101 protein-coding genes, 1 tRNA gene and 4 pseudogenes (1 of these 106 cut by a window edge) are annotated in these 113,789 nt (G+C 63.2%); 46 read left to right on the top strand and 60 right to left on the bottom strand.

Translation table 11 applies throughout. The features are described 5' to 3' along the window. Positions 1-486 carry the 5' portion of a patatin-like phospholipase family protein gene (locus V1283_RS40185; RefSeq protein ID WP_334392096.1) on the bottom strand. It extends 387 nt beyond the left edge of the window, so only the first 486 of its 873 coding nucleotides appear in the window; its start codon is at positions 484-486; its stop codon lies off the left edge, out of view. A gap of 256 nt (positions 487-742) precedes the next feature. Then, positions 743-1,516 (bottom strand): ferredoxin--NADP reductase, encoded by a 774-nt coding sequence (locus tag V1283_RS40180; protein WP_334392095.1) that lies wholly within the window; start codon positions 1,514-1,516, stop codon positions 743-745. Positions 1,517-1,805: 289 nt separating this feature from the next. Between V1283_RS40180 and V1283_RS40175 the strand changes: the two genes are divergently transcribed. Both V1283_RS40175 and V1283_RS40170 read left to right on the top strand, forming a co-directional pair. Next, positions 1,806-2,804: a hypothetical protein gene (locus V1283_RS40175; RefSeq protein WP_334392094.1), complete on the top strand. Its 999-nt coding sequence runs from the start codon at positions 1,806-1,808 to the stop codon at positions 2,802-2,804. Then, positions 2,804-4,120 carry a bifunctional folylpolyglutamate synthase/dihydrofolate synthase gene (locus tag V1283_RS40170; RefSeq protein WP_334392093.1) on the top strand — a complete coding sequence of 439 codons (1,317 nt, stop codon included), beginning with the start codon at positions 2,804-2,806 and terminating at the stop codon, positions 4,118-4,120. The genes V1283_RS40175 and V1283_RS40170 overlap by 1 nt, the downstream gene beginning before the upstream one ends. A 44-nt stretch (positions 4,121-4,164) precedes the next feature. Here the strand turns inward: V1283_RS40170 and V1283_RS40165 are convergent, their stop codons facing one another. Together V1283_RS40165 and V1283_RS40160 are read right to left on the bottom strand one after the other, a co-directional pair. Beyond that, a complete protein-coding gene (locus V1283_RS40165; RefSeq protein ID WP_334390939.1) occupies positions 4,165-5,319 on the bottom strand; it encodes an IS4 family transposase in 1,155 nt (384 codons plus the stop codon). 497 nt (positions 5,320-5,816) lie between these two features. Further along, entirely contained in the window at positions 5,817-6,104 is a 288-nt protein-coding gene (locus V1283_RS40160) for a hypothetical protein (RefSeq protein WP_334392092.1), read from the bottom strand. Between the two features lie 582 nt (positions 6,105-6,686). On the opposite strand from V1283_RS40160, the gene V1283_RS40155 reads away from it, so the two are divergent. The 3 genes from V1283_RS40155 (at position 6,687) to V1283_RS40145 (ending at position 7,818) form a co-directional block, all read left to right on the top strand. After that, positions 6,687-6,875, top strand: a complete 189-nt coding sequence (locus V1283_RS40155) for a hypothetical protein (protein ID WP_334392091.1) — start codon at positions 6,687-6,689, stop codon at positions 6,873-6,875. Further along, a complete protein-coding gene (locus tag V1283_RS40150) occupies positions 6,862-7,143 on the top strand; it encodes a hypothetical protein (RefSeq protein WP_334392090.1) in 282 nt (93 codons plus the stop codon). Before V1283_RS40155 ends, V1283_RS40150 begins: the two co-directional genes overlap by 14 nt. A gap of 93 nt (positions 7,144-7,236) precedes the next feature. Next, positions 7,237-7,818, top strand: a complete 582-nt coding sequence (locus V1283_RS40145) for a glutamate ligase domain-containing protein (protein ID WP_334392089.1) — start codon at positions 7,237-7,239, stop codon at positions 7,816-7,818. Here the strand turns inward: V1283_RS40145 and V1283_RS40140 are convergent, their stop codons facing one another. Together V1283_RS40140 and V1283_RS40135 are read right to left on the bottom strand one after the other, a co-directional pair. After that, a complete protein-coding gene (locus V1283_RS40140; protein WP_334392088.1) occupies positions 7,819-8,742 on the bottom strand; it encodes an amino acid ABC transporter substrate-binding protein in 924 nt (307 codons plus the stop codon). A gap of 12 nt (positions 8,743-8,754) precedes the next feature. Then, positions 8,755-10,044, bottom strand: coding sequence for a dicarboxylate/amino acid:cation symporter (locus V1283_RS40135; RefSeq protein ID WP_334392087.1), 1,290 nt, complete (start codon positions 10,042-10,044; stop codon positions 8,755-8,757). Positions 10,045-10,258: 214 nt separating this feature from the next. Here V1283_RS40135 and V1283_RS40130 point away from each other — a divergent pair, with 214 nt between their 5' ends. Continuing rightward, the gene (locus V1283_RS40130) at positions 10,259-11,260 is read left to right on the top strand and encodes an NADP-dependent oxidoreductase (protein WP_334392086.1); all 1,002 of its coding nucleotides are present in this window, start codon (positions 10,259-10,261) and stop codon (positions 11,258-11,260) included. 134 nt (positions 11,261-11,394) lie between these two features. Here the strand turns inward: V1283_RS40130 and V1283_RS40125 are convergent, their stop codons facing one another. The 3 genes from V1283_RS40125 to V1283_RS40115 all read right to left on the bottom strand — a co-directional run bounded on the left by V1283_RS40125 (position 11,395) and on the right by V1283_RS40115 (position 17,057). Continuing rightward, entirely contained in the window at positions 11,395-12,513 is a 1,119-nt protein-coding gene (locus V1283_RS40125; protein WP_334392085.1) for an amidohydrolase family protein, read from the bottom strand. A gap of 263 nt (positions 12,514-12,776) precedes the next feature. Continuing rightward, positions 12,777-15,941 (bottom strand): efflux RND transporter permease subunit, encoded by a 3,165-nt coding sequence (locus V1283_RS40120; protein WP_334392084.1) that lies wholly within the window; start codon positions 15,939-15,941, stop codon positions 12,777-12,779. A 9-nt stretch (positions 15,942-15,950) separates the two neighbouring features. Continuing rightward, the gene (locus V1283_RS40115; RefSeq protein ID WP_334392083.1) at positions 15,951-17,057 is read right to left on the bottom strand and encodes an efflux RND transporter periplasmic adaptor subunit; all 1,107 of its coding nucleotides are present in this window, start codon (positions 17,055-17,057) and stop codon (positions 15,951-15,953) included. A gap of 294 nt (positions 17,058-17,351) precedes the next feature. Here V1283_RS40115 and V1283_RS40110 point away from each other — a divergent pair, with 294 nt between their 5' ends. Then, positions 17,352-18,140, top strand: coding sequence for a cysteine rich repeat-containing protein (locus V1283_RS40110; protein ID WP_334392082.1), 789 nt, complete (start codon positions 17,352-17,354; stop codon positions 18,138-18,140). A 44-nt stretch (positions 18,141-18,184) separates the two neighbouring features. Here the strand turns inward: V1283_RS40110 and V1283_RS40105 are convergent, their stop codons facing one another. Continuing rightward, entirely contained in the window at positions 18,185-18,541 is a 357-nt protein-coding gene (locus V1283_RS40105) for a hypothetical protein (protein WP_334392081.1), read from the bottom strand. A gap of 130 nt (positions 18,542-18,671) precedes the next feature. Here V1283_RS40105 and V1283_RS40100 point away from each other — a divergent pair, with 130 nt between their 5' ends. The 5 genes from V1283_RS40100 to V1283_RS40080 all read left to right on the top strand — a co-directional run bounded on the left by V1283_RS40100 (position 18,672) and on the right by V1283_RS40080 (position 23,607). Beyond that, positions 18,672-18,896 (top strand): hypothetical protein, encoded by a 225-nt coding sequence (locus V1283_RS40100; RefSeq protein WP_334392080.1) that lies wholly within the window; start codon positions 18,672-18,674, stop codon positions 18,894-18,896. A gap of 146 nt (positions 18,897-19,042) precedes the next feature. Next, positions 19,043-19,252 (top strand): hypothetical protein, encoded by a 210-nt coding sequence (locus V1283_RS40095; protein ID WP_334392079.1) that lies wholly within the window; start codon positions 19,043-19,045, stop codon positions 19,250-19,252. A 174-nt stretch (positions 19,253-19,426) separates the two neighbouring features. After that, on the top strand, positions 19,427-20,746 hold the full coding sequence (locus V1283_RS40090) for a TAXI family TRAP transporter solute-binding subunit (RefSeq protein ID WP_334392078.1): 1,320 nt from the start codon (positions 19,427-19,429) through the stop codon (positions 20,744-20,746). Positions 20,747-20,857: 111 nt separating this feature from the next. Then, positions 20,858-21,997 (top strand): FAD-dependent monooxygenase, encoded by a 1,140-nt coding sequence (locus V1283_RS40085; RefSeq protein ID WP_334392077.1) that lies wholly within the window; start codon positions 20,858-20,860, stop codon positions 21,995-21,997. After that, positions 21,994-23,607 carry a benzoate-CoA ligase family protein gene (locus V1283_RS40080; protein WP_334392075.1) on the top strand — a complete coding sequence of 538 codons (1,614 nt, stop codon included), beginning with the start codon at positions 21,994-21,996 and terminating at the stop codon, positions 23,605-23,607. The genes V1283_RS40085 and V1283_RS40080 overlap by 4 nt, the downstream gene beginning before the upstream one ends. 158 nt (positions 23,608-23,765) lie before the next feature. On the opposite strand, the gene V1283_RS40075 is transcribed toward V1283_RS40080, so the two are convergent. Genes V1283_RS40075 through maiA form a run of 3 tightly spaced genes read right to left on the bottom strand, consistent with a single transcriptional unit; the run spans position 23,766 to position 26,078 of the window. Beyond that, complete coding sequence (locus V1283_RS40075; RefSeq protein WP_334392074.1) at positions 23,766-24,947, bottom strand: 3-hydroxybenzoate 6-monooxygenase; 1,182 nt, start codon at positions 24,945-24,947, stop codon at positions 23,766-23,768. Beyond that, positions 24,947-25,456: a MarR family winged helix-turn-helix transcriptional regulator gene (locus tag V1283_RS40070; protein WP_334392073.1), complete on the bottom strand. Its 510-nt coding sequence runs from the start codon at positions 25,454-25,456 to the stop codon at positions 24,947-24,949. Before V1283_RS40070 ends, V1283_RS40075 begins: the two co-directional genes overlap by 1 nt. After that, positions 25,446-26,078: a maleylacetoacetate isomerase gene (maiA, locus tag V1283_RS40065; protein ID WP_334392072.1), complete on the bottom strand. Its 633-nt coding sequence runs from the start codon at positions 26,076-26,078 to the stop codon at positions 25,446-25,448. Before maiA ends, V1283_RS40070 begins: the two co-directional genes overlap by 11 nt. A 127-nt stretch (positions 26,079-26,205) precedes the next feature. On the opposite strand from maiA, the gene gtdA reads away from it, so the two are divergent. Further along, positions 26,206-27,246: a gentisate 1,2-dioxygenase gene (gtdA, locus tag V1283_RS40060; protein ID WP_334392071.1), complete on the top strand. Its 1,041-nt coding sequence runs from the start codon at positions 26,206-26,208 to the stop codon at positions 27,244-27,246. Positions 27,247-27,493: 247 nt separating this feature from the next. Here the strand turns inward: gtdA and V1283_RS40055 are convergent, their stop codons facing one another. From V1283_RS40055 to V1283_RS40040, 4 genes are all read right to left on the bottom strand, one after another. Then, positions 27,494-28,312, bottom strand: a complete 819-nt coding sequence (locus V1283_RS40055; protein WP_334393343.1) for an ABC transporter permease — start codon at positions 28,310-28,312, stop codon at positions 27,494-27,496. Further along, complete coding sequence (locus V1283_RS40050; RefSeq protein WP_334392070.1) at positions 28,305-29,078, bottom strand: ABC transporter ATP-binding protein; 774 nt, start codon at positions 29,076-29,078, stop codon at positions 28,305-28,307. Before V1283_RS40050 ends, V1283_RS40055 begins: the two co-directional genes overlap by 8 nt. Before the next feature lie 136 nt (positions 29,079-29,214). Then, positions 29,215-30,219: an ABC transporter substrate-binding protein gene (locus tag V1283_RS40045; RefSeq protein ID WP_334392069.1), complete on the bottom strand. Its 1,005-nt coding sequence runs from the start codon at positions 30,217-30,219 to the stop codon at positions 29,215-29,217. A gap of 21 nt (positions 30,220-30,240) precedes the next feature. After that, the gene (locus V1283_RS40040; RefSeq protein WP_334392068.1) at positions 30,241-31,605 is read right to left on the bottom strand and encodes an FAD-dependent oxidoreductase; all 1,365 of its coding nucleotides are present in this window, start codon (positions 31,603-31,605) and stop codon (positions 30,241-30,243) included. 111 nt (positions 31,606-31,716) lie between these two features. Between V1283_RS40040 and V1283_RS40035 the strand changes: the two genes are divergently transcribed. After that, complete coding sequence (locus V1283_RS40035) at positions 31,717-32,601, top strand: LysR family transcriptional regulator (RefSeq protein ID WP_334392067.1); 885 nt, start codon at positions 31,717-31,719, stop codon at positions 32,599-32,601. Positions 32,602-32,614: 13 nt separating this feature from the next. Here V1283_RS40035 and V1283_RS40030 read toward each other — a convergent pair whose 3' ends face one another. The 3 genes from V1283_RS40030 to V1283_RS40020 form a co-directional block, all read right to left on the bottom strand. Continuing rightward, on the bottom strand, positions 32,615-33,421 hold the full coding sequence (locus V1283_RS40030) for an aspartate dehydrogenase (RefSeq protein ID WP_334392066.1): 807 nt from the start codon (positions 33,419-33,421) through the stop codon (positions 32,615-32,617). Further along, complete coding sequence (locus V1283_RS40025) at positions 33,422-34,219, bottom strand: enoyl-CoA hydratase-related protein (protein ID WP_334392065.1); 798 nt, start codon at positions 34,217-34,219, stop codon at positions 33,422-33,424. 76 nt (positions 34,220-34,295) lie between these two features. After that, positions 34,296-35,687, bottom strand: coding sequence for a Spy/CpxP family protein refolding chaperone (locus V1283_RS40020; protein WP_334392064.1), 1,392 nt, complete (start codon positions 35,685-35,687; stop codon positions 34,296-34,298). A gap of 204 nt (positions 35,688-35,891) precedes the next feature. Here V1283_RS40020 and V1283_RS40015 point away from each other — a divergent pair, with 204 nt between their 5' ends. Then, on the top strand, positions 35,892-36,866 hold the full coding sequence (locus tag V1283_RS40015) for a ketopantoate reductase family protein (RefSeq protein ID WP_334392063.1): 975 nt from the start codon (positions 35,892-35,894) through the stop codon (positions 36,864-36,866). Positions 36,867-36,888: 22 nt separating this feature from the next. On the opposite strand, the gene bioB is transcribed toward V1283_RS40015, so the two are convergent. Further along, entirely contained in the window at positions 36,889-37,869 is a 981-nt protein-coding gene (gene bioB, locus V1283_RS40010) for a biotin synthase BioB (RefSeq protein WP_334392062.1), read from the bottom strand. Between the two features lie 183 nt (positions 37,870-38,052). Here bioB and V1283_RS40005 point away from each other — a divergent pair, with 183 nt between their 5' ends. Beyond that, entirely contained in the window at positions 38,053-38,835 is a 783-nt protein-coding gene (locus V1283_RS40005; RefSeq protein ID WP_334392061.1) for an SDR family oxidoreductase, read from the top strand. A gap of 98 nt (positions 38,836-38,933) precedes the next feature. Here V1283_RS40005 and V1283_RS40000 read toward each other — a convergent pair whose 3' ends face one another. Further along, positions 38,934-39,674 carry an aspartate/glutamate racemase family protein gene (locus V1283_RS40000; RefSeq protein WP_334392060.1) on the bottom strand — a complete coding sequence of 247 codons (741 nt, stop codon included), beginning with the start codon at positions 39,672-39,674 and terminating at the stop codon, positions 38,934-38,936. Between the two features lie 171 nt (positions 39,675-39,845). Next, complete coding sequence (locus tag V1283_RS39995) at positions 39,846-40,529, bottom strand: alpha/beta hydrolase family protein (RefSeq protein ID WP_334392059.1); 684 nt, start codon at positions 40,527-40,529, stop codon at positions 39,846-39,848. Positions 40,530-40,768: 239 nt separating this feature from the next. On the opposite strand from V1283_RS39995, the gene V1283_RS39990 reads away from it, so the two are divergent. Continuing rightward, complete coding sequence (locus V1283_RS39990; protein WP_334392058.1) at positions 40,769-42,613, top strand: di-heme-cytochrome C peroxidase; 1,845 nt, start codon at positions 40,769-40,771, stop codon at positions 42,611-42,613. A gap of 116 nt (positions 42,614-42,729) precedes the next feature. On the opposite strand, the gene V1283_RS39985 is transcribed toward V1283_RS39990, so the two are convergent. The 3 genes and pseudogenes from V1283_RS39985 to V1283_RS39975 form a co-directional block, all read right to left on the bottom strand. Next, positions 42,730-42,972: a hypothetical protein gene (locus V1283_RS39985; RefSeq protein WP_334392057.1), complete on the bottom strand. Its 243-nt coding sequence runs from the start codon at positions 42,970-42,972 to the stop codon at positions 42,730-42,732. Positions 42,973-43,215: 243 nt separating this feature from the next. After that, a pseudogene (locus V1283_RS39980) lies at positions 43,216-43,497 on the bottom strand (PepSY domain-containing protein); the annotation flags it as partial. Beyond that, a pseudogene (locus V1283_RS39975) lies at positions 43,479-44,667 on the bottom strand (TonB-dependent siderophore receptor); the annotation flags it as partial. The pseudogenes V1283_RS39980 and V1283_RS39975, both read right to left, overlap by 19 nt. Before the next feature lie 438 nt (positions 44,668-45,105). Here V1283_RS39975 and V1283_RS39970 point away from each other — a divergent pair. Then, complete coding sequence (locus V1283_RS39970) at positions 45,106-46,068, top strand: alpha/beta hydrolase (protein ID WP_334392056.1); 963 nt, start codon at positions 45,106-45,108, stop codon at positions 46,066-46,068. A gap of 21 nt (positions 46,069-46,089) precedes the next feature. Here the strand turns inward: V1283_RS39970 and V1283_RS39965 are convergent, their stop codons facing one another. Beyond that, positions 46,090-47,094, bottom strand: coding sequence for an alpha/beta fold hydrolase (locus V1283_RS39965; RefSeq protein WP_334392055.1), 1,005 nt, complete (start codon positions 47,092-47,094; stop codon positions 46,090-46,092). A gap of 126 nt (positions 47,095-47,220) precedes the next feature. Next, positions 47,221-48,156, bottom strand: a complete 936-nt coding sequence (locus tag V1283_RS39960; RefSeq protein WP_334392054.1) for an NmrA family NAD(P)-binding protein — start codon at positions 48,154-48,156, stop codon at positions 47,221-47,223. Between the two features lie 102 nt (positions 48,157-48,258). Between V1283_RS39960 and V1283_RS39955 the strand changes: the two genes are divergently transcribed. Further along, positions 48,259-48,894, top strand: a complete 636-nt coding sequence (locus V1283_RS39955; RefSeq protein ID WP_334392053.1) for a TetR/AcrR family transcriptional regulator — start codon at positions 48,259-48,261, stop codon at positions 48,892-48,894. Positions 48,895-48,929: 35 nt separating this feature from the next. On the opposite strand, the gene V1283_RS39950 is transcribed toward V1283_RS39955, so the two are convergent. The 4 genes from V1283_RS39950 to V1283_RS39935 all read right to left on the bottom strand — a co-directional run bounded on the left by V1283_RS39950 (position 48,930) and on the right by V1283_RS39935 (position 51,319). After that, positions 48,930-49,006, bottom strand: a tRNA-Arg gene (locus V1283_RS39950). 146 nt (positions 49,007-49,152) lie between these two features. Next, positions 49,153-50,112: a Bug family tripartite tricarboxylate transporter substrate binding protein gene (locus V1283_RS39945; RefSeq protein ID WP_334392052.1), complete on the bottom strand. Its 960-nt coding sequence runs from the start codon at positions 50,110-50,112 to the stop codon at positions 49,153-49,155. Positions 50,113-50,268: 156 nt separating this feature from the next. Continuing rightward, on the bottom strand, positions 50,269-50,634 hold the full coding sequence (locus V1283_RS39940; RefSeq protein WP_334392051.1) for a dimethylsulfonioproprionate lyase family protein: 366 nt from the start codon (positions 50,632-50,634) through the stop codon (positions 50,269-50,271). A 46-nt stretch (positions 50,635-50,680) separates the two neighbouring features. Beyond that, positions 50,681-51,319 carry an RraA family protein gene (locus V1283_RS39935; RefSeq protein ID WP_334393342.1) on the bottom strand — a complete coding sequence of 213 codons (639 nt, stop codon included), beginning with the start codon at positions 51,317-51,319 and terminating at the stop codon, positions 50,681-50,683. A 234-nt stretch (positions 51,320-51,553) separates the two neighbouring features. On the opposite strand from V1283_RS39935, the gene V1283_RS39930 reads away from it, so the two are divergent. Next, the gene (locus tag V1283_RS39930; RefSeq protein WP_334392050.1) at positions 51,554-52,510 is read left to right on the top strand and encodes a helix-turn-helix domain-containing protein; all 957 of its coding nucleotides are present in this window, start codon (positions 51,554-51,556) and stop codon (positions 52,508-52,510) included. A 264-nt stretch (positions 52,511-52,774) separates the two neighbouring features. Continuing rightward, positions 52,775-53,401, top strand: a complete 627-nt coding sequence (locus V1283_RS39925) for a hypothetical protein (protein ID WP_334392049.1) — start codon at positions 52,775-52,777, stop codon at positions 53,399-53,401. A gap of 30 nt (positions 53,402-53,431) precedes the next feature. On the opposite strand, the gene V1283_RS39920 is transcribed toward V1283_RS39925, so the two are convergent. Together V1283_RS39920 and V1283_RS39915 are read right to left on the bottom strand one after the other, a co-directional pair. Next, a complete protein-coding gene (locus V1283_RS39920) occupies positions 53,432-53,641 on the bottom strand; it encodes a hypothetical protein (RefSeq protein WP_334392048.1) in 210 nt (69 codons plus the stop codon). 73 nt (positions 53,642-53,714) lie between these two features. Further along, entirely contained in the window at positions 53,715-54,722 is a 1,008-nt protein-coding gene (locus tag V1283_RS39915; RefSeq protein ID WP_334392047.1) for a 2-dehydropantoate 2-reductase, read from the bottom strand. 139 nt (positions 54,723-54,861) lie between these two features. Here V1283_RS39915 and V1283_RS39910 point away from each other — a divergent pair, with 139 nt between their 5' ends. The 3 genes from V1283_RS39910 to V1283_RS39900 all read left to right on the top strand — a co-directional run bounded on the left by V1283_RS39910 (position 54,862) and on the right by V1283_RS39900 (position 57,049). Then, entirely contained in the window at positions 54,862-55,443 is a 582-nt protein-coding gene (locus tag V1283_RS39910; protein ID WP_334392046.1) for a YidB family protein, read from the top strand. Positions 55,444-55,508: 65 nt separating this feature from the next. Next, the gene (locus tag V1283_RS39905) at positions 55,509-55,787 is read left to right on the top strand and encodes a GlsB/YeaQ/YmgE family stress response membrane protein (protein ID WP_334392045.1); all 279 of its coding nucleotides are present in this window, start codon (positions 55,509-55,511) and stop codon (positions 55,785-55,787) included. A 98-nt stretch (positions 55,788-55,885) separates the two neighbouring features. Continuing rightward, positions 55,886-57,049, top strand: a complete 1,164-nt coding sequence (locus tag V1283_RS39900) for an IS110 family transposase (protein ID WP_334385105.1) — start codon at positions 55,886-55,888, stop codon at positions 57,047-57,049. A 462-nt stretch (positions 57,050-57,511) separates the two neighbouring features. Here V1283_RS39900 and V1283_RS39895 read toward each other — a convergent pair whose 3' ends face one another. Beyond that, positions 57,512-58,294 carry an SDR family NAD(P)-dependent oxidoreductase gene (locus V1283_RS39895; RefSeq protein WP_334392044.1) on the bottom strand — a complete coding sequence of 261 codons (783 nt, stop codon included), beginning with the start codon at positions 58,292-58,294 and terminating at the stop codon, positions 57,512-57,514. Positions 58,295-58,578: 284 nt separating this feature from the next. Between V1283_RS39895 and V1283_RS39890 the strand changes: the two genes are divergently transcribed. The 3 genes from V1283_RS39890 to V1283_RS39880 are packed head-to-tail and all read left to right on the top strand — an operon-like array spanning position 58,579 to position 61,662. Beyond that, positions 58,579-59,646, top strand: a complete 1,068-nt coding sequence (locus V1283_RS39890) for an acyl-CoA dehydrogenase family protein (protein ID WP_334392043.1) — start codon at positions 58,579-58,581, stop codon at positions 59,644-59,646. Positions 59,647-59,683: 37 nt separating this feature from the next. Beyond that, entirely contained in the window at positions 59,684-60,844 is a 1,161-nt protein-coding gene (locus tag V1283_RS39885) for an acyl-CoA dehydrogenase family protein (protein ID WP_334392042.1), read from the top strand. Positions 60,845-60,861: 17 nt separating this feature from the next. Continuing rightward, the gene (locus V1283_RS39880; protein WP_334392041.1) at positions 60,862-61,662 is read left to right on the top strand and encodes an enoyl-CoA hydratase/isomerase family protein; all 801 of its coding nucleotides are present in this window, start codon (positions 60,862-60,864) and stop codon (positions 61,660-61,662) included. A 155-nt stretch (positions 61,663-61,817) separates the two neighbouring features. Here the strand turns inward: V1283_RS39880 and V1283_RS39875 are convergent, their stop codons facing one another. The 5 genes and pseudogenes from V1283_RS39875 to V1283_RS39855 all read right to left on the bottom strand — a co-directional run bounded on the left by V1283_RS39875 (position 61,818) and on the right by V1283_RS39855 (position 69,067). After that, entirely contained in the window at positions 61,818-62,573 is a 756-nt protein-coding gene (locus V1283_RS39875; RefSeq protein ID WP_334393341.1) for a hypothetical protein, read from the bottom strand. Between the two features lie 20 nt (positions 62,574-62,593). After that, positions 62,594-63,389, bottom strand: a pseudogene (locus V1283_RS39870) (enoyl-CoA hydratase). 125 nt (positions 63,390-63,514) lie between these two features. Beyond that, on the bottom strand, positions 63,515-64,720 hold the full coding sequence (locus V1283_RS39865) for an ABC transporter substrate-binding protein (RefSeq protein WP_334392040.1): 1,206 nt from the start codon (positions 64,718-64,720) through the stop codon (positions 63,515-63,517). 185 nt (positions 64,721-64,905) lie between these two features. Continuing rightward, entirely contained in the window at positions 64,906-68,295 is a 3,390-nt protein-coding gene (locus tag V1283_RS39860) for an adenylate/guanylate cyclase domain-containing protein (protein ID WP_334392039.1), read from the bottom strand. 343 nt (positions 68,296-68,638) lie between these two features. Next, positions 68,639-69,067, bottom strand: a complete 429-nt coding sequence (locus tag V1283_RS39855) for a VOC family protein (protein ID WP_334392038.1) — start codon at positions 69,065-69,067, stop codon at positions 68,639-68,641. Between the two features lie 128 nt (positions 69,068-69,195). Between V1283_RS39855 and V1283_RS39850 the strand changes: the two genes are divergently transcribed. Then, positions 69,196-69,924 carry a thermonuclease family protein gene (locus tag V1283_RS39850; RefSeq protein ID WP_334393340.1) on the top strand — a complete coding sequence of 243 codons (729 nt, stop codon included), beginning with the start codon at positions 69,196-69,198 and terminating at the stop codon, positions 69,922-69,924. Between the two features lie 99 nt (positions 69,925-70,023). Continuing rightward, a complete protein-coding gene (locus V1283_RS39845) occupies positions 70,024-71,511 on the top strand; it encodes a M48 family metalloprotease (RefSeq protein ID WP_442895916.1) in 1,488 nt (495 codons plus the stop codon). Between the two features lie 172 nt (positions 71,512-71,683). Here V1283_RS39845 and V1283_RS39840 read toward each other — a convergent pair whose 3' ends face one another. The 7 genes from V1283_RS39840 to V1283_RS39810 form a co-directional block, all read right to left on the bottom strand. Next, entirely contained in the window at positions 71,684-72,046 is a 363-nt protein-coding gene (locus tag V1283_RS39840; RefSeq protein WP_334392036.1) for a hypothetical protein, read from the bottom strand. Positions 72,047-72,253: 207 nt separating this feature from the next. Then, complete coding sequence (locus V1283_RS39835) at positions 72,254-72,628, bottom strand: hypothetical protein (RefSeq protein ID WP_334392035.1); 375 nt, start codon at positions 72,626-72,628, stop codon at positions 72,254-72,256. A 960-nt stretch (positions 72,629-73,588) separates the two neighbouring features. After that, positions 73,589-74,398 (bottom strand): CarD family transcriptional regulator, encoded by an 810-nt coding sequence (locus tag V1283_RS39830; protein WP_334392034.1) that lies wholly within the window; start codon positions 74,396-74,398, stop codon positions 73,589-73,591. A 425-nt stretch (positions 74,399-74,823) separates the two neighbouring features. Then, positions 74,824-75,162, bottom strand: a complete 339-nt coding sequence (gene fdxA, locus V1283_RS39825; protein ID WP_334392033.1) for a ferredoxin FdxA — start codon at positions 75,160-75,162, stop codon at positions 74,824-74,826. Positions 75,163-75,297: 135 nt separating this feature from the next. Further along, positions 75,298-75,567: an RNA-binding S4 domain-containing protein gene (locus tag V1283_RS39820; protein WP_334392032.1), complete on the bottom strand. Its 270-nt coding sequence runs from the start codon at positions 75,565-75,567 to the stop codon at positions 75,298-75,300. Between the two features lie 74 nt (positions 75,568-75,641). After that, on the bottom strand, positions 75,642-79,130 hold the full coding sequence (locus V1283_RS39815; RefSeq protein ID WP_334392031.1) for a helicase-related protein: 3,489 nt from the start codon (positions 79,128-79,130) through the stop codon (positions 75,642-75,644). Between the two features lie 531 nt (positions 79,131-79,661). Beyond that, a complete protein-coding gene (locus V1283_RS39810; protein WP_334392030.1) occupies positions 79,662-80,495 on the bottom strand; it encodes a DUF3108 domain-containing protein in 834 nt (277 codons plus the stop codon). Between the two features lie 477 nt (positions 80,496-80,972). Here V1283_RS39810 and rpmB point away from each other — a divergent pair, with 477 nt between their 5' ends. The 4 genes and pseudogenes from rpmB to V1283_RS44855 form a co-directional block, all read left to right on the top strand. Beyond that, entirely contained in the window at positions 80,973-81,281 is a 309-nt protein-coding gene (gene rpmB / locus V1283_RS39805; RefSeq protein WP_334392029.1) for a 50S ribosomal protein L28, read from the top strand. Positions 81,282-81,478: 197 nt separating this feature from the next. Then, positions 81,479-82,462 carry an AAA family ATPase gene (locus tag V1283_RS39800; RefSeq protein ID WP_334392028.1) on the top strand — a complete coding sequence of 328 codons (984 nt, stop codon included), beginning with the start codon at positions 81,479-81,481 and terminating at the stop codon, positions 82,460-82,462. Positions 82,463-82,480: 18 nt separating this feature from the next. Next, complete coding sequence (locus V1283_RS39795; protein ID WP_334392027.1) at positions 82,481-84,940, top strand: S8 family peptidase; 2,460 nt, start codon at positions 82,481-82,483, stop codon at positions 84,938-84,940. 101 nt (positions 84,941-85,041) lie between these two features. Further along, positions 85,042-85,161, top strand: a pseudogene (locus tag V1283_RS44855) (phospholipase effector Tle1 domain-containing protein); the annotation flags it as partial. A 67-nt stretch (positions 85,162-85,228) separates the two neighbouring features. Here the strand turns inward: V1283_RS44855 and V1283_RS39785 are convergent. Then, positions 85,229-85,621 carry a hypothetical protein gene (locus V1283_RS39785; protein WP_334392024.1) on the bottom strand — a complete coding sequence of 131 codons (393 nt, stop codon included), beginning with the start codon at positions 85,619-85,621 and terminating at the stop codon, positions 85,229-85,231. A gap of 504 nt (positions 85,622-86,125) precedes the next feature. Between V1283_RS39785 and V1283_RS39780 the strand changes: the two genes are divergently transcribed. Then, a complete protein-coding gene (locus V1283_RS39780; protein ID WP_334392023.1) occupies positions 86,126-87,412 on the top strand; it encodes a DUF2235 domain-containing protein in 1,287 nt (428 codons plus the stop codon). 1,322 nt (positions 87,413-88,734) lie between these two features. Continuing rightward, a complete protein-coding gene (locus tag V1283_RS39775) occupies positions 88,735-89,859 on the top strand; it encodes a DUF2336 domain-containing protein (RefSeq protein WP_334392022.1) in 1,125 nt (374 codons plus the stop codon). 112 nt (positions 89,860-89,971) lie between these two features. Here V1283_RS39775 and V1283_RS39770 read toward each other — a convergent pair whose 3' ends face one another. The 7 genes from V1283_RS39770 to cobS form a co-directional block, all read right to left on the bottom strand. Then, on the bottom strand, positions 89,972-91,072 hold the full coding sequence (locus V1283_RS39770) for an LLM class flavin-dependent oxidoreductase (protein ID WP_334392021.1): 1,101 nt from the start codon (positions 91,070-91,072) through the stop codon (positions 89,972-89,974). A 159-nt stretch (positions 91,073-91,231) separates the two neighbouring features. Beyond that, the gene (locus V1283_RS39765) at positions 91,232-92,344 is read right to left on the bottom strand and encodes an NADH:flavin oxidoreductase/NADH oxidase (RefSeq protein ID WP_334392020.1); all 1,113 of its coding nucleotides are present in this window, start codon (positions 92,342-92,344) and stop codon (positions 91,232-91,234) included. 105 nt (positions 92,345-92,449) lie between these two features. Then, positions 92,450-93,412 (bottom strand): Bug family tripartite tricarboxylate transporter substrate binding protein, encoded by a 963-nt coding sequence (locus tag V1283_RS39760; RefSeq protein ID WP_334392019.1) that lies wholly within the window; start codon positions 93,410-93,412, stop codon positions 92,450-92,452. Positions 93,413-93,469: 57 nt separating this feature from the next. Continuing rightward, the gene (locus V1283_RS39755) at positions 93,470-94,483 is read right to left on the bottom strand and encodes an esterase-like activity of phytase family protein (protein ID WP_442895817.1); all 1,014 of its coding nucleotides are present in this window, start codon (positions 94,481-94,483) and stop codon (positions 93,470-93,472) included. A 61-nt stretch (positions 94,484-94,544) separates the two neighbouring features. Beyond that, complete coding sequence (gene cobT / locus V1283_RS39750) at positions 94,545-96,446, bottom strand: cobaltochelatase subunit CobT (protein ID WP_334392017.1); 1,902 nt, start codon at positions 96,444-96,446, stop codon at positions 94,545-94,547. Continuing rightward, positions 96,443-96,853, bottom strand: a complete 411-nt coding sequence (locus tag V1283_RS39745; protein ID WP_334392016.1) for a GNAT family N-acetyltransferase — start codon at positions 96,851-96,853, stop codon at positions 96,443-96,445. Before V1283_RS39745 ends, cobT begins: the two co-directional genes overlap by 4 nt. A gap of 3 nt (positions 96,854-96,856) precedes the next feature. Next, positions 96,857-97,855: a cobaltochelatase subunit CobS gene (cobS, locus tag V1283_RS39740; protein ID WP_334392015.1), complete on the bottom strand. Its 999-nt coding sequence runs from the start codon at positions 97,853-97,855 to the stop codon at positions 96,857-96,859. Between the two features lie 305 nt (positions 97,856-98,160). Here cobS and V1283_RS39735 point away from each other — a divergent pair, with 305 nt between their 5' ends. Further along, complete coding sequence (locus tag V1283_RS39735; protein ID WP_334392014.1) at positions 98,161-98,844, top strand: DedA family protein; 684 nt, start codon at positions 98,161-98,163, stop codon at positions 98,842-98,844. Here V1283_RS39735 and V1283_RS39730 read toward each other — a convergent pair. Continuing rightward, positions 98,802-100,019 (bottom strand): citrate synthase family protein, encoded by a 1,218-nt coding sequence (locus V1283_RS39730; protein ID WP_334392013.1) that lies wholly within the window; start codon positions 100,017-100,019, stop codon positions 98,802-98,804. The genes V1283_RS39735 and V1283_RS39730 overlap by 43 nt on opposite strands. 74 nt (positions 100,020-100,093) lie before the next feature. Here V1283_RS39730 and V1283_RS39725 point away from each other — a divergent pair, with 74 nt between their 5' ends. After that, positions 100,094-101,185 (top strand): citrate synthase/methylcitrate synthase, encoded by a 1,092-nt coding sequence (locus tag V1283_RS39725; RefSeq protein ID WP_334392012.1) that lies wholly within the window; start codon positions 100,094-100,096, stop codon positions 101,183-101,185. A 190-nt stretch (positions 101,186-101,375) separates the two neighbouring features. Here the strand turns inward: V1283_RS39725 and V1283_RS39720 are convergent, their stop codons facing one another. Continuing rightward, complete coding sequence (locus V1283_RS39720) at positions 101,376-102,023, bottom strand: J domain-containing protein (protein ID WP_108512466.1); 648 nt, start codon at positions 102,021-102,023, stop codon at positions 101,376-101,378. A 109-nt stretch (positions 102,024-102,132) separates the two neighbouring features. On the opposite strand from V1283_RS39720, the gene V1283_RS39715 reads away from it, so the two are divergent. The 3 genes from V1283_RS39715 to V1283_RS39705 all read left to right on the top strand — a co-directional run bounded on the left by V1283_RS39715 (position 102,133) and on the right by V1283_RS39705 (position 104,527). Next, on the top strand, positions 102,133-102,411 hold the full coding sequence (locus tag V1283_RS39715) for a BolA family protein (RefSeq protein WP_334392011.1): 279 nt from the start codon (positions 102,133-102,135) through the stop codon (positions 102,409-102,411). A 153-nt stretch (positions 102,412-102,564) separates the two neighbouring features. Then, positions 102,565-103,008 carry a hypothetical protein gene (locus V1283_RS39710; RefSeq protein WP_334392010.1) on the top strand — a complete coding sequence of 148 codons (444 nt, stop codon included), beginning with the start codon at positions 102,565-102,567 and terminating at the stop codon, positions 103,006-103,008. A 187-nt stretch (positions 103,009-103,195) separates the two neighbouring features. Continuing rightward, positions 103,196-104,527 carry an IS1182 family transposase gene (locus V1283_RS39705; protein ID WP_334392009.1) on the top strand — a complete coding sequence of 444 codons (1,332 nt, stop codon included), beginning with the start codon at positions 103,196-103,198 and terminating at the stop codon, positions 104,525-104,527. A gap of 152 nt (positions 104,528-104,679) precedes the next feature. Here V1283_RS39705 and V1283_RS39700 read toward each other — a convergent pair whose 3' ends face one another. The 3 genes from V1283_RS39700 to V1283_RS39690 all read right to left on the bottom strand — a co-directional run bounded on the left by V1283_RS39700 (position 104,680) and on the right by V1283_RS39690 (position 107,871). Beyond that, positions 104,680-106,032 (bottom strand): hemolysin family protein, encoded by a 1,353-nt coding sequence (locus V1283_RS39700; protein WP_334392008.1) that lies wholly within the window; start codon positions 106,030-106,032, stop codon positions 104,680-104,682. A 67-nt stretch (positions 106,033-106,099) separates the two neighbouring features. Then, positions 106,100-107,242 carry a 3-dehydroquinate synthase gene (aroB, locus tag V1283_RS39695; protein WP_334392007.1) on the bottom strand — a complete coding sequence of 381 codons (1,143 nt, stop codon included), beginning with the start codon at positions 107,240-107,242 and terminating at the stop codon, positions 106,100-106,102. Continuing rightward, positions 107,239-107,871, bottom strand: a complete 633-nt coding sequence (locus V1283_RS39690; protein WP_334392006.1) for a shikimate kinase — start codon at positions 107,869-107,871, stop codon at positions 107,239-107,241. Before V1283_RS39690 ends, aroB begins: the two co-directional genes overlap by 4 nt. Before the next feature lie 143 nt (positions 107,872-108,014). Between V1283_RS39690 and V1283_RS39685 the strand changes: the two genes are divergently transcribed. From V1283_RS39685 to V1283_RS39660, 6 genes are all read left to right on the top strand, one after another. Continuing rightward, complete coding sequence (locus V1283_RS39685; RefSeq protein WP_334392005.1) at positions 108,015-108,161, top strand: histidine kinase; 147 nt, start codon at positions 108,015-108,017, stop codon at positions 108,159-108,161. 70 nt (positions 108,162-108,231) lie between these two features. Then, positions 108,232-109,197, top strand: a complete 966-nt coding sequence (xerD, locus tag V1283_RS39680; protein WP_334392004.1) for a site-specific tyrosine recombinase XerD — start codon at positions 108,232-108,234, stop codon at positions 109,195-109,197. Positions 109,198-109,330: 133 nt separating this feature from the next. Next, positions 109,331-109,939 (top strand): PadR family transcriptional regulator, encoded by a 609-nt coding sequence (locus V1283_RS39675; protein WP_334392003.1) that lies wholly within the window; start codon positions 109,331-109,333, stop codon positions 109,937-109,939. Between the two features lies 1 nt (position 109,940). Continuing rightward, positions 109,941-110,705 (top strand): siderophore-interacting protein, encoded by a 765-nt coding sequence (locus V1283_RS39670; protein WP_334392002.1) that lies wholly within the window; start codon positions 109,941-109,943, stop codon positions 110,703-110,705. Between the two features lie 248 nt (positions 110,706-110,953). After that, positions 110,954-111,916, top strand: coding sequence for an acetyl-CoA carboxylase carboxyltransferase subunit alpha (locus V1283_RS39665; RefSeq protein ID WP_334392001.1), 963 nt, complete (start codon positions 110,954-110,956; stop codon positions 111,914-111,916). A 264-nt stretch (positions 111,917-112,180) separates the two neighbouring features. Then, a complete protein-coding gene (locus V1283_RS39660; RefSeq protein ID WP_334392000.1) occupies positions 112,181-113,647 on the top strand; it encodes a L,D-transpeptidase family protein in 1,467 nt (488 codons plus the stop codon). Positions 113,648-113,789 lie beyond the last annotated feature (142 nt).

Raw genomic sequence — 113,789 nt, 5'->3', positions numbered from 1 at the left:
ACGGATCGGCGAAAACGCGCCCGGGATCGCGGTGGACGCAACGACCGCCTCCGCCGTGGAGCCTTCCGACAACACCACGCTGTCGCCGGAGACGATGTCGGTGGTGACGATATGCACCGGCAGCTTCGCCTCCTCCAGATTGCGATAGGGGATGTGATCCTCGATCAGCTTGCGGATGCCGTCATGGGGGATCAGGAAATCGCGGCGCCACAGAAAACTCAGCACGGTCCGCCAGCTCATCGGAAAGACGTCTTGCCGCTGCAGTCCGCGCCAGACAGCAGCGAGCCGCTGCACGCCATCGAGCGTGGGATCGCCGGCATAGAACGCGCCGTTCAGGGCGCCAACGCTGCAGCCGACCACCATGTCCGCGGCGACGCCGTGGGCGGCGAGCGAATGCAGCATGCCTACCTGAATGGCCCCAAAACTGCCGCCGCCCGCAAACACAAAGGCGGTCTTTGCCGGACCGATCTCGTCGCGTACCGACACGCACACACTCCCTTATCGCCCGCCTCGGCAACAGGCCGCGCGACGTGTGGGCGGGTTATAACAGTGAGGGAACGGGGTGGGCTACTGGGACTGCGAACGACCATCTATCGACCCGTCGTCCCTGCGAACGCAGGGACCCATAACCACCGATCTCCGTTGTTGCGCAGGGGGTAGCTCCAACCTGCCCAAAACATCTGCCTGTGGCCATGGGTCCCGGCTCAAGGCCGGGACGACAAAGGATAAAGCTGCGATCGCCTCAGCGCTCCACGAACGCCTTTTCGATCACGAAATGGCCGGGCGTGTTGTGGCTGCCTTCGAGGAAGCCGCCGGACTCGAACATCTGCTTCAACTCATCCAGCATGCCCGGGCTGCCGCACATCATGATGCGGTCGGTCTCGATATTGAGCGGCGCCTGGTGAATGTCGTTGAACAACTGCTCGGACGAGATCAGGTCGGTGATCCGGCCGCGGTTGCGGAACGGCTCGCGGGTCACCGTCGGGTAATACAAAAGCTTCTCGGACAGCAGTGGTCCGAACAGGTCGTCCTCGCGCAGCTTGGCAACGAGTTCCTCGCCATAGGCAAGTTCGGAAACCTGACGGCAGCCGTGAACGAGCACGATGCTCTCGAACCGTTCATAGACGTCGGGGTCCTTGATCAGGCTGGCGAACGGCGCCAAACCCGTGCCGGTCGACAGCAGCAGCAGACGCTTGCCCGGAATCAAATTGTCGGTGATCAGCGTGCCGGTCGCCTTGCGGCCGACTAGGATCTCGTCGCCCTCGCGGATCTTCTGCAGCTTCGAGGTCAGCGGCCCGTCCGCAACCTTGATGGAGAAAAACTCGAGTTCTTCCTCGTGATTGGCGCTCGCCATGCTGTAGGCACGCAGCAGCGGCCGGCCCTCGACCTCGAGGCCGATCATCGCAAACTGCCCGTTCTGGAAGCGGAAACCGGAATCCCGCGTGGCCCGGAAGCTGAAAAGCGTATCGGTCCAGTGGCGAACAGAAAGAACCTTCTCTCTATAGAATGCGCTCATGGGTTTTCGTTTTTCCTGACGTCTCGATGTAGAACGTTTCGGTTTTCGGGCCTAGAAGTGCCAAAAATCAGCAAAATCACCGGCGATTTCGCGCTTCATTTGCGCACGGCACACACATAGTCAATATGACCTGCAGCACAATTGAGAACTCGGAATGGCTGTCGGTCTAATTTGCAAAAAGGTTCGATCGGCTTCGTTAACGCTTTATCGCGCAATTAACTTGCTGAATTCGGCATCGATCTGGCAATAAATGACCACGCCGAATTAAGAACGTTTCAAAAGAGATCGCATGCGAAGCCTGGGTGAGTTTCGAAAGGGAAAACCGGGCTTTTATCCGGACCAATCGGTCTATGCGGAATTTGCCTGCGCCGAATTCGGACTGGAATTTCGCGACCTCGACGGCGGGTCGGGACTGCTGTTCAGCGTCGCCTCGCGCGACAGGCTGCTGCATTTCGGCGCCGGCCGATGCTCCTGGTATCCGCAGAACAGCGCCACCGCTTCGACGCTGGCGTCCGACAAGCACTTTGCCAGCAGGATTCTGCGAGAAGCCGGCGTGCCGGCGCTCGGCGGCGAATACTTCTTCCTGCACGACCGCCACCGCGCGCATCGTCCGGCGGGACATGAGCGCGGCGACGCGATTTCCTGTTTCAAGACATTGGGCGGAGCAGCCTTCGTCAAACCGCTCACGGGGTCGCGCGGCGACTTCGCGCAAGCCGTTCACGGCGAAGCCGCGCTGGTTCGGTATTTCGATGACGTCGTAAAGTATTATGACGCCATCCTGATCCAGCCGATCGTCGAAGGGACAGAGTATCGCGTTTTCCTGCTCGACGATGACGTGCTCTATAGCGCACGAAAATATCGGCCGTCCGTCGCAGGCGATGGCGTGCACACTGTCCGCGAACTGCTCGCCGCCCATAACGACACCTTGCGCGCCCGCGGCCTGTCCCCTGCTTCGCTGCCGAACAATGATCCATCGCTCGATGCCGTCCCGGCAAAGGGCGAACGCCGCGAAATTCCCGGACGGATGAATCTGAGCGCGGGAGGCACGATGGTGCTGGCGGAAGCACCGTCGGAAGAAGCCATCGCGCTGGCGCGGCGGGCCGCCCGTGCAACCGGACTTCGCGTCGCAGCCATCGACATGTTCGTCGATATCGGCGGCAAGCCGGACACCGTCGAGATCATCGAGGTCAACTCCAACCCGTCGATCCGGCTGCTGGAGGATTCCAGTCGCGGCGATCTCATTCTGAAGATCTGGCATCACACCTTCTCCGCGATGGGAATGCTGTGATGTTCGACCTGCCGAAATACGGCGATGGGATCTGCCTCGCGCGCATGGCCGGATTGCTCGAAGCACTCGGAATCGACCGCGCGCGGCTGCAGCGCATCTCGGTGGTGGTGACCGGCTCGAACGGCAAGGGCAGCACGGCGGCGATGTGCGCCGGTATCGGCCGGGCCTATGGCCTGCGCACCGGCCTGTTCACGTCGCCGCATCTCCTGCGTTTCAACGAACGGATTCAGCTCGATGGCGTCGAGATCGACGACGACGCGCTCGCTCGCCTGAAACGGCGGGTCGAAGCCGCCATCGCCACCGTATCGAACAGCATGGGCGAGCAGTTCGGCGCGTTCGAAGCGCTGTTCGCGCTCGCCTGCCTGCACTTCCAGGAGAGCGGCTGCGACTTCGCGGTGTTCGAGGCCGGCATCGGCGGACGCTACGATCCGGTCCGCCTCGTCGGCGCGCACGAGACTTGCGTCACGTCGGTCGATTACGAGCATGTCGAACTGCTCGGCAATTCGCTTGAACTGATCGTATCGGACAAGAGCGACGCCTGCGCCGCCGGCGGCACGATCGTCTATGGCGAAAACTGCCGGGACCTGCGGCCGCATCTCGCCGAGTATAATCGCGGGCGCGGCTGCACGCCGCTGTTCATCCGCGATGATATCCGTATCGATAACGGAGTGACGGCGGCGTCAGGCCAGCATTTCGATTTCCAGTTCGGATACCACGATTTTCGCTGCCTCGAAGTGAACCTGCCCGGCGCGTTCCAGTTCAACAACGCGGCCATCGCCGCCACGCTCTTTCTATTGTGGCTGCAACGCGAGCGGTCGCGCAAGGCTCCCGACCGGATCGAAGCCGCTGTCCGGGCGGGTCTGCGCGACACGCGATGGCCCGGCCGGCTCGAAGTCATCAAGCAGGACCCGCTTACCGTGATTGATGTCGGCCACACTCCGGACAGCATCCGTCAATCGCTCGCAAGCCTCACGGCGCTTCATGGCGCCGATGATTGGATCCTCGTCACCGGCGCATCGCGCGACAAGAAGGCGGAAGAAATCATCGGCGCGCTGGCGCCGTCGTTCGATACGATCATCTGCACGGCGGCACATCACAAAGGAGCGGACGCGCAACGCATCGCCGCCGCAGCCGCGCGCGCCAACCCCAAGGCGGTTATTCGTCCCGCCGCGGCGATCGAGGATGCGGTGCGGCTCTCGCAGGAATTGGCCAAGGCCGAGCGGCGAAGAATTTACGTGGCCGGCGGCCTGTTCCTGGCTATTGAGTATGCGACGATCGCGAAAGGCGGCAGCGCGGAAGATTTGAAATTCTTCTGATCATTCCTCCGTCATGCCCGGGGTTGTCCCACGGCTGTTCCGGTTCATGGGAAGTATAGTCCGAGTTTCAGCTGATTTGAGTTTATCGGGATTGGCTGCAGGGGTTCGAGCAAACCGTTGATCGGGCGTCTGTGCATGAGATTGGCGCGGACGAGCCGGGCAAATTCGAGGGGGCTGTGTACCGTTTTTTGAGCGAGCTGCGCCATGCGCAAGATGAGAAAGGCGATCAGGGCGATGGCGATCTGAATGCGGACTGCATTCTCGGAGATCCCAATGAAGTGCCTGATTCGAAGCGTCTGCTTGACCCAGCGGAAGAACAATTCGATCTGCCAGCGCTGTTTATAAAGGTCTGCGATTTCTTCTGCCCGTGCGTCGAGATCATTGGTCACGATGCGCAACAGCTTTCCGGTGTCGATGATTACGGTGATCTCCCTGACCGGAACTTGCAGTGGATTCTTGCGGCTGTTGGCGAGCCGGGCCGGCAGATGACCGATGCGGTCGTTCACAATATTGCCGTTCTTGGGCGTGCGGTTCTCCTTTATCACGCTGAACGGAGTATTCTTCTTCAGCCGTGTCACGAAGCGGCAGCCGACCTCATCAAGCCCCGCCCACCAGCTATAATCGTAATAACCGAGGTCGTAGACGTAGGTTGCGCCCGGCTCGATCGGCATAGCTTTGGCGGCTGTGATGTCATTGACGTTGGCCGGCGTCACCGCAAAGTAAACCGGCCGGTCCGCATTAGGATCGTAGACGATATGCGCCTTGGCCCCGAACACATCGGCCGAAAATGTCGCCCAGTCCTCGCTCAGACTGGAGAGCCGAACACTGGTGGAATCAATGAGCCGGACCGCGTCTGCCGTGGCCCGCCGCAGCCCGCGATGCGCTTGCGGCAGCATCTGCGCGAACAACTCGCTGAACACTTGCCAAGCACGCTTCGAATTGGCATCCGACATCGTCGAACGCTTCACCGGCGCCGCCCCGACGTGATAAAGTCGCGTCTCGTGGCTCGCCATCCCGGTCACGACCTCCCGCAGGCTGGTCGAGCCGCTGAATTGCCCGTACAGCAGAGCTATGAACTGACGCTTCGTCGTCAACTTGCGCACCAACTGATCGGCTCCGTACTTCTCCACGATATGTTCGAACTTAGACCAAGGAACGTGCTTCGTTAGACTGTGAAATACGCTATTCTGATGCCGCATGGCGCGGACCTCCTTCGGTGTCTCGAACGTGTGCGAAGCGCTCAAAACACAGAAGAATCCACGTCATGCACCCTGTCCATAAAAATCGAACCGGACACCCGTGGGCTTGTCCCGGCCATGACAGCATCATATTCCTTGGAGGCTGCTAGTTAGGGTTTATCTCGTTCCCTAATATGATCTGCATCTGGCGCAAATAATATGCCCGCCTGCCTTGCCTGCGGTCACTTGGGCTCCTCCCACTACACGGACGCGCAGCGGGAAGAAAAGAGAAAATGCAGCGTTCGCCACAACAAGCGGCGGTGCATGTGCTCTGGCTACATTCGCAAACGGACGAGCAGCCTCCAGTCAACCAATTAATCGGACGCCTCCGCAAAAGGACATGCCGACGGCCGGAAACGGAGCTCGCTCCCCTCGCTCAATGCGCCCGCCTCACGAACACCAGCGTCGATATTGGAACGGCAGAGTCGTCGAATATGCCGCCGGCGTCACGTGAGCCGCTAATATCCTTCGTCTGGTAGTGCGGGCAGGGTCAGGATGTGGCGCTTCATTTCGCTGATCTGGTACTGCATGTCCATGAACTGCTGAAATTGCGAGTATAGCGCCTCCTTGCCGGAGCTGACCTGTGGTGCTGCTACCGGCGCGGTGCGAAACCAATTGAGCATCGCTGACCATTCGATGCTGTTCAGCCAATGGAAGAAACCCGCATTCGAGAGAGCATCTATCAGGTGTCCGAGACCATGGCAGAAGATGCCGAGCGCGACCAAGAACGGGATGATTAGGGGCATCGCGTGATCCCTCTTCAGTGATTCTAGGACGCACGAAGGGTACCCGATGCGCGGGTGATTCGTTCTGTGAATACCGGGGATTGCGTATTGGGGTTGGCTGTCCGAGGGAATCGGCCTATATTCCGGTCGCGTGCCTAGCGCTGCAGAGCCCATTGCAGCGAGGGTACGAAGACCACTACGGGTGCAGCTACGCCCGATGAACTAACAAGCTGCCGGGATGCCCCCGGTTCATGATCTTCCTGGTGCTCGCACGATGGCACCACGTGCAGTAGGGCCTCGGCTGCACAAGGGATGATCCCAACGTAATTGCCATGCTTTTGCGTGGCACGTAGGGACGTTCCTTATGAAGACCATCGGCTGGGCAGCAATCGTTTACTCCGTACATGACGCCTACACATTCGGCGCACTCGTCCTGCTGATCACGGGCGAGATCGCCGTGTCGTACGTCTCACACCGCCGGACATCACCCCGGCGCCGTTTACTTTCGTGAATTTATTGAGCGCGCGTTTACCCGAATTTTAACTATGTGAGCCTATGCTGATCATGCCGTAATCGATTTCTCCAGCAGTTTCAGAGGCATCCATGAGCGAATCAAACCGAAATGTCCAAAAATTTGACGTACAAACTTTGGACATCGTGAAAGGAGCACTGGCGAAAGGCCTGCACCGCCTAGTCGTGCGCACTCGCAAAGTCCGGATGAATTGGTGGACCGGCAACGTCGCCGCCGAGGAAACCGTCACCACGGTGGAGCCGACCGATGCTCGGCACTGATCTCCCGGCGTGGCGCAAGCGCCAGGGCTTCACGCAAGAGACGCTGATGATCGCGCTCGGTGTGAAATCCCGCCAGACCATCATCACTTGGGAGAAATCGACCGAGGAGTTGTCGAAGATGGTGCAACTCGCACTCCTCGCGATCGAGCACATCCCCGAGGCGCGGTTCTCTTACGGGCAGCGATTTGAAGACGCTCAGGCCGTCCGAAAATTCGTCTGGGCGGAGCGGGAGTATCCGGGCAAGGCTAATTCATCGCCTGCTGAATGAAGATGGCGTACTTGTTAGTGTCCGCACCGAGCCGGCGTATCAGGCCAGCATTTCGATTTCCAGTTCGGATACCACGATTTTCGCTGCCTCGAAGTGAACCTGCCCGGCGCGTTCCAGTTCAACAACGCGGCCATCGCCGCCACGCTCTTTCTATTGTGGCTGCAACGCGAGCGGTCGCGCAAGGCTCCCGACCGGATCGAAGCCGCTGTCCGGGCGGGTCTGCGCGACACGCGATGGCCCGGCCGGCTCGAAGTCATCAAGCAGGACCCGCTTACCGTGATTGATGTCGGCCACACTCCCGACAGCATCCGTCAATCGCTCGCAAGCCTCACGGCGATCCACGGCGCAGATGATTGGATCCTCGTCACCAGCGCCTCGCGCGACAAGAAGGCGGAAGAAATCATCGGCGCGCTGGCGCCGTCGTTCGATACGATCATCTGCACGGCGGCACATCACAAGGGAGCGGACGCGCAACGCATCGCCGCCGCAGCCGCGCGCGCCAACCCCGCCGCAAGCCTCCATGTCGCCGCCTCGATCGAGGAGGCGGTGCGCTTGGCCACGAAACTGGCCGCCGCGCATTCGCGAAGAATTTATGTCGCCGGCGGCCTGTTCCTGGCGATCGAATACGCAACGGCCACCCGCGGCGGCCGCCCGCAAGACCTGCATTTCTTCTGACTAGTTGCTTCCGTGCTTGTCGTCGAGCACCTTAAAGGCTTCCTCGAGTTGCGGCGAGATCGCGACGCCGAGCTTCTCGCCGGTCGGCAGCCGCGCGACGAACCACTTGTTGTAGAGCGGGATCAGGTCACGGCCCGAACCGAGCTTCTGGAAGGTGCGCTCGACCACGTCCTTCATCTGCGGCTCGCCCTTGCGGTACATGATGCCGTAGGGATCGTAGGACAGATATTCCCCGGTGACCTTGAATTTGTCCTGGGTCTTGTGCCGCGCGATCAGGCCGTAGAGCAGGATGTCGTCGGTCGCGAACGCGTCGGCCTTGCCGTCCGCCAGCATCTGATAGGATTGCTCATGGTCGGGCGATGTCACGATGTTCAGGCCGAGCGAGAATTTCTTGTCGATCGTGTGCATCGCCTGCTCGTTGGTGGTGCCTTTCGTCACCACCACGGTCTTGCCTTTCAGGTCCGTGGGCGCCGAGATGGTGGACGCCTTTGGCACCATCAACTTGGTGCCGGCCACGAACATTAAAGGCGAAAACGCCACCAGCTTGGCGCGTTCGGCATTCGCCGTGGTCGACCCGCATTCGAGGTCGATCTTGTTCTCGGTCACCGCCGGAATGCGGTCGTCCGAGGTCACCTTGACGTACTCGACCTTGAGGTTGGCGTCGTCGACCTCGACGCCGATCTCCTCGACGATCGCCTCGCAGAGTTCGAGGCTGTAGCCGATCGGCCGGTTGGAGTGGTCCAGGAACGAGAACGGCGGCGAGCTCTCGCGATAGCCGAGACGCACGACATGCGTCCGCTTGATGTTGGCGAGCGTGGGGCTCAGCCCTTCGCTCGCGGTCTGCGCCGACGCCGGGATCGCCAGCAGACATGCCGCCAGCAACATTACGCCAACCTCAGTCAGCCTCCTTGGGGACCGATGCATGCGGCTCTCCCCTCAATGCGCCGGCGCGACGGCGCCCGGAACGGCATCGGTGGGAACCACGTCATCCGGTCCGAGCTCATGCTCGGGCTTCAGCTCGCCCTCCCATTTCGCCACCACGGCGGTCGCCAGCGAATTGCCGATCACGTTGGTGGCGCTGCGCCCCATATCAAGGAACGTGTCTATACCCATGATCATCAGCAGGCCGGCTTCGGGAATGCCGAACTGGCTGAGCGTCGAGGCGATTACCACCAGGGACGCCCGCGGCACGCCGGCAACGCCCTTCGAGGTGATCATCAGCGTCGCCAGCATCGCCAGCTGCGTGCCGAGCGACATGTCGATATGGTAGGTCTGCGCGATGAAGATGCTCGCAAAGGTGCAATACATCATCGTGCCGTCGAGATTGAACGAGTAACCGAGCGGCAGCACGAAGGCCGAAATCCGCGACGAGGCGCCGAAGCGGTTGAGGCCCTCCAGCGTCTTCGGATAGGCCGCCTCCGACGACGCCGTCGAGAACGCGATCATCAGCGGTTCGCGGATCAATCGCAGCAAATGGCTGTATCGCGGACCGATCACGATGAAGCCGACCACGACCAGGATGCCCCACAGGATCATCAGCGACAGGTAGAAGCCGCCCATGAACACGATCAGTTTCCACAGCACGCCGAGACCGTTCTTCGACACGGTCGCCATGATCGCCGCCCACACCGCGATCGGCGCGAACAGCATCACATAGCCGGTCACCTTCAGCATGATATGAGCGAGATCGTCGATCAGCGACATGATCGGCTTGGCGCGCTCAGGCATCGCGCCGAGTGCCACCGCGAAGAACACGGCGAATACCACGATCTGCAGGATTTCGTTCTGCGCCATCGCATCCGCGATCGAGGTCGGGATCAGATGCGTCAGGAACTTCTCGATCGAGAACGCCGAGACCGGCAGGCCGGTCGATTGCGCCTTGTCGGGCAGCGTGCCGGGGAAGTTGGCGCCGGGCTGCAGCAGATTGACCATGACGAGGCCGAGCAGCAGCGAGACAAAGGAAGCGCTGACGAACCAGCCCATCGTCTTGGCGAACACGCGGCCGAGCTTCGAGCCCGAGCCCATATGGGCGATGCCGCCGACGAGCGTGGCGAACACCAAAGGCGCGATGATCATCTTGATCAGGCGCAGGAACAGCATGGCGATCAGGTTTACGTCGGCCGCGATTTCCACCCGGCTGTCGGGCATATAATTGAAGACAATAGTCCCCATCACGATGCCAAGCGCCATCGCGATCAGAATGTATTGCGTAAACCTGCTGGACATTTCTCGCACCCCCGTATTTCCGGCAACGACAAGTTTGGCAGATTTGAATGGGGACGCAACAAGCTTGCGGCATTTTGCACGCTTGCCAGAATGTTCCCGTTGTGGAAAGCGCGCGCGGCGATTAGCGTCCCCGCAGCGCACAATCTGTGCAGTTGATCGCTTCAAGCGCAGCCAACTGCATCAAGAACAATCACGGCCCAAGGGGAGACACGCCATGAACGACACCGTCAATCGCCAGATCCTGCTTGTGGAAAAGCCGAGCGGCAAACTCGGACCCGAGCACTTCAAGCTGACCAAGGGCACGGTGCCCGAGCCGAAGGACGGCGAGGTGCTGCTGCGGACGCGCTATATCTCGCTCGATGCCGCCAACCGGGCGTGGATGCACGGCGCTACCTACCGCGCCGCCGTCGAGGCCAACACCGTGATGGCCGGCGGCAGCATCGCTGAAGTCGTGTCGTCCAAGGCGCCGGGATTTGCGCCGGGCGATATCGCGTTCGGCGACACCGGCTGGCAGGATTATGCTGCGGTGCCAGCCAAGCATCTCACGAAGATGCCGCGGATGGAACCGATGACGCATCTGCTCAGCGTCTACGGCATCGCCGGCCTCACCGCCTATTTCGGTCTCCTGCATGTCGGCAAGCCCAGGGAAGGCGAGACCGTGGTGGTCTCGGCTGCTGCCGGCTCGGTCGGGTCGATCGTCGGGCAGATCGCGAAGATCAAGGGCTGCAACGTCATCGGCATCGCCGGCGGCAAGGACAAATGCCAGTGGCTGACGTCCGAACTCGGCTTCGACGCCGCGGTCGATTACAAGGACGGCGCCACCTTCAAGGCGCTGCGCGCGGCCGCCCCCAAGGGCATCGACGTCTATTTCGACAATGTCGGCGGCGACATCCTTGAAGCGTGCCTTTCGCTGATGAACAATCGCGGCCGCATCGCCTGCTGCGGCGCGATCTCGCAATACGACGGCGTGCCGTCGGCCCATGGCCCCCGCGGCGTACCCGGCCTGATCGTGGTGAAACGCCTCATCATGCAGGGCTTCATCGTGATGGACTATATGAATGAGAGCGCCGCCGCGCTGGCCGACCTGCAGTCCTGGGTCGCCTCGGGGAAATTGAAGGTGCAGGAGGACGTGATCGACGGGATCGAGAACACGCCGAAAGCCCTGATCGGCCTGCTCGCCGGCGAGAACCGCGGCAAGCGGATGGTGAGGGTGTGAGTTTTCCTCGTTCTCTTCCCGCTCCGAGGGGCAGGCCTTCAGTCGAGGTCGCTATCGAGGAACCGGCGCCAGCGACGACTTGCAGCTTCGCCGCTGGCGCTTTGGTCATTCCTTCCCCTTCCGGGAAGGAAGGATCATTGCTTCATCGTGCCTGTCCCGATCGTCTGGGCCTTCAGATCGAACAGTCTTTCCGCGGTGCGGCCGAGGATGTCTGCCTTTTCGTCGTCGCTCAGCGACGCCGACTCGAAAATATGGTCCACCGGCGCGAGCTGCCACGGATAGGGATAGTCGCTGCCCAGCACGATCTGGCTGGCGCCGACCTGGGCCACCAGATGACGGATCGCTTCCGGTGAGAAAATCAGGGAATCGAAATAAATCTGCTTGAGGTACTCGGTCGGCTTTTTCTTGAGCTGCACTGCCGGATTGCAGCCTTTGGGACCAACCAGGCAGGCATGGTCCGAACGATCGGCGTAGGAGGGCAGGAAGCCGCCGCCATGGGCCGCGATCACTTTCAGCCCGGGAAAGCGATCGAAGGTACCCTCGAAGATCAGATGAGAGAGCGCGATCGTCGTTGCCAACGGATTGCCTATTGTGTTGCCAAGCCAGCCGTCGCCGGAGAGTCGCTTGTTGAGTTCGGGTATGCCCTGCGGGTGAATGAACAGGGGCACGCCGAGTTCTTCCGCCTTAGCCCATACCGGATGGAATTTCGGATCGGAGAATTCGACGCCGTTGACGGAATCACCGATCGCGGCTCCCTTCAAACCCTGCTTCCTCACCGCGATGTCGAGTTCCTGCACCGCAAGATCGGGCGCCTGCAACGTCAGCGAAGCGAAACCGGCAAACCGGTCTGGCTTTGAGGCACAGAGCTCAGCCAGCTTTTCGTTCTGTATCTTCACTATCTGGCCGGCCAGGTCGCGCTCGCGGTCGTACCAGAACGGATTGATCGACAGCACCTCCATGTCGACGGCCTGCGCATCCATGGCGGCAAGCCGCTTGTCAATTTCGATGAAAGCCTCTTCGGCGCCGTTGACCGGTGGAAGCTGGACGGAGGCCGCTTGGGGACCGAGCAACGCGCCGGCTTCACGGAAGTGGCAGTGGGCGTGCACGTCGATCGTTCTGACCCGTTGTCCGCCAACCCTGACCGGCAGGGTCTGGCGGGCCTGCACGCTGCGTAGCAGACCGTAGCTACAGAAGACGACGCCGCCCGCGACAGCAGCGCCACCGGTCTTCAGAAAATTACGGCGGGTGGTCATGAAATTTCCTCCACTTTTTTCTCGTTTGTTTTTTCATTCTTCAAACAGCAGCCGGTGGACGGGCCGCGGTTTGGAACCAGACGCAGAAGTTGCAGCCTATACTGGTCCGTGCAGCCTGTCAGGATCTTATCTGTGAGACCGGTTTTGCATTGGGGTCCCGGGTCACGTCAGGCGACCTCAAATTGCAGAGGGACGCTGATCGATGGGCTGGAGAACACGCCGGCTCGCGCTTCGATTGGCCCGGACGGCGGACAAATCGTTGCCTAGTGCGCTGCGGGCGCCTGCGGCGCCGCCTGCCCCGCCTTCTTCACCTTGCGCTCCTTGAGCCAGTTCTCGAACCGCTGGATCACGACAAAGAACGTCGGCACAAACAGCACGGCCAGGCAGGTGGAGGCCAGCATGCCGGAGAATGCCGTGATGCCGATCGATTTCCGCGCATTGGCGCCGGCGCCGGTCGCGAGCACCAGCGGGAGCATGCCGAAGATGAAAGCAAACGACGTCATCAGGATCGGCCGGAACCGGGCTCGCGCCGCCTCGACGGCGGATTCCAGCAACGGCTTGCGATCGCGCACGTGCAGCTCCAGCGCCACCTCGACGATCAGGATGGCGTTCTTGGCCGACAGCGCGATCAACAGGATGATGCCGATCTGGGTATAGAGGTTGTTGTCGATCCGCAACCCAGTCAGCACGATCATCGGGCCGAGCAAGGACAGCGGCACCGCGAGAATCACCGATATCGGCGCGTACCAGCTTTCATATTGTCCGGCCAGCACGAGGTAGACCAGCAGCAGGGCCAGGCCGAACGCCCAGTAGATCTGGCCGCCGACGACCTTCTCCTGGTACGACATCGCGGTCCACTCGAAGCCCGTGCCGGGCGGCAGGGTTTTGGCGGCAATCTGCTCCATCAGATTCATCGACTGACCCGAGCTGTAACCCGTCGCCGGCAGGCCGATGATGGTTGAGGAAGGATAGAGATTGTACAGGCTGATCAGCGACGGGCCGACCGAGGGCGTGATCGTCGCCACCGTGCCGAGCGGAATCATGTCGCCATTGCTGTTGCGCACCATCATGTTTTGCATGTCGCGCGGCGTCAGGCGGAATTGCGCATCTGCCTGCGCATAGACCTGGAAGGTACGGCCGAACTTGTTGAACTGGTTGACGAAGGTCGAACCCATGTAGGACGACAGCGTCGAGAAGATCTGGTCGGTCGTGACATGCAGGGTCTGGGTCTTGATCCGGTCCACCTCGATGTCGAACTGCGGCACCGTCGCGCGGAACGGCGAACTCACCCGCTGCAGCGCGCTCTGTGTCGACGCATTGGCGACGACCGCGCCGGTGATCGCCTGCAACTTACTGAAATCGGAATTGCCGTCGCGGAGCTGGACCTGCATCGCAAAGCCGGCGGCATTGCCGATGCCCTGGATCGGCGGCGGCGGCACCACCAGGATCCGCGCCTCCTCGATGACGGATAGTTTTTCGTTCAATCCGACGAACAGCGAGCGCAGGTCCTCGCCCGGTCCCCGCGCACTCCACTCCTTCAGGATCAGATAGGCCACGCCGGCATTGGCGAGGCTCGAGGAATTGTCGAGCGCGGAAATGCCGGCAATGGTGATCACCTGATCGACGCCTGCCGTCTTGCTGGTGATCTCACTGACCCGGGTGAGCACATGCTGGGTCCGATCCAGCGCGGCGCCATCGGGCAATTGCACCGCCACCAGCAGATAGCCCTGGTCCTCGATCGGAATGAAGCCGGTCGGCACCCGCGACAGCCCATAACCGCTGATCGCGATCAGGATCAGCGCTGCGATCACCGACACATTGCTGTGCGCGACCAGCCGGCCGATCAGCCGGCTGTAGGCCGCCTCGACGCGGTTATAGACCGCATTGAAGCCGCGGTAGAAGAAGTTGCGCTGTTCCGGGGGCGCGGGCCGGCGCAGCCACAGCGCACACTGCGTCGGCTTCAGCGTCGCCGCATTGATGGCGCTGAGCAGCGCGGTCGCGGCAATCACCAGCGCGAATTGCGCGTACATCCGCCCGGTCAACCCCGGCAGGAAGGCCGAAGGCAAAAACACCGAGATCAACACCAGCGTGATGCCGATGATCGGCGCGAATAGCGCGTCCATCGCGCTGATCGCCGCGTCATGGCCGGACATGCCCTTCTCGATATTGTGGGCCGCGCCCTCGACCACGACGATGGCGTCGTCGACCACGATGCCGATCGCCAGCACGATCGCAAACAGCGTCGAGATATTGACGGTGAAGCCAAGCGCTGCCATGGCCGCGAAAGCGCCGATGATGGTCACCGGCACGGTCGTCGCCGGCACCAGCATTGCGCGCCAGTCCTGCAGGAAGATCAGGATCACGACCAGCACGAGAAGGCCCGCCTCGATCAAGGTCTTGTAGACCTCGTTGATCGACTCCGAGACGAACTTGGTGGTGTCGAACGGCGCGTCGTAAACCACATCCTGCGGAAACGCCTTCGCCAGCACCTCCATCTTCTTCTTGACGGCCTGCTCGACCTCGAGCGCATTGGCGCCGGGCGACTGGAACACGCCGATGCCGGTGGCCGGCTTGTTGTTGAGCGAAAAGATCTGGCTGTAGGTCTGGGCGCCGAGTTCGACCCAGCCGACGTCGTGCACACGCGTGACGTCACCGCTGGTGCCGGTCTTGACGATCACGTTTTCGAACTCGCTGGTGTCGTCGAGCCGTCCGCTGACATTCAGGGTATATTGAAACGCCTGTCCTGCAGGAGCCGGCGGCGCGCCGACCTGGCCCGCGGTGACCTGCTGGCTCTGTTGCTGGATCGCCGAAATAACGTCTTGCGGCATCAGGTTGCGCGCATACAGCTTGTTCGGATCGAGCCAGACCCGCATCGAATACTGGCCGGCGCCGAACACCGTGACGTTGCCGACACCGGGCAGACGCGACAGCTCGTCACGGATATTGATGGTGGCGTAGTTGCTCAGGAACAGACTGTCATAGGTCGATTTCGGCGACGTCAGCGTCACGAACAGCAGGATCGCCGTCGACTTCTTCTGCACGGTGACGCCCTGGCTCTGCACCGACTGCGGCAGCTGCGACAGCGCGCTCGACACCCGGTTCTGCACCAGCACCTGCGCGAAGTTGAGGTCGGTGCCGATCTTGAACGTCACCGTCAGCGAATAGGAACCGTCGGCGCCGCTGTAGGACTGCATGTACAGCATGTCCTCGACGCCGTTGACCTGCTGCTCGATCGGCAGCGCCACCGTGTCGATCACGGTTTTCGCGCTGGCGCCGGGATAGCGGGTGGTAACCTGAACCGTGGGCGGCACGACGTCGGGATATTGGGCAACCGCCAGCCGGAACAGGCAGACGCCGCCGATCAAGATCATCAGGATCGCGATGACGTTCGAGAGAACGGGCCGCTCGATAAAGAACTTCGAAATCATGGGCGGCTCCTACTGGGCCGCAGCCGGCTGCGCTTCGATTGTCTTCAGTTGCGGATCGACTTTCTGGCCGGGAATCGCGCGCAGCAGCCCGGCGGTGATAACGCGGTCGTCGGCCTTCAGGCCCTCCTCGATGACGCGCAGCCCGTCCTCCAGCGGCCCGGTTCGCACCTTGCGCTGCTCGACGATATTTTCACCGTTCACGACCAGCAGGTATCGTCCGGCCTGATCGCTGCCGAGGGCAACGTCGGGCACGAACAGCGCATTCTGCACCTGATCCACGGGGACGCGGACCCGGACGAAGAATCCCGGCAACAAGGTACGGTCCGAATTCGGCAGCACACCGCGCACCGGAAGCGTACCGGTCGACTGGTTAAGCGTTGCGGCCGCATAGTCGAGCCTGCCCTTGTGCGGAAAGCCGGTTTCGGTCTGCAGCCCGACCTCGACCGGCAACTGCCTGAGATCATCAGCCGTCAGCCCGCGCCGGCGGGCTTCCGCCCGGATCCGCAGCACGTCCTGTTCGTTGACGTTGAAATTCACCCAGATCGGATCGAGCGCCACGATGGTGGCGAGTTGCGTCGGCGACGAAGCACCGACGAGTTCGCCGACGGAAACGAGATGCGCGCTGACGACGCCGTCAAACGGCGCGGTCACATTGGTATAACCGTAATTGACCGCCGCAATCTTGGTATTGACCTGGGCCTGAAGCAGGCTCGCCTGCGCATTGTCGCGCGTCGAGGTGGAAGTATCCAGCGTTGCCTGGGAAACGGCTTGCCGCTGCACCAACTCCTGCTGGCGCTTGAAGTCCGCCTCGGCCTGCCTCACCGTTGCCTGAGCGCCTGTTTCCGCCGCCTGCGCCTGTTCGAGCTTCAGCTTGTAGGTATCCGGCTCGATCGTGAACAGCGACGTGCCTTCCTTCACAAAGGCGCCATCCTTGTAGTTGATCGATTGCAGAAAGCCCTGCACGCGCGCAACCAGATCGACATTCTTGATCGCGGCCGTATTGCCGGTCGCCTCCAGATAGCGCGTGAAAGACCGTTGTAGCGGCACCGCCACATCCACTTTCGCCGGCGGCGGCGGAACAAAAGTATTTTGTTCGCAGGCACTTAACATACCCATCGCGGCGATTGCGAATGCCGCGCGCCGGACCGAAGCGGCTCCCTGTCCGATGGTGCGGTGTGGACTCAGGCGTGCAGGCGAACGCATCGGCTTCATTTTTCGTGCCTCAATTGGGTTGTTCAGAAAAATGTCTATTCAGAAATCGGCGTTCGGCGCCACCCCATGAAAATAGCAACAATCCGCTTGCAGTGAAACCCGAAAGCGAAAATGATGCGGGCCGTTAGAATTTTTACTGTGAAATTTCACTGCGGTTGAAGCGGCAGGCTTCCTGCGACGACAAAAGGATTTATTCAAATGATCAACACGTTGAAACGTGCGAGCAGGCTTGCGCCGTGGCTTTCGGTTGCCGCGATACTGGCAACAGCAGCACCCGCGTTTGCGCAAGCGCCGAGCCAGGCGCAGCGCGACGCCATCAAATCCCAGTGCCGCTCCGATTACATAGCGCATTGCTCCAGCGTACCTCCGGGCGGCGAGGCCTCGCTGCAATGCCTGCAGAAGAATATGTCGAGCCTTTCATCGAGCTGCCAGAGCGCGGTGCGCGCCGTGGAAGCGCCAGCGACAGCCAAGCCGGCCGACACCGCTGCACCGAAAGCAGCGGCGACGACAACCGCGCCGAAGGCGGCCGAGCCAACGGCTGCAGCCGCTGCGCCCGCGGGACAGCCGACCAGCGCCCAGATTTCCGCCATCCGCAGCGCGTGCCGTTCCGATTATCCGAAGGTCTGCGCGGGCGTGCCGACCGGCGGAGCTCCGGCGCTGCAATGCCTCGAAAAGAACAAGGCTAAGCTTTCAGCCGGTTGCGAGAAAGCCGTCTCCGCCGCCAGCGGCGGTGGAGCTCCCGCGGCAGGCGCGGCGCCGGCAGCGGCGGCTGCCGCAGCACCGGCGGCGCCGACTGTGATCGTGCTGCGGCCGATGCGGCCGCGTGAAGAACTGTTGGTGCTGCGGTCGGCTTGCGGCGCCGACGTCCGCTCGATTTGCGGCGGCGTGCCGCCTGGCGGCGGCCGGATCGTGCAGTGTCTGGCGACCAACGCCGCCCAGCTCTCGCCGGCCTGCAAGGACGTGCTGTCCCAGTTCGCGGCGCGATAATCACACGCCTGCGGGCGGTCCTTCACTGATCCGGGGACCGCCGGTCACTCGCCGCGAAAGGCGAGGATGAGCTGAATGAGCCGCACCGAAAGCGCGAAATACAGGATCGTCATCAGGATTTGGTACGCAATATGCCAATTGAGCTTGGCGAGCTTGTACAGACCGTCGACGAAATTCAGCACCAGCAGAATAACGCCGAACAGCATGACGCCGCGGCCGATGAGACCATGGCGCAGATAGCCAAACAGAACGATCAACGGCTCTGCGCTCGATACATGGGCGCCGGCCGATACGATCAACGTTCCGATGATCATCTTTTCGACGTGAGAGAATATTTCCTTGGAAACCGGCTCGACATGTTCGGCATAGAACGCCAGCCATTTCGCCCTGACCTGCGCCATGGGTTTTCCTTGCAGCGGTGAACGGGAGCTTCACTACAGCGGGTCCGCGATCAAGAAGCAAGAAGGCCGGCATCTCGATCCGCGGATACTCACCTCAACGATCGGCCTCCATAACGAAGGGAGAAAATCGATGCTACGCGCCATCCTGATCGCCACCGCCGTGCTCTGCATGTCGCAGGCCGCATCGGCGCAGGAGTTGACCGCCGAACAGCGCAGCGCCTGCATGGGCGACTACGAGAAATATTGCAAAGGCGTCACCCCGGGCGGTGGACGCATTATCGCCTGCCTCGCCAAGGAGAGCGACAAGATCACGCCGGCCTGCAAGAAGGTGCTTGCCGCGGCAGAGAAGAAATGAAGAGGCGGCTGGCGTTCGTGCCGGCCGACGACCGAAACGAGATCGGTGTGCGCGCACGCCGCGACAGGCATCCGCAGAACCTTGCCAAATAACTTTCGAGAAAAAACTTTCAAAACCTGAATATCAACCAGTCCGGGAGATTTTATATGCGTTCCTTTTTGCTGATCGCAGCCGCCTTGCTGTCCTTTTCTGCCACCATGACGTTCGAAACCACCGAGGCCAACGCGGTCGTCTGCGCCCGCGGCGTCGTTCGGGCCGGCTGCGCCGGAGCCGGCGGCGCAGCCGTCGTCCGCAAGCCTGCCGTGGTCTGCAGGACCGTGGTGGTGGACGGCGTCAAGGTTCGCCGCTGCACCTGAGCTGACGAGATCCGGCCTTGACCGGATGCGCCTGCGTTCCGATCGCTGTGATCCGCCCTCGTGGCCCAGCGGTCGGCTCGCTGCCGGTCCCGACCATGGCGCGGGCTTTGCGGATCGCGAACGATATGCCAGCATCGACCGCTTGCAAACCAGGCGCGCAATGGTCCGAGACGCATGAAGAATTTTTCCGCACCGCTGCCGCTCTGGGCTCGCGTCGTGCTTTTGACGGGCCTCGTTGGCATCGCCCTTGGCGCTGGCCTTGTCGCGTATCGGTATTATTCGAAGCCGGTAACGCTGAGCCTTGCGGTGGGGTCGTTCGACGGCGAGGCAAGCAAGGTCGCCTCGATCATCGCCGGCCGGCTTGATGCAGCGAAGTCTCCCGTACGAGTCACCGTCGTGCCGACGGACAGCGTGCTGGATTCCGCAAAGATGTTTGCCGCCGGAAAAGCGGACTTGGCCATCGTTCGAGCCGATGTCGGCGATCTCTCCCAGGCGCGAAGCGTCGTGCTGGTCAACAAATCGGTATTGATGATCCTCGCGCCCGGCACGGCGCTGACAAGCATTGAGAAATTGAGAGGTCACACCGTTGGCGTGGTCGGCGGCGAGATCAACCAAAGGATCGTCGATGCCCTGAAAAAGGAATATGATCTCGCCGACAAGGTCATTTTCAAGAATATCGCGCCGGCGGATACGCCGCGCGCGATCCAGTCGAAGGAAGCCAGCGCATTCCTGGTGGTCGTTCCCCTCAACGAAAAATATCTGTCGCTCGTGCGGCGCTTCTTCCGTGGCAGCCACGACTCCTTTCCAACCTTGATCCCGGTCGAGTCCGCCGGCGCCATTGCAGATGTGGACGGCGCCTATGAGAGTTTTGATATTCCGCTCGGGACGCTAAGGGGCAATCCGCCGGTCCCGGACGCCGACCTGACCACGCTGCGCGTCGGCTCCTATCTCGTCGCCAACAAGAAGCTCGACCCCGACGTGATCACGGCCCTGACACAGGCACTCATCAACGCACGCAACGACCTCGTGCGGGATCAGCCGTTGCTGGCCGCACTGACAGCCCCCGATACCGATCCTGACGCCTATATTCCGGTCCACCCGGGGGCTGCAGCATTCTACAACGGCACTCAGCAAAGCTTCATGGATAGATGGAGCAACTGGATCTATCTGACGCCGATGGTGTTGGGGGCGTTGGCTTCGATCCTTGCAGCCGCCTGGCGGTTTCTCGGGATTGAGCGGCCGACGCCGGAGGAAGCTGTCATGAAGACCTTGTTCGCCTTGCCGCGGCGAATAAGGGAGGTGACGACAGACGCCGAACTGGCCGAAATCGAAAGTCAGGTCGACGCGGCGCTGGATGCCGAGATGGCGAACGCGATCAGAAGCGAAAACGCGCAGGATATCTCGACGCTGGTCTCGATGGCCAATCGGCTGGAAGGTTCGATCCATCGCCGCAGGCTCATGCTCGCGGCGAGGCCCCCGGCGGCAGAAGGCTGATTTCGGCCGTCCGGAGCCCGGGTTCCGGTCGATTTTTTTGTGGCGGAAATTTCCGGCGCGGATTAGTCTCCGATCCAAATTAAACAGTATACTGTCGATTGGGAGGAAGACGTGCGTATCGCCGTCATCGGCGGAGGCCCTGGCGGTCTCTACTTCGCCTATCTCTGGAAACGGCGTCACCCGGACGCGCATATCGACCTGTTCGAACAGAACCCCGAAGGCGCGACCTGGGGGTTTGGCGTGGTGTTTTCCGAACAGGCGCTGGAATTTCTGCGTGCCGACGATCCCGAGACGGTGGACGCCATCACGCCGCGGATGGAGAGCTGGAAGAACATCACGCTCAATTTGCGCGGCGAGAGCGTCGAGATCGACGGCATCGGCTTCTCCTCGATCGGCCGGCTTGAACTCCTGACCATCCTGCAGCAGCGCGTGCGCGCGGCGGGAATTGCGGCGCGATACAACACCACGATCCAGTCATTGGACGAGCTTGGGGGATACGACCTGATCGTCGCCGCCGACGGGCTGAACTCGCTGGTGCGCCGCGGCTTTGAGAAGGAATTCGGCGCCTCGGTTTCGCATTCGACCAACAAGTTCGCCTGGTATGGCTCCACCAAGCGTTTTGCCACGCTGTCGCAGACTTTTGTCAAAACCGATTTGGGGTTCTTCAACGCCCACCACTATCGCTATTCACCCTCCATGAGCACGTTCCTGGTCGAATGCGACGCGGCGACCTGGCAGGCCTACGGCTTCGAGCACAAGACGATCGAGCAGTCACAGGCGATATGCGAGGAGATATTCGCAAGCACGCTGGACGGCCATTCGCTGGTCTCGAACAAATCGGTGTGGCGGAATTTCCCCTGGATCTGGAACGAGAATTGGTCGCACGGCAACATGGTGTTGATCGGCGACGCCCTGCATACCGCGCATTTCTCGATCGGCTCGGGCACCCGGCTCGCGATCGAAGACGCGATCGCGCTGACCAAGGCGCTGGAGGCGGAAAACGATATTCCCGCAAGCCTCGCCCGCTACCAGGCCGAACGCAAACCGATCGTGCAAAAGCTGGTGACGGCGGCGCGCACCAGCGCCGACTGGTACGAACATTTTCCCGAACACATGAAGCTCGACCTGATGGATTTTGCCTACAGCTACATCACCCGCTCCGGGCGGATCGCGGATGCGAGGCTGCGCGCGATGTCGCCGGAATTCATGGCCCGTTACGAGGCGGAAAAGAAGATCGGGAGCCAGGCATGACGTCACACATTTCCGATTTGGTGCCCCGCGACAATCCGGGCGCGCGCGAGATCGGCTTTGCGATTCCGGAAAGCTATAACGCCAGCCACATCCTGTTCGACAATCTCGCGGCCGGCCGCGGCGAGCGGCTGGCGCTGACCGGCCCCGGCGGCACGCGCACTTACGCACAGCTCTGCGCCGAGGCGTCACAATGGGGGCATGGCTTTCAGTCGCTGGGCCTGAAGCGCGGCGACCGCATCCTGATGTTCCTCGACGACACGCCGGTCTATCCTGCGGCGTTTTTCGGCGCGGTACGGTCGGGTTTTGTGCCGCTGTTGATCAACACGCTGACGCCGCCGGACCTGCTGCAGTTCTACCTTTCGGACGCCGGTGCAGCCGTAGCCGTCGCGGAGGCCGAGTTCACGTCGCGATTCAATGCGGAGGCCTGCAAGGACACGCCGCTGCAAACCCTGGTCGTGGTCAATGGCGCGGCGGGCGAACACGCCGTGCCGAAAACCTTCATCGCGCAGCAATGGCTGCAGGGATTCTCCACCGATCTGCCCGAAGCTGACACGAGGCGCGACGACATGGCGTTCTGGATGTATTCATCCGGCTCGACCGGCCGTCCCAAGGGCATCGTCCACCTGCAGCACGACATGGCCTATAGCGAGCAGGCGTTTGCGCGCAACGTGCTCAAGCTGACGCCCGACGACATCTGCTTCTCGGTCCCGAAGATTTTCTTCGCCTACGGCTTCGGCAACGCCATCACCTTCCCGTTCTCGGTCGGTGCGGCGACTCTGCTGCTGCCCGGGCAACCGAAGCCGGCAACGATCTTCGAGGCGATCGAGAAATATCGACCGTCCGTGTTCTACGGATTGCCAACGCTCTACACCGCGCTGACCAAGGCCGAGGGTGCGGCTGCGGCGGACTTCTCGCCGCTGCGGATGGCTCTGTCGGCCGCCGAGGTGCTGTCGGCGGAAGTCTTCAACGGCTGGAAGGCGCTGACGGGACTCGAGATCATCGAGGGGCTCGGCTCGACGGAAGTGCTGCACATCTATCTCTCCAACCGCCCCGAAAAGAAAAAACTCGGCGCGGCGGGCTTGCGTGTTCCCGGCTACGAAATCCTGTTGAAGGACAAGGACGGCCGCGAGGTCGGCAACAACGAGGAAGGCATTTTGTGGGTCCGCGGCGATTCCAGCACCCCGATCTATTGGAACCGGCCCGACAAATCGGCGGAGACCATTCGCGAAGGCGGTTGGATCTACACCGGCGACCGCTTCCTGCGCGATGCCGACGGTTTTCATTTCTTCCGCGGCCGCGCCGACGACCTGATCAAGATATCCGGCCAATGGGTTTACCCGCTCGAGGTCGAGTTGTGCCTTGCCGAGCACCCCGACATCAGAGAATGCGCCGTATTCGCCGCCGAGCTGCCTGATCGGCGCATGACGCTGAAAGCTGTGGTGGTGATGAACAAGGGCGGCTTCAAGGAGAGCGAAGCCGCAAGGAGGCTGCAGGATTACGTCAAGGAAAAATTGCTGCCCTACAAATATCCGCGCGAGATCAGGTTCATCGGGGAATTGCCGAAGACCGGCACGGGCAAGATCGACCGCCAGGCCTTGATGAAGATGTAGCGCGGTAGCCACAAACTCGGTGTCGTCCCTGCGAACGCAGGGACCCATAGCCACCAATGTTGGCTGTTCCGATCGCTGTAGCCCCAGCGTGCCCAGCACGACTTCCTGTGGTTATGGGTCCCGGCTCAAGGCCGGGACGACAGCGGAGTACGCGGCCCCTACCCCGCCAACCCCGTCCCGCCATACAGCCACGCCAGATCGCCGTACCACTCTTCCGACGTCTTCGCGCCCATGATCGCATTGCGCAGCCGGGCATGTCCGCCGGCGGGGTGATAGATGTGCTCGCCGATGGCGCGGGACATCAACTGCACCTTTGCAGTGCGCAGGAAACGTTGTGCACGATAGGCTTCCAGCGCCGTGGCGTAATCATCATGCTGCGCCAGCATGTGCGACAGGCACACCGCGTCTTCCATCGCCTGACACGCGCCTTGCGCGAAATATTGCAGCATCGGATGCGCGGCGTCGCCGAGCAGCGCGACGCGGCCGTCGACCCAGCGCTCGACCGGATCGCGGTCGCACAGCACCCACAGCCGCCAGTTCTTTCCGTGGCGGATAATCTCCTGCGCGCGCTCATGCACGTGGCCAAAGCCCTGCATGACTTCCTCGTCGCTGACAGGCTTGCCCGCCACCGGCTCCGGCGCGTCGTTGTGATAGGTGACGACGAGGTTGAACACCTTCCAGCCCGACAGCGGATAATGCACGATATGGCATTTCGGCCCGGCCCACAGCGTCGCCGCGTTCCAGCGCAAATCTTCCGGCATTTGCTCGGTCGGGATCACCGAGCGGTACGTCGTATGCCCGGACACAAGCGGCGACCCGTCCGCGACCACCTGCTTGCGGACGTTCGACCACAGCCCGTCGGCGCCGATCAACAGCCGCCCCGTGACGCGTTCGCCATTGGCAAGCCGCGCCGTCACCGACGAGCCATCCTGATCGTAGCCGACCACCTCGCTGCTGACGCGTAGTTCGATCAGCTCATGGCTCTGGCAGGCGCGCAGGAACACGCCGTGCAGATCGCCGCGATGCACCACCGCATAGGGATTGCGGAAACGCGCGCGAAACGCATCGCCAAGATCGACATGGGTGATCTCCTCGGCCGTTAACGCATCCATCAGCCGGAGCTGATCGATATAGACGGCCATGCTTCGTGCGGCCTCGCCGACGCCGAGATAGTCGAAGGCGTGGAATGCGTTGGGCCCGAGCTGGATGCCGGCGCCGATTTCGCCGAGCAGCGAGGCCCTTTCCAGCAGGATCGAGCGGATGCCTTTTTGCGCCAACCCAAGCGCTGCGGCGAGCCCGCCGATTCCGCCACCTGCGATCAAAACCGGCCGTGCGTCCATCAATTCGATTTCCCCAGATGTTCGAGCGCATCCTCGGCGCGCAGCGGCACGCGCGAGGCCTCGTTGTTGAGATCGACGAGCTGCGTCAGCAGCGCCAGCAGGGTCTTGCGGTCGGCCGGCTTCAAGGGCTGCAGCATCCGCACCTGCGCGCGCTCCACCGAGGGCATGATGTCGCGCAGCACGGCTGCACCCGATTTGGTCAGATGGAGCAGCTTGACGCGCTTGTCCTCGCGCGAGGGCTTGCGCTCGATCAGCGCCTTGCTCTCAAGCCGCTCGATCACGTTGCCGAGTGTGGAGCGGTCGAAGGCGATCACCGCCGACAGCCGGGTGGCGTCGATGCCGGGATGGGTGTGGATCGTCACCAGCGCCGCATATTGCACCGGCGTCAGGTCGAACGCCCTGCATTCCTCGACGAAGATCGAGACCGCGATCTGCTGCATCCGGCGGAACAGGTAGCCGGGCGCGGCGTAGACCGCGTCCATCGTGATGGGTGAGGGCCTACTCGGCATCGGCTTGCTTGTCCGGTGCGGCATCAGTGAACGCCTTCATTTCCCTGGCCGCTGTCTCAGCCTTCAGCAGCCGCGGATAGGCCGAAACATCGACGCCGAAGCGCCGCGCATTGCCAAGCTGCGGGACCAGACAGAGGTCGGCCAGGGTGGGCTTGTCGCCGAAGCAGAATGGGCCGGCCTCGCCCGCGACCAGCGTTTCGCAGGCGGACAATCCCTCCCGGTTGGCCCAGGCCGCCCATTCCGTCACCTTCTCTTCGCCCAGACCGAGCTGGCGCAAACGTGCCAGAACCTTGAGATTTTGCACCGGGTGCGTATCGCAGGCGAGCGCCATGGCGAATGCGCGCACCTTGGCACGGCGCAGCGGCTCCTTTGGCAACAACGGTGGATTGGGATGGGTCTCGTCCAGCCATTCAATGATGGCGAGTGATTGGGTCAGCACGGCCCCAGTGCCGTCTTCCAGCGTCGGCACCAGCCCCTGCGGGTTGATGGCGAGATAGGCGGGCGCGCACTGTTCGCCCTTGCGAAGGTGATGCGACAGGTGATCGGCCGGCAACCCCTTGAGGTTCAGCGCGATCCTGACGCGGTATGCCGCGCTGCTGCGGAAATAGCCATGCAGCTTCATCGGAACCTCCCTCGGATTTTATCGTTTGCCTTTTATCGTTTGCCTTGGCGGGCTGTCATTGACGCTATCCATATTGTAAGTATACTGTCAATCATGAAACGATAGAAAAAATGACGGGAGGCTGATCATGGAAGCCGTGCAGAAGACCCCGGAACGCGAGGCGTTCTACAGGAAGATCGACGGCGAGAATCTCTCCGCGCTGTGGAACGTGCTGGGCGATCTCGTCACCCCAGAACCGCGAAGCGCCTGCCGGCCGTACCTGTGGAAGTTCGATTCCATCCGCGACTACATGACCGAAGCGGGCAAGCTGATCACCGCCAAGGAAGCCGAGCGGCGGGTGCTGGTGCTGGAGAATCCCGGCCTGCGCGGCCAGTCGAAGGTCACGACGTCGCTGTTTGCCGGCGTGCAGATGGTGGTCCCCGGCGACGTCGCGCCCGCCCATCGGCACAGCCAGTCGGCGCTGCGCTTCGTGCTCGAAGGCAAGGGCGCCCATACCACCGTCGACGGCGAGCGCACCGCGATGGAGCCCGGCGATTTCGTCATCACGCCCTCGATGACCTGGCACGACCATTCCAACGAAACATCCGAGCCGATGTTCTGGCTCGACGGGCTCGACATCCCGATGGTGCAGTTCTTCGATGCGTCTTTTGCCGAAGGATCGAACGAGGACCAGCAGAAGATCAGTAAGCCCGCCGGCGACAGCTTTGCGCGCTACGGCCACAATCTGCTGCCGGTCGATGAGAAGCGCAAATCCAAGACCTCGCCGATCTTCAACTATCCCTACAACTATACGCGCGAGGCGCTGGAGCTGGCCAAGACGCGCGACGAATGGGACGCCTGCCACGGGCTGAAGCTGAAATTCTCCAACCCCGAGACCGGCGATTTCGCGATGCCGACGATCGGCACCTTCATCCAGCTATTGCCGAAGGGCTTCAAGACCGCGCGCTACCGCGCGACCGACGCCACCGTGTTCGCCGCGATCGAAGGCAAGGGCCGGACCCGGATCGGCGACCAGATTTTCGAATGGGGCCCGCGCGACCTGTTCGTGGTGCCGAGCTGGCACTGGGTCACGCATGAGGCCGACACCGACTCGGTGCTGTTCTCATTCTCCGACCGCCCGGTGCAGCAGAAGCTCGATTTGTTCCGCGAGGACCGCGGCAACGCGTGAGGCCGTTGTCGTGAATGGTCCATCGTCGTCCCTGCGAAAGCAGGGACCCATAGCCACCGGCCTTCGTTTTGCGGAAGGTCGTCGGCCACATTGCCTTATCGACAAATCACGCGGTATGGGTCCCTGCGTTCGCAGGGACGACGGGAGACTCGTAGGGTGGGCAAAGGAGCGTTAGCGACGTGCCCACCATCGTTGCGGAGATCGAAGTGGTGGGCACGCTTCGCTTTGCCCACCCTACTCCCCCACGTTACCGCCAGTGCAGCAGCCTTGCTTCCAGCATATTGATCAGCTTCCCCACCGCCAGCCCGAACAGCGACAGAATTACCACCCCGGCCAATAGCTGATCGGTCTGCATCAGATTGCCGGCCTGCAGCACGAACGCGCCGATGCCGAACTGGGCGCCGATCATTTCAGCGCTGACGACGAGCAGCAGCGCCACTGACGCCGTGATGCGGAACCCCGCGAGGATCGATGGCAGCGCGCCCGGCCAGATCACGCGGCGCACGATGGCGTGGAACGGCACATTAAAGCTCTGCGCCATCCGGATCAGGTTGCGCGGCACTGCATCGACGCCGCTATAGACCGAGATCGCGGTGGAGAAGAACACCCCTAACGCAATGGTCGCGATCTTCGGCTCCTCGCCGATTCCAAGCCAGAGGATCAGAAGCGGCAGCAGCGCGATTTTCGGAATCGGAAACAGCGCGGAGATGAAGGTGATGCCGACGCCGCGCGCCAGCGTCGACAGCCCGATTGCAAAGCCTATGATCACGCCGGCCGCGGTGCCGAGCAGCCAGCCTAAGCCGATGCGAACGACTGAAGCCGAAACGTGCTGCCAGAGCGCACCTGACATCGCGAGCTTGTAGATCGCGACCGCAATCGCTGAAGGCGCCGGCAGGAACAGCGGATTGATCCAGCCGGCGCCGCCGGCCAATTGCCAAACCGCGATCACCAGCGCGAGCGCGATCCAGCCGGAGGCGCGCCCCGCCTTTGGCACAAAACCCGCGCCGCGGAAGGCGACCGGCCGGGCTTCGGTTGCGCGATCGTCCTGCGGTGCGCGCTCAAGCATGCTGGACCTCGCGCTCGGCATCGATCGCCTCCTCGCGGATCAGCGACCACAGATCGTTCTGCAGCGCCAGCAACTTGCCGCGCGCATCGATCGCACCGCGCTCGGCGCGCGTCATCGGGATTTCGACGATCTCCCTGACGCGGCCGGGCCGGCGCGACAGCACCACGATGCGATCGGCGAGCCGCACCGCTTCTTCCAGATTGTGCGTGACATAGACTGCGCCCATCGTGCCGTCGGCGAGCAGGCCGATGAAATCCTCCATCAGCAATTCGCGGGTCTGCGAATCCAGCGCCGACAATGGCTCGTCCATCAAAAGGATCGCCGGCCGCACCGCCAGCGCGCGGGCAATGCCGACGCGCTGGCGCATGCCGCCCGACAATTGTTTTGGATAGGCGCCGCGGAAATCGGACAGGCCCGTGCGGCGCAACGCGTCGTCAACGACGGCCCGGCGCGCGGCGGTGTCGAGCGCGGTATGCGCAAGTGGAAATTCGACGTTCGCTTCCACGGTGCACCAGGGCAGCAGCGCAAAATCCTGGAACACAAAGGTCAGCGGATTGAGGCTGTCGGCCGGCGGCGCGCCGCGCAGTTCCGCGCCTCCCTCGCTCGGGCGCAGCAGCCCGCCCAGGATCGACAGCAGCGTGCTCTTGCCGCAACCGGACGGACCGACAATCGCGACCACCTCGCCGGAGGCAACGGTGAACGACACCTTGTCGAGCACGTCCAGCGTGCCGAAGCGATGGCAGATATGGTCGGCGATCAGGTCCATTTGGTTGATCTCGTGATCCGTCATCCTGAGGTGCGAGCGAAGCGAGCCTCGAAGGATGCGCGGCCCGGCTGGTGGCCGTCGTCCTTCGAGACGGCCGCTCCGCGGCCTCCTCAGGATGACGGGTTTGGCATGAGCATCAATCCGCCTTCACATATTCCTTCGCGATGATCGCGTCTGCCGCAAATCCCTTGTCGACAAAGCCTTGCTCCTGCAGCCATGCGATCTGGTTGTCGACGTTCCTGACGTCGAGCTTGCCGTCGGGATCGATATAGGCGCAATTGCCGACCACCTGCTCCACCGGCAGGTTCGTGTACTTTGCGATGATCTCGAGCAGCGGCTTGGTCTTGTCGTTGATGTCGGCCTTGCCGTCCTTCACGGAGGCCAGGATCACGTCGTGATACTCGCGATCGGCGCGCACCAGTGCGGCAAGAAGCTTGGTCACCATCGCATGATTGGTAAGCGTCTTCGGCGAGGCGAATACCGCCCCTAACTGCCACGGCGTCTCGTCGCCGACCCAGCCGAGGAATTTGGCGCCACCGGAATCCACCAGCGAGCGCGCGGTTGAGATCGGCAGCAACGCGGCATCGACGGTTTCGCCCTTCAGCGCCGCCGCCGCATTCGACAGCGACTGCAGCGGCAGCACTTTCACGTCCGCGAGCTTGAAGCCGTATTTGTCGGCGAGCAGGCCGAGCGAATAATGAAAGCTGGAGCCGACCTGCGTCACCGCGATGCGCTTGCCGGCAAGATCCTTCGGCGTTTTCAGGCCGGCCGCATAGGCGTTGTTGCTGGCGAAATAGCCGATCAGCGGATAGCCCGCCTTTTCGCGGCTCATGCCGCCGATCACCTTCAGCGTGCCCTTGCCGGCGAGATTGTAGAGCCCGGCGGTGAACGCCGTGATGCCGAAATCGACATCGCCCGAGGTCGTCGCCACAGCAATCGGCTGCGCCGCGTCGAAGAATTTCAATTCGATATCGAGGCCGGCCTCGCGGAAATAGCCCTTGTCCTGCGCGATGAACACCGGCGCGGAGGACGACAGCCGGAGCACGCCGATTTTGGCCTTTTGCGCGTCATCGGCCCGCGCGGTCCCGCCCGCCGCCATCGCCAACAAGCCCGCCAGCGCGAACCGTGCAAACTTCGTCATCCCGTTCCCTCTGCCTTTTTCCTATAACCCCTCGGGCACGCTCTGGTCCCGACCGATGAATGCGCCCTGTTGTTTCAGGCTTTGTTGCAACTTTTCTACCGCAATGTCGCGCGGAATCGTATTGCCCGACAGCGCCAGCGCCGCCGCGGCGCCCACCGCCTCCCCCATCGCAAAGCAGGCGCCTGAGACCCGCGCCGCCGACTGGCCCTCATGGGTCATCGAGGCGCAGCGGCCGGCCATCAAGAGATTGTCTACGCCTTCGGGCACCAGCATGCGATACGGCAATTCGTTGAAGCCGCGCGATTCCGGAATCGGCGGAAACGTGAAGGTCACATCTCCCGCGACGTGCTGTTCCATCGGCCAACCATTGACACCGATGGAGTCGTCGAACGAGGCGCAGCCGAGCACGTCCTCGCCCGACAGCATGTAGCCGCCGATCACGCGCCGCGTCTCGCGGATGCCGAGCTGCGGCGGCAGGTCGACGATGTAGGATTTTTCAAAACCTGGCACCGTGCGCAGGAATTCGAACGCTTGCACCGCCTGCTGCCGGCCTTCGATTTCACCGCGCGTCATCTGGTCGGGGTCAATCCCGCTGATGGCCGTGCCGTCCTCGCGCGCCAACTGGGTGAAATTCACCCGCCATTCGATCGCCGATCGCTGCGGCCGCACGATCGCGGTCTTCCGCGGAAACCGATGCGTGCCCGTGGCTTCCGCCTTTTCCATCAACGCCGGAATGGTGCGCCAGGCTTCGCCTGCCTTTTCGGGATCGATGCCGTTGAGGCGGAACATCATTGAGGGATAGAGCATGCCGCCGGCATTGTCGCCGACTTCGAATGGCGCGCCCGCCCACGCCGCGAGATCGCCGTCCCCCGAGCAGTCGATGAAGATATCCGCACGCACCGCCTGGCGCCCGGCCTTGGTCTCCACCATCAGGACGTTGATGCGTTTCTCATCCTGCATCACCACGCCCGCGCCCAGCGCATGAAAGAGAATATCGACCTTGTGCGTCGCCAGCAGATCGTCCGCCGCGACCTTGTAAGCCGCCGTGTCGTAAGCCTGCGCGAAAATCTTGCCAAGGATCAGATGCGGCGCGTTGAGTCCATCGAGCCGGTCGATCCGCGCGAGCAGGTCGGAGGCGATGCCCTGCACCACCCGATGCATCTCGCCATGGACGTTGGCGTGCAGCCCGCAGAAATTCGTCACGCCCGCGGCCGTGCCCATGCCGCCGAGAAAGCCGTAGCGCTCGATCAGCAGCGTACGGCGCCCGGCCCGCGCCGCGGCAACGGCAGCGGCGATGCCGGCGGGTCCGCCACCGAGGACGGCGACTTCATATTCGCCGTACAGCGGAATCTGGCGAGCGGGTTCTTCAATGGTTTTGGCCGACACGGCAGCGATCCCATCCCTGATGATTTTTGTTTCGCTGGACTATGAATTAACGCGAAGCGGACTACAATCCGGCAAATAGTGCGATCAGCTTTCTCGAATCGAGAAAAGTGGATGGATACGCTCGTCAATCTCCAGGCCTTTCTGGCGACCGCAGACGCCGCGGGCTTCTCGGCGGCCGCCCGCAAATTGAAAGTCTCGACCTCGGTCGTGGCCAAGCGCGTCACCCAGCTCGAAGATCAGATCGGCATCGCGCTGTTTCATCGGTCGACCCGTCAATTGCGGTTGACCGAAGCTGGACAGCAATATGTGCATCGCGCCCGCAGCGTGGTGGCTGACGTCGGCGACCTTCTGTCACGCATGGGCGAAAAGGACCATGATCTGATCGATCACCTCCGCATCAAGGCGCCGACATCGCTGACCATCGCCCGGCTGGCCGATGTGTTCAGCGCCTTCCAGACGGAAAATCCGCGGCTGAAACTGGAAGTCGTGCTGATCGACCGGCCGGTTGATCCAGTCACGGAAGGCTTTGACGTTGCCATCGGCGCGTTCCCGCATTCATTCGGCGGTGTCGTCGATGAACCCTTGTGCGCGCTCAAGCGCCTGCTGTGCGCGGCGCCCGCCTATCTCAAATCGCACGGCATGCCGCGGCACCCGCGCGATCTGGTCGAACACCGCTGCCTGAGTTTTCTTCCCACCGGGCCCGAGTGGATATTCGACGGCCCGCGCGGCCGCATCACCATTCAGGTACGCCCGCTGCTGAATTCGAACGAGGGCCATGTGCTGGTGAAAAGCGCGATCGCCGGAAATGGCATTGCGTTCATTTCGCATTATCTCGCGGCCGACGCGCTGCGCGACGGGTCGCTGCAGGTGGTACTTCCGGAATTCCCGATTCCGGATTTGTGGGTCAAGGCGACGATCCCGGAGCGGCGGGTCAACGCGGCTGCGGTGCAGGCGCTGCTTCAGCAATTGAAACGCGCGCTCGCGCCGGCGCTGTAGACCGCACAGGCGCTCAGGTTCCGACCTGCAGCGGCGAGGTCAGCTTGCGCAACGCCGCGATCACCGAGAGCGCGGTGATACGGCCGGTCTTGGGATTTTCCGATGGGATGTTCTCGATTCCCATCGTGAACGAAGCCGAGTCGGCTTCGACCCTGATCTGGTGACAGTTCCGCGTCACGTCAGGATCGGCCCAGATTTCGATCGTCGTGCGATCCGGGCCGATGCCCGCGAGCGACAACGCCGCCACCACATTGACGTTGGCGGGGAAAGCTGCCGCCGCGTCGCGCGCCGAGCCCTTGAAGACGCAGAGGGCCGACTTTACTCCCTCCATGGAAATCCCGTTCTCGACGAGATAGGGCGCGCCGGCGAGACCTCCGGGCGGCTTGCGCGTGACCATCTGCACCGAGTTGATGGTGCCTTCGGCGGCGGCCGAAACCGCATCGAACCCGATCAAGGCGCCGGTTGGCACGATAATCTGACCGCCATGCGCGCGGGCCAGATCGACGAGATCGGGACGGGGCAGCAGCGCACTGGCGCTGAGCACCATCACCTGCTTGCCGGCGGTCAGCATCGGCCGGCAGATCTGATCGAGGATCGCTGCCGGGGCACATTCGACAACGAGGTCGGCGTGGCCGGGCAGTTCATCGAGCGAGACCAGCGGGCACGAGATACCTTCGCGATCAAGCCAGGCTTGCGCCTTCCCGCGATCCCTCGTCGTGACCGCCGCAAGCGCGAGGCCCGGCAGACCCTGCGCCAGCTTGCGCGCCACGGTTTTGCCGATCTCCCCCAGCCCGGCAATGGCGATACGTTTGGGCGACATTTACGCTGTTCCCCAATTCGCCGGCCGTTTCTCCGCAAACGACGCCAGCCCCTCCGACGCCTCGCTGGTCTGCCGACGCGCCGAATGCATCTTCACCAGCCGCGCATAGGCCTCGTCATTCACGCCCATGCCGCCGAATGAGCTTTCCATCGCAAGCGCCTTGGTCTCCGCCATTGCCTGCGGACCATTGGCCAGCAACTGCTCCACGACCTTTGCGCCGGCGGCTTCCAGCTCCGCCAGCGGCACCACCTCATGTACGAGACCGATGCGACGGGCATCAACCGCGCCAAAACGTTCGCCGGTCAGCGCGTAGCGGCGAACCTGCCTCACACCGATGGCGTCGCAGAGTTGTGGGATGATGATCGCGGCGGTCAGCCCCCAGCGCACCTCGGTGATCGAGAACAGCGCATTGTCGGCGGCGATCACCACATCACACGCCGAGATCACGCCGGTGCCGCCGCCGAAGCAGCCGCCCTGCACCAGCGCGACCGTCGGGATCGGCAGCGTATTCAACCGCTGCACGGCCTCGAATGTCGCGCGCGACACCGCCTCATTTTCTGCCGGCGATTTCGGCCGCACGCCGTTGATCCACTTCAGGTCGGCGCCGGCCTGGAAATGCTTGCCGTTGCCCTTGAGCACCACGACGCGGAGGTTCGGCTTGCTGCCGAGTTCATCCATCGCCGCGAGCACGCCGTTGATGAGCCCGGCATCATAGGCGTTGTTCACCTCGGGACGGTTCAACGTCACCGTGGCGACACCGCGCGCGTCGAGATCCCACAAAACCGGATTGGCAGTCATTCAGCGGCCCCTTTGTTCGGCATCTTGTTATGCCGGACAATAAGCCGGGATCGCAGGCATTGTCACCGCCGCCGACCTACCTCCGGCCGCGCCGCTGCATCATATCTGCCCTGTCGGCCAGGGACGTCCGCCTTGGACCGATCGCCTCGAACTGCGCCTTCTGCTCGTCGCTCAGCATCGCATAGAAATCATCGAGCGCGGTGCGCACGAGCTTGACCGACTGCAGCATGACATCGAGGCGCTTGCCAACGGCGGCAAGCCGCGCCGATGGCGTGGCCGATTCGTCGATCCGGCACGATGTGGCCAGCATGTCGGCCGCCTTTGCGCTGGCGTTCTGCAGGGAGGTCAAGCCGGTGCGTTGCGCCTCGGTCGGATGCAGCCGCGCCTCGATCTCCTCGGCCGGCCATTGCAAGGCCGACGATTGCGTGACGTCACAGGGCCGCGCCAACGACCGGTTACGGCGCCGCTCGGTCTTCCTTTCCTGATCCTCGGCGACCGCATTCATCCGCGCTTTCTGCTCGTCGGTCAGCAGGCCGTACAGCTTGTCCAGCGCCGGCTGCACGGTCGCGACGCCTGATATCATCGCCTCGATGCGTTGCTGCATCGAGGCAAGCCGGCCGGACGCCGTCAGCACAACCGTGGTCGGGCACGCCGCCTTGATCTTCTGCGCTGACGTCACCGATGCATTGGCGAGATCGTCGAGGGCCGCGCGCTGCGCCTCGGTCGGCTCGATCGCCTGCGCGATCAGGTCGATCGGCAGGCCGGCGATTTCGCGGCTGTCCTCGCCGCATAATAGCGCGAGCCGGTCCGGCCCGGCGTTGGGCGAACCACGCGGCGGCAGGTAGCGCGTAAGCCCCTCATAGTCATAGGGGCCGAACAGGCCGGCATAAATGTCGTCATAGCCGTAGTACCAGAACGGGGCGCCGACACGCGGTCCCCATAGTGCGTAGTCGTAGATGTCAAAATAGGCGAACGGCCAGAACAGCGGCCCGACCCAGCCGTAGCCGCCATTGCCGTGGCGCCACCAGCCGCCGCCTCTGGACCGTCCGTATTGCCAGCCGGCGAGCGCCGCGCCCGCGGTCACGCTGGCCCGTACCGCGGGACGATGCAGCGCTGCGGCATGGCGATAGCTGCGGGCGAGTGCGCGCGAGTTCAGCGCCCGGCCGCCACTGCCCGCGAAATTCATGCGTTGGGTAGAGAACGAACGGCGTGCGGAGAATGAGCGATGTCCGGAAAACGAACGGAAATGCGCCGCCCTGCCGTGAAAATGACCGCCGCCATGCCGGCCGCCGAAATGGTGTCCACCCCCGCCATGATGACCGCCGCCGCGCCCCCCGCCGTGGCCGCCACCGTGACCGCCGCCGTGGCCACCTCCATGACCACCGCCGCCTCTTGCAATTGCAAAGTCCGCCACGGACAGCACCGTTGCAAAAACAATCGCGGCAATTCCCAGCGTGATCTTTGACATGGTACGTCCCATCATGGTCGCACGTCCCATTGTCGCTATGCCGCGAGCTTGACGGCACACGGATGAACGTTGACTGAACGGCAAGGTTCCCCGCGCTGCCGAGGCCGCGCCTTCCGCAACCCGCCCTGTGCGGCGGACCAGTTGCGCCCGATCACGGCTTGTGAAAACTAGCAACGCCCTTCCCTCCCAGCAGGATTTCCACCCATGCGGATTTGCGTTTTCGGTGCGGGCGCCGTCGGCAGCCATTTTGCCGTGCGGCTCGCACTGGCAGGCCATGACGTTTCCTGCGTGATGCGGGGCGCACATCTGGATGCCGTGAAAGCCGGCGAGCTGACGCTGCGTGTTGGAAATGGCGAGTTCAAGGCGAAGGTGCGCGCATCGAGCGACCCCGCCACGCTGGGCCGGCAGGACGCTGTCATCTGCACGCTGAAGGCAACGGGCCTCCCCAGCCTCGCGGAAGGGCTGCAGCCGCTGCTCGGCGAGGACACCGCCGTGGTGTTCGCACAGAACGGCGTTCCCTGGTGGTACGATATCGGGCTCTCGCCAAGGCATCCGCCGGTGCCGGACCTGGCCTTCCTCGATCCCGGCGGCCGCCTGCGCGCCGCCATCCCGAAACAGCTTATCGTCGGCGGCGTAGTGTTCTCGTCGAATGAAGTCGTCGCGCCGGGCGTGGTCGCGAACCTTTCGCCCGAGCGCAACCGGCTCCTGATCGGCGAATGCGACGACCGCGCCAGCGAGAGGGTCGCACGGCTGCGTGCGGCGCTCAACGAAGCCTCGATCGATTCGCCCGAGGTCACGCAGATCCGGGAAACGATCTGGTCAAAACTCCTGACCAACATGTCGATGTCGGTGCTATGCCTGTTGACCGGACAGACCGCACGCGCCGTGCGCGACGATCCGGCGCTTGCCGAAATCGTGCCGCGCCTGCTCGACGAGGCCAACAGCATTGCGCAGAGCTGTTTCCCCGAGGTCAAGCGCGTCACGCGCTCCGGCCCCGCACCGGACCACAAGCCTTCAATCCTGCAGGATTACGAACTCGGCCGCGCCATGGAGATCGACGTGCTGGTCCGCGCCCCTGCCGCGTTCGCGCGCGCCGCCGGACTGTCGACACCGATGCTCGACATGATGGCGGCGCTCGCCATCCGCCAGGCACGCGACAAGGGGCTCTATCAGGGCTGAAGGCCGGCTGTGCCCACCCCGGTCAGATCGCCTGCAGTCCCAGCCGATTGAACAGCTTCCGGTCGGCCTCGTCCTCCGGATTACCGGCCGTCAGCAAGGTGTCGCCGACGAAAATCGAATTCGCCCCCGCGAAGAAGCAGAGCGCCTGCATCTCATCCGTCATTGCCGAGCGGCCCGCCGACAGGCGGACATATGATTTCGGCATCATGATGCGCGCGAGCGCGACGATCCGGACAAACTCGATTGGCGCGATCGGCGCCGCCTTGGCGAGCGGCGTGCCGGCGATCGGAATCAGCATGTTGATCGGAACGCTTTCCGGCGGCTCGGCCAGGTTCGCAAGGGTGACCAGCATTTCGACGCGGTCGGTTTCTTCCTCGCCCATGCCGAGGATGCCTCCGCAACACACTTTCATGCCGGATTGCCGGACATTCTCCAGCGTGTCGAGACGATCGGAAAAATTGCGCGTCGAGGTCACCTGCGGGTAATAGCGCGCCGACGTATCGATATTGTGGTTGTAGTAGTCGAGCCCCGCGGCGCTGAGGCGGTCCGACTGATCGCGGTCCAGCATTCCCAGTGTCATGCAGGTCTCGAGCCCGAGCGCTTTCACGGCGCCGACCATTTCGACGATGGCATCCATGTCTCTCGGCTTCGGATTGCGCCATGCCGCGCCCATGCAGTAGCGCGTCGCGCCGCCGGCCTTGGCTTTGCGTGCCTCGGCGACGACCTTTTCGACCTCCATCAGCTTCGAGGCGGCAAGCCCCGTCGAATGATGCGAGGACTGGCTGCAATAGCCGCAATCCTCCGGGCAGCCGCCGGTCTTGATATTGAGCAGCTTGCTGAGCTGCACGCGGTTGGGATCGAAATGCCGGCGGTGAATGGTTTGCGCCTGGAACAGCAGATCGTTGAAGGGGAGCCGGTAGAGCGACCAGGCCGCCTCGCTCGTCCACTCCGGAGCGTCCGCAAGCGGCGCCGTCGCATTCGACTCATCCCGCACTTCGAGCATTCTTCAATTCTCCCGATCCTGATTGCCCCGCGCGACGTCATCGCACGCTGGCGAAGCCGACACCAGCGGCGCGCACCGTGCCTGCAAAAAATTGATCGCCGGCGCAAACCGGCATTGACCGCGCCGCGGAGGTCGTATCACTCTCGACGCCATTCAAGAAAAAGAAAACAAGGGAAGCCGAACATGCACGTCAAAGGCAAGGTCTGCATCGTTACGGGAGCTGCGAGCGGCATCGGCGAGGCGGTGGCGCGCGCCTATGCGGAGGCCGGTGCGCGCGGCGTCGTTGTCGCCGACCTGAAGACATCGCGCGACAAGCTGGCGAAGGTCGCCGGCGACATCGACGGCTTGCCGATCACGGCCGATGTCGGGCTGGAAGAAGACATCAAGGCGCTGATCGCCGCGGCCGAAGACAAATATGGCCCGGTCGACGTGTTCTTTTCCAACGCCGGCCTGTCGCGCAAGGGACAGGAGACCGCCTCCGACGCCGACTGGGACGTAAGCTGGCGCGTCCATGTCATGAGCCACGTGTTCGCAGCGCGCGCCCTGGTACCTGGCATGCTTGCGCGGGGCTCCGGCTATCTCCTCAACACCGCTTCCGCGGCGGGCCTGCTGGCCTCGCTGAACTCGATGCCTTATGGCGTGACGAAAAATGCGGCGGTGGCGCTAGCCGAGCATCTCGCCATTCAATATGGCGACCGCGGCATCCGCGTGTCCGTGCTGTGCCCGCAATCGGTGCAAACAGGCATGACGACGCCGGGCCCGAGCGCCGCGCGGGTCGACGGCGTGCTGCAATCGCCGGAAGTGGCGCGCATGGTGATCGAGGCGATGGAGCAAGAGCGCTTTCTCATCCTGTCGCACCCGCAGGTCGCCGAATACATGCAGCGCAAGGCGTCCAGCCGCGACCGCTGGCTCACCGGCATGCGGCGGCTGCGCGACAAGATCTATGGAGCGCCAACGGCGGCGTAACAGATGCGTAGCCCGGATGGAGCGCAGCGAAATCCGGGACTGCTCGCAAGGCTGGCCGGCTGCGCGATTCCCCCGGATTGCGCTTCGCCCCATCCGGGCTACACGCGACCTGATGTTTTTGGCGCAAACGGCTTGAGTAACCCATCATAGTCCTTCACGCCCGGCGACGCGTACGAGCCACGCCGGGACGTCTTGAGCTTCAGGCCGGCCAGCGCCTCGGCCTGCTTCACCGCGGCTGCCACGCCATCGACGACGGGCACGTCAAATTTCCGCGACAGTTTTTGCGCGAGATCGGCCATGCCCGCGCAGCCCAGCACGATCGCTTCCGCGCCTTTATCCAGCGCGTGGGCAATCTCAGCCTCAAGCTTCGCTTCAGCGCCCGAGCCGGGCTTGTCGAGATCGAGCACCGCGACGTCGCAGGCGGTGACCCGCACCCTCTCCGCAAAACCATAGCGGCGCACCAGTTCCTCCAGCGGCACGATCGAGCGCGGCAGCGTGGTGACGACGGCGATGCGTTTTGCGATCTGGCCCGCCGTCACCAGCGCCGCCTCGCAGATGCCGACCACCGGGAAATGCGCGGCGGTCCGCGCGGCGTCGAGGCCGGTGTCGTCGAAACAAGCGACGATCGCCGCATCGGCATCAGGCGCATTCATCAGTGCCTGGATCAGGCCCGGCACGGCGAACGCCTCGTCGTAATAGCCCTCGATCGAGACCGGCCCCATCGCTGACGTTACTGCGGATATTTCGGTGCCGGGCGCCGCGACGGCGCGCGCAGCGGCGCCGATCGTTTCGGTCATCGAGGCAGTCGTATTCGGATTGACGATCAGGATTTTTATCATGGGCGTATCGTAGTGGGTATGGCGCACGGCGCAACTCTATCATCCGTCGTCCCTGCGAACGCAGGGACCCATACGCCGCGGCCCGCGGAAAGGGCACGATAGGAGACGGCATTTTTCAACAATACACGGTTGTGGTTATGGGTCCCTGCGTTCGCAGGGACGACATCTGAGCTAGCCGATAATCCCATCTACCCACGCGGCGAACGCGTCCAACGCCTCATCCATCACCTCGCGATCATTCCGCCCCGAACTCTTCAGCACATGAAAGGAATGATCGGCGCCTTCAAGCAACTGCAGCGTCGCGCGCGATCCGAGGCCCTTGACGACCGGCTTGAGCAGACTCAATTCCGCGAGCGCATCGCGCGTGCCCTGGAGGAACAGCATCGGGATTTTGACCTCGGCGAGATGCTTGGCCCGATCGCTGGAAGGCTTTCCGGCCGGATGCAGCGGAAAACCGAGAAACGCCAGCCCCCGCACGCCGGGCAACGCGGACAACGCCTGCGCCTGCGATGTCATGCGCCCGCCGAACGATCGGCCGCCCGCGATCAGCGGCAGCGCGGGACAGCGTCGCGCGGCTTCCGCCACCGCCGCTCGCACCGCGGCGTGCGCGACCGCGGGCGCATCGGGCCGCTTGCCGCCTTTTTCCATGTAGGGGAATTGATAGCGCAGCGTCGCAATGCTGCGTGCGCCGAGGTCAGCGGCGACGGTCTCCATCGACGCATGGGTCATGCCCGCGCCTGCTCCGTGCGCAAACACATAACATGCGCGTGCCTGCGGCGGCTGGATCAGCAACCCGGAGACCGCCTCATTGGGCCCGATCTCAATTCGGACCGATTCCGCCTCGGCTGCCTTCATGTGATCTATCCGACACTCTGCTGCATGATCGGAACTCTATACTGGAAAAAGCCGGGCGAGAGATAAGCCAGCCGACCGCACCCCGGCCAGAGGAATCGGATTCATGGACAGACGTGTAGCGCCACTATAAGATGGCATCATACTCAACCGCACGCCGAAGGTGATTCGCCTTCCGGCGTTTTTTGATAACAGACCGATATTGCGCGCCACTGGCGCGGTTTTTGGGCAGGGGGCAGGCCATGGGTGGCAAGAGGATTGCGACAATTGTGATCGTGCTGGCGATCGTCGGCGGTTATGTCGCCTTCAAGGACGATATCGCCAAGCTCTGGCAGGATCTGCATGTGAAGATCGTGGAGCATCCCACGCCGAAGAAGACCGTCTGGCTCGACCAGGGAGTCAGCAAGAAAGATCTGAGCTGGTTCTATCACGCCGACCAGGGAACGCGGACATTCGGCTTCCCCTATGACTGGTTCATGGCGCTGGAGCAGCCGACGATTTCGTGGGTGCCGTTCAGCAAGGTCGGCCTGTTCAGCGACACCGCCTATCTCGACCGCTATGGCTTCATTCCGGATACCATCATCCCCGGCAAGGAGGCGCTTCCGATCGGATTCGCGAAAGGCACACCGATGCTCGATTCGACGGGCGCGGTATGGCGCAACCCGCGCACCAAGAAGGAGATGAACGGTGTCGGCCTGACCTGCGCGGCCTGCCACACCGGCAGCTTCACCTACAAGGACACCGCCGTCGTCATTGACGGTGGACCGGCGCTCACCAATCTCCTCGCGATGAAGCAAGGCATGGGCATCTCGCTCTTGCTGACGCGCTACTGGCCCGGCCGGTTCGACCGTTTCGCCGAGCGCATCCTGGGGCCGGACGCCACACTCGACGACCGCGAAACGCTGAGGAACCAGCTCGAACAGGTTCTCAATCAGTACAAGCACGTCAAGAACCTGGAAGAGCGGGTGGCCTCCCAAAGCATCCTGGAAGGTTACGGACGGCTCGATGCGCTCAACCGGATCGGCAACCAGGTGTTTTCAATCGACCTGAGGAAGCCGGAAAACTACGCCGGCTCCTCCGCGCCGGTGCATTACCCACGGATCTGGAACACGCCGTGGTTCGACTGGGTGCAGTATAACGGCTCCATCATGCAGCCTATGGTGCGCAACGCCGGCGAGTCGCTCGGCGTGTCGGCGGAGCTCAATCTGACCGAGCCGTCGAAGGGACTGTATAAGTCCAGCGTGGACGTGGATCGGCTGTTCAAGATGGAGCAGATGATCAAGGGTGACTCGCTGCCGAACGCCAAGACTGGTTTTCCGGGCCTGAAATCTCCGAAATGGCCGGCCGACATTCTGCCGCCGTTCGATCAGAAACTGGCCGACAAGGGCGCCGAACTCTACAAGACCCATTGCGAGGGCTGTCACCGCCCGCCGGTGACAAGCGAGGCGTTCTACGATTTCAACAACAAGGACTGGTGGACCAGGAATGAGGCCGGCGAGCCGATCCTCAAGGTCGAGAATATCCCGATCTCGCATATCGGAACCGATCCCGCACAGGCGGCAGACATGGGGGCCCGCACGGTCGCGGTCCCCGAAAATCTCGGGATCAAGAGCAGCAGTTTCGCATTCGCACTGGGCGATCTGGTCGAGAAGACCGTCAACTACGTCTTCGACCAGAAGAAACCACCCACGAGCCCGGCGGAGCGGAAGCGGATCGAAGGATATATGCCGAACGAACTCCGGGGTGAGCTTGCCTACAAGGTGCGTCCGCTCAACGGCGTCTGGGCGACGCCGCCGTACCTGCACAACGGTTCGGTGCCGACCATCGAAGATCTGCTCGGGGATCCCGAGAAAAGGCCGCCGACATTCTATCTCGGCAGCCGCGAATACGACCCCGTGAAGCTCGGCTACAACACCGACCCGATCACCAACGGCTTCAAATTCGATACCTCCATTCGCGGAAACTCGAACAGAGGTCACGAATTCAGGAAGGACTACAACAAGGACAAGGAAATCAAAGGCCTGATCGGACCGGAGCTGCTGGAGGGCGATCGAAAGGCACTGATCGAATACCTCAAGACGCTTTGAGGTCTGCACGTTGCGACGGACGGGCAAAAGCGCGAAGCGCGTCTTTGCGCCAGGCGGCCCGGCCGCCCGCCTTTTCCGAAGCGGCTTGCGTCACAGAGGGGATCAGGCGGCGTACTTTACCGGCTGGCGACCAGCCGCAATTTCGGCTTGACCGTCTCTTCCAGTTCGATCTTGAGCTCGTGCACGCGCGGATCGTCCGAGCGCGCCGCACACACCGAATATTGATTGACCGAGCACGCCAGCGCGTGCCGCTCTTCGGGCGTTCGCGTCACCTGCGGGCTGGACAGCCTCAGCACCATCCCGCCGAGTTGCACCAGCATTTCGTCGAGCGCCCGGTCCACCCCGGCAAATTGATTCATCGCACCACTCCTCTGGTAAGGAGTAATGAGCGGCGCGGCCGGCCGTTCCCCGCACGCACCGGTTTATGGATAACGAAAAGTAAACGGCGCACGATTCCATCTGCGCGCCCCCGCGTATCTGCTTGCGGGACTTAACTATCGATTGAAGGAAATCGACTGGTCTGCCTGGGCCAAACGCCGCGACTGCGGCGGCCGCTACCGATGCTGCCGCATGTTCCACACAAGCCTGCACGGCTGCGCGCTTCATTCGCCCGGAACCAGGCTCCCGATCATCCGCCGCGACATGCGCCGATGCTTTCGGCGCGAAAGATACAGCACAAAGCCGGTGACCATGAACAGCGGCATCAGGGCCGCGGCCATCATGAACAGCAGCTGGCCCGGCCAGCCAAATATGCTGCCGCGGTGAATGTCCAGCACGCTGGCAAGGATCCGCTCGCCGATTGATTTGTCCGCGTAGACCTCCGACGAAACCAGCCGGCCGGTGACGGCATCAATCCGGAATTCGTCCCGCGCGCCGTCGTGCGACGCATCCCGCCGAGCCGGAAGCCACCCTGCAGGTAGGATGTGCCGTAACTGACGTTGCTGAGCGAACCCCGGTTGCCGTCATTGCCGCGGGTCACGATACCGGTGACGGGGTTGACCGCGGTGATGCGCAGCTGGTTGGCGCTGAAGCTCTCGGTGTTGTCGTTGCAGGCCGCGTAGAGTTTCCAGTCGTTGTTGAGTCTGTGTTCGACCGATGCCTGCATCAGGTCGGATGTTCCCCACATGTTGTTATAGGGCTCGTCGAGCCGGCGTGTCGCCGGTATGGCAAGCGGCTTGTTGGTGCGGGAGTCGAGCGCCGTGCCGCGGTCGAACGGAGAAAGAAAATCGCGATGCTCGTAGTTGAGCTGGATCGTGGTGTTCTCGCCATACCACGCCAGCGATGGCGCAATCAGCGTTTCGCGGTGGCGCCCGAAATTGCGCCAGTATTCCTCGTTGACGCCATAGGCGATGAAGCGATAGGCCAGACCGTCCTTGCCGATCGGGCCGGTGATATCGAAGGTCCCGTCCGCGCCGCTCTTGCCGCCGCCATAGGTCGAGCCAAGCAGGGTAACCGACCCGTGCTGATAGAGTTCCGGACGCTTGCTGATCGTGTTGACGATGCCGCCGGGATCCATGATGCCATAGAGCAGCGAAGCAGGACCTTTCAGCACCTCGACGCTTTCGACCGCGGGATTGAGGCTGCGGCCTTGAACCAGCGACATGCCGTTGCGCATGATCGAGCCGTCGCGATTATCGCCGAAGCCACGCCGGATGACGGCGTCCTGCGTGCCGGCGAGCGTGTTGGTCTGGGTGATGCCGCTGATATTGACGAGCGCGTCGTCGATGTTTGCGCGGTAGCTGATCCTTGATGACCTGCTCGGGTACGATATTGACGGATTGCGAGGTATCGAGCGGGGACGCGCCAGTGCGCAGCGTGGTCGAATTCGGCATCGCGCGATAGCCGAGCTTGGCTTCATTCAGGGCGGCCGCTGCAGCGGCGGCGCGTTCTGACGGTGTCGGTTGTGCGGGCGTCGCATTTTGATTGCGCTGACGCGCGGCAGCGGCCTGGGTCCGTTGCGCAGAAGGGCTTGCCGGGCGGGCGAGCTTCCGCCTTTGCGTCGGCGATTCGACCGTCACCGCCGGCAGCGCTACGCTCGATTGCGCTTTTGCCATCGTGGTCGAGAACGATAGATCAACCAGCAGGAATGCCGCACCGATAAGTAATTGCGCGTGGCGCTTGTCGATTCGGTTTCGATGGTCCTCTACGAGCCGGCAATCAGCACTGGTCGTCACTTCGCTTCACTTCCACTTCACAAAACGCGATTCACGCGGCCCGCCGTCTACCAGTCTCTGCGAACGAATAGAACACTGAAGGAATTGAATCTCTCTAAGAACTGCGTGCTTCACGTGAGCATCTGCAAGTCTGTCATCGCGATGCATCGGTAAGCGGCAACTGCAGCAAAATCTGACAATGCGGCTGCTGTTCATCTGCTTGCAGGACTCATTACCAATTGAAGGAAATCGGCTCGTCTGCTCACAAAATGGTGCGATTGCGGCGGGCACGCCCGTTATCTATGCTGTCGGCTCATTCCGAAGTGAGGCACACCCCGCATGATTACGCCGCTCGATCCCGTCGTCGCCCAGATCATTCCGCTGCTGCCGCTGCGCGATGCCACGACGCTGACGCCGCAGAGCGCGCGCGATGCGCTTCGTGCGCTGGCCGCCTCGCGCGCGGACGTCCCGCCGCCACCGGTGATGAGCGCGGAGGACATCAAGGTGAAAGGCGCCGCCAGTTTCCTCGGCGCGCGGGCCTACCGGAATTCGAACGAGAAATCGCCGACAGTCGTGTTCTTCCACGGCGGCGGCTGGGTCGCCGGCGATCTCGACACCCATGACCGGCAAGCGCGCTGGCTTGCGATCGAGACTGGCGCGGTCGTCGTCTCGGTCGATTATCGCCGCCCGCCGGAGGTGCGCTTTCCCGCCGCCTTCGAGGATGCCTTCGCCGCCACCAAGGACGTCATCGCCCGCATCGCCGAATTCGGCGGCGACGAGAAGCGCGTCGGCGTGGCCGGTGACAGCGCCGGCGGCAATCTGGCGGCCGCCACCGCGATCGCCTGCCGCGACGCCGGCATCAAACTGGCGGCGCAGCTGCTGGTCTATCCCGTCACCGACGTCGCCGGAAATTTCGCGGATGCGACGGAAAACGCCCGCTTCCCCTCACGCAGCGAGAACGCAGAAGGCTATTTCCTCACCCGCGCCACCATGGAATGGTTTTGCGGCCATTATCTCGCCGACAAAAGCCACGGCACCGACTGGCGCGTCTCGCCGCTGCGCGCCAAAAACCTTGCAGGTCTTGCGCCCGCGATCGTCTGCACCGCCTGGTTCGATCCGCTCCGCGACGAGGGCAAGGCCTACGCCGACGCGCTAAAGGCAGCCAGCGTTCCGACCAGCTATCACGACGGCCTCGGCCTGATCCACGGCTATTTCGGTCTTGGCGAAGCCTCCGAGACCGCCAGGCGAGAAGCGCAACGCGCCCGCGCGGATTTCAAGGCGCTGCTGGCGAAGGGCGCATAGACGTCGCCTACGGTAGTGCCGTCATCCGCGGCTCGGCTGGGCTCGAATGAATTCGACGAGCGCGGCACTGACTTCGTTCGGCCGCTCCTGCTGGGTCCAGTGACCGCAACCGGGAAGCATCTGGATCTTGCGTAAGCCGGGAACGAAGGTCTTCATGTTTGCAAGCAACTGGTCCGTGCCGGGGAATGCGACCACGAAGTCGCGATCGCCCGCGACGTAGAGCGCCGGCACGGACACCTGCAGGCCGGCCATCGCGCCGGTGATTTCCCAGTTGCGGTCGATGTTGCGGTAATAGTTGAGCGCGCCGCGGAAGCCGCTGCGCCGAAACTCCTCGCCGTAAAAGTCGATATCGCTTTCTTCGATCCAGGATGGCAGGGTTTTGGGTGCGCCTGGTCCTTGCAGAAAACCACCGCCCTTCGGCACCATGCCAAGGTTTGGTGCGGGCCCGCCAGCAGCGACCGCCGCGCGGGCCGCGGCTACGCCATCGCCGGACGCCCCGAACAGCATGTTGCGAATGGTCGCGCGCGGATCGCGTCCCAGCTCCGCTTCCGCCGCGCCCTCCTCCTGGAAATAGAGCTGATAGAATTGCGCATTCTCCGTGCGCGGCATCAGGCTTGTCGGCAATGCCTTGCCGCGCGGCCGGAACGGCACGCTGAGTGCTGCGACCGCCTTGAAGCGGTCGGGCCGCATGAGCGCGGCCTGCCAGGCGACGCTGGCGCCCCAATCATGCCCGACGATGACGGCGGTCGCAGCACCCAAGGCATCCAGAATGCCGACCATGTCGCCGACCAGATGCAGGATCGTGTACTGATCGATCGCCTGCGGCGCGTCACTCTTGCCGTAGCCGCGCATATCGGGGGCGACGACACGGAAGCCGGCGGCAGCGAGCGCGTCGATCTGATGCCGCCACGAGAACCAGGATTCAGGAAAACCGTGCACCAGCAGCACCAGCGGCCCGTCGCCCTGCTCGGCGATGTTGAGGTGGATGCCATTGCATTCGATGATGCGTTGCGTTGTCTTGCTCATTGTTCCATCTCGCTCCGAAGTTGCCGCGAATGCCTTTGATGAGAGTGCGTCAGGCGCAACGCGCCATGCGAGCGGCGCCAATGCCGCGGCCAATAGCTGGCGTCTGTTCATGATCCCGCCTCCCGGCTAGGCCTGCGCACGCGCAGCGGCCGGCTGCACCGCCGGTTCCGACTGCCGCTCGCAAACGAACTGTTCGAACGTCTTCGGCTTGGCCCCGCCGATTTTTTCGATCGTGTCCGTCACGGCGAAGCGCGCGGCCTCGGCCGAAAGGCTGGCGGCGCGGAGCGACTTCCAGAGCGAGGACAGATGTTCGACCGCGTGCGCATTCCAGCCGCGCGCGAGAACCTCGCTCCGCCACTGCTCGTCGGCAATCTCCTCGTAGTGGATGTCCCTGTTGAGAACGCGCGCAAAAGTCCCCACGATCTCCTTGATGGAAATGGCGCTGCCGATGACGGGATAGGCGGTTCCTGCGGCCCGCTCGGGACCCGTGAGCAGACCCACCGCAATCCGCGCGACGTCTTCGGCCGAGATCAACGGCAAAATGGTGCTTTCATTGCCGAGCGGCAGGCGGATGGCGCCGCGCGCGGGCATGCCCGCGCCGACAAGACGCGCCACATTCTCGTAAAACACCGTGGCCCGAACATGGACCGGACCGACGCCCGCCCACTCGAACACCTGTTCCGACAGATAGTTCTGCCGCATGCGTGGCGTCGGCGCGTCGATCGACGACTGATACATCACGAGATTGACCAGCCGGGAAACGCCATGCTCGCGCGCCGCAAACGCCATCGCGGCGGTCGCGTCTGCCAGACCATCCTGGACCGGATAGGCAAAATAGATCGCCGAGACATCCTTCGCGGCCTGCTCGACAGACCTGACATCGAGGAAATCGCCGACAAAGATTTCAGCGCCGCGTGATTTCAAGCGATCGGAGCGTTCGTCGATCTGGCGCACGAAAGCGCGCACGCGAGCGCCACGCTGAAGCAGCATCTCGGAAACATGCCGGCCGGTTCTGCCCTGGGTACCGCCCGCCGCCGAGGTCACGAGGATTGGCTTCGTCATGACAAGTATCCTTTACATCGGAGTTCGCAATGGTACTATTCGGTACCGCATAAATCGAAATATGGTACCATCCGGTACCAAGTCAAGTGGAAAAATCAGGCGATGAGTCCAAGGATGAAGGCGCGCGAGGAGGAAACCGGCGGGACCGAGGCCCGGAAGCGGATCCTCGGCGCGGCCCTTTCGGCGTTCATGGAGGCCGGCTATGCGCAGACCAGCACGCTGGAGATTGCGACGCGCGCGCGGGTTTCGAAGCGGGAGCTTTACGCGCTGTTCGGCAACAAGGAAGCGATGCTGATCGCCTGCATCACCGAGCGCGCCCAGCGATTGAAAGCCCCGACCGATCTCCCCGAACTGCGCGACAGGAAAATCCTGACCGAAGTGCTTACCGCTTTTGCAACCAGGCTGCTGACGGAAACGACCGACCCGGTCGTCGTCGCGGTGTTCCGGCTGGCAATATCTGAAACCGTGCACGCCCCAAAGGTCGCGCAAGCGCTGGACTCGATCGCCCGCAAGCCCACGCGCGATGCATTGCGCGTGATCATGGCAAACGCGAAGCCAGCCGGGCTCCTCGCTGGCGATCCCGACGCGATGACCGAAAAATTTATGGGCCTGCTCTGGGGCGACCTGATGACCGGCCTGCTGCTTCAGGTGGCCGATCGCCCAAGTGCTGCCGAGATCGCGCGACGGGCGCGGGACACGACGATGGCGTTCCTGCAAATCTATCCGGAGCCCGGTTAGGACTGGCCGAAATTGGACTTATGACCCCGTAGAGTTGGCGATCCCGGCATGACTCGAACATGCGACCTACGGTTTAGGAAACCGTCGCTCTATCCGGCTGAGCTACGGGACCGCGGACCCGCTGCGTCGGCGGGTACTTGACCGCTTCATACCAAAGCGCGCGCGGCATCGCCAGCCCTCCGACGCGGCCGATAGGCTGCATCGGAAGGAAGCCGGTTCCAGGCCGGACGATGTCAGATGATCGACAGCCGTCCGCTGCTACGCCTTGATGTTGTTCTCGCGCACCACCTGGCCCCAGATGCTGACCTGCTTGGCGAAGAACGTCGAGAACTCCTTGCCGTCGGCCAGCAGCAGCGTCATCTGCTGCGTCTCCTGCAGCTGCGCCGCTACCGCCGGCTCGCTCAGGATCTCCTTCACTGATTTGGCCATGCTGGCGATGACATCGGGCGGCGTGTCCTTGGGCGCGAAAACGCCCCACCAGGCCAGCGTCTCGAAATCGGGGAAACCTGCCTCGATCGCGGTCTGCGTGTCCTTGAGCACGGGCATCCGCTCGCGCCCCAGTTGCAGGATCGGACGCAGCATGTTGGTGCCGAGTTGCGCCGTGATCAGCGCCGCCGATCCGATGATCATGTCGACATGGCCGCCGAGCACGTCGTTCATCGCCGGGCCGCCGCCGCGGTAGGGCACATGCGTGATCTCGACGCCGGCCTTCTTGCCGAGCACCGTCATCGCAAGATGGCCGAGCGTGCCGATGCCGACGGAGGCGTATTTCACCGCCCCGGGATTTGCCTTGCAGGCGGCGATCACGTCGGCAATGGTCTTGTACGGCCGCTCGGCATTCGCGGCGAGGACGTAGGGCGCGGTGCCGACCAGGAACACCGGCAGCAGATCTTTCTCGACATCCAGCCCCGGCTTTTCGAGGATCGAGGGGATGACCGCATGCGAATCGAAAGTCACCAGGAACGTCGCGCCATCAGGTGCGCTCTTGGCGACCTGTATGGCGCCGAGCGAGCCGGCAGCACCCGATTTGTTCTCCACCAGCACGGTCCGGCCGAGCCTGGTCTGCAGATGAGACTGCAATAGCCGCGCCAGCGCGTCGGTGGAGCCTCCCGGCGGGAACGGCACCACCAGCGTCATGTTCTTTGCCGCCTGCCCCAGCGCCGGCGTCACCGCGAACGCGGCCGACGCCGCCAGCAGATTGCGTCTGGTAATCTTCACCAAGTGTCTCCTCCCGATTGTGGCTGCGCTTTTTTGTTTTGTTCGCAGACTTTTCTAGAACGTGATGACTTTTCTTCGAATCGTCATCCCGCTCTGTCTCTTTGATTTGAGCATGATCTCTTCGGAAAACCGGTACCCACTTTTCCGGATCATGCTCTAGCCGAAGCCGGACCCGGCTTTTTTGTACTCGGGCCGCGGCGGGCTGAAGATGTCAAGCACGCGCGCCCCTTCCGGTCCAGCCCGCATCGTGTGCGGCACATTTCCCGGCGTGCGCCAGAAATCGCCCTTCCTGACCGGAATTTCCTCACCGCCCTGAACCCGGATGGCCGAGCCGTCGAGCAGCACGCCCCATTGCTCCTCAGGATGATGATGCAGGGTGCCTTGCGCGTGCGGCGCCAGCGCCACCACCGACAGCATCGCGTGCTCGCCGGAGAAGATTCGCGTCGTGACCCCGGACGCGAGTTCGCGAAACAAGCCGTCGGCCGGGTTATCCAGATTGTGAAATTCGTCCTTCTGACTCATCGTTTCTCCCTCAAGCGCCGGTCGCGCATCGATCAAGACCTATCCGTCAAGACTTGCCGTAGCTGCCCTGGTAGCGGCCTTCGCGGATCGAGATGATGGTTTGCTCCTCGCGCGCGATCTGGGCGCGAACAGCTTCCAGCAAGGTGGCTGCGGTCGCAGCGGGAAACGACACCACGCCGTCCTCGTCGCCGACCACGATATCGCCGGGCGCGATCACCGAGCCGCCGATCGAAACCGGCACGTTGATTTCGCCGGGCCCGCTCTTGTAGGGCCCGCGGTGGATCGCGGTGCGCGCAAAGCATGGGAAGTCGGACGCGGCGAAAGCCGCGACGTCGCGGATGGCGCCGTCGATCACATAGCCGGCGGCGCCGCGATATTCGGCGATGGTCTTCATGATCTCGCCGACCAGCGCCCGCGTCTCGTCGCCGCCGCCATCGACCACGATCACGTCGCCCGGCCCGACCAGTTCGAGCGCCCGATGGATCGCAAGATTGTCGCCCGGCCGCGTGCGCACCGTGAAGGCGGTTCCGACCAGCCGGCCGCCGCGGTGAAACGGCCGCAGGCCCACGGCGCCCGGCAGGCGGGCAAGGTTGTCGCTGATGACCGAGGTCGGCGCCTGCCTGAAAGCCTCGATCAGGTCGGTCGCGGGCTTCGGCACGCTCGTCATGGCCGTGGTGATGCTCATAAGGACAGTTTCTCCCTGCGGCAGCGGCATGTCCGGCACGCCGGTCCGGATTCGCCGCCACATGATGGCTTCGTATGTCGCAGAACAATTAGCATTCCGCATGAGCAGCTATGATGGATTTGCAACACGAGCGACGTGAAATCGCACCTCCGGCCACACCTGTTAACACCAAGTTAACCAGACCATTCGACGGTAAAGACCGGATTCGACAATTCTGACGCTGGTCATTTCGATATGCTGTTTCAGAACCTTTCGCCGTCAGAGGCGCTTTCGATCGTGCAGTTTTCCGACATCGACGCCTTCCGGCCGGTCGAATTCGTCGCCGATGCGCGCAGCATCCCGTTGAATCTGGCGAATTTCCATACTGCGCGCGCGATGGTGCAGTTGCCAGGCTGCCAGATCACCGTGCTCACCTCGTTTCCCCGCATTGTCGATGTCAGCTACCGCGCGCCGCATGGCGTCGTCATCTTCCAGCTCGAGGACGATTACGAGGTGTCCGCTAACGGCATGTCCGTGAATCGTCCGGCCTTTATCGGCATGCGTGGCAATCTGGATTTGCAGTTCGTCGAACCCCGTGGATCGCTGCACGCGATCGTCACTCTTGGAACCGGCCTGCAGGATCGGGAATGGTTCGATACGCCGGACGAGCTGTGCCCGTTCACGCCAGACCCCGACGCGCTGGCGACCGTCAGGTCCATCACGACAGGTATTTTGCAGACGGCTTCCGCAAGGCCGGACCTGTTGCAGGAGCCGCGCTCGGCCCTTGCAATACAGGAGGGCCTGCTGCTCGCCATCGACGAGATGTTCCGCGGCGGCCGAACGCCGGAATTGGCGGGCCGGCTTGCAAGCAGGAGCTACTGCCGCCTCGTTCGCAGGGTCGACGAATACGTCGCGTTTCATGCCGCCTCGGCGATCTACAGCGCCGCCCTCGCCGAACAATGCGGCGTATCGGTCAGGACGCTGGGCACGGCGGTGGCGAGCGTTCGCGGCATGAGCCTGCATCGCTATCTGCGTCTCAAGCAGCTCTGGTCGGCCCGCGCACAACTCGTGAAAGGGTCCGACGCCATCACCGTGACCTCGTGCGCCCGCGCCAACGGCTTCCATCACATGGGCGAGTTTGCAAGACTCTATCGCGCAACGTTCCATGAAACGGCGTCGCGCACCTTGGCCCGCGCGCGCGGAGCCGACTGATTATTGCCACAATGTGGCGCGCTTATCCGCTCGCCCAAATATGGTGCACTTCTGATTCGCTGCAGTCGTCGCGCAGCGTGCTTCGGCGTTGAATTTCCTCAAGATTTTTAACGTCGCAACATCGTGTTCCATCGGTCACATCCACCGGATAAGGTCACAACGACAGCTGGAAAACCGTGCAATTTCGGGGTGACAGCGCTGCCAAAATGATGACAATCGAGTCCATCAAAGTTCCCTAGAGAGTTCGACTGGAGATTTTCGTCCGTGATCGCCTCACGTGCATCTTCGTTTGTTGTTGCCACGATCGGGGGCCTCGTCGTGCTGGCCCCGGTGCGCTGCGATGCGCAGTGGTGGCGCAGCGCCCCTGTCGATTTCGAATCCTGCGCCGATGTAGCCGAGAAGGCGAAGACCAAGGAAGAAAAGACGGCGAAGCTCGCCGAATGCAACGCGAAGTTCGCCGGCCGCCGCAAGGTAGGCGGCGGCTATACCTATTACGACTTCATGCAGGACCGGACTTTCGACATCGCGGGCCCCAACCCGACGCCGGAAGAGCAGAAGAAAATCGACGAGCAATATACCGCCTATCTCGAGCGCGAGCGGCGCAACCACATCGCCGCGGCGCTGGCGGCCAAGCAGCAAGAGCCGCCGCCAGCGCAGGAGTGGCAGCAGGTCTCGCTGCGCAGCGAACAGGCCTCTCCCCCGCCGGGCGAAAACGAAAAGGTGCCGGTGCCGGTGGCAAGTCCGGTCAAGCAGGCGGCACGCATCAAGGCAGCCCAATGCGCCAAGAACCAATTCTCGTGTGAATGGCCGCGGCTTTCAGAGAAAGTCAACGAACTGAAAAAGCTGTTCAACCCTCAGCAGCAGGCGGCGGCCAAGCAGAAGAAGAGCTGACGCTCTACGTTGTTCCGGATCGTGTCGGCATCAATGCGCGGGCGCTTTCTTGCCGCGGCGCTTTGGGACAGGTTTGAGCGCGGGCTCGACATGCCTGCGCTGTGCCGCCCGCTGCTCCTGCAACCGCGCGTCATAGCCCGGTGACGGCGTCGCCGTCGGCGGCACGGCATGCGCAGGAATCGGCGAACCCCAGAGCGCCAGGGCGGCCACCGCCGTTAGCGCCAGACCTGTTCGTTTCATCCGTTTCTCCCTCGATCCACCCTGAAATCGCTCGACCAGCCCATTTCAAGCAAGTCGGGCGGGCTCTGCCAAATCAATTCGCAGCGCGAATCTGCTCCGGCGTCAGGCCGGGCGAGCCCCTGGCCTCGCGCTCGGCTTGCCGGATCAATTCCACGATCCGGCGCGACAGCGGCGCCTCCAAACCACGACGCTCGGCAATCTCGGTGATGACGCCCTGCAGATAATCGATCTCGGTGCGCCGGCCGTGTTTGAGATCTTCCCACATCGACGAGCGCGCCTCGGGATCGATCTTCATGGTCCGTCCCAGCATCGGTTCGAAGATGACATTGGGCAGACGCAGCAGCGGCGGCATCCAGCCCACGGGAATCGGCGTCGGCGAGACCGGCTTGATGCCCTCGGCGCGGATCGCAGCCAAACCTTCCGCCATCTGATCGGCGAACAAGCGCCGCCATGGCCGCTGGGCCAGTTGCCGGCGCAGCGGCAGGTCGGCCAGCGCATTGAGCGCGTTGTTGAGATTGAGCACGAGCTTGCCCCACTGCACGCCATCGATGTTGTCGGTCGGCCGTATCGTGAGGCCGGCCACCGACAGCTTTTCCGCAAGACGCCCCTCGTCCTGCGCGATGACGATGTCGCCCGAAGTGGCGCGATGAAACCGCCCGTTGCCGAGCGCGATCACGTTGAACGGCACCATGCCGCCGAGCACGCGCCGCCCCGGCAGCCGGTCGCGCAGAACGGCAGCATTGCCGACGCCGTTCTGCAGGCTGACGACGACGACATCCGATGGCGCGTGCCTGGCGATGATATCGGCCATGGCCGCGGTATCCGCGCTCTTGACCGTGACCAGCACGACCCCGGCGTCCTCAAAAACGGCAGGATTTTCCGACAATGCGAACCGATCGCGCGGGATGGTCTGGTCAAAACCTTCGAAACTCGTCGGCCGCAGGCCGCCTGCTTCGATTTCGGCGATCACGCGTGGACGCCCCAGCAGCGCAACGCGGCGGCCGCCGGCCGCCAGCATTCCGCCGACGAAGCAGCCGATGCTGCCCGCCCCGGCAATACCGATCGTTTGGGCCGAAACCATTTCGCCACCCACCGCGTTGCACAGGGCTTCAAAATAGCAGAGCGCGCGGACCGTGCCTATCGCAGGCGCTCCCCTCCCGCTCCTTGTAACCGTCATGTGCCACCGTTATGTTTCACGCGGGGCTACGGAGGAGACGACCATGGGTTTACTCGACGTACTCAACGGCATGCAGAACGGCCCGCGCGGCCCGAGCACCCCCAGCGCACAATCCGATAGCGGCGGCGGCATGTCGCCGATGACGATGGCGATCCTGGCGCTATTGGCCTGGAAAGGTATCAAGCATTTCACCGGCAATCAGGCCGGCTCCGCACCGCGCCCCACATCCGCTCCCACACCCGGCAATGTGACTGCCGGCATGCCCGGCGGCGGCGCTGGTGGACTGAGCGACATGCTCAAGGGCGGCTTGGGCGGGCTGCTCGCAGGTGGCGCGGCCGGCAGCATCTTGAGCGGCGGCCTTGGCGACCTCCTGAACCAGTTCCAGCAGAAGGGACTTGGCGACCAGGCCGACTCCTGGGTGAGCAACGGCCCCAACAAGCAGATCGCGCCCGGCGACCTCGCCAACGCGCTCGGCGCCGACCAGATCAGCCAGCTAGCGTCGCAAAGTGGATTGTCGCGCGAGGAATTGCTGCAAGGTCTCAGCAAGTATCTCCCCGACGTCGTCAATCATCTGACGCCGGACGGACGGCTGCCGGACGAGAACGAATTGTCGGGCCGGATTTGACGCCGCGTCAGCGCGGCGGCCATCGCCGCGCTGCTTCACCATCGACGCATTGGAGAGGGACAGCCATGAGCGGCATTATCTGGATCATCGTCGTCGGCTTCATCGCCGGCATCATCGCGCGAATGCTCTCGCCCGGACCGAACAATCCGAGCGGTTTCATCCTGACCACGGTGCTCGGCATCGCCGGGGCGTTTCTGGCGACATGGATCGGCCAGGCGATCGGCCATTACAGCCCCGATCAGGGCGCCGGCTTCATCACCGCCACCATCGGCGCGCTGGTGGTGCTGTTCATCTGGAACAGGCTGGTGGCGCGGGGAATGATTTCCGATCCGGGAAATAAATAAGAGGCGGTTCGCCATTGCAGTGCGTAGATTCCATGGGGCGGTGAGCGTGCCCTTTCCGGTAGGTTTGGGTTTCCACACTCGAACCATCGGAGAGCCAGATGCAAGCATCGACCGTAGACACGCCCACCGCCGGGCATTGTGGCACGATTTTCGTTGCGATTGAACTGAGCCAGAAGAGCTGGCTGGTAACGCTGCACAGTCCGGACAAAGGCAAGATGTCGCGTCACAAGCTGGAGGGCGGCGATCATGCTGCGCTGCTGGCGCTGATCGGTCAGGTTCGGGAGCGGGCGGCCCGGGCGCTGGGAGCCGTTCCGGCGGTGGTGAGCTGCTACGAAGCGGGCTACGACGGGTTCTGGCTGCATCGGCTTCTGCTGGCTGCCGGGATCACGAACTACGTGTTTGACCCTGCGAGCATAGCGGTGGATCAGCGGGCACGGCGGGTGAAGACCGACCGGATCGATGGCGAGAAGATGCTACGGACGCTGATGGCGTATCTGCGCGGTGAGCCGCAGGTGGTGCGGATCGTGCGGGCACCTGCGCCGGAGCAAGAGGACGCCCGCCGCACCAGCCGTGAACGCGGCCGGCTGATCAAGGAGCAAACCGCGCACACCACCCGGATCAAGGCGCTGCTGCGATTGTTGGGCATGGCGGTGGGGAACCCGCGCCGGCGTGACTGGCTGAGCTGGCTTTCGGCGCAGCGGGATTGGCAGGGCCAGGCGGTGCCGCCACGGATGCTGGCGGAGATCAGGCACGAGCACGCACGGCTGATGCTGGTGCGCGAACGGCTCGAGGAACTCGCACAGGCGTCGGCTCAAGCGGATCCGGCACCTGCGGCGGCGCAGATGACCGAGCGCAGCGAACTGTTGCTCCGGCTCAAATGCCTCGGTCCGGCGTTCGCGACGACGCTGACCAGCGAGGTGTTCTACAAGGACTTTCGTAATCGGCGTGAGGTCGCGAGCTATTTCGGGCTGACGCCCAGTCCATGGCAGAGCGGCGGGACCGACCGCGACCAGGGCATCAGCAAGGCGGGCAATCCACGCGCCCGCTGCGCCGCGATCGAACTGGCCTGGCTGTGGCTGCGGCATCAGCCGGAGAGTGCGCTCACCCGATGGTTCCGCAGCCGCACCCACAACAATGCCAGCAAGCGCAACAAGCGCATCGCCATCGTGGCCTTGGCGCGCAAGCTGATGGTGGCGCTCTGGCGCTACCTCACAACCGGCATGGTTCCCGAAGGAGCCGTGCTCAAGGCCGCGAAGGCGTAAACGTTTCAAGCAACGCGTCAGCGTCGCGGCGTCGGCCGCGGTCAGCGCGGAATGGATGATGACCGTGCCACCCTTGGGCCAAATCAACAGGCCGCTTCGTAGATGGGTCTCATCCTCATGGCTTCCTCGCCGCATGCATGCGGAATGTGGGTACCGGGCTGCAAAACGCCCGACCGGATATGAGGTGATGCAGTGAGATGCTGCATAAATCGCCGGAAGCCAGTTCCTGAGCGCACCGACCGCGGCGGCACGCTGCGCTACGCATGGCTCCGCGCGCCGCCGCTCCACCGAATGCAAAAAATCACATCCAAGCCCCGGTCGGGATGCTTGACTCAAAAGCCCTCATATGAGGGTGGGCAAAGGCGCTCTTCGCGCCGTGCCCACCACATTTTTGCACGGGCCGACTTGGTGGGCACGCTTCGCTTTGCCCACCCTACAATTCGCAATGATGGCCCGTCGTCCTCACAACACCAGATGCATTCCCGCATCCATGCGGACGAACTCGCCGGTCATGTTGCTCGATGCCGGCGAGGCCAGGAAGCACACCAGTTGCGCAATGTCGTCAGCCGTCGACGCGACCTTCAGCGGCACCTTCGCCACGACGGCGTCGCGCACCGCTTTTGCGCCGGCTTCGCCGCGGCCCTTGGTGAACCAGGGCGTATCGATATAGCCGGGGCACACCGTGTTGACGCGGATCAGCGGCGCCAGCGCGCGCGCCAGCGATTGCGTCATGGTGTTGAGTGCGCCCTTGCTGGCGGCATAGGCGACCGAGGAGCCGCCGCCGGAAATGCCGGCGACCGACGAGATGTTGACCACGGCCGACGGCCGGCCTGAGGCTTTCGCACCGGCCTCAAGCTGCGCGCGCGCCGCGCGGATCATCTGGAACGGGCCGATCGTGTTGACGGCGTAGATGCGCTGAAAATCCTCAGCCGTCAGCCCGTCGAGATCGTGATGCGGCACGTGCTTGGTGGTGCCGGCATTGTTGACCAGCACGTCGAGACGGCCCCAGGGCGCTGCCGCGGCCGCAATCTTCTTGCAGTCTTCGTCGCGCGAGACGTCGCCTTGCACCACCACGACTTCGGCGCCGGCGCTGCGGCAGAGATCGGCGGTCGCTTCAGCTTCCGCCTTGCTGTTGGAGTAATTGACGACGATGCGCGCGCCGCCCTTTGCCAGAATGGCGGCGGTGGCGGCCCCAAGGCCCGAGGCAGAACCGGTGACAATCGCGCACAAACCATCCTTCGACATCCGCATTTCCTCTTGTTGCTCTTGGCTGGGTTTCGAACCGCCCGTTCACAGGCCGAGGCTTACCATATCGCGCGACCAACGGCGTGCAAATCCGCGATCGTTCCACTATGCGGAATTTATTCTTTGCCTGACGATCTTCATGCCGCCCTCGCAGGCCGCCCTGCGAGCAGCGCTTGTCAGGGCTATGGCTTTTGCCCATCATTAAGCGCAAGAAAAGACCGCAGCCTGAGACCTTGGCGTTACGCGCCAGGCCGGGCCGGTGCCAATCAATATCGGGGAACGCTGTGGCGGAGAGTGAGAACATCGTTGCCGAGACCGCGGAGAAAATCTTCGCCGATCTCGCCGACGCCCAAACCATCAATCGCGACAACAAAGGCGCGTGGAAAGCGCCGCTCTGGCAGGCGCTGACCGAGGCCGGCCTGCCGCTAGCCTGGGTACCGGAAGATTGCGGCGGTTCGGGCGCAAGCCTCGCCGAAGGTTTCAGCGTGCTGAGCGCGGCCGGACGCTTTGCGGTCGCGGTGCCGCTTGCAGAGACGATGCTGGCAGGCTGGCTGCTGGCGCAGGCCAGGATCGCTTCGCCCGACGGCGAGATGACGGTGGTGCCCGCGAGCCCGAAGGACCGGATTACCGTCAATGCCGATGGCAGCCTTTCGGGCAAGGCCCGCAGCGTGCCGTTTGCCAAGGCCGCAAAGCATTTCGCGGTGCTCGCAAGCGATGCGAAGGGCAGCGTCTCCATCGCGCTGATCGATGCCGGCAAGTGCCGGATCGAGACCGGGCTCGGTCTCGGCGGCGACAATTCGGACACCGTCACACTGGACAGGGTGCAGCCCGTCGAAATCAAGCCCGCGCCGCAAGGCTTTGATCAGACCCGGTTGATGCTGATGGGCAGCGTCGCGCGCTCCCTGCAGATCGCGGGCGCGCTGGAATCGATGCTGGAAATTTCCGTGCGCTATTCCAACGAACGCGTTGCCTTCGAGAAGAAGATTTCGAAATTCCAGGCGGTGCAGCACAATCTGGCGCGGCTCGCCGGCGAGTCAGCGGCAGCACTCGCGGCGGCGACCTCGGCCGCGGACGCCATTGCCAATGCCACCTCGTTCAACGACGAAGTGTTCCTCGAAGCGGTGGCGGCAAAAATCCGCTGCGCGGAGGCGGCGGAGAAAGGCGGCGGCATCGCCCATCAGGTGCACGGCGCGATCGGTTTCACCATCGAGCACATCCTGCATCGCTATTCGCTGCGCGCGCTGGCCTGGCGCGACGATTTCGGTTCCGAAAGCTACTGGGCGGTCGAGCTCGGCAAGCTCGTATGCAACCGCGGCGCCGATGAATTGTGGCCGCTGGTGGCCTCGCGCTGACCGCACCGATTTGTCCAGATAGAAGTCGAGACCAACAATGACCGCAGCCCTCCGTTTCGATCCGATCCGTCTTCCGCCGAAATGCGAAGAATTGCGCAAGGAAGTGCGCGCCTTCCTTGCGGAAGAAATCGCCGCCGGCACCTTCGATCCGCACAAGCCGAACCGCGAAGACACCGACGTGCCGGAATTTTCCAAAAAAGTCGGCGCCCGCGGCTGGCTCGGCATGACCTGGCCGAAGAAATATGGCGGCCACGAGCGTTCGTTCCTCGAGCGCTATGTTGTGACCGAGGAAATGCGCGTTGCCAATGCGCCGACGCGGCGCTTCTTTGTCGCCGACCGCCAGAGCGGCCCGGTGCTTTTGAAATACGCGCCCGAGAACATCAAGATGGATATCCTGCCGCGCATCTGCCGCGGCGAGGTCTGCTTTGCGATCGGCATGAGCGAGCCGAATTCCGGCTCCGATCTGTTCGCGGCAAAAACCCGCGCGACAAAGACCGACGGCGGCTATCTGATCAACGGCACCAAGATCTGGACCTCTTCGGCCCATATCGCCGACTACATGATCGCGATCTTCCGGACATCACCGCCCACCAAGGAGAACCGCCGCCACGGCCTGACGCAGTTTTTGGTCAAGATGAAGCAGCCGGGCATCCAGGTGAACCCGATCGGGCAGATCACCGGGCAGTACGAATTCAACGAGGTGGTTTTTACCGACTTCTTCGTTCCAGACGATCACGTGCTCGGCGAAATCGACGGTGCCTGGAAACAGGCCACTTCAGAGCTCGCCTATGAGCGAAGCGGCCCCGAGCGTTTCCTCGAAACCTATTACGTGCTGACCGAACTGGTCCGCGCCGTCGGCAACAACCCGGACACCCGCAGCGCCGAAGGCATCGGCCGGCTGGTGGCGCAGGTCCACACCATGCGCCGCATGTCGGTATCGGTGGCGGGCATGCTGCAGGCCGGCAAGGAGCCGGTGGTCGAAGCTTCCATCGTCAAGGATATCGGCACGGTGTGGGAGCAACAACTGCCGCACCGCGTCCGCGATCTCGCCGCCTTCGTCGAGGAAACCGCCACCAACCGCGAGACGCTGGAAAAGCAGCTCGACTTCGCCATCAAGACCGCGCCCAAGCTGACGATCCAGGGCGGCACCACCGAAGTGCTGCGCGGCATCATCGCCCGCGGGCTAGGTCTGCGCTAATTCAAAGAGGAAACCCAATGACCAAGTACACAGATATCGGCGTCGAGAAGCACGGCCATGTCGGCCTGATCGAAATCAGAAAGCCGCCTTTGAACTTCTTCGACGTCTCGCTGATCAACCAGATCGCGGATGCGCTGGAAGAGTTCGACAACGACATCGAAATCCGCGCCTCGGTGCTGGCAGCGCAAGGCAAGGCGTTCTGCGCCGGCGCCGATTTCTCCGATCCGAAGCGGCAGGAGCAGGAAGCGAGCGCGCAAAAGGACCCGGCGGCCAATTTGCCGATCAACCATCTCTACGTTCAGGCCGTGCGCATCTTCCGCAACAAGAAGCCGATCGTTGCCGCCATCCATGGCGCGGCCATCGGCGGCGGACTGGGACTAGCCGTATCCGCCGACTTCCGCGTCACCTGCCCCGAAGCGCGCTTCGCCGCCAATTTTACAAAACTCGGTTTTCATCCGGGCTTCGGCCTGACCGCGACGCTTCCCGAACTGGTCGGCAAGAACAATGCGGAATTGATCTTCTACACCAGCCGCCGCGTCACCGGCGAGGAAGCGACAAGGATGGGCCTCGCCAATCTCTGCGTGCCGCAGGACCAGGTGCGGGCTGAAGCGATGAAGCTCGCAGCCGAAATCGCCGAATGCTCGCCACTCGGCCTGATCTCGACCCGCGCCACCATGCGCGCCGGCCTCGCCGACCGCGTCATGGCCGCCACCAACCACGAGTTGGTCGAGCAGACCAAACTCCGCGCGACGGAGGATTTCAAGGAAGGCGTGAAAGCAACGGCCGAACGCCGCGTGGCGAACTTCAAGGGACGGTAGTTCGCGCGGCTCTCTCAGCACGTCGTCCCTGCGATCGCAGGGACCCATACGCCGCGGCACGCGAAAGAGGCACGCGCGTGGACGTCTCGCCACACCACAAGCTTCGGTGGTTATGGGTCCCTGCGTTCGCAGGGACGACCCGTTGACGGATCTCGCTAACCCACCAGCTTGAACGTCACCCCGCAAAGATCGAACGTATCGCCCGACACCTTGCAGCCCTTCGCCTTGGCCGCGTCCCGCACCTTGGCGATGTCGGCGACCCTGAACGTCAGCCCGCTCATCAGATCGCTCGCGCCCTTGACGAAACGGAAGCCGGCGTTGGGCAGTTTCAGCGCCGGCTCGCCGCTGCTGACAGCCACGCCAAGAATCTTCCCCCAATGCTCCGCCAACCCCAGCGGATCCGGGCTCTGCATCTCGACATCAGTCAGCGCCAGCGTCACATCCTTCCGGATCGCCTTCTGCCAATCCGGCCCCGCCGGCGGATAGGGTCCCAGCACATCGTCGCTGCCATCGGTGTGGTTGAACTCGATGAACGCCGCGCGGCAGTCGCGCGGGTGCAGTTGCACGCCATGGTATGGCGCGTGCGTGATCACATTCGCGGTGCGCACACCCATTCCGTTGGCGTGTTTGCCGCGCGCGTCGGGATCGTCGCAGCAGAAGATCGCCATATAGCCGCCGCGGCCGCCGGTCTTGTCGAGAAAACGTCCCGCCGCGGTGCCCGGCTGGAACGGCGCCACCACTTCCAGCAGAATCGTGTCGACCGGCAGCAGCGCGTTCTCCAGGCCGTATTTGGCGACGTTGCCGTCGCGGTAGCAGACCTTGAGACCCATGATGTCGGAAATATCCGAGATCACCGGCGCCAGATGCGGCGCCACCAGGCAGATCTGCCGCAGCCTGAGATATTCGGCCATCTCAATACCCTCGGCCATTTTCAATGGCCCTGAAAGACGGGCTTGCGCTTTTCGACAAAGGCCTTCGCTGCTTCCTTGTGATCGGCGGTGTCGCCCGAGCGCGAATGGTGGATCGCTTCGGCGTCGAAGCAGGCTTTCCAGCGACATCGTCTCGGCGTTGTTGATGTTGCGCTTGATGTAACCCAGTGTCACCGACGGTCCCTGCGCCAGTGACATCGCGAGATCATGCGCCTCGGCGTCAATGTCGGCATCAGGCACCACTTTTGTCACCATGCCGAGATTGTAGGCTTCCGTCGCGCTCAGCACCGGCGAGGTCAGATAAAGCTCACGCGCCTTGGCGCTGCCGAGCATCTGGGTCAGGAAGTATGTTCCGCCGTAATCGCCCGACAATCCGACCTTGGCAAAAGCCGTCGTGATCTTGCAGGAGGCGCTGGCGACGCGCAGGTCGCAGGACAGCGCGATCGAGAGCCCAGCACCCGCAGCCGCGCCGTCGAGCTGCGCCACCACCGGCTTCGGCGTCTGGTGCAGGATGCGCGACACTTCCATGCCGCGGCGCAGATTGGCCATCTTGGCCTCGAAGCCGAGCGGCGCCCTTCCCTCCGCCATCGATTTCACGTCGCCGCCGACGCAGAACGTGCCGCCTGCGCCTTTCAGCAGCACCGCGCGAACCTCATGATCCTCCGCCGCCCGCCGCGCCGCCTCCACCAGCCCCCGCGTCATGTCCGGGTTGAGCGCGTTGCGCCGGTCGGGACGGTTCATGGTGATGGTGAGCAGGCCGGAGTCGAGTTTCTGAAGGACCATTTCGTTTGCGCTCATGTGTCGTGCTTTCTTTGTTATTGGTTGGCTCCGTCATTCCGGGGCGATGCGAAGCATCGAACCCGGAATCTCGAGATTCCGGGTCTGGTGCTAACGCGCCAGCCCGGAATGACGACCTTCGGCCGTCACTTCTTCACCAGCGGACAGCGCGAAGCCTCCAGCGACTGGAACGCCTCGTTGCCGGGGATCGTCGTCAGCAATTTGTAGTAATCCCAGCGCGTCTTCGACTCCGACGGCTTCTTCACCTCGAACAAATACATGTCGTGCACCATGCGGCCGTCGTCACGGATCTTGCCGTTTTTGGCAAACATGTCGTTGATGGGGGTTTCCTTCATGATCTTCATGACGGCGGCGGAATCAGTCGAGCCTGCAGCCTTCACGGCTTTCAAGTAGTGCGTGACGGAAGAATAAACGCCGGCCTGCGCCGAAGTCGGGACCCGCTTGACGCGCTCCATGAAGCGCTTGGAAAACGCGCGGGTGTCGTCGTTGAGGTCCCAGTAGAAGGCTTCCGAAAGCAGCAGCCCCTGCGCTGTTTCCAGACCGATGCTGTCGATATCGGTAACGAAGGCGAGCAGCGGCGCAACTTTCTGGCCGCCCTTCATCAACCCGAACTCGGCCGCCTGCTTGATGGCGTTGACGGTGTCGCCGCCGGCATTGGCCAACCCGATCACCTTGGCCTTGGATGCCTGCGCCTGCAGGAGGAAGGAAGAGAAATCCGAGGTGTTGAGCGGATGCCGTACGGCGCCGAGCACCTTGCCACCGGACTTCAGCACCACATTGGTGGTGTCCTTTTCGAGATCCTGGCCGAAGGCGTAGTCGGCGGTCAGGAAGTACCAGCTATCGAGGCCCTGCTTGACGGCGGCGAGACCGGTCACATTGGCCTGGCCGAAGGTGTCGAACACATAATGGACGGTGTACGGACCGCAGGCCTCGTTGGTGAGCCGGATCGAGCCGGGGCCGTTGAATATCACGATCTTGTTGCGCGCCTTCGCAATCTCGCCGGCGGCGAGCGCGGTGGCAGACGCCGCAACGTCAAAAAGCATCTCGACGCCCTGATTGTCCAGCATGTCGCGGGCGATGTTGGCGGAAAGGTCGGCCTTGTTCTGATGATCGGCCGCGATGATTTCGATCTTGCGGCCGAGCACTTCGCCACCAAAATCCTCGGCCGCCATTTTCGCGGCGGTCTCCGAGCCCGGCCCGGTGATATCGGCGTAGAGGCTCGACATGTCGAGAATGCCGCCGAGTTTGAGCGGCGGCTTGCTTTGCGCAAGGGCCGCGGTCGCCGACATCGCCAGCGTGGCGGCGAAAATGCCTGTGATTGCTCTCTTCATGGAAGGCCTCCCTCGTCGGCTGCCGCATTGCCTGCGGCTTCGAATTTTGCTCTGCCCGCGATCATGCCGCATGCCATCCACAGCGGCAAGGCGCTGACGACACGGCCGCGTTTTCCGTTGAACGGAATGACTGCCGCGACCGCGCTGCGCAGGATTGGGTTTCGCTTTCGCCTTCGCTCGTTGAGCTACGGCGGACAAAGTCGCTCAACCCATCCTGCGCACTGGCTCGACGGGCCCTCGCCAAAGGCCTGCTCCTGCCTGAGCAAGGTTTCTGCTTCCTCGATTTCGGGCAGGTCTTGCTCCATGTCGAAATCAACAAGAACTGGTGCGAGCACCTCGGGAACTGCCGCGGCTCGCCCATTTGCACGGTAGAGGCGCGCAAGTCCAACTGCACTGCGCAGCTCGAAAGTCTTCGTCTGCTGGGCGCGGGTGACTTCCAGGGCCGTGCGGAAGGCGTCTTCCGCCGTGGAAACGTCCGGCGGGTCAAGACGCAACAAGAGCTCAGCCTGGCTGCGATGAAGTTCGGCATCGAGCCAATGCTGGCCGGATTGTTTCGTCCAGGCGATCAACCCGCGCAAGATTTCCAACCCGGTCTCAGCGTGCCCGGCCTCCGCATTCGCCACCGCAATCTGCATCCCCCAAAATGGTTCGCAGAGGTAGCAGTCATTCTCGTGAAGCAATGTCCAGCCCCGCTGCATTTCCGAAAGCCCACCCATCCGATCGCCGGCGCGCCACCTTGCCAGGCCGTTCAAATAGCTGCCGGCGGCGACATACAGCGGCATCGTATGTTCGCGCGCGAGGGCGAGAGCCAGAATAGTCTCTGTTTCCTGCAACATGCCCCCGCATAATCCATCGAAGACCGCCTTGTGAACGAGCGCATTGGCTTGGGAAAGCGCCGGCTTTTCTCCGATCGCGCACACCGCTTCGGCGGCGAGCCGGCGCGATCGATCAATGCTGCCGAGCGGCCAAAGCACCAGAGCAAGAAACCTCTTGATGACGAAAGGCAGGTCCAGCGCCGATGCCTTGAAGGTCGCCGGATCAGGCTCAGCCTCATAGATCGCGAGCGCGCGATCGAGATGCCGTCGCGCATTGAGGTAATCACCGCCGAACCAGCAGGTTACCCCGGCTGTCCAGTGTGCGACGACGGCGGCCACCGGCGATTCCGGACGCTGCAGGGCGACGCCCATGATCGCCTCCGTCAACTCCCGCATCGGCGCGATCTCGCCATGGGTCAGGCTGGCATTGAACAGGCCCGAATGGATCGGCGCCAGTTCGACCGGATCATTGATGTCGGCCGCGAATTGTCGGGCGCGCGTCCATGCGGCAACCGTTTCGGGCGCGCTGTGACCAAGGCTGCCTCGCAGCGCGCGGCCATAGGCGATTTGAAGATGGAGCCGGTTCACGGTCCGGCCCGGTTCATCGGGCAAGCCATCGGCGATCGCAACCGCCTTGCCGAGATGTGCGATCGCTTCTGTATATGCCGAGCGCTTCAGTGCCTGCTGACCCGCCCTGCGCCACCACTCAAGCGCAATTCCGCTCAGCCCCGCTTCCGTGAAGTGATATGCCAGCAGTTCCGGCTCGGTCTCAGCGATGGTCGGAAACTTCTCACGCAGGACATCGCCGATTTGCCGATGCAGCAGTTGCCGGCGGCTCTTGAGCAGGCTCTCATAAGCGGCTTCCTGAACCAGCGCATGCTTGAAGCTGTAGCTCGCTTCCGGCGGCGTCCCGCGGCGCGATAGCAGTTCCGCCCCTTCAAGCTGTGTCAGCGCGGCGCACAGCGTTAGATCATCGCGCCCCGCTACACTTCGCAGCAACGTGTATGAGAAGTCGCGGCCAATCGCAGCGCCGATCTGTGCCACCTCCTTGACCGGCGCCATCCGGTCGAGCCTCGCCATCAGGGAATCCTGCAGTGTCGCTGGAATCGCGAGCGGCGGCAGTGGACTATCGAGGCGGTAGCGCCCGGCATTTTCCACGAGCAATCCGGACTCCAGTACCATCTTGGTCAATTCCTCGACAAACAGCGGGATACCATCCGTCCTGTCGATGATCTGCGTCATCATTTCGCGAGGCAGATGCCGGCCGACGGTCACCTGCTCGACCAGAGCGCGCGTGTCCTGCCGGTCAAGCCGATCGAGCCGCAGCAGGCTGACATTGGGAAGACCCGCCCAGGGCGGTTCGAACTCGGGCCGGAAGGTCATGAGCACGAGTATCGGCAGCCCCCTGATCCGGTCGACGGTAAGATCAAACAGCTCGAGCGTCGTGGCATCGGCCCAATGCATGTCCTCGCAGACAATCAATACAGGTTGCTGCCGCGCCAAACCCTCAAGCTGGTCGAGAAGGGCAGCGAATGTCTGCCGCCGTTGCTGCGCAGGATTCAAGCCGAGCGGCGGATAGCGCTCGCCGGTGGGAATCGAAAGCAGCGCGGCGATGAGCGGTGTCGCGTTGGCGACCTGGTCCGTTCCAAGCGCAAGCATCGCCTCAAGCTTGTCGAGCTTTTGCTCGGATGTATCTTGTGACCCGATGCCGGCGGCCCGTTCGAGCTGGGCGACAAAGGGATGGAGCGCGCTGTGGGTGTGGTAGGGCGAGCACTGGTACCGTATCCGGCGGTGCGTCCCCAACGCGAGGCTTTCGGAGAGCGTTGCCACAATGCGCGATTTGCCGATCCCGGCCTCGCCGGAAATCAGCACCATTTGGCCGTGGCCCTGCCACGCCAGTTGCTGGCGCGAGAGCGCGAATTCGATCTCTGCCTTGCGGCCGACAAAGCCCATCGAGCGCGCGGTACGCACCGCCTCGAAGCGGCTCTCCGATGCAACTCCACCTTCGACCGCCCAGACCGCGATGGGTTCGGAGATGCCCTTGACCTCGCGGAGGCCGAGGTTGCGGAAAATAAATAGATCGCCAAGCAGCTCGCGCGTCGAGGCAGCAACGACGACCGCCCCCGGCTCTGCCAGGCCCTGGAGCCGGGCCGCGATGTTCGGTGTATCGCCGACCATTGCCTGTTGCTCTGACGCGCCGCCGCTGATGAGATCGCCCACCACCACCAGGCCGGTGGCAATCGCGATCCGCACGCCAACCCGTTCGGCGCGCGTTTCAAGCGGAGCTACTGCGGCGATTATGTCGAGCCCCGCCCGCACTGCGCGCTCCGCGTCATCCTCGTGCGCGCGGGGGTAGCCGAAATAGGCGAGTATCCCGTCGCCCACAAACCTGGCGAGACTGCCGTCGTAAGTGGCAATCACCCTCGCGCAGGCGGCACGGTAGGCGCGGATCACTTCCCACATGTCCTCGGGATCGAGGCGAGCCGAGAGCGCCGTCGAGCCGACCAGATCGCAGAACATGACGGTGAGGTGGCGTCGTTCGGCGTCATGCCGAGACGCCGGCTCGGTGACCAATTCGCCTTGATTGAGTTCGGCGATCGCGCGCAGCATTTTGCGTCGATGGCCGAGCAGAACCCCGAGCCTGTCGAAGTCCTGGTCCGTCAGCTCGGGAAGGACATCAAGATCGATCCCGTTCTCGGCAAAACGCAGCGCGTATTGTTCGAGCGCAAGCTTCCCGAGCCAGTCTGAAATCTGCTGCATTGGCTCCACCGGATACGTGGCTGACACCAGGCGGCATGTTGGACCAAGGCGACAAAAACTTTATCCCAATGTCCCTCAGAAGGCACGCCTTGATGCAGCAATTCGACTGCGATCAGCTCTCTATTTCTTGCGAAGCGGTGCTAGGCTACAGATGCTCACTACCAAGCAGCGCATGACGTGATGCCAACAACTGGATTTTGATGCGCGCGTGATTTGCAGAAAGCAGCGTTGCACAACCGGTGCGTAGGATGGGTGGAGCGAAGCGATACCCATCGAATTTTCCCGCGCACAGACATGATGGGTATCGCTGCGCTCCACCCATCCTACGATCGACGTTCCGCCCTTACCCCAGCAGCCCCTTCCCCGGCACATGGTTGAGTTCGAGCCGGATGCCATCGGGATCCTCGAACAGGATCGAATAATATCCCGGAGCCCATTGATCCTCGCGCGGCGCGCGGATGATCTTGGCGCCCAGCGTGACAAGGAAGCCATGCAGTTCGTCGACGTCGGCCCGCTCGCGGGCGCGGAAGCAGAGATGATGCAGGCCAATGCGCTTCTGCTCGAACGCGGCGCCTTCATGCTCGGCTGACGGCGCGCTGATGCCGACCGCGGTCCGGCCGCCGACGCAGTAGTAGGTCGTCTCGGTGTCGATTACCGGCTTCAGCCCGAGAAACGGCAGCAGCTCACGATAAAATTCGCGGGAGCGTGCGTAATTCGAGGCGGTGAGAAAAACATGCGCGATGCCGTTGACTTCCATTGTCTTTCCCTTCATTGCAATCTCAGGTAGCAATTCCGTTGATAGTTGAGCATACAGAAACAGGCGGGGCAGAGAGCAGCGGCATGATCCGTCCGGCATTGCGTTGCAGCGCTGCGCGCCCGGCATTCGCCGTGCCGTTTCTCATGCTGGCGTGCGTCGGGCCGGCCGGCGCCGACGATTGCCTGCTTGAGCCGCAGGGCGAAGGCCGTGTTGCCGCCGTGGTCGATGGGCGCAGCCTTCGCCTCGAAGACGGTCGCGAAATCCGCCTCGCCGGCATCGAGCGTGGTGGAACCGACAGGGCCAGCGGCAGGACCGCCTTGTCCGCCATCGCCGGCGGCCGCGACGTGACCCTGCATGGCGAGGACGACATGCCGGATCGCTACGGCCGCCAGGGCGCCTTTGTGTTCGTGACCGGCTCGGAACACTCGGTGCAAAGCGAGCTGCTGCGCCGCGGCGAGGCGCTGGTTTCGAGCGATGTATCCGACAAGAATTGCGCAGCAGCACTGACCGCCGCCGAGGGCGTGGCGCGGGATGCCAAATTGGGCATTTGGGCTGAAACCTCGGCCATAAAAAACGCGGAAAGTCCGGGCGATATTCTGTCCGCGATTGGGCACTTTACGGTGGTCGAGGGCAGAGTACTGTCCGTTCGGCAGGCAGGGGCAATCACCTACCTAAATTTCGGGCGAAACTGGACACGGGACTTTGCTGCGACTATTTCAAGGCGCATCATACCGGCGTTCGAGAGCGCCAACCTTGGGCCTAAGTCGCTCGAAAATCGACGGATTCGTGTCCGCGGCGTTGTCTCGTCGCGGGGAGGGCCACGGATCGAACTGCTTCGGGTGGGGCAGCTTGAGGTGCTGGGCGGGAAATAGCGCTTGATTCGAAGACTGGGCACCGGTTTTCGGTTGGATCAGGCGCAAAACAGGGATGAGATCGACGATTCCGGTCGGATCGTGGGTCCAGTGGCTGATTTGACGTATCGTGCAGAACGGCGCGAAGGAAACACGGGCTGCCGCCTTTTGGCTGTGCCGGCGTTGTTGTGCGCCGCGCTCACGCTCTCTTCCTGTGGAAATCTCGGAAAACTCGAGACAGCCGCGCCGACAGTGCCGACGCCGAAGCCGAGCCGAGCCGTCGCGCAGACGCCTGCGAGCGAGCGCGAACATGAGCGCATTCTCGCTTCCTACGGCGGCGCCTATGACGATCCGAAACTCGCGACTCTGATCGGCAAGACGGTCGACCGGCTGGTCGCGGCCTCCGACCGCCCTGAGCAGCCCTACCGGGTGACCATCCTCAATTCCGGGGCCGTGAACGCCTTCGCGCTGCCGACCGGCCAGCTCTATGTGACGCGCGGCCTGGTTGCGCTCGCCAGCGACACCTCCGAATTGTCCTCGGTGCTGAGCCACGAGATGGCGCATGTCATCGCAAAACACGCCTCGATCCGGGAAGACCAGGCGCGGCAGGCTGCGGTGGTGACCCGTGTCGTCACCGACATGAGCAACGACCCCGATCTGACGGCGCTGGCGTTGGCGAAAACCAAACTGACGATGGCGAGCTTCTCGCGCGCCCAGGAATTCGAGGCCGACGGCATCGGCGTCAGCATTGCGGCCCGTGCCCATTTCGACCCCTATGGCGCGGCGCGCTTCCTGGCTTCGATGGAGCGCAATGCGGCAATGAAGGCCGGCAAGACCTCGCTCGATCCCCGCGCGCAGGATTTCCTGTCCTCACATCCGGCGACCCCCGAGCGCGTGCAGAACGCGCAGGCCAGCGCCCGGCAATACACCTCGCCGCAGAGCGCCGAGCGTGACCGCGAGACCTATCTCGCCGCGATCGACAACATCGTCTATGGCGAGGATCCCAGCGAAGGCTTTGTGCGCGGCCGGCGCTTCCTGCATCCAAAACTCGGCTTCACCTTCCAGGCACCCGATACCTTCACGCTCGACAACACCGCGCAGGCCGTGATCGGCGTGCGCGAGGGCGGCACGCAGGCGATGCGTTTCGACGTGGTGCGCGTGCCGGCCGAACAGTCGCTCGCCGATTATCTCAATTCCGGCTGGATGGAAGGCGTCGACAAGGGCTCGACCGAAGACCTTATGATCAACGGCTTCCCGGTGGCTGCGGCCTCCGCGAACGGCGACCAGTGGCAGTTCAAGGTCTTTGCGCTGCGCTATGGCAGCGACGTCTACCGTTTCATCTTCGCCGCCAAGCAGCGCAACACCGAGAGCGAGCGCAACGCGCGCGAGACCGTGAATTCATTCCGCCGCCTGACGCTGGAAGAAATCCAGGCCGCGCGTCCCTTGCGCATCAAGGTCATCACCGCGCAGCCCGGCGACACCGTGGAATCCCTCGCCCACCGCATGACCGGCGTCGACCGCCCCGCCGAGCGCTTCCGCATCCTCAACGGCCTCGACCAGCACGCGCAGGTCAAGCCAAGGGACCGCGTGAAGATCGTGGTGGATTGAGGCGGGAAGCGCATCGCCACACGTCGTCCCCGCGAACGCGGGGACCCATACGCCGCGGCGGCTATTGTAAGGCAATCGGGCAGACGCCTTCGCAAGACAGCAGCGCCCTGTGGTTATGGGTCCCCGCGTTCGCGGGGACGACGTGTGGCGAGAGCTTCGCCACTCACCTCACCTACTCGGTACTCACACGCGCACGCCAACGCGCCTCGAAACTATCGTCGTCGAGCATCCGCGCTTGTGCATTCATCGGGTCGCTACGTTTCTCCGTGACGGCGCTGACGGGCGGCGCCACCTTGACCGCGGCTTGCGCGGGCGCCGCTGCAGGCCACCGCAACAATGATTTCGAGATCACGGTCTTGCCGGCGTACCAGCATTTTCGCCCGTCAATCAGGCGCCAGGACCAATGCCCTTGCGTCTTTGACGGCGAAGCAATGCATTCCTTCATCTGCGCTTTGGCCTGCGCAGTCAGCATGCCAATCGGTACGAGCACAGCAATGCAAACGGCGAAAAAGACAAGCCGAATTTGCATCTTCATCGGTCACTCCCCCTACGGTTAGTCGAGTGCGGGAGTAACTTCGCCTTCTATTCTGGTTATATGAGGTCGAAAATCTGGCCGGAGTCCACGGCAAGGCCTTCAAAACGCCATCTGGGACGGTCTCCGGTGGCGCCATAAAACGGCGCGGACACTGCTGCCGTACGCACGCATTCGCCGACTTACTTTCCTGCGGCTTCGTGACCAACTCTAGTCGGTGATCGCCCGCGCGCGCCACCGCGCTTCGAAACTGTTGGCGTAGTCAAGCATCCGCGCTTGCGCGTCGAGTGGATCACTGCGCTTTTCCGTGACGACGGTTACCGGGACGATGGTTACCGGCACGGGCTTTGGATCGGCTTTCGCTTGCACCGACGCCTTCGCGGGCCACTGCAACAGTGATTTCGAGATCATGGTCTTGCCGGCGTACCAGCATTTTCGTCCATCGATCAGGCGCCAGGACCAATACCCTTGCGGATTCGATGGCCGAGCGACACTGCATTCGACGGCCTTCGCATTTGCTCCGCCGATCGGGGCGAGAGCAGCGATACAAGCGGCCAAAAAGACCAGCAGAATTTGCGTCTTCATTGAACACCCCTGCGGTTCAATTAGATGTGGACGGAAGCCTTACTTTTAAATTTGGTCACAAATGGCCGAAAATTTGGCCACATTCCGAGCGACCGGCAGCGCTGCGGGTTGATTCGAGGTGCGAATTTACCACCAGCGCGAGCATGCTTTTTGTCAGCGAACCCGCGTGAAAGCGGAAGTTATCCAGGACGGATCGGGGTGGACTGCTTCGTCGGGGAGCCTGTCATCGGACGCGCATTCGCGCGACCGAGCGGCAAAAACCGACACAGCGATCAGGAACAGATCCAGATGATCGCGGCCGCAATCGGCACGCCCAAGCCAAGGGCGCCGACAATTGCCAGGACGAATTCGGAAAGCAGATTTGGTTGGGGTCGTACATCAGGTAACGACATGGCGTTACTCCCTGGAGCCCCCACAAGCCCCGGATGAACGATGAAGACCGCCTTCGGGCAACAGCCGTTGGCGACTCTTTATGATCTGGGATGCTGAGACGTTATGGTTAACAAAGGTTTAACACGTCGAGCGAACGGCCCGCGGCCTCTTTTGCAAGCGCGGTTCGAAGGAAAATGACGCGACGGGTCTGCAAGGATTCAAACGGCAGCCGCGCCAGGTTCCGCGGGAGAAACCGGAGGCCAGATTTGCGGCAAGCCTGCTCCGCAAGCGTGAGATGGCTGGAACGGATTGCCGGCTCAAACGTCGCCTCTGCAGGAAAAGGATCGCGGCATGGAAAACTTTCTTCTTTTCGTCCTGTCGAGCAGCTTCTGCACGCTGGTAGCGGGCGTCGCGCTGCTGCTGCGGCCATTGGTGGGCCTGCCCTGATGCTGCGGCGGGAACCGGCTCGTTCCCACAAGGGGCAACAGATATCGCGCGCCGTTCCGTGAAGCTCCGCAGCTTCTTCCACAGCGAAACAAAAAGCCCGGTCTCGCGACCGAGCTTTTGATTTCAATCCGTCGAACCCTTTCAGGCGGCTTCGTCCGCCACGGCGGCGTCGTCACCATCGGCTTCGACATCGGCCTCGTCGGCTTCGCCGTCAGCCTCGGTCGCCTCAGCCTTGGCGCCGCGGCGCGGGCTCTTGGCGAGCTGGCTCTCGATTTCCTTGACCGCTTCGGTCTCCGTCGAGTGCTGGACGACGGCGATTTCGCGCGACAGGCGATCGAGCGCGGCTTCATAAAGCTGGCGTTCGCTGTAGGACTGCTCGGGCTGCGATTCCGAACGGTACAAGTCGCGGACCACCTCGGCGATCGCGACGATGTCGCCCGAATTGATCTTGGCTTCGTATTCCTGCGCCCGGCGCGACCACATGGTCCGCTTGACGCGCGCGCGGCCCTTCAGCGTCTCCAGCGCCTTCTTGACCAGCGCCGGCTCGGACAGCTTGCGCATGCCGACATTGGCGACCTTGGCGGTCGGCACGCGGAGCGTCATCTTGTCCTTCATGAAATTGATCACGAACAGCTCGAGCTTGGCGCCCGCGATCTCCTGCTCCTCGATGGCCAGAATCTGGCCGACGCCGTGGGCGGGATAGACCACGAATTCATTGGCCTTGAAGCCCTGACGCTGGGTCACGACCTTCTTCGGCTCCTCGACGCGCGGCGCGGCAGCGACCGGCTTCACGGGAGCCTTCGGCGCAACAACGGCGGCTTTCGGGGGCGCAGCCTTCACGGGAGCCTTGTTCACAGGAGCCTTGTTCACAGGAGCCTTGGCAGCAACTTTCGACGCAGAGGTCTTCGAACCCGTCGCTTTCGCGGCGGTCTTGGCAGTCTTTTCTGGCATTGCGCTTCTTTTGTTCTTTGAGGACTTTGTGGCCGCAACCTTCCTGGCGACCTTTACGGTCGCCTTGGCACGGCCTTTGGTTGCGCTGCGGCTGGCCGAAGCGGCTTTTTTCGTGGTCTTGGAAGCACTCTTTTTACGCGTTTTCTGTGACACAGCCTGCGCGCGGAACTGCCACGCCCCTGTTCGATGTTTTACGGGAACCCACCGGGGCCACAGGATACGCGTGGCCAGGATCGGCTTATAATGTGCCCAATATAGCACATTTTCCGCAAAAATCAATGATTTACGCCCGGTTCCGGATCTCTACGGGGTCTTTTCGGCCACAAGTCCGTCAACAGGGTAAATCAGCAGGCATTGTTTGGTTCAGATCAGGTCCGAAACGGGCTCAGTTAACCCGAACTATCCCCGGAGTTATCCCCAGCGAATCAGTCGCCGCTGCCGGGTTCCTTGGAAAAATATTTCTCGAACTTGCCTTCTACACCCTCGAATTCTTTCGCGTCCGGCGGCGAGTCCTTCTTCTGGGTGATGTTGGGCCAGCTCTTGGCGTACTCGGTGTTGACCTCGAGCCACTTCTCCAGCCCCGGCTCGGTGTCCGGCTTGATGGCGTCGGCGGGACATTCGGGTTCGCAGACGCCACAGTCGATGCATTCGTCCGGATGGATGACCAGCATGTTCTCGCCCTCGTAGAAGCAGTCGACGGGGCAGACTTCAACGCAGTCGGTATATTTGCATTTGATGCAGGCTTCAGTGACGACGTAAGTCATCCAGGGCTCCGAACAAGGCTCCGAAACGGATCAGTTTTCCGGGGTTTGCGTAGCGCATGCGGTCCGCTGCCGCAAGGGAAGCGGCGGGCCGCAAACGCCTGTTTTCAGGCTTCGCCGCCAGCTCTGTGCACTTAATCACTCTTTGTCATTCTGCAAATTATCGTAGAGCACGTGCGCCGCCGCAGCGTCGCCGCGCCGCTCGCAAAATCCCACCACCTTGAGGATGCGCACGCTGCGATCGAGCGCGATGGTGAGGACGTCGCCGACCTTCACCGCATGTCCCGGCGATTTTTCGCGCACGCCGTTGATGCGGACGTGACCGGCCTCGACCAGCGCGGCAGCGGAGGTGCGGGCCTTCACCACCCGCGCATGCCACAGCCATTTGTCGAGACGCTGCCGCTCCAACTGTGCTCTCGGAATCTATTTTTACGCGTTTTCTTGACGCGAACCGGTACCCACTTCGCTTGAAAACGCTTTGGCTATTCCTTGCGGCCGGCGAGCTGTTCCTTCAGCGCCGCCAGTTTTGCAAATGGCGAATTGGGATCGACCGGACGGTCGCGCTCGCGCGGGGCGGCGCTGGTCGCCCATTGACGGTGCGAGGGGCCGCTGTCGCGCTTGTCACGGCCGCCCTTGTCGCGTCCGCCGAAATCACGGCCGCCGCGCTCGCCCTTGTCGCGACCACCACCCTTGTTGCGGTCGCCCTTGTTGCGATCGAACTTGTCGCGGCGATCACCGTCGCGGCCCTTGCCTTCAAAACGCTCGCGGGGCGGACGGTCCTGACGCGTCTGCTCGCGCGCTTCAGCCGCCGGCGCGCCCTCAGCCGCCGCCGGGGTCGCCGTGGCATCCGCCGGCGCACCCTCGCGCGGTTTACGAAACTCGTTGTTGCGGCGGCCACGGCGATGGCGCTGCTCGCGCGGCGCGCCCTCAGCGCCTTCGCCGCTGGCGGCTGGCGCGCCCTGCGCCGGGCGGGCGTGATGGCGCTGGCGGTTGCGGTCGTGATGCGGGCGGCGCTCGTCGGAACGGCCACCGGGCCGCCAGACTTCGATGAGCGCAGGTTCGGCCGGCGTCTCGGATTTCGTTTCAGGCTTGGCTTCGGCAGATTCCGGGGCAGCCGCTTCAACGGGAACGGCTTCGGACGGCGCGGCCTCGCTCGCGGCAGGCTCTGCGGCGGCTTCAGGTGCGCTTGCCACTTCAGCCGCCGGCTGTTCCGCAGCCGCTTCGGCGACCGGGGCTTCTGTGGCAGCAGGCTCTGCTGGAGCTTCGACGGATGCGGCCTCGACTGGAGCCGCGGGTTCTTCCACGGCAATCGGCGTGACGCTGGGCAGCAGCGATGCCGACGGCGCGGGATCGCCTGACATGGGCAGGTCGGCGGCGGCTTCTTCCGCCGGCGTCTGCACCGTTGTCTCTGCCGCTGTCTCCATCGTCGTCTCGGCGCTCGCCTCGACCGGCGGCGTCTCGGTGGAGACCGTCTCGACAACGACCTCGGGCGCGGGCTTCGGCGGCAGCGGCGGGCGCTTGTCCATGCGATAGCCGAGCGCACGCAGGATCGAGGCGAAATCTTCGCCGGCAGATCCGGTGAGCGAGGTCATCGCCTGCGTCACCACAAAACCGCGGCCGTCGAACGCGCCGGTCGGCTTTTCGCCGGGCGAAGACTCGCGCCAGGCCAGCGCGGGCCGAATGAGATCGGCGAGCCGCTCCAGAATATCGACGCGCACCGCGCGCTCGCCGCACTGGCGATAGCCGAGCACGCGATAGGCATCACGATGCAACGCCTTGTCGACCGGGAACGAGGTGCGCCCCGAACTCGCCAGATGCTGCGCGCCAGAGAGCGCGGACATGTCGACATTGTCCTGCTTCTCGGCCCACAGCAGCGACGCCAGCGCGCGCGCCGCGGGCTTCAAGAGCCCAGGGAAATAGATGTGATAGGCGCCGAAGCGCACGCCATACTTACGCAGCGTCGCGCGCGAGGCCTGGTCGAGATCCTTCATCTCGGCGGAAATTTTTGCGCGCTCCAGCACGCCGAGCGCTTCCACCAGTTGGAACGCAATGCCGCGCCCGATGCCGGTGATGTCCTCGGCCTTCGACAAGCCGAACAGCGGCCCCAGCAGTTTTTCGATATGCGTCTTCAGCCACAGATCGAGCCGCGTCTGCACGGCCTCGCGCGGCGCGCCGGAGAGGCGATCGTCGGCAATGATGCGCAATCGCGGATGCAGCGCGTCTTCGGCGGCGACGAGCTTTGCGACCGCGTCGCCGGTCCAGCGGATAGTGCCATCGGAGGTCAGCACGAACTGATCGTCGGGCGCTGCGCTCAGCTTCGTGGCGCGCGCATCGATCTCGCTCGCCAGCACCTGCTGGGCGGCGGCCTGCAATGCTTTCGCATCCGAGCCGGCTTCCGCCGCATCGGGTGCAAAGGTAAATCCATCGAGCCGGCCGATCGCGTGGCCTTCCACAATCACTTCGCCGGTCTTGCCAATTTCCGTATTCAAAACACTGTTCTCCCGCAGGCGGCGCATCAATACACTGGTACGGCGGTCAACGAAACGCTCCGTAAGCCGTTCATGCAGCGCATCGGATAATTTATTTTCGATCTCCCGCGTCATCCCCTGCCAGTGGTCGGGGTCGGACAGCCAGTCCGGGCGGTTGGCGACGAAGGTCCAGGTGCGGATTTGCGCGATCCGGCCCGACAGCGTGTCGATATCGCCGGTGACGCGGTCGGCCTGGTCGACCTGGGCGGCGAACCATGCGTCAGGTATGCGGCCCCTTTTCATCAGGAATGCATAAAGCGTGGTCACGAGCTCAGCGTGGGCCGCGGGCGCCAGCCGGCGGTAATCCGGGATCTGGCAGGCGTCCCACAGCCGTTCCACGGCTGACGCACCGTGGGCCATGTCCCTCACCTCGCCGTCGCGCGCGGCGTGATCGAGCACGCGCTGGTCTTCCGCGATCGGCGCACGGGTCAAGGCCTCGTGGCCGGGCGGCAGCGCCAGCGACACCTGCAGCGCGCCGAGCGAAGAAAAGTCCAGTTTTGCGTTGCGCCACTGCAGCATTTTGACGCTGTCAAAGGTGTGGTTCTGCAGCGCGTTCACCAGCTCCGGCTCGAACGGCGCGCAGCGCCCCGTGGTGCCGAAAGTACCGTTGCGCGTGGCGCGCCCCGCGCGGCCCGCGATCTGCGCGAACTCCGATGGGTTGAGCCGTCGGAACTGATAGCCGTCGTATTTGCGGTCCGAGGCAAACGCGACATGATCGACGTCGAGGTTCAGCCCCATGCCCACCGCGTCGGTGGCGACGAGATAATCGACGTCGCCGTTCTGGAACATCGCCACCTGCGCATTGCGTGTGCGGGGTGAGAGCGAGCCCAATACGACTGCCGCGCCGCCGTGCTGCCGGCGGATCAATTCGGCGATGGCGTAGACTTCATCGGCCGAGAACGCGACGATCGCGGTACGTCTGGGTTGGCGCGTGATCTTGCGGTCGCCGGCGAATTCGAGCTGCGACAGCCGCGGCCGGGTGATGATGGACGCGCCGGGCAGCAGCCGCTCGATGATCGGGCGCATGGTGGCAGCGCCCAGCAGCAGCGTCTCGTCGCGGCCGCGGCGATGCAGGATGCGATCGGTGAACACATGCCCGCGCTCGAGATCGGCCGCGATCTGGATTTCATCGACGGCGAGAAAACTCACATCGAGATCGCGCGGCATCGCCTCGACGGTCGACACCCAGTAGCGCGGATTCTTCGGCTTGATCTTCTCCTCGCCGGTGACGAGCGCGACGCTGTCGGCGCCCGCCCGATCCGCGATCTTGTTGTAGACCTCGCGCGCGAGCAGCCGCAGCGGCAGGCCGATCACGCCCGACGAATGCCCCAGCATCCGCTCGATGGCGAGATGCGTCTTGCCGGTGTTGGTCGGCCCGAGCACGGCGGTGACGCCGGCGCCGGGCGCGCGATCATTCGCGAACGTGGAAGGAGAGAAAGCCATTATGTGCAGGTGTTTCTATTATGTGCCGATCGTCATTGCGAGCCAACGGGCTAGCGTAAACGCTTCGCGTTTGTCGCAGGCAATGACGGGGAAACTCAGAACTTCGTCCTTTGGCACCATCTGCGCCGATTCTGTTTCACTTTGCGACGGTGATGCGGTCGCGGCTTAAGGTCTGGAACGAGTCTGGAACGAAACGCGCCCGAATCGCTGACTCCTCCCGAGACCCGATACGTTCACCGCAACATCTCGCGCTGAGGCGTTCGGGGCGGCACTAGATCAAGTTTGGACGGGCTCCACAAGCGGCGGTTTGGCGGTGAAATCCTTAAAGGCCGGAGTCGAATCAGAAGTGGTCAAGAGTCAACAGGATTCCGCAAACTCTCGCCGTCGTCCCTGCGAACGCAGGGACCCACAACCACAGGCGCTCATTGGTTGGCGCCGGCAGCAACTCCGAGTCCCTCGATCAGCACGGCCGCGGCGTATGGGTCCCTGCTTTCGCAGGGACGACGGCAGATCGCAGGCGCCAGCCGTCCCCTACTGCGTCTTCGCCACCCTCGGCGGCGCTGCCGTCGTCACAAACGACGTCGCTTCCAGCATCGCCGGTCCGAACGGTGTCGGGATGGTCATGCGGAAGGGAACCAGGACGCGGGTTCCCGCGATCGGCACGAAGGCGATCTCGATCCGGCGTTCGGTGGCGAGGTATTTGATCACCGGGCGATCGGGGATGTAGCCCGCGACCGGCATGAAGTAGATGGCGCAGACCAGCGCCGGCCCGTGATAGCCCCGCTCGGCCCTCACCGTCTCCATGCGCTTGTAATCGAGCTTGAGGTCGTAGCGCATCCGCCCGTCGAAAATCCCGGTGCCGGTGCGGCAGGAGTCCGGGCTCAGCACCTCGCCATTCCCCGGCACGCGCAGCATCGAGCCGGTCATGGGATCGAGCACGCCCTTGCGGTGCGCGTCGGTGACGACGATGCGGTCGGGATCGACCGGCGGCAGCGGATCGATCGAAAAATCCTTCACATTGCCGTTAGCCAGCACCAGGCGGATGGTTTCGGACTTCTTCTGCGTCGTGGTGGTGGCGGTATAGGCATTCGGCACCAGTGCGCCGTTGACGATGCGGCCCTGGCTGGCGCCGGAACCCGTGCCGCCGGAAAACGCCTTCAACAGGCCCGCGGTGCCGCCTTGCGCGGAGGCCGCAAACGCGTCGTCGCCGATTTCGATGGTCCAGGCCCCCTTGCCGACCGGGATGCCGGCCAGCGTCGCCTCATACTGCGCATCCAGCCGCCCCTGTGCGGAAGCCGCCTGCGGCGCCAGCGCGAGGCACGCGGCGGCGCACAGGCTGAAAACGAGCCCGTTTCCTGCGAACAAGGTTTGGGGCCGAATGGCGTACGGGGTAGTCAATTCCTGCAGGTCCCGGGATCGGCGCGAGCTGATGTTCATTTAGGCAGAAATATCCGGCAAACAACGCATGTTTTCGCGAGAACACGCGTCAATCGGACCCAGCTTGCGGTCGCATCCTGCGGCCCGGGCCCACAATCGCGAAAGCCATGGTGTCGGCGGGGATTGCGCCCTTTGTAAGGAGGGTTTTTCATAGCGTTTTGCGAAGCTTGCCCCCGGACTCGATCCCGGGATGGCCTTCCGGTTCGCATCAGGAAACCGCGTCGGAACAAGCCAGTTTGAGGCCCGGAATCGGGCTTTTGGCGGCGTGGGCCGGGCCCAAAAACCTTGACGGTTTGCCCCACTCCCCCTATACGACCGCAGTTCCTGGAAATGGACGCGATTTTGGACCCCCGCGCGCACCGCGTGACGCGCTTGCCTATGGCGGGGATGGAAGAGGATTTTGTAATGTCCCGGCGCTGCGAACTGACGGCCAAGGGCCCCCAGGTGGGCCACAAGGTGAGCCACTCGAACATCAAGACCAAGCGGCGCTTCCTGCCGAACCTGGTCAACGTCACCTTCATCTCGGACGCGCTCGCCCGCAACGTGCGCCTGCGCGTCTCGACCAATGCGCTCAAGAGCGTCGACCACAATGGCGGCCTCGATTCGTATCTGCTGAAGGCCAAGGCCGACCTGCTCTCCCCCCGCGCGCTGGATCTCAAGCGCGCGATCGAGAAGAAGGTCGGCAAGCCGGTGTTCGTGAAGAAGGCGAGCTGAGTTTTTAGCTACATCGGCGGATCAGAGTTTGAAGCGGCCGGGTCGGATGACCCGGCCGTTTTTGTTTGTGGGCGGCGCGCGCCATTTAGGACCTGTGGAATATTGCTTCGCGTTAGGGCTTCAAGCACCTTTTTTGGACACAATGGATAGTTGCATCTATAGAATCGGGTATCCGCGGCCTTGGACCACTCTGTATCATGACAACCGCCCGCCACATCGTCGCACTCCTACAAAGCTACATTGCCGACGATGAGGAACGTTTTCTGTCGATCGCCACTCAGCTCGCGGCGCATGAAGCGAGACAAGGGCATGGTAAGCTTGCGCAGGAATTGCGCGAACTTGTTGATAGCGCCAAGGGAAAAACCGCCAAGGTCGCGCGCCGAGGCGTGGGACCCGTCCCGCTTGCCCAGCCAAAGGGGGAACTGAGCGCATTCCTTTCTGCCCGTTATTCCGATATCCGGCTTTCGAGTATGGTGCTTGCTCCCGAACTCCATGATCGTCTCGCTCGCGTTCTCCGGGAACAACGCCAGCAGGCGCGACTACGCGCACGTGGGCTGGCCCCACGCCGAAAGTTGCTGCTGGTCGGCCCACCTGGGTCCGGCAAAACAATGACAGCAGAGGCAATCGCTGGCGAACTCAAACTTCCGCTCTTCACCGTTCTATACGACGGCCTAATTGGGAAGCTTTTGGGAGAAACGGCCGGACGACTGAGGTTGGTGTTTGATGCCGTCGCGCTGCAACGCGGGGTGTATTTCTTCGATGAGTTCGACGCCATTGGAACACAACGGTCGGGTCCGCACGATGTGGGGGAAATTCGCCGTGTCCTCAATTCTTTTTTGCAGTTCCTCGAAAATGACGACGGGCCTAGCGTAATCATTGCTGCGACCAACCATCCCGAATTGCTCGATCGGGCATTGTTCCGTCGGTTTGATGATGTGATTACGTATAGTCTGCCGACTGCTGAGGTAGTGCGCGGCATATTGGAAGCTCGGCTAACAGGTTATCTGCTTGACCGCATATCGTGGGATGGCGTGATCGATTGCGCTATGGGCCTTTCACAAGGAGAGATTTCCCGAGCGGCTGACGAAGCGGCCAAGATCGCCGTTCTTGCTGAACATAATACTGTAACAACAGCAGAACTTGTGAGTGCGTTGAACGAACGAAAAAAAGCTGCTCTCTAAGCTCCGCTGAGGCATGCCATGGCGATCCCCCGCGATCGTCCGCATCTTCATCTTGAAGGTGGCGGTCGGAACGAGCCGTACACGTCGCCCCGAATTGTTATCACGGGGCTTCCTCCGGCTCGAGCGCGCGCAGCACACGCTGCGAAGTTAAAGCGCGCCATCGATCATGCGATCGTCCAAGCTCGTGCTCAGATCGCCGGCCGCCAAGAAGGCGTGGCCGAGGGAACGCCGGGCTTCTATCTACAATTTGAAATCCCCACGGGTCACGAAACGGCGCTCGACAGTTTAGAGAACAAGCCAAAGGAAATTGAGCTTGTCGCTGTAAAGCCACCCGCGGAGGGGAGCGAGACGATATCGGCTACGGTTTTCGTTCCGGAATCGTCCGCTGATTTCTACGACAAGCGAATTGAGGCCTACAGGACCGAGAAAAATAAATCTGGAAGGCCGAAGAACGAGAACCTCATCGCCCGAATTGACACCGTCCAGTTGGGCGGAGCACGTGCCCTGTTCACAGACGACATGGCACTTTTCCCCACCACTGGCACGCCGGCTTGGTGGGAAGTTTGGCTACGTGACGGTCGACTGCACGAATTTCGGGTCGTCTCTGAACGTCTTAATGTAGCGACGAAAGCTCACACGATCAGTTTCCCGGAGCGCGACGTCATCTTGGCTCTCGGTGACGAAGCAACGATGGAACGACTGATCCAACACAGTGACGCTGTCGCCGAATTAAGATTGGCCAAAGACACCCCTTCACTTTTTCTCGAAATGCGAGCTGTCGAGCAGGCGGAATGGGCCGCAAATCTTGCGGGCCGGATTACGCCGCCATCGGCTATAGCTCCAGCAGTTTGTCTTCTCGACAGTGGAGCTGCGCAAGCACATCCATTGATTGCGCCCGGCCTAGATCCAAGTGACCAACATTCATATGACAGTGCGTGGGATGTCGGCGACAGCGCTTATTGGAACGGCCACGGTACGTTGATGTCTGGAGTTGCTCTCTATGGCGACCTTGAAGCAGCACTCAGTCATGGCGGTCCAGTAACTCTGCGGCATAGGCTTGAGACTGTGAAAATTTTGCCGCCAACCGGTCAGAACGATCCAGACCTCTATGGCGCAATCACCGCATCCGGCATTGAGTTGGCCGAACGAAAAGCACCGCGACGTAGGCGTGTCATCTGCATGGCAGTGACGAGCGATGTTGGCCTAGGGCGGGGTCGTCCTTCATCATGGTCTGCGGCCGTGGATCAGCTATGCTACGGTGGCGGAGACCGCCGTCGTCTCATGGTACTCTCTGCAGGTAATTTGCGCGGAGATATCAGTGCTGCAGAGTATCTTGACCGCAACGATCTAGAAGAGGTTGAAAGCCCTGCCCAGGCTTGGAATCCACTCGTATTCGGAGCGTGTACGGACAAGATCACCATCACCGACCCCGACTATGATGGCTGGCTTCCAATTGCGCCGGCGGGCGACCTTTCGCCAACTAGCCGCACGTCCACAATATGGGATCGACAATGGCCAATTCGACCTGATGTCGTCTTCGAAGGCGGTAACTTAGCGCACGATGGCGTTAACCCCGCCTCGGCAATCGACGACCTGCAGTTGATCAGCACTCACTACCGGCCGAATGTGCGTCTCTTTGATGCTTTTGGGGATACTAGCGGCGCCACCGCATTAGGTGGAAACCTCAGCGCAGGCATTATGAGCGCTCGTCCGGAGCTCTGGCCCGAGACAGTTCGCGGCCTTATCGTTCACTCCGCCGAATGGACGCCGGCGATGCGAGCACGCTTTGATGCTGCGGCCTCGCAAGCGCAAAAGCTTTCTCTCTTGAGACGCTATGGTTGGGGCGTACCCGACCTAACGCGTTCACTTCTAAGTGCTGCGGATGATGCAACGCTCATGGTCGAGGACGCGCTTTTGCCGTTTCGTAAGGACGGCTCGCAGATAAAAACTCGGGACATGAACCTGCATCTACTGCCATGGCCACGAGCAGAGCTGGCAGATCTTGGCGAGGCCGACGTAGAATTGCGCATTACGCTTTCATATTTTATCGAGCCCAATCCTGGGGAGCGAGGCTGGACGCGCCGACATCGCTATGCTTCGCATAGCTTACGGTTCGCAGTGAAGCGGTCACTCGAACCGATTGATGCGTTTCGCCAGCGAATCAACAAAGCCGCTCAGGATGAAGAAGCCGGAGGCCCAATCAGCGCCAGCGGAGGCGACAGTTGGGTGCTGGGACAAATACGTGATCGTGGATCGATCCATTCCGACATTTGGCGTGGCAGCGCAGCAGCCCTCGCGGAGCGTGACGCGGTTGGTGTTTTTCCGATCTCTGGTTGGTGGAAAGAGAAACCCGCCCTACAGCGATGGGATCGGGCGGCACGATATTCTCTTTTGATCTCCGTTCGTGCGCCGGGCTCGGAAGTCGACATTTACAATAGCATCGCGACCCAACTCGCGGTGGCTGTCCCAGCTACTTAACACCTTTCATATTCTGGCGCGGTCCAATGTAGATCAAACATCGCCCAACTCCTCCCAATCCTGCTATACTCGCCAAGGTAGCATCACCTCCGCGAGCCCCCATGCGCAGCATCATCATCTGCTGCGACGACACCGGCAACGAGACCTCCGAGAACATTTCCAATGTTCTCAAGCTCTATCGCTGCCTGCGCAAGACGGAGAAGACACAGCCGCGGCAGATGGCGTGCGGGCCGGAGATGCCCGCACGGCAGTTCATCGAGTTTTATCGTGTCCGCCAGGTCGTGTAGCTTAGCACCAGCGGCACCGGCCCCAGCGTGCGCAGCAGCCGCCGACCCCGCAGCCACCGCAGCCACGCACGGCGCACCCACGGCAGGCCCGGCATCCACGGCAGCCACCGCAACCCCGGCGAACAACAACGACGGCCAGTTTCACTTCGTCGCCCGCGGCTTCCTTGTCGAAGAGATGGAACGTGGCGAGACTGACGTCGGCCATTTCCTCTTCGCCAAGAACGAAGCGCTGATTGGACGAGATGTTGTCGGATTGCGGGAGATAAGCAGTGGGCATCGTGGATGCGGATGCGCCCCCCGTCAGCGAGAGACCCAGTCCGGCCGCACCGAGTGCCGTTACGGCGGCGGTCTGGGTCGTGCGCGCGTGCTTCGCAGCTTGCTTCAACCGGGGCATGTCGCATCCTTTCGTAAGTTTGTTGGTTGTTGTGAAAGGGTCAACTTGACGTAGCAAGTGGGCCTGTACCTCTAGAAATGCGATCTAGCGCATCCGGTTCCCCTTCGCGCAAGGCCTTTTTTGACCCACTTCTGCCTGGACAGCGGCAACCCGTCCCACGTCGGCAGCGCCCGGCTGCTTGTCGGTGGTAGCAAGTGGGAGCACTAGCCAGGAAGTCGATCTGGTTTGTATTTGTTTTATCAGAGTTTTCTTTATCAGAGTTTTTCTGGCAGCCCTTCGTCTCCCCCCGGGGAGCGCCAGCGCAGGAGGGCCCTGAGTAGTTCCGTTACCCGAGGCGGCGCTTGAGGCCGAAATTCAGCTGGCGATGACGGCCCCGAACCAAACGGTGTTGAATCAAGTCACCGGCATCGCGCGGCCGCAAACTGTCCACGCACGACAGGCCACTCCTCCTGGAATCCGCTATACTCGCCAAGGTAGCATCACCTGATTCCCCGCGAGTCCCCCATGCGCAACATCATCATCTGCTGCGACGGCACCGGCAACGAGATTTCCGAGAACATTTCCAACGTTCTCAAGCTCTATCGCTGCCTGCGCAAGACCGAGAAGACCTCCCCGCGGCAACTGGTGTTTTACGATCCGGGCGTCGGCACGCTGGAGCGGCCGGACCCGTGGCACAAGCTGAGGCAGGATTTCAACGCGATCCTGGGCCTCACCACCGGCTATGGGCTCGATGACAATGTGCTCGCGGCCTATTCCTTCCTGGTCCACACCTGGCAGGCCGGCGACCAGATCTATCTGTTCGGCTTTTCCCGCGGCGCCTATACCGTCCGCGTGCTGGCGGGTCTGATCCACAAGATCGGCCTGATCACGCCGGAGCAGGTCAATCTCGCCGGAAGCGGCCTGATCGCCTACAAGCAGTTCTCCTCCGACGAGGCGCCGAAGCTGCGGGCGAGCCTGAAATCGTTCACCGATGTCGCCGCCGCGGAAGACGCGATGCCGCAGTCGGCCTTCGACAACGCCGCGCAGTTCGCGCGCATCACCTCGACGCGCTGGCCCACCATCCGCTTCGTCGGCGTCTGGGATACGGTGGCGAGCGTGATCGTGCCGCGGGCCGATCGCTTCTATTGGCCGAGCCTGGAAGAGCTGGCGTTCACGCTTCTGAACCCGAGCGTACAGACGTTCCGGCAGGCGATCTCGATGGACGAGCGGCGCTGCATGTTCCGCCTGAAGAAGTGGGACGACCCGCAGACCTTCAAGCACAACCGCTTCAACGACGCGCATGCCGAGCCGCAGGATATCTTGCAGGTGTGGTTCGCCGGCGTGCATGCCGATATAGGCGGCGGCTATCCGGAAAAGCAAAGCGGGCTTTCAAAGTATCCGCTGCTGTGGATGATCGACGAGGCGACCAAGTGCGGGCTGCAGGTCAACCAGGCCACCGTCAACCAGCTCGCCTGGGGCATTCAGCGGAAGGGCTCACCGTTCTCCTATGTCGTGCCCGACGTGCGCGGCGAGCTGCACGACTCGCTGCGCGGCGCGTGGTGGCTTCTCGAATATCTGCCGAAGCGAGCGACCTACAAGGAATGGCCGGCGCGGCAGGCATATTTCGGCTGGTACATCCCCGACGCCGAACCGCGCCTGATTCCCGACGGCGCCATCATCCACGAATCCGCGCTGCTGCGCATGGACGCGATGCCGAGCTACCGGCCGGTGAATCTGCCGAAGCAGTACGAGAAGTCTCCGATGCCGGTAGCGCCGGCGCATGCATCGGCCGAAGCGGAGGAGGATGCGTGAGGCGTGGGCAACTTTGTCTCGCCGTAGCTCGAAGAGCGAAGGCGGAAGCGCACCGTGCCCACCACTCAGAACGCGCTGCCAGCCGCTCGTGATTGCGAGCGAAGCGAAGCAATCCATACCACCCGGGAGGAGGTATGGATTGCTTCGTCGCTTCGCTCCTCGCAATGACGGCGAGAGAGATGAGCCCACTCCTTCCCTTCTCCCCTTGTGGGAGAAGGTGGCGCGAAGCGCCGGATGAGGGGTTCTCTCCACAAATGCAGAGCCCTCACGCGGAGACACACCCCTCATCCGTCTCGTCGCCGCTGCGCGGCGTCGATCCACCTTCTCCCACAAGGGGAGAAGGGAAGAACCGCGATCGCATACGTGAACATCATGTGTGACGTCGTGTGTGACTGCCCGACGGGCAAATCACTCAAAACCTGTCCAGCCCTCGCGTGAAAAATATTCCGCTTCGCGTTGACCCCAAATCAACCCTACAACTCCAGCCATCCCGCGCCCACAAGAGGGGCGTATCGCGATCGTCACGGACGTAGGGTGCGGGGAGCGGTGGCCGCGGCAGCGCCGGGCGCGCAACAAGTCTTTGCAGGGTGAGCTTGCTCATGAGCGAAGGCCGCGCGCGGCGAACGGCGCTGAAGCGGACGGCAAAGCCGTGTGGTCCTGGCGCCCGTTGCTGGCGTCAAGCCGGCGGAGATGTTGCGAACCCAACCGGGTTTGCCAAGATCTTCAATCCGCCGGCGACGGAGGCAAAAGGAATTCGTCTCCGGGGAGAGCGCGGTATAAGCCGTAAACCCACTGCGCAGGGAATGCCGGGCTGCTCCGGCTGTACCTGTATGCTCGTGTGCGCACTTCCTCGTGCACATTGCACACGAGACCGCGGGTGCCAGCCGGCACCCGGCATTCCCTGCGCCCTCTTGATTTGAGGGCGAAAGATTTTTGGAAAAGCTCGGGCAGATGATGCCGCGAGAAGGCGAACGCATATTCAGTCGTCATCACCCGCGAAAGCGGGTGATCCAGTATTCCAGAGACGTCAATGATTAAACCGAAAGGCCGCGGCGTACTGGATACCCCGCCTTCGCGGGGTATGACAGCGAGGCGTGTGGCTACCAACCGTCGTCCCGGACACGCGAAGCGTGCGTTCGCAGGGACGACGTGGAGATGGTCGGCTGCGAAACGCAAACACTCGGCCACTGGCCTAGCACCCCGCAATCTTACGGCCACATTCCAGCCCGGCCGCGACCCCAATGGTTTACGGAACGTTCAACTCTGCTGCCTATTCTTACGCATCTGCTGCCAGAACCGGCTTGAAACGCTCAGGACGAGCGATGTTGGAACGATCGATCGCCGATGAAGTCGAGGCCGCCATCAAGGCCGGCTCGACCGAAAAACATCTGGATACGCTGAAGCAGGTCACCGACCTGTTTCTCGTGTCCGCCGACGGCTATTCCGGCGAACAGATCGAGCTGTTCGGCGACGTGCTGGAACGGCTGATCAGGACCATCGAGCTGCGCGCGCTGGCCGATGTCGCCGCGCGCATCGCGCTCGCCGAAATGAGCACGCAGTTCGCCTCCATCAAGCAGGCGCCCGCGGCCGTGGTCCGCCGCCTGGCGCATAATGACGAGATTTCGATCGCCCGCCCGGTGCTGACCGAATCGTCGCGGCTTACGGCCGAGGATCTCGTCGAGCTCGCGCAAACCAAGGGCGAGCAGCATCTGCTGGCGATCTCCGGGCGCTGGTGGCTGACCGAAATCGTCACCGACGCGCTGCTGAAGCGGCATTATCCTTCCGTCAGCCGGCGGCTTGTCACCAACCCCGGCGCGCGGATGTCGGCGAGCGGCTATGCCGTCGTGCTGAAGCAGGCGGAGAGCGATCCGGAGCTTGCCATCGAGACCGGCATTCGCGTCGACCTGCCGGCCGACCAGCGCCAGCAATTGTTGCGCAGCGCCACCGAGGTCGTGCGCACGCGGCTGTTGTCGCGCGCGCCGCCGCATCTGTTCGAGGAAATCAGGAACGCGATCGCCGTCGCCGCCGCCGGCGCCAACCGCGAAATGTCGCGCACGCGCGATTTCACCGCGGCCCGCCGCTTCGTCGCAGCCCTTGCCAAGCACGGCAAGCTCAGCGAGCCGGCGCTACTGGTTTTCGCGAAAGAGCGGAAATACGCCGAGACGGTCGCTGCACTTGCCGAACTGTCCGGCTCGACCATCGAGGTGATCCGCCCCGTCATGCAGAGCCTGCGCGACGACGGCGTGCTGATCCCCTGCCGCGTCGCCGGCTTGAATTGGGAAACGGTCGCCGCCGTGCTCGACAGCCGCTTCGCCTCCGGCAGCCTGGGCCGCCATGAACTCGAAAAGGCCAGAGAGCAATACGCCAAGCTGACGGTCGAAAACGCCCGCCGCCTGCTGAAATTCTGGCAAGTCCGCGCCGCCGACGCGCCGCCGAAGCCGAATTGATTGCCGTCATTGCGAAACCGTAGCCCGGATGAGCGAAGCGACATCCGGGACCGGTGCCCGAGCCCCCGCATGTCGCTCCGCTCATGCGGGCTACGAACCGCGTATCGCGACGTCACGCCGCGCGGGTGAGGCCCGCGTCGAGATGCTTCAGCCGCGGCATCACTTCCTGCTTCAACAGGCGCAGCGAATTGTGCCATGCCTCGGGCTTGTGCTTGTAGTCGAAACCGAACACCAGCAGCGTGCCGAAGCCGCCGACCTCGTGATAGATTTTTTCGATCTTCTCGGTGACGGTCGCGGGCGAACCGACGATCCAGTTGTTGCGGGCGCAATATTCGACCGTGACGTCGGAGTCGGCGACGTCGGGCGTGGCCTTGAGATAATCCTTGAAGCCGAAATGGCCGAGCAGCGGCAGGAAATATTCACCCATCATCCGGCCCATCATGTCGCCGACCGACAGCCGCCACGCCTCCTCGTCGGTGTCGGCGATAAAGACCTCGCGCACCAGCCGCCAGTCGCTGCGCTTCGGCTTGCGTCCGGTTTTCGCCGCACCAATCTCGACCGATTCCCAGTGGCTGCCTACGTAAGCGGGATTGAGGTTGAGGCTCATCGGAATGTAGCCGCGCTCGCCCGCGAGCTTGAGCGTGTCCGAGCCCTTGGAGAGACCGGCGACGCCGATCGGCGGATGCGGCGCCTGCAACGGCTTGATGTGGGGCTTGAGAAAATCGAACATGGTGTCGGGCTTGTTCACCGTCCAGAACTTGCCCTTGTAGTTCCACGGCGCGTCCTCGGTCCACATCTTCAAAATGATCTCCAGCGCCTCCCGCGTCATGTCGCGGTTCTGGCCGGACATGCCGTCGACGTTGAACATCGCCCAGTCGCTCGGCAGGCCGCTTGCGGCGACGCCGAAATTCAGCCGTCCCTCGGAGAGGTGATCGAGAACAGCGACGCGGTTGGCGAGTTCGGCCGGGTGGTGATAGGGCAGCAGGAAGCCGCCGGGGCCGAGACGGATATTCTTGGTCTGCAAAAACGCCTGCGCAAGAATGAGATCGGGCGAAGGATGCGGTTCCCAGGGCGCGGTGTGGTGCTCGCCGATCCAGGCTTCCTGATAGCCGAGCTCATCGAGCCAGCGCAGCGTCTGCAGGTCCCAGTCGTGACCCTCCTTCAACCCGCACTCCGGCGGATGAGACGGCATCGTGAAATATCCGATCTCCATGGGGTGTCCTCTCGCTGTTCATTTTTTCAAAACGCGTCTGTCGCGCGCAAGCGAGAGCATAGCACGCGACGCGTGTGGCTGAGATATGACGAAACAGATGGGCAGAGGTTCGCGCGGCGGAGTGACGCGCGCACCAAGGAAGAAGCGCGGCGTATGCCGCTACCTTGTCCCGAACGTGGTGGCGCCGAACAGCGCCTTCTGCGTCGACGGCTGCGAGCGCCAATATTGCGGCGGGGCGGAAACTTCGCCGCCGAGTTCGGCCGCTGCGTGCCAGCCCCAGCGCGGGTCGTAGAGCATGGCGCGCGCCAGCGCGACCATGTCGGCCTTGCCGGAGGCTATGATCTCCTCAGCCTGCCTGGCTTCCGTGATCAGGCCGACGGCGATGGTAGGAAGGCCAGTCGCCTCGCGGATCGCCTGCGCGAACGGCACCTGGTAGCCGGGGCCAAGCGGAATCTTCTGCAAGGGCGAGACGCCGCCCGAGGACGCGTCGATCCAGTCGACGCCGCGGCCTTTCAAGGCCTGTGCGAATTCAATCGTCTGCGCCAGATCCCAGCCGCCCTCGACCCAGTCGGTGCAGGACACGCGCAATCCCACCGGCTTCTCGTGCGGGAACGCCGCGCGCACCGCGTCGAACACTTCGAGCGGAAAGCGCATGCGATTCTGCAAGCTACCGCCATATTGATCGGTGCGCCGGTTGGCGACCGGCGACAGGAACTGATGCAGGAGATAGCCGTGCGCCGAGTGTACTTCGATAGCGTCGATGCCGAGCCGCTCGGCGCGCTTCGCACCCGCCACGAAAGCGTCGCGCACCCGCTTAAGGCCCGCGGCGTCGAACGCCAGCGGCGGCGTCTCGCCTTCCTTGTGCGGGATCGCCGAAGGCCCCTCCGGCCGCCAGCCACCTTCGGCGACGGGGATCAGTTGCCCGCCGTCCCAGGGCGTATGGCTCGACGCCTTGCGGCCGGCATGCGCGAGCTGGATCATCACGGCGGCCTTCGAGCGCTTGCGCACCGAGGCAAGAATGGGCTTCAGCGCGGCTTCGGTCGCATCGTTGTAGAGACCGAGGCAGCCCGGCGTGATGCGGCCGATCGCCTCCACTGCGGTCGCCTCGATGCAGAAGATCGCGGCCCCCGACAGCGCCAGCGAATTGATGTGGGTGAAGTGCCAGTCATTGGCCTCGCCATTGACGGACGAGTACTGGCACATCGGCGCCACCATGATGCGGTTGGCAAGCGTGAGGCCGCGCAGCTTGATCGGGGTAAACAAAGCGCTCATGGGAGGGGATCCGGACCGGAGGGAAAGCGACCTGCAACATCTAGCGAGCCGCTCGGCGCGCCTCAACCCGCCGGGATTGCAACCCTCCCCCTACGGCTTGATGTGCTAGGGCTTGATTCCGGCGGCCTTGATCAGCTCGAAATTGGCCGCCGTCTCGCGCTTGACGAGGTCGTCCATCTCGGCCGGCTTCATCGGCATCGGCTCGATGCCGAGCTTTTTCAGGCTCGCCTGCATCGCCGGATCGGTCAGCACCTTGTCGCCGGCCGCATGCAGCTTTTCGACAATGTCGCGCGGCGTCTTTGCCGGCACGAACACGCCGAACCAGATCACGCTGTCGGCATCTTTCAATCCGATCTCGAGCGGCGTCGGCACGTCGGGCAGATCGGGTACGCGTTTTGCCGTCGAGACCACCAGCGCGCGCACCTGGCCGTCGCGGATCAGGGGCAGCGCGGTCGCGAGCGGGCAGAAATACAGGTCGATCCGCCCGCCGATGATGTCGGCGATCACTTCCGGGCCTGCGCGGTACGGCACATGCGTGGCCTCGATACCGGCGGCAAAGCGGAATTTTTCGGTGCTGATATGCACGGCGCTGCCAATGCCGACCGAGCCGAAAGAGATCGAGCCGGGTTTGGCTTTGGCGTCCGCGATGAAATCCTGGATGGTCTTCCAGGGCCGCGCATTCGGCACGATCATCACGTTGGCGCTGGATCCGATCATCAGCACCGAGGCGAGATCCCGGGTGGCGTCGAAGGTCGCGCTTGGGAAAATAGCCGGCGCAATCGCCAGCGCCGACGACTGGGCGAGAATGCTGTAGCCATCGGGCTCGGCTTTCGCGACCAGCGCCGAACCGAGCGCCCCGCCGGCGCCGGCGCGATTTTCGACCACGATCGACTGGCCGAGTTCGGCCCCCAGACGTTCGAACACCAGCCGCGGCACGACATCAGCCGCGCTGCCCGCGCCGAACGGAATGGTCGCCTTGATCAGGCGGGCCGGCCAGTTTTCGGCATGCGCGGTGGATGCCGCGAAAAGGCTGGAAAGGGCGCAGAAAACGCGCAGGGACTTGTACATCGAAAACTCCGGTTTGGTTACCCGGAGCGCTGCAAGAACCGTTCCGCTATTCGCCCGTCACTCCACCAGCGTGAATTGCAGCAGCAGATTGCGCTGGATCAGCGAAAAATTGTCGTCGGAGACCAGCGTCAGCACCGTATCGCCCTCCGGTGTGACGTGGGCGTCGATGCCTTCCATGTTGTCGATCTCGTTGCCGAGATCGGCCTCGAAGATCGAAGGCCCGTCGATCACAGCGCCGGGGGCCAGGGAGGCGAGCGCGACGCGGCGGATGCGGATACCGACCCCGCCGAGCCAGGAGAATTTGCGTTCCAGCAGCAACAGGCTGCCGGACGGCAGCAGCACCGCATCGCTGATATCGAAATTGTCGGTGCGGCGGATCGAAAACTGCCCGGGCGATCTGCCGCCGATCAGGAAGCCAATGATGTTGCCCTGCGCATCGAGGCCGCGTTCGGAGATCGCGATCAGCGTTCCCGCCAAAGGCAGGCTCTTCGGCACCACCACCAGCGCCTCGATGCCCTTGTTGTAGGGCAGCTTGCGCGCCGCCGGCGGCAGCGGCACGACTTCGCCGAGCGCGCGGGTAAACCCCTTGGCGAAATCGAAGCGCAGCACGTGGTTGACGCGTTCGAGGCCGACATAGGCCAGCGAGCCGTCGAGCGCGAGCGCCTCGGTGTCGAACCAGCCGCGCGAGGTAATCGGCTTGCCGTCGGGACCGAGTATCGGCGAGGCCTCGACATCGTCGAGCCCGGTCATCTCGCGGCCCTTGTAGACGATGCGCCCGGTGAACCAGCCGCCCTTGTCGCTGATCGCGATGAAGCGCTCGCCCTTTGCATCAAGGCGGAGGCCCGACAAGCCGCCGAAGCCGCGAAACCGCGAGGTCAGGATGAGCCCGCTGCGATATTCGAGCTCGCCAAACCGCACACGCGACCGGTCGCGGGTATCGAACGAGGGCAGCGGCCGGGCATTGACCTCAATCGAGACCGGCGTCGTGACCGAGAATTCGTCGGGAACGGCCGGCTTCGGCGGCCGCTGAACCGCCGTCTGCGCAGCCGCGATGACGGGCATACCCGTCATCGAAAGCCCCGCCGCTGCATATTTCAAAAGCCGGCGGCGGCCTATGCGCGGGCGCATGCTCTCACGAATGCAAACGGCGCGGGCGGTGGTGGCCCGAAGTGGGCGCGGCGCCTTGGGTCTCGCTGAACAGTTCGGCGAGTTTTTCGGTGATGGCGCCGCCGAGTTCCTCGGCATCGACGATGGTGACCGCGCGGCGATAGTAGCGCGTGACGTCATGACCGATGCCGATCGCGATCAGTTCGACCGGCGAGCGGGTCTCAATCTCCTCGATGATGTGGCGCAGATGCCGCTCGAGGTAATTGCCGGGATTGACCGACAGCGTGGAATCGTCCACCGGCGCGCCGTCCGAAATCATCATCAGGATCTTGCGCTGTTCGGCCCGGCCAAGCAGCCGCTTGTGCGCCCAGTCCAGCGCCTCGCCGTCGATGTTTTCCTTCAACAGCCCCTCGCGCATCATCAGCCCGAGATTTTTCCGCGCACGACGCCACGGGGCGTCGGCGGATTTGTAGATGATGTGGCGGAGGTCGTTGAGCCGGCCGGGATTGGCCGGCTTGCCGGCAGCGAGCCACGCCTCGCGCGACTGCCCGCCCTTCCAGGCGCGCGTCGTGAAGCCCAGAATCTCGACCTTGACGCCGCAGCGCTCCAGCGTGCGCGCAAGAATGTCAGCACAGGTCGCCGCCACCGTAATCGGGCGTCCGCGCATCGAGCCGGAATTGTCCAAGAGCAGCGTCACCACGGTGTCGCGGAAGGTCGCTTCCTTCTCATGCATGAAGGACAGCGGGTGATAGGGATCGGTGACCACGCGCGACAGCCGCGCCGGATCGAGAATGCCTTCCTCGAGGTCGAACTCCCAGGCGCGGTTCTGCTGCGCCATCAGGCGGCGCTGCAACCGATTGGCGAGCCGCGCGACGATGCCCTGCAGATGCGCGAGTTGCTTGTCGAGATAGGAGCGCAGCCGTTCCAACTCGTCATGGTCGCAGAGATCCTCCGCCGCGATCACCTCGTCGAACTTCGGCGCGAACGCATGATATTCCGGCCCGCGCGGCTCGTTGGCGCCGCGCGTGTTCGGCCGCGTCGCCTCGCCCGGCGTCTCGTCGTCGCCGAGTTCGCCGTCGTCGAACGTGTCTGATGTGGAGGCCTGCGCGCTCTCCATCGCGCTCTCCGACATTTCGTCGGTGGAGGCCTGCGCCTGATCGGCGCTCATTTCCTGCGCGGCGTCGGAATCGGGCGAGCCCTCGGCGCCGGACTGATCGTTCTCGCCGTCCTGATTCTCGTCGTTCTCATCGTCGTCGGCGTCCGCATCGCGCTCGTCGCCGAGATCGAGCGCCGACAGCAGGTCATGCACGAGATCGCCGAACTTCGCCTGATCCTCGGTGACGCGGCTGAGCTTGTCGAGCCGGGTCCCGATCTTGTCTTCGAGCACCGGCCGCCAGAGATCGACCATCTTCTTCGCGGCCGCAGGCGGCGCCATACCAGTCAACCGCTCGCGCACCAGCATCGCCAGCGCATCCGACAGCGGCGCGTCGGCACGGTCGGTGATCTCGTCATACTTGCCGCGATGAAAATGATCGTCGAGCATCGCGGTGAGATTCTTCGCGACACCCGCCATCCGCCGCGAGCCGATGGCCTCGACCCGGGCCTGCTCGACCGCTTCGAACACGCCGCGCGCCTGTGGATTGCCCGGCATCAGCTTGCGGTGCACCTTGGGATCGTGACAGGCGAGCTTGAGCGCGATCGAATCGGCGTGGCCGCGCACGATCGCGGCATCCCGCTTGGTCATCTTGCGGGCGGGCTCCGGCAGCCGCGCCTTGCCCGGCGCGAGGCCGGGACGTTCGGCCGCGAACGTCACTTCCAGTTCCGGGGCCTTGGCGATCGCGCGCAGGCACGAGGTCACCGCGCGCTTGAACGGCTCGGTCGGGGCTTCCTTGGATCCGGTGCGGAATTTGGAGTTGGATGTGCTCATAGCGCTTTCGTAAACCAGTGCCGCGTGACGCCGCCGGGATAGCCTTCGATCGAACCGAATTCCTCATAACCGCAACCGCGGTAGAAACCCGGCGCCTGAAAACTCATCGTGTCGAGATAGGACCGCGTGGCTCCAAACCGTCTCGCTTCGTCCTCAATCGCCTTTATCAGTCTCGTTCCGTAGTCCTTGCCGCGAAGCTTCTGCTCCATCCAGAAAAGCTGGATAAACAGAACCGTGGTCCAGACTTCGCCGACAATTCCGCCGACGATCTTGTCGCCCTCGCGCAGTGAGATGGCGAAGCGCTTGTATTTCTGCTTCCCCATCTTTTCGGTGTTGTAACCGATCAATCCGCCGAGCACCGCCTTCTTGGTCTTTCCAATGGTGCGCTCGACGGAAATTTTCGGCATTGGCTAGCTGAGCGCCACGTTCACCGAACTCTCGGGCAGTTCCTGGTTGAAGCAGCGCTGATAGAATTCGGCCACCAGCGGCCGCTCCAGTTCGTCGCACTTGTTGAGGAAGGTGACGCGGAACGCGAAGCCGATGTCGGAGAAGATATCGGCGTTCTCGGCCCAGGTGATCACGGTGCGCGGGCTCATCACCGTCGACAAATCGCCGTTGGCGAACGCGTTGCGGGTGAGATCGGCAAGGCGCACCATCTTGTTGACGATGTCGCGGCCCTCGGTCGTGCGATAGTGATGCGCCTTCGCCAGCACGATCTCGACTTCCTCATCATGCGCCAGATAGTTCAGCGTGGTGACGATCGACCAGCGGTCCATCTGGCCCTGGTTGATCTGCTGGGTGCCGTGATAGAGGCCCGAGGTATCGCCGAGGCCAACCGTGTTGGCGGTCGAGAACAGGCGGAACGCCGGGTGCGGCTTGATCACCTTGTTCTGGTCGAGCAGCGTCAGCCGGCCAGAGACTTCCAGCACGCGCTGGATCACGAACATCACGTCGGGACGGCCGGCGTCATACTCGTCGAACACCAGCGCGATGTTGTGCTGCAGCGCCCAGGGCAGGATGCCGTCGCGGAATTCCGTGACCTGCTTGCCTTCCTTGACCACGATCGAGTCCTTGCCGACCAGATCGATACGGCTGATGTGGCTGTCGAGGTTGACGCGCACGCACGGCCAGTTCAGCCGTGCCGCGACCTGCTCGATATGGGTCGATTTGCCGGTGCCGTGATAGCCGGTGACCATGACGCGGCGGTTATGGGCGAAGCCGGCGAGCACGGCGAGCGTGGTGGCGCGATCGAAGCGGTAATCGGAATCGACTTCCGGGACATGTGGGTCGACTTCGGAATAGGCCGGCACTTCGAGATCTGTGTCGATACCGAAAACCTGCCGGACCGACACCTTCATATCGGGCAAACCGACGGGCTCCTGGACTTTGGTCATGGCGGCGGTCGTCATCAATCCTCCGAGGTCCCGGGCGTTACCGAAACCAGATTTGTTGAATGGCTGCGGATGGGTGCTAGGACGAACCTAGCAGAGAGCAACGGCCGGCAGAAGCCCGCGGCACAATCAAAGTTCCGTTGCCTTATCATTGAGATAGGGCGTGTATCAGGTTTTTGGAGGGCTGCCCTGCGAATCACGACGCACTTTTGCCTTCCAGCCGGCCTTCCGACCCGATCTCGGGACCAGGGCGGACCCTTTCAAGACCGATCCGGAGCTGTTAGCTGGAATTCGAGCCAGCCGCACACCGAAGCAGGAACTCTGTGACCTCATTCCTCGATTCCCTGATCGCGTTCGTCTCAGAGCATGTCTGGCTGGCCTACCTGACGCTATTTCTTGCGGCCCTGCTGGAGGCGATCCCGGTGGTGGGAGCGCTGGTGCCGGGCTCGACCATCATCCTTGCCCTGAGTGCGCTGGTGCCGGGTGGCGAACTGAAGCTGTGGGGCGTGCTGGCGGCAGCGATCACCGGCGCCATGCTCGGCGACGGCTCGGCGTTCTGGGCTGGCCATCGCTCGCAACGCGAAATTCTGGGCGCCTGGCCGATGTCGAGATATCCGGGCGTCATGGCGCAGAGCGAGGCGTTCTTCCACCGCTGGGGAACGCTGGCGGTATTTTTCGCACGCTTTGTGCCGCCGATCCGCGCCTTCGTGCCGGTGACGGCGGGCGCGCTCGGAATGCCGCCGGTCCGGTTCTACGGCGTCAACGTTGCGGCGGTGATTGCGTGGGCTTTGGCCCATGTGCTGCCGGGCGTGTTCGCGGTCTCGGCACTGCACCACTATGCCGGCTTTCCGCATCACCAGGGCACCGGCAAACATCTGTGGATGCTGGCCGTGTTCGCGACGGCGATCATTGCGCTCGGTGTCTGGACGCTGCGCCGCCGCCGGACAGGAAAGCCCTCGTCAGATCAGGCCCTGCCGGGCCCCCGCCCCGGTGCAGGACCGACATAGCGCGCGCGGGGCCGGATCAGTCGGCCATGCTGCAATTGCTCGCAGGCATGCGCGATCCACCCCACGGTGCGCGCCATGGAAAACAGCACCAGTTCATGGCCTGGCGGCAGGCCGAGCGTGTGCACCAGCACCGCAAGGGCATAATCGATATTGACGAACTCGCCGGTCGCCTCCGCGATACGGTCCGGGATTTCATGGGTCAGTTTGCGGTCAGCCCCGGAGCGCGCCAGCGCTTCCAGCAGCGCCCGTGCGCGGGGATCGCCGTGCTTGTAGACCCCATGGCCAAAGCCCGCGAAGCGCTCGCCGAGCGCGACGCGCTCGCGGATGATAGGGGCAACCTCGCCGTGGGCGAGTGTCTTCAGAAGCTGCGCCGCCAATACGCCGGCACCGCCGTGCTTCGGACCCTTCAATGCGACGAGACCGGCGATGATGGCGTCGTAGAGATTTAATCCGGTCGAGGCCGCGCAGCGCACGGTGAAGGTTGAGGCGTTCAGCTCGTGATCCGCCAGCAGCACCAGCGCGCGGCGAATCAAATCGGCGGCGTGCTTGTTTTCAGGCGCCCACACCCGCGCGATCTGCAAATGAAGTGGTTTTGCCGAGGATTTGGCGTTCAGCATGGTCGCGACCACCAGCCGCACGATGCGGCCGCCGAGCATGGCGCGGCCTTCGGGCGCCCGTGTATATGCCCGCGGGTCGGCGCTGGCCGCCAGCGCCAGCACGGCGATGGCGCGATCGATCGCATTGGCGCCGCGCGCAGCGTCGGCCACGGCGCGCATTTCGTCCGACACGACGGGGCAATTGTCCTGTTCGAACGGATCGGCGCCGGTGACATCCCACAACAAGGTCGCGGCATGTTCGAGCGTGTCGCGCTCGGCAAGATCGATGCAGTTGACGCCGCGATAGATCGCGCCGTCCTCGGTAATCGTTCCGACCGCCGAATCCATCACGGGAAGATCGGCGTCGAAACTGCGCATGCCGCGTGGTTCGGGCGCCGGCGTGCGCCGCTCCTTCAGCGTGCGGACGTCCTCCGCCCGGTAGCGGTGGCTGCGCGAATCCTGCGACGGCTCCGAGCGGATCAGCCCGCGGCTGACATAGGCGTAGAGCGTCGCCTGCGAGATCGCGAGTTCGGCGGAGGCCTCGCGGGCCGAGAGGTAAAGGCCGGCGGATTTTTTCATATTGATTTACATAATCAAGATTGATCAATCTGTCGAGAGGCCCGACCTTTGGCAGCAGGCAAAGGAGAGCCATCATGAATATGCAGCTTTCGAAGACCCCGATCGGCCTGGACGGTATTCCGGCCGCCGAAACCGTGCTCAGCCATGTCGACGGCGAGCGCGGCGAACTGATCATCGCCGGCGAACGGGTCGGCGACCTCGCCCGCAAGACCGGTTTTGAGGGCGTGACCGCCCGGCTCTGGAGCGGCGGAACCGGCCAGCCGGTCGGCGAAGCCGCGGTGCGGGCCGCGCTCGGGGCGGGACGCGAACGGGCGTTTGCCCGGCTGCCGGACCTGCTTGGCATCACGCGCGGCCTATCGATCGTCGACGGATTTCGCGCGGCAGTCGCGGGGCTCCGCGCGGAGGCCGGCCTTGCACACGAGGCCACCATCGTTGGCGCATTTCCGGTCATTGCCGGCGCGCTGGTGCAGCGCGCCAAGGGGAACGATCCGATCGCACCCGATGCAACCCTCAGCCATGCCGCCGACACGCTATCAATGATGCTCGGCCGCAAGCCCAACGCGCGCGAGGTAGCGGCGCTGGACGCCTATTTTGTCACCGTGTGCGACCACGGCATGAACGCTTCGACGTTCACGACACGGGTGGTGGCCTCGACGCAGGCGGACTTGTTCGCTGCCGTCACTGCCGGCTATTGCGCGCTGACCGGCCCGCTACATGGCGGGGCACCTGAACCCGTACTGGAAATGCTCGACGCGATCGGCTCCAGCGAGCGCATCCAGCCGTGGGTCGACAGTGCGCTGGCCCGCGGCGAGCGGCTGATGGGATTCGGCCACCGCGTCTATCGCGTCCGCGATCCGCGTGCCGATGTGCTGAAGGGTGCGATCGAGCGGCTTGCCGGCGAAGGCGCCGACCTGCCCTTCGCCGGCGAGGTCGAGGCCTACATCCGCGCCGCGCTGCGGCGGAAGAATCCGGAGCGCCCGCTCGACACCAATGTGGAATTCTTCACCGCGATCCTGCTCGACGCGCTGAAAATCCCGCGGCAGGCGTTTACGCCGATCTTTGCCGTGGCACGCGCCGCCGGCTGGACCGCGCACGCCCGCGAGCAGCAGCGCGGTGGCAGGTTGATCCGGCCGAGTTCGGCGTATATCGGGCCAATGCCGGGGTGAGCGAGCGGAAAAGTGTGTGGAAGGCAACAGCGGAGCCATCATCTCCGCTGTCGTCCCTGCGAACGCAGGGACCCAGAACCACAGGCGTTTGTTATTGCGCGAAAGCCGTCGACCAGCCGTTACAAATCCGAGAGGGCGCGGCGGATGGGTCCCTGCGTTCGCAGGGACGACGCGAGATTAATGCCAGGCGCTACGCGCCGCGCACCACGGTCTTGAGATAATTATACGCCTTGATGATCTCGATCAAGCGATCCTCGGTGGAGCGGTCGCCGCCGTTGGCGTCGGGATGGTGCTGCTTGACCAGCGCCTTGTACTTCGCCTTGACCTCCTCGAGGGTGGCTTCGGCGGTGAGGCCCATCACCTGCAGCGCCTTGCGTTCGGCGTTCATCACCTTGCGCGTTTCGGCCTTGGCCTCGGCGCCCGGTCCGGGCCGCCAGCGGCCGCGGCCGTTGAGCTCGGAGAACATGCTGAAGGGATCTGAGGCGCCGTCGAAATCCTCGGCGGCCTGCTTGCCCTTCTTGCCGGCGGTGTTGGCGCCCATCTTCCAGGTCGGGCGATGGCCGGTCAGCGCATCCTTCTGGTAGCGCGCGACGGCGTCGGCATTCATGCCCTGGAAGAAATTGTAGTTCTGGTTGTACTCGCGGACGTGATTGAGACAGAAGTGAAAATACTCGCGCGAATTCTCGCGGCCCTTGGGCGCGCGGTGCGGGCCCTTGTTCTGGCAGCCCGCCCACTCGCACATGGCGGCTTCCTCGCGCGCCTGCGCCTGCTGCTTCGCGCTCAGCTTGTTGGGCTTGATGCGAATGGAGTCGAAGAATTTGGATGAATCAATTGCCATGGCTAACTTTGACTACGCAATCCCTCAGGCTTCAAGTCTTGACATTGCGAATACCTCGCTTCGGATACGCCATTGACGAAAAGCGGACACGGAATTATCTGCCGTCATCATGAGCACCAGGGACATTATCATAAACAAGTTGCGTGAAGCTTTCTTGCCGGAAAGCCTCGACGTCGCGGACGAATCGCATCTGCATGAAGGCCATGCGGGTCACCGGCCGGGCGGCGAGACGCATTTCAGGGTCTATATCGTGTCTCCGGCCTTCGAAGGGAAGAGCCGGGTTGAACGCCATCGCATGGTAAATGCGGCGCTTGCAGCGGAACTCAAGGGCTCCGTCCATGCGCTCGCCATCAAGGCGCAGGCGCCGGGAGAAACCGCCGGGCGGTAGTAGAGGCTGTCCGCCAGCTTCCTGTGAAGATCGGCAGAGACGGTAGAACCGGTTTCGCAACTGTGAGACAATCACCGAAGCCGTGGATCAGGTTCCGTTCGGACGCGGGGTCGGGCTGACCCCGAGGCCGTCGCAGGTCGATGGGGTCGTCCGATGCGATATTGGGCACGCTTCCGATGGGCCGCCGCCGTGGCGCTGCTGGTTGCGGTCCCCCCAATCAGGGGGCACGCGCTTGATATGCCGAGCCCCTTTGTCCAGGAAGTGCTGATCAAGAGCATTTTGGTGACGCTCAACGACGCGGTGGCATCGGATAATTTCACGGTGCTCCACGCCAAGATTTCAAAGCCGTTCCGCGATCAGTTTCCGCCCGACAAGCTGCGGGCCGTCTTCAAGGACCTGGTCGAGAAGCACGCCGTGTTCGATGCGATCGTCGCAAACCCGGTCATTGCGGATGAAGATGCGAAGGTCGACGACAAAGGCGTGCTGCGCCTCAAAGGCCATTTCGACACGACGCCCAAAAAGGTGAAGTACCAGCTCGGGTTCATTCCCTCCGACGGCCAGTGGAAGCTCAGCGGCATCAGCATCGACATCGAATAGTCCAAGACCCCGTCATCCTGAGGTGCGAGCGGAGCGAGCCTCGAAGGATGGAAGGGCCACGGGCCGTCGTCCTTCGAGACGCGCTTCGCGCTCCTCAGAGAGTGTGATTTTTTTGACGTCGGGCAAGCCAGTCTAGCCGATAGCTAATGCAGTGTGATTCTCTGGCGATATGGATTCGCGGGAGGCGATGATGGCTGCCGATGAATTGTTTGGAGACCTGCCGGAGCAGGCGAAGCCGCAAGCCGAAGCGGCGCCGCTCGGCGCGCCGCGGCTGCGTGAACCGCAACGCGACCAGATCGCGTTGCGCGCGGTGGATATCGAGAGCCTGATCGGGGAAGACCATCCGGTGCGCCTGATCTGGTCTTATGTCGAAGAGCTTGATCTGAGTGAACTGGAGAACCGGATCAAAGCCAGGGGCGACCGCCCCGGTCACCCCGCGACATCGCCGCGGCTTTTGCTGGCGCTGTGGCTCTATGCCACCAGCGAGGGCGTTGGCAGCGCACGCGCCTTGGAACGGCTGTGCGAGAGCCACGATGCCTATCGTTGGCTGTGCGGTGGCGTGTCGGTGAACTATCACATGCTGGCGGACTTCCGGGTCGGTTGCGCCGATCTGCTGGACCGGCTGCTCAGCGAGCATCTGGCGGCGCTGGCGAAGGCTGGCCTCGTCAATCTGGAGACGCTGGCGCAGGATGGGGTGCGGGTCCGGGCCAGCGCGGGAGCCGCCTCGTTCCGGCGCGAGGCGACACTCGACCGGCACCTGGCACAGGCTGAGGCAGCGGTGGAAGATCTCAAGCGCGAGGTCGATACACGCTCGGACGCCAGCAATCAGCGCACCCGGGCGGCCAAGGAGCGAGCCGCGCGGGAGCGCCGCGCGCGCGTGAAAGCGGCGCAGACGGCGCTGGCCGAGATCAAGCAGCAGCGCAAGGAGCGCGAAGAAAAGCGCGGCAATGGCAAGAAGCCGAAGGAGCCGCGCGCATCCACGACGGACGCCGATGCACGGGTCATGAAGATGGCCGACGGCGGCTTCCGCCCAGCTTACAACGTGCAGGTAACGAGTGCGGCCGGCCAGCAGATCGTCGTTGACACCAGGATTTGCAACACCGGGTCCGACCGCGGCCTGATGCGTCCCATGCTGGAGCGGCAGCGCACGCGCCCTGGCGGTCTGCCCAAAGACCATCTCGTCGATGGCGGCTTTGGCAGCGCGGAGGACATCGAATGGGCGCATGCCGAGGGCGTCGAGGTCTTTTGTCCGCCCACTCAATCCAAGCACGGCACCGATCCGTACCTGCCGCGGCGCGGCGACGGCCCGGGGGTACTGGCCTGGCGCGCGCGAATGGCGAGCGAAGCGGGCAAGGCCCGGTACAAGCCCCGTTCGATTTGCGAGTGCATCCATGCCCGCTGGCGCAACTGGGACCTGCGGCAATTAACCGTGCGCGGCATCGAAAAGGTCCGCGCCGTCGTGCTCTGGTACGCCCTCACCAACAACATCCTGCAAGGCAACCGCCTCTGCAGTGCATAAACGAGAGCTCATCGACAAACTCAAACCCCAAAACCGCCATTTGCCGCGACGAGCAGCCGCCACCTCGCTCCAAAGCTCCGCAGCGGCCAAAAGCGTCACAAGCTCTCAGGATGACGGAGTGAGTGCAGCAGTCCTTCGTGTTGGAGATACGCTCAGAACGCCGTCCCCGCCCGCTTCGGCTTCGGATCCTCGCCCTCAGCTTCGCGCGGCACCGGCGCGATCTTGAGCGCCGTGATGCGGTTGCGCTCACGCCGCAGCACGCGGAAGCGGAAGCCGTGGAAAGTAAAACTCTGGCCGCGCTCGGGGATCGAGCGCGCTTCGTGGATCACGAGGCCTGCGACCGTCGTCGCCTCCTCGTCCGGCAGATGCCAGTTCATCGCGCGGTTGAGATCGCGGATCGGCACCGAACCGTCCACCACCACGGAGCCGTCGCTCTGGGCGCGGACGCCGGCCACGACGACGTCGTGCTCATCGGAAATGTCGCCGACGATTTCTTCCAGAATGTCTTCCAGCGTCACCATGCCCTCGACTTCGCCGTATTCATCAACGACGAGCGCAAAATGGGTCTTGCGGCGGCGGAACGCCTTCAACTGTTCGGACAGAGGCCGCATCTCCGGCACGAACCACGGCGGCAGCATGATCGCCGAGACGTTGATCCGCGAGGTATCGCCGTCGGAGGCCCGGATCGCGCGCAGCAAATCCTTGGCGTGCAGCACGCCGATGATGTTTTCCGGCTTGTCGCGCCACAGCGGGATGCGGGTGTATTCGGTCGCCAGCACCTCGCGCACCAGTTCGTCCGGCGGCAGATCGGCGTTGATCAGCACCATCGCGGTGCGGTGGACCATGACGTCGGAGACGGCGAGGTCGCCGAAACGGAAGACGTTGTGGATATACTCTGCCTCGCCGCTCTCGATGCCGCCATGCACGGCCGATTCTTCCACCAGCCCTTCGATCTCGGAGTCAGTGAGAATTTCGTGCTGTGAGGATTCCTTGACGCCGAGCATGCGCAATATCCCGCGGGATGCGGTGTTGAGCAGCCAGTTCAGCGGATAGAACACCAGATAGGACAAATGGAGCGGATAGGCGATCCATTGCGAGACCGGCATCGGCTGGCGGATCGCGAGTGTCTTCGGCACCTGCTCGCCGATGACAATGTGCAGCGAGGAGAACACCAGAAAGCCCGCCATGAACGACACAAAGTGCAGGGTGCGTTGCGACATGCCGAGCGGGATCAGCAACGGTTCGAGCAGCGCCGAAACCGTGGGTTCGCCGACCCAGCCGAGGCCGAGCGAGGCCATGGTGATGCCGAGTTGGCAGCAGGCGAGATAGGCCTCGATATTGCCCATCATGCCGTGCAGCAGGCGCGCGCCGAACCGGTCCTGCTCGACCATCGCCCTGATGCGAAAGCCGCGGCTCTTCACCAGCGCGAACTCGGCGGCCACGTAGAACGCGTTGGCGGCGAGCAGCAGGAGCGCGAGCAGCAGATTGGACGCGGTCGAACTCATCTATGCCTCGTGACGGCCCCGGCCCCGCGCGACGCTTGGCCCACACGGCGTCCCGACAATCCCGTTCTCATCCCGACAACTTCTGTTGCAGGAAATCGCGCACCAGCGCCGGCTCGACGTCGTTTGCGACCACCGCGCGGCCAATCGCCTGCAGCAGGATGAATGTGAGCTTGCCGCGCTTGACCTTCTTGTCCTGCGCCATCAGCGCCATCAGGGCGTCGGCATCCGCCAACCCCTCCTGGGCGAAGCCCGCGATGTCCTGCAAATGGGTCGGCAGGCCGACGGAAGCAAGATGGCGTTCGACACGGGCGGCATCGCTTTGCGGGATCATGCCGAGCTTGGCGGAAAATTCCGCGGCCAGCACCATGCCGACGGAGACGCCTTCGCCATGGAACAGGCGATCGGAAAAGCCGGTCGCGGCCTCCAGCGCATGGCCGAACGTGTGGCCGAGATTGAGCAGCGCGCGCTCGCCGTTCTCACGCTCGTCGCGGGAGACGATCGCGGCCTTGGCGCGGCAGGAGGTGGCAATCGCGTGCTCGCGTGCCGCGCCGCCGGAGAAGATGTCGGCGTGGTTGGCTTCCAGCCAGGTGAAAAAGGCTTCATCGCCGAGCACGCCATATTTGGCGACTTCGGCATAGCCGGCGCGGAACTGGCGCGGCGACAGGGTGTCGAGCACGGAAGTATCGGCGATCACCAGCACCGGCTGATGAAACGCGCCGATCAGGTTCTTGCCCTGCGGCGAGTTGATGCCGGTCTTGCCGCCGACCGAGGAATCGACTTGCGCCAGAAGCGAGGTCGGCACCTGCACGAAATCGACGCCACGGCGCAGGATCGCCGCCGCAAAGCCGGCAAGATCGCCGACCACGCCGCCGCCGAGCGCAATCACCAGATCGTTGCGTTCGATCCTGGCCGCGATCAGCGCCTCGGAGACCTTTTCGAGACCGGCATAGGTCTTCGATACTTCGCCTTCCTCGACGATGACGCGGGACGTCTGGATGCCGGCCTCGGTAAGCGAACGCTCTGTTTGCTCCAGCCAGTGCTTGGCCACAGTGCGGTCGGTGACGATGGCGGTGCGCACGCCCGGCCGCAACGCGGCGACGCGCGCGCCGAGCGAGGCCAGCACGCCACGGCCGATGACGATGTCGTAGGCGCGCTCGCCAAGCGCGACGTCGACGGTGATTTCGGCGGAATGCTTCAGTGGCGCAGTCATGGCGTAACGCTGATCCCGTCGGTTGTCGGCTGGGCAGAAGGCGCGACGGCGCCTAGCCGGGCGCGCAGGGCATCGATACATTCGTCGACGACGCGGTCGTGCGGCACATCGCGCGAACCGATCGTCAGGTCGGCGGTCTGGTAGACCGGTTCGCGCGCTTCGAGCAGGCGGCTGACGGTCGCAACCGGATCCTCGGTCTGCAGCAGCGGACGGTCGGCGCGGCGCTTGACCCGCTTCATGATCACGTCGACATCCGCCTTGAGCCAGATCGAGACCGCCTTGTCGCGGATGCGGTTGCGGGTCTCCTCACGCATGAAGGCGCCGCCGCCGGTGGCGATTACGGCCGGGCCGCTGTCGAGCAGCCGCGCGATCACCCGCGCCTCGCCGTCCCGGAAATGCGGCTCGCCATGGGTTTCGAAAATGTCCGGGATCGACATCCCTGCCGCCGCCTCGATCTCGATATCGGCGTCGAGGAACGGCAGGCGCAGCCGCGCCGCAAGCCGCCGGCCGATGGTGGACTTGCCGGCGCCCATCATGCCGACCAGCACGACCGAACGCCTTCCCAGAGCCGACGTGATATCGGCCTCCTGGGGGCTATTGGCTTGTGCCGGTACGGCGGTCTCGGACATCAAAAACTCTGCGGTTTTGCGGGATTTGCCCGCGGCTGCGACACCTATACTACCCCCATCGATGCCCCCGCCAGAGACTCTTGCCACGGGGATGGGAACATGATGGATGATTTCATTGGTTAATTCGCCGCCCTGAGCCCCCTATGCCCAGTTTGTTCCGCTTTCTGACGGTCGTCGGCATCATTGCCGGGATGATCTATGGCGTGATTTTTTCGCTGGCGAACTTCGTCACCCCAAAGCCCCGGGAAATGACGGTCACCATCCCCGCAGACAAGTTCCTCAAGAAATAGCCGCTATCGTCTGATTTGTGTGAGAGACGAACTCGGGGAGCGGCATCTCGCCTACGGGATGTCGGGGGCAATGCGTTCCAGCAAGACGGCCAAAGACGAGAAGCTGATCAACCTGTTCCTCGACATGCTCGCGGCGGAACAGGGGGCTGGCGACAACACGCTCGACGCCTATCGCCGCGACCTCACGGATTTTTCCGAATTTCTCGGCCGCCAGGGCCAAAACTTTGCCGGCGCCGGAACGGATGCACTGCGGGACTACCTCGCCGACCTCGATGTCAGAGGCTTCAAATCCTCCAGCGTGGCGCGCCGGCTGTCGGCGATGCGGCATCTGTTCCGCTTTCTCCTGAACGAGCGCATCCGCAGCGACGATCCGGCGGCGATCCTGTCCGGCCCGAAGCGTGGCCGGGGCTTGCCGAAGGTGCTGTCGATAGCGGACGTCGACCGCATGCTGACGCGGGCCAAGGAATTGACCGAGGCCGAGAACGCTTCGCCACAGCAGCGGCTGCGCGCGATGCGGCTGTATTGCCTGCTGGAGGTGCTTTACGCCACCGGCCTGCGCGTCTCGGAGCTGGTGACGCTGCCGCTGTCGGCCTCGCGGCGCGACGCCCGCATGATCGTGGTGCGCGGCAAGGGCAACAAGGAACGGCTGGTGCCGCTCAACGAAGCGTCACGGCAGGCGATGGCCGGCTATCTCGCCGCGATGGAAGCGCTCAAGCCCGAGAACAAGAAAGGCGCACCCAGCTCGAAATGGCTGTTTCCCTCCTTCGGTGAGAGCGGCCATCTGACGCGGCAGCATTTTGCGCGCGACCTGAAGGAACTGGCGGCGGCATCGGGCCTCGCGCCGCGGCTGGTCTCCCCACATGTGCTGCGCCACGCCTTCGCCAGCCACCTGCTGCATAACGGCGCCGACCTGCGCATCGTGCAGACGCTGCTCGGCCATACCGACATCTCCACCACGCAGATCTATACCCATGTGGTCGAGGAGCGGCTCAAAAGCCTGGTGCGCGACCTGCATCCGCTGGCGGAAAAGATCTAAATGCAGGGGCAAGTGTCAGAGCGGCCGTCCATATAAGATATATCTTTTCAAATCTATGACCTATCTTTCTACTTGCTCGCCAATCATTATGATATATCTTAGACAGATCATAACTAACCAAAAGGAAGAAAACATGTTTGGATTCAGACACGCGATGCGCGAGGGCCGCCACGGCCGCGGCTTGGGCGGCCATCACGCATCACCGCGCGGCGGCAGGTTCGGCCGCGGTGAAGGAGGGAGAGGCTGGAGCGAAGACGACCAGGGCTTCGGACGCGGCGGCGGACGGCGGCGAATGTTCGACGGGGGCGAACTGCGCCTCGTGCTGCTCAAACTGATCGCCGACAAGCCCCGCCACGGCTACGACCTGATTCGCGCCATCGAGGAACGAACCGGCGGCGCCTATGCGCCGAGCCCAGGCATCGTCTATCCGACGCTGACGATGTTGAGCGAAATGGGGCTGATCGACGAGCAACTGGCCGAGGGTGCGCGAAAGCTGTTTGCGGTCACGCCGGAAGGCACCGCCCACCTCGCGGAGCACGCCGCGGAGGTCGCCGCGATGCTGGCGCGGCTGGATGCGCTTGCTGCGATGCGCCAGCGCACCGACGCCGTTCCGATCCGCCGCGCGATGCATAATCTGCGCAGCGTGCTGTTGAGCCGGCTCGGCGAAGGCCTCGACAAGGAGCGGATGCATGAAGCGGTGGAGCTGATCGATGAGGCGGCGCGAAAGATCGAGCGTCTGTAACATGGGTCTGCAGCGTCACACGACCGCCCGCGTCCGCCACGAACTTCGTCGACGGGTGTTGACCGTATCCTCCACCGAGCTGTTGACGCCGCGCATGCTGCGCTTCGGCTTCACCTCACCCGACCTGCACGATTTCGCCAGCGCCTCGCATGACGATCACGTCAAGCTGTTCTTTCCTGCCGTCGGCGGAGATGCCGACGGACGGGAAAGCTGCATGCGCGATTTTACGCCGCGCCGGTTCGATAGAAGCCAGGGAACACTGATCATCGACTTCGCACTCCACGAGAGCGGTCCTGCGACGCACTGGGCGACATCGGCACAGATTGGCGACACGCTGGAAATCGGCGGTCCAAGGGGCTCCACTGTCGTGCCCGATGATTTCGACTGGTATCTGTTGATCGGCGACGAAACTGCGCTTCCGGCGATCGGACGTCGCGTGGAAGAGCTTCGCGCCGACGTGCCGGTGACCACCTTCGTCTTGATGGAAGCTGATGAAATCCTGGACTTCCGGACCAAGGCGACCTGGACGCCGCGCTGGATTGCGCGAAACGGGTCGCCGGACGATGCGTCGCTGCTGCGCACGGTGCTTGCCGATTACGCACTGCCAAACGGCGAAGGCTTCGTTTGGATCGCCGCTGAAGTGTCCGTCGCGCGCAGCGTGCGAAACTATATCATCGAGGACCTCGGGCACCCGCGGCAATGGACCAAAGCAGCGGGCTATTGGAAGCGCGGGCACGCTGACGCCCACGAAAAGATCGAGGATTGACCGGCTTGTCCCGGCCTGCGACGAACGCATCCTTCCGTCCATCCCTCCCCGAAGATGCGCCTGCAGCCTTGACTTCCGCGGCGTCTCCCCCGAAACAGCCGTCTCCCGCCTGTGGCCTTGTTTGGCGCGCCTTCGGCAAACCGGGTCATCCGGGCCGAGATGCACGCTAAATCATTGAAGATGCGTGCTTTCCTTAAGCGAATCGAAACCGCTTCGCCTCAAAGCACGTTGTTACCTATATTGTTTCGATGCCGGATCAGATGCGCAGCTATCTCGACTTTGAAAAACCCGTCGCCGAGCTCGAGGCCAAGGTCGATGAACTGCGCGCGCTGGCAGCGTCCGGCAGCGACATCGGCGACGAGATCGCGCGCATAGAGGACAAGGCGCAGCAGGCGCTGGACGACCTCTACGCCAATTTGACGCCGTGGCAGAAGACCCTGGTGGCGCGCCATCCGCAGCGCCCGCATTTCACCGATTTCGTCGGCGCGCTGATGACGGAATTCACGCCGATGGCCGGCGACCGCAAATTCGCCGAGGACGAGGCGCTGGTGGGCGGCTTCGGCCGATTCCGCGGCGAGAGCATCTGCGTGGTCGGCCAGGAAAAGGGCGCCACCACCGACGGCCGTATCAAGCATAATTTCGGCATGGCGCGCCCCGAGGGCTATCGCAAGGCGGTGCGGCTGATGGAGATGGCAGACCGCTTTGGCATTCCGGTGCTGTCGCTCGTCGATTCCGCCGGCGCCTATCCCGGCATCGGCGCCGAGGAGCGCGGCGTGGCGGAAGCGATCGCACGCTCGACCGATACTTGCCTCTCGCTCGGCGTCCCCAATGTCGCGATCATCACCGGCGAGGGCATGTCGGGCGGCGCCATCGCCATCACCACCGCCAACAAGGTGCTGATGTTCGAGCACGCGATCTACAGCGTGATCTCGCCGGAGGCGGCCTCCTCGATCCTGTGGCGCGACGGCACCAAGGCCCAGGAAGTCGCCAACGGCATGAAGATCACCGCCCAGGACATGCTGCGATTCGGCGTGATCGACGAGATCCTGAAAGAGCCCTCCGGCGGCGCCCACCGCGATTCCGCCGCCATGATCTCGGCCACCGGTGACGCGATCGCCGAGGCCTTCAACGACCTCCGCAATCTGGACGCGGCCGGCATCCGCCGGCAGCGGCGGCAGAAATTCCTCGATATCGGCCGCAAGCTCGGCTGATTGGCCCGCTTGTCCTGCCCTAAACGGGGACCGGCCCGGCCGCCTTAAAGGCGCTTTATTTCATCGGATCACTTGATTCGGCCCTAATTAGGCCCCGACCCGGTCTTTAAACTTTATTGACCATGCCCTCCTCGGAAACGGCTGGCGCATCGCGTTCGGGTTGCGGCGCGGAAGGTCAAAGGATACTATTTTATGCAATGGCTTCAGGGCATATTCGCTGTGATTTGGGGTGCGAAAATGCCCGGTGGGTGTGGAGCTTAGCCTTTGATTAACCGTTCGCTGGTTCGCGCGCTCGTCACGTCGGCTGCCCTCGCGGGCGCAGGCGCGCTGCTGGGCAGTTGCAACGGCGACGACATCTCGCTGGCCAATAACGCCAAGGCCAACCAGCCCGTCCCGCCAAAACTGATCGCCGACATGACGGCGAAAGACATGGACCTGCAATCGCCGATCCTGGTTCGCCTGTACAAGCAGGAAGCTGAACTTGAGATCTGGAAGCAGGACCGCTCCGGCCGTTTCGCACTCCTGAAGACCTATCCGATCTGCCGCTGGTCGGGCGATCTCGGACCCAAGGTCCGCGAGGGCGACCGCCAGGCGCCGGAAGGCTTCTATGCAATTTCGCCGGCGCAGATGAATCCGCAGTCGGCCTATTATCTTTCCTTCAACACCGGCTATCCGAACGCGTTCGACAAGGCGCTGGGGCGTTCCGGCTCGCAGCTGATGGTGCATGGCGATTGTTCCTCGCGCGGCTGCTACGCGATGACCGACGAACAGATCGCGGAAATCTATTCGCTGGGCCGCGAGTCCTTCTTCGGCGGCCAGAAGTCGTTCCAGTTGCAGGCCTATCCGTTCAAGATGACGCCGGCCAACATGGCCAAGCATCGCAACAATCCGAACATGCCGTTCTGGAAGATGATCAAGGAAGGCAATGATCATTTCGAGGTGACGAAGCAGGAGCCGAAGGTCGATTTCTGCGAAAAGAAATACGTCTTCGACGCGATCAAGAAGCCGGGCGCCACGCGTGATCTTGTGTTCGACGCTTCGGCCAAATGTCCGGACTACGGGATTTCCGACGAGATCGCCGACGCCGTGCGCGAGAAGCAGGCATCCGACATCGCGGAGACTGCAAGGCTGATTGCCAAGGGAACGCCGGTCGCACGGATCAACACCGGCATCGACGGCGGCATGCACAGGGTATTCGCCGCGCGCGTACCCGACGGCAACACGGGTCTTTCGGAACCCGGCGACGGCTCGTTGTCGCTGATGGCGCGGGCCCCCGGCACCATTCCTTCTCACGTCAATCCGCCCAAGGCGCCCTCCGATAATCTGCTGATGGGTGCGCCGGAACCGCCGAAGCTTGCCGCAGCCCCGGCCCCCACCCCTGCCGCAGCGCCGACGCGCGTCGCCAATGCGGCGCCGACGGCCGAGAATAATGAAGGGTTCTTCTCCAGCCTCGCCCGCAAGGTCGGTATCGGCGGCAGCGGTGACGCTACCGCAAGCACGCCACCTTCGAAGCCGAAGGTGATCGAGGCCAAGCGAAGCGAGCCGCCGCGGCCGGAAGCGCCGAAGGCCGCGGCGCCGAAGCACGACGCCAAACAGGCCGCCGTCCGTCCGCCGCTGAAACCTTCCATGTCGGATACCCCGGCGCCCGCCACGAAGGACAATCAGGTCTCAGGCTCCGCGCCGATTGTGTCGTCGAACTCGTTCGACAGCCGCTTCGGGGCGACGAAGTAGAAGCGCGGCTCTTTCAGTAAAACTGGAATCGTGGGGTGGGCAAAGCGTAAGCGTGCCCACCACCGAACGTGCCATGTGCGGCTTGCTAGTGGGCACGGCGCAGAAACGCCTTTGCTCACCTAAAAGGCCGCCCAGCTTCGGG

Origin of the sequence: Bradyrhizobium sp. AZCC 2262 (assembly GCF_036924535.1) — a bacterium.
Classification (GTDB): Bacteria; Pseudomonadota; Alphaproteobacteria; order Rhizobiales; family Xanthobacteraceae; genus Bradyrhizobium.
This window is presented reverse-complemented; position numbering and strand designations above follow the sequence as displayed.

Excerpts from the sequence above, each read along its gene's own strand:
- V1283_RS40050 (WP_334392070.1), bottom strand. The coding sequence starts at position 29,078 with ATGGACCTGATCGCCGACCATATCTGCCATCGCTTCGGCACGCTGGAC.
- V1283_RS39800 (WP_334392028.1), top strand. The coding sequence starts at position 81,479 with ATGACAACCGCCCGCCACATCGTCGCACTCCTACAAAGCTACATTGCC.
- V1283_RS39885 (WP_334392042.1), top strand. The coding sequence starts at position 59,684 with ATGACCGCAGCCCTCCGTTTCGATCCGATCCGTCTTCCGCCGAAATGC.
- V1283_RS39905 (WP_334392045.1), top strand. The coding sequence starts at position 55,509 with ATGAGCGGCATTATCTGGATCATCGTCGTCGGCTTCATCGCCGGCATC.
- V1283_RS39780 (WP_334392023.1), top strand. The coding sequence starts at position 86,126 with ATGCGCAACATCATCATCTGCTGCGACGGCACCGGCAACGAGATTTCC.
- V1283_RS40095 (WP_334392079.1), top strand. The coding sequence starts at position 19,043 with ATGCGTTCCTTTTTGCTGATCGCAGCCGCCTTGCTGTCCTTTTCTGCC.
- V1283_RS40090 (WP_334392078.1), top strand. The coding sequence starts at position 19,427 with ATGAAGAATTTTTCCGCACCGCTGCCGCTCTGGGCTCGCGTCGTGCTT.
- V1283_RS39775 (WP_334392022.1), top strand. The coding sequence starts at position 88,735 with ATGTTGGAACGATCGATCGCCGATGAAGTCGAGGCCGCCATCAAGGCC.
- V1283_RS39850 (WP_334393340.1), top strand. The coding sequence starts at position 69,196 with ATGCTGGCGTGCGTCGGGCCGGCCGGCGCCGACGATTGCCTGCTTGAG.
- V1283_RS39710 (WP_334392010.1), top strand. The coding sequence starts at position 102,565 with ATGCGATATTGGGCACGCTTCCGATGGGCCGCCGCCGTGGCGCTGCTG.
- V1283_RS39855 (WP_334392038.1), bottom strand. The coding sequence starts at position 69,067 with ATGAAGGGAAAGACAATGGAAGTCAACGGCATCGCGCATGTTTTTCTC.
- V1283_RS39900 (WP_334385105.1), top strand. The coding sequence starts at position 55,886 with ATGCAAGCATCGACCGTAGACACGCCCACCGCCGGGCATTGTGGCACG.
- V1283_RS40155 (WP_334392091.1), top strand. The coding sequence starts at position 6,687 with ATGAGCGAATCAAACCGAAATGTCCAAAAATTTGACGTACAAACTTTG.
- V1283_RS40005 (WP_334392061.1), top strand. The coding sequence starts at position 38,053 with ATGCACGTCAAAGGCAAGGTCTGCATCGTTACGGGAGCTGCGAGCGGC.
- V1283_RS39785 (WP_334392024.1), bottom strand. The coding sequence starts at position 85,621 with ATGCCCCGGTTGAAGCAAGCTGCGAAGCACGCGCGCACGACCCAGACC.
- V1283_RS40035 (WP_334392067.1), top strand. The coding sequence starts at position 31,717 with ATGGATACGCTCGTCAATCTCCAGGCCTTTCTGGCGACCGCAGACGCC.
- V1283_RS40015 (WP_334392063.1), top strand. The coding sequence starts at position 35,892 with ATGCGGATTTGCGTTTTCGGTGCGGGCGCCGTCGGCAGCCATTTTGCC.
- V1283_RS39835 (WP_334392035.1), bottom strand. The coding sequence starts at position 72,628 with ATGAAGACGCAAATTCTGCTGGTCTTTTTGGCCGCTTGTATCGCTGCT.
- V1283_RS40170 (WP_334392093.1), top strand. The coding sequence starts at position 2,804 with ATGTTCGACCTGCCGAAATACGGCGATGGGATCTGCCTCGCGCGCATG.
- V1283_RS39685 (WP_334392005.1), top strand. The coding sequence starts at position 108,015 with ATGCCCAGTTTGTTCCGCTTTCTGACGGTCGTCGGCATCATTGCCGGG.
- V1283_RS39830 (WP_334392034.1), bottom strand. The coding sequence starts at position 74,398 with ATGCCAGAAAAGACTGCCAAGACCGCCGCGAAAGCGACGGGTTCGAAG.
- V1283_RS39990 (WP_334392058.1), top strand. The coding sequence starts at position 40,769 with ATGGGTGGCAAGAGGATTGCGACAATTGTGATCGTGCTGGCGATCGTC.
- V1283_RS40175 (WP_334392094.1), top strand. The coding sequence starts at position 1,806 with ATGCGAAGCCTGGGTGAGTTTCGAAAGGGAAAACCGGGCTTTTATCCG.
- V1283_RS40125 (WP_334392085.1), bottom strand. The coding sequence starts at position 12,513 with ATGACCACCCGCCGTAATTTTCTGAAGACCGGTGGCGCTGCTGTCGCG.
- V1283_RS39725 (WP_334392012.1), top strand. The coding sequence starts at position 100,094 with ATGAATATGCAGCTTTCGAAGACCCCGATCGGCCTGGACGGTATTCCG.
- V1283_RS40165 (WP_334390939.1), bottom strand. The coding sequence starts at position 5,319 with ATGCGGCATCAGAATAGCGTATTTCACAGTCTAACGAAGCACGTTCCT.
- V1283_RS39795 (WP_334392027.1), top strand. The coding sequence starts at position 82,481 with ATGGCGATCCCCCGCGATCGTCCGCATCTTCATCTTGAAGGTGGCGGT.
- V1283_RS39755 (WP_442895817.1), bottom strand. The coding sequence starts at position 94,483 with ATGACGGGTATGCCCGTCATCGCGGCTGCGCAGACGGCGGTTCAGCGG.
- V1283_RS39960 (WP_334392054.1), bottom strand. The coding sequence starts at position 48,156 with ATGACGAAGCCAATCCTCGTGACCTCGGCGGCGGGCGGTACCCAGGGC.
- V1283_RS39880 (WP_334392041.1), top strand. The coding sequence starts at position 60,862 with ATGACCAAGTACACAGATATCGGCGTCGAGAAGCACGGCCATGTCGGC.
- V1283_RS40110 (WP_334392082.1), top strand. The coding sequence starts at position 17,352 with ATGATCAACACGTTGAAACGTGCGAGCAGGCTTGCGCCGTGGCTTTCG.
- V1283_RS39955 (WP_334392053.1), top strand. The coding sequence starts at position 48,259 with ATGAGTCCAAGGATGAAGGCGCGCGAGGAGGAAACCGGCGGGACCGAG.
- V1283_RS39865 (WP_334392040.1), bottom strand. The coding sequence starts at position 64,720 with ATGAAGAGAGCAATCACAGGCATTTTCGCCGCCACGCTGGCGATGTCG.
- V1283_RS40135 (WP_334392087.1), bottom strand. The coding sequence starts at position 10,044 with ATGTCCAGCAGGTTTACGCAATACATTCTGATCGCGATGGCGCTTGGC.
- V1283_RS40020 (WP_334392064.1), bottom strand. The coding sequence starts at position 35,687 with ATGTCAAAGATCACGCTGGGAATTGCCGCGATTGTTTTTGCAACGGTG.
- V1283_RS39665 (WP_334392001.1), top strand. The coding sequence starts at position 110,954 with ATGCCGGATCAGATGCGCAGCTATCTCGACTTTGAAAAACCCGTCGCC.
- V1283_RS40180 (WP_334392095.1), bottom strand. The coding sequence starts at position 1,516 with ATGAGCGCATTCTATAGAGAGAAGGTTCTTTCTGTTCGCCACTGGACC.
- gtdA (WP_334392071.1), top strand. The coding sequence starts at position 26,206 with ATGGAAGCCGTGCAGAAGACCCCGGAACGCGAGGCGTTCTACAGGAAG.
- V1283_RS40150 (WP_334392090.1), top strand. The coding sequence starts at position 6,862 with ATGCTCGGCACTGATCTCCCGGCGTGGCGCAAGCGCCAGGGCTTCACG.
- V1283_RS39765 (WP_334392020.1), bottom strand. The coding sequence starts at position 92,344 with ATGAGCGCTTTGTTTACCCCGATCAAGCTGCGCGGCCTCACGCTTGCC.
- cobS (WP_334392015.1), bottom strand. The coding sequence starts at position 97,855 with ATGACGACCGCCGCCATGACCAAAGTCCAGGAGCCCGTCGGTTTGCCC.
- xerD (WP_334392004.1), top strand. The coding sequence starts at position 108,232 with ATGCGTTCCAGCAAGACGGCCAAAGACGAGAAGCTGATCAACCTGTTC.
- V1283_RS39700 (WP_334392008.1), bottom strand. The coding sequence starts at position 106,032 with ATGAGTTCGACCGCGTCCAATCTGCTGCTCGCGCTCCTGCTGCTCGCC.
- V1283_RS39920 (WP_334392048.1), bottom strand. The coding sequence starts at position 53,641 with ATGAAACGAACAGGTCTGGCGCTAACGGCGGTGGCCGCCCTGGCGCTC.
- V1283_RS40120 (WP_334392084.1), bottom strand. The coding sequence starts at position 15,941 with ATGATTTCGAAGTTCTTTATCGAGCGGCCCGTTCTCTCGAACGTCATC.
- V1283_RS39715 (WP_334392011.1), top strand. The coding sequence starts at position 102,133 with ATGAGCACCAGGGACATTATCATAAACAAGTTGCGTGAAGCTTTCTTG.
- V1283_RS39770 (WP_334392021.1), bottom strand. The coding sequence starts at position 91,072 with ATGGAGATCGGATATTTCACGATGCCGTCTCATCCGCCGGAGTGCGGG.
- V1283_RS40070 (WP_334392073.1), bottom strand. The coding sequence starts at position 25,456 with ATGCCGAGTAGGCCCTCACCCATCACGATGGACGCGGTCTACGCCGCG.
- V1283_RS39970 (WP_334392056.1), top strand. The coding sequence starts at position 45,106 with ATGATTACGCCGCTCGATCCCGTCGTCGCCCAGATCATTCCGCTGCTG.
- V1283_RS39840 (WP_334392036.1), bottom strand. The coding sequence starts at position 72,046 with ATGAAGATGCAAATTCGGCTTGTCTTTTTCGCCGTTTGCATTGCTGTG.
- V1283_RS40100 (WP_334392080.1), top strand. The coding sequence starts at position 18,672 with ATGCTACGCGCCATCCTGATCGCCACCGCCGTGCTCTGCATGTCGCAG.
- V1283_RS39670 (WP_334392002.1), top strand. The coding sequence starts at position 109,941 with ATGGGTCTGCAGCGTCACACGACCGCCCGCGTCCGCCACGAACTTCGT.
- V1283_RS39720 (WP_108512466.1), bottom strand. The coding sequence starts at position 102,023 with ATGGCAATTGATTCATCCAAATTCTTCGACTCCATTCGCATCAAGCCC.
- V1283_RS39730 (WP_334392013.1), bottom strand. The coding sequence starts at position 100,019 with ATGAAAAAATCCGCCGGCCTTTACCTCTCGGCCCGCGAGGCCTCCGCC.
- fdxA (WP_334392033.1), bottom strand. The coding sequence starts at position 75,162 with ATGACTTACGTCGTCACTGAAGCCTGCATCAAATGCAAATATACCGAC.
- V1283_RS40140 (WP_334392088.1), bottom strand. The coding sequence starts at position 8,742 with ATGCATCGGTCCCCAAGGAGGCTGACTGAGGTTGGCGTAATGTTGCTG.
- V1283_RS39860 (WP_334392039.1), bottom strand. The coding sequence starts at position 68,295 with ATGCAGCAGATTTCAGACTGGCTCGGGAAGCTTGCGCTCGAACAATAC.
- rpmB (WP_334392029.1), top strand. The coding sequence starts at position 80,973 with ATGTCCCGGCGCTGCGAACTGACGGCCAAGGGCCCCCAGGTGGGCCAC.
- cobT (WP_334392017.1), bottom strand. The coding sequence starts at position 96,446 with ATGAGCACATCCAACTCCAAATTCCGCACCGGATCCAAGGAAGCCCCG.
- V1283_RS39910 (WP_334392046.1), top strand. The coding sequence starts at position 54,862 with ATGGGTTTACTCGACGTACTCAACGGCATGCAGAACGGCCCGCGCGGC.
- V1283_RS39930 (WP_334392050.1), top strand. The coding sequence starts at position 51,554 with ATGCTGTTTCAGAACCTTTCGCCGTCAGAGGCGCTTTCGATCGTGCAG.
- V1283_RS39985 (WP_334392057.1), bottom strand. The coding sequence starts at position 42,972 with ATGAATCAATTTGCCGGGGTGGACCGGGCGCTCGACGAAATGCTGGTG.
- V1283_RS39690 (WP_334392006.1), bottom strand. The coding sequence starts at position 107,871 with ATGTCCGAGACCGCCGTACCGGCACAAGCCAATAGCCCCCAGGAGGCC.
- V1283_RS39995 (WP_334392059.1), bottom strand. The coding sequence starts at position 40,529 with ATGAAGGCAGCCGAGGCGGAATCGGTCCGAATTGAGATCGGGCCCAAT.
- V1283_RS39940 (WP_334392051.1), bottom strand. The coding sequence starts at position 50,634 with ATGAGTCAGAAGGACGAATTTCACAATCTGGATAACCCGGCCGACGGC.
- V1283_RS40115 (WP_334392083.1), bottom strand. The coding sequence starts at position 17,057 with ATGGGTATGTTAAGTGCCTGCGAACAAAATACTTTTGTTCCGCCGCCG.
- V1283_RS39875 (WP_334393341.1), bottom strand. The coding sequence starts at position 62,573 with ATGGCCGAATATCTCAGGCTGCGGCAGATCTGCCTGGTGGCGCCGCAT.
- V1283_RS39935 (WP_334393342.1), bottom strand. The coding sequence starts at position 51,319 with ATGAGCATCACCACGGCCATGACGAGCGTGCCGAAGCCCGCGACCGAC.
- V1283_RS39965 (WP_334392055.1), bottom strand. The coding sequence starts at position 47,094 with ATGAGCAAGACAACGCAACGCATCATCGAATGCAATGGCATCCACCTC.
- V1283_RS40105 (WP_334392081.1), bottom strand. The coding sequence starts at position 18,541 with ATGGCGCAGGTCAGGGCGAAATGGCTGGCGTTCTATGCCGAACATGTC.
- V1283_RS39675 (WP_334392003.1), top strand. The coding sequence starts at position 109,331 with ATGTTTGGATTCAGACACGCGATGCGCGAGGGCCGCCACGGCCGCGGC.
- bioB (WP_334392062.1), bottom strand. The coding sequence starts at position 37,869 with ATGCTCGAAGTGCGGGATGAGTCGAATGCGACGGCGCCGCTTGCGGAC.
- V1283_RS39915 (WP_334392047.1), bottom strand. The coding sequence starts at position 54,722 with ATGGTTTCGGCCCAAACGATCGGTATTGCCGGGGCGGGCAGCATCGGC.
- V1283_RS40025 (WP_334392065.1), bottom strand. The coding sequence starts at position 34,219 with ATGACTGCCAATCCGGTTTTGTGGGATCTCGACGCGCGCGGTGTCGCC.
- V1283_RS40045 (WP_334392069.1), bottom strand. The coding sequence starts at position 30,219 with ATGACGAAGTTTGCACGGTTCGCGCTGGCGGGCTTGTTGGCGATGGCG.
- V1283_RS40075 (WP_334392074.1), bottom strand. The coding sequence starts at position 24,947 with ATGGACGCACGGCCGGTTTTGATCGCAGGTGGCGGAATCGGCGGGCTC.
- V1283_RS39895 (WP_334392044.1), bottom strand. The coding sequence starts at position 58,294 with ATGTCGAAGGATGGTTTGTGCGCGATTGTCACCGGTTCTGCCTCGGGC.
- V1283_RS40030 (WP_334392066.1), bottom strand. The coding sequence starts at position 33,421 with ATGTCGCCCAAACGTATCGCCATTGCCGGGCTGGGGGAGATCGGCAAA.
- V1283_RS40080 (WP_334392075.1), top strand. The coding sequence starts at position 21,994 with ATGACGTCACACATTTCCGATTTGGTGCCCCGCGACAATCCGGGCGCG.
- V1283_RS39705 (WP_334392009.1), top strand. The coding sequence starts at position 103,196 with ATGATGGCTGCCGATGAATTGTTTGGAGACCTGCCGGAGCAGGCGAAG.
- V1283_RS40055 (WP_334393343.1), bottom strand. The coding sequence starts at position 28,312 with ATGCTTGAGCGCGCACCGCAGGACGATCGCGCAACCGAAGCCCGGCCG.
- V1283_RS40130 (WP_334392086.1), top strand. The coding sequence starts at position 10,259 with ATGAACGACACCGTCAATCGCCAGATCCTGCTTGTGGAAAAGCCGAGC.
- V1283_RS39745 (WP_334392016.1), bottom strand. The coding sequence starts at position 96,853 with ATGCCGAAAATTTCCGTCGAGCGCACCATTGGAAAGACCAAGAAGGCG.
- V1283_RS40000 (WP_334392060.1), bottom strand. The coding sequence starts at position 39,674 with ATGATAAAAATCCTGATCGTCAATCCGAATACGACTGCCTCGATGACC.
- V1283_RS39760 (WP_334392019.1), bottom strand. The coding sequence starts at position 93,412 with ATGTACAAGTCCCTGCGCGTTTTCTGCGCCCTTTCCAGCCTTTTCGCG.
- V1283_RS40160 (WP_334392092.1), bottom strand. The coding sequence starts at position 6,104 with ATGCCCCTAATCATCCCGTTCTTGGTCGCGCTCGGCATCTTCTGCCAT.
- V1283_RS39815 (WP_334392031.1), bottom strand. The coding sequence starts at position 79,130 with ATGGCTTTCTCTCCTTCCACGTTCGCGAATGATCGCGCGCCCGGCGCC.
- aroB (WP_334392007.1), bottom strand. The coding sequence starts at position 107,242 with ATGACTGCGCCACTGAAGCATTCCGCCGAAATCACCGTCGACGTCGCG.
- maiA (WP_334392072.1), bottom strand. The coding sequence starts at position 26,078 with ATGAAGCTGCATGGCTATTTCCGCAGCAGCGCGGCATACCGCGTCAGG.